Annotated in this window: 114 protein-coding genes, 2 tRNA genes and 1 pseudogene (2 of these 117 only partly in view); 65 read left to right on the plus strand and 52 right to left on the minus strand. The window is 46.4% G+C overall.

The features are described 5' to 3' along the window. The 3 genes in view from dndD to dndB are tightly spaced (each overlapping or abutting the next) and all read right to left on the minus strand, a layout consistent with a single transcriptional unit that may run on beyond the window. Window positions 1–1473 carry the 5' portion of a DNA sulfur modification protein DndD gene (gene dndD, locus DMB82_RS07780; RefSeq protein WP_116162589.1) on the minus strand. It extends 486 nt beyond the left edge of the window, so only the first 1473 of its 1959 coding nucleotides appear in the window; it begins with the start codon at window positions 1471–1473; its stop codon lies beyond the left edge, outside the window. Further along, the gene (gene dndC / locus DMB82_RS07785; protein WP_116162587.1) at window positions 1463–3127 is read right to left on the minus strand and encodes a DNA phosphorothioation system sulfurtransferase DndC; all 1665 of its coding nucleotides are present in this window, start codon (window positions 3125–3127) and stop codon (window positions 1463–1465) included. Before dndC ends, dndD begins: the two co-directional genes overlap by 11 nt. After that, the gene (gene dndB, locus DMB82_RS07790) at window positions 3124–4203 is read right to left on the minus strand and encodes a DNA sulfur modification protein DndB (protein ID WP_116162585.1); all 1080 of its coding nucleotides are present in this window, start codon (window positions 4201–4203) and stop codon (window positions 3124–3126) included. Before dndB ends, dndC begins: the two co-directional genes overlap by 4 nt. 129 nt (window positions 4204–4332) lie before the next feature. On the opposite strand from dndB, the gene dndA reads away from it, so the two are divergent. The 3 genes from dndA to DMB82_RS07805 all read left to right on the plus strand — a co-directional run bounded on the left by dndA (window position 4333) and on the right by DMB82_RS07805 (window position 7488). Further along, window positions 4333–5457, plus strand: coding sequence for a cysteine desulfurase DndA (gene dndA, locus DMB82_RS07795; protein ID WP_116162583.1), 1125 nt, complete (start codon window positions 4333–4335; stop codon window positions 5455–5457). Between the two features lie 146 nt (window positions 5458–5603). Continuing rightward, window positions 5604–6596: a DGQHR domain-containing protein gene (locus DMB82_RS07800; protein WP_167469132.1), complete on the plus strand. Its 993-nt coding sequence runs from the start codon at window positions 5604–5606 to the stop codon at window positions 6594–6596. 4 nt (window positions 6597–6600) lie between these two features. Beyond that, window positions 6601–7488, plus strand: a complete 888-nt coding sequence (locus DMB82_RS07805; RefSeq protein WP_116162579.1) for a hypothetical protein — start codon at window positions 6601–6603, stop codon at window positions 7486–7488. 189 nt (window positions 7489–7677) lie between these two features. Here DMB82_RS07805 and DMB82_RS07810 read toward each other — a convergent pair. The 5 genes and pseudogenes from DMB82_RS07810 to DMB82_RS07830 all read right to left on the minus strand — a co-directional run. Then, a pseudogene (locus tag DMB82_RS07810) lies at window positions 7678–7816 on the minus strand (phosphorothioated DNA-binding restriction endonuclease); the annotation flags it as partial. A gap of 88 nt (window positions 7817–7904) precedes the next feature. Beyond that, on the minus strand, window positions 7905–8486 hold the full coding sequence (locus tag DMB82_RS07815; protein WP_228400059.1) for a helix-turn-helix transcriptional regulator: 582 nt from the start codon (window positions 8484–8486) through the stop codon (window positions 7905–7907). Further along, on the minus strand, window positions 8483–9934 hold the full coding sequence (locus DMB82_RS07820) for a flagellin N-terminal helical domain-containing protein (protein WP_116162577.1): 1452 nt from the start codon (window positions 9932–9934) through the stop codon (window positions 8483–8485). The genes DMB82_RS07815 and DMB82_RS07820 overlap by 4 nt, the downstream gene beginning before the upstream one ends. A gap of 692 nt (window positions 9935–10626) precedes the next feature. Further along, complete coding sequence (locus DMB82_RS07825) at window positions 10627–10842, minus strand: helix-turn-helix transcriptional regulator (protein ID WP_116162575.1); 216 nt, start codon at window positions 10840–10842, stop codon at window positions 10627–10629. Window positions 10843–11005: 163 nt separating this feature from the next. After that, window positions 11006–11575 carry an inovirus Gp2 family protein gene (locus DMB82_RS07830; protein ID WP_116162573.1) on the minus strand — a complete coding sequence of 190 codons (570 nt, stop codon included), beginning with the start codon at window positions 11573–11575 and terminating at the stop codon, window positions 11006–11008. Window positions 11576–12065: 490 nt separating this feature from the next. Here DMB82_RS07830 and DMB82_RS07835 point away from each other — a divergent pair, with 490 nt between their 5' ends. The 13 genes from DMB82_RS07835 (at window position 12066) to vapC (ending at window position 19958) form a co-directional block, all read left to right on the plus strand. Further along, window positions 12066–13082, plus strand: a complete 1017-nt coding sequence (locus DMB82_RS07835; RefSeq protein WP_116162571.1) for a hypothetical protein — start codon at window positions 12066–12068, stop codon at window positions 13080–13082. 358 nt (window positions 13083–13440) lie between these two features. Continuing rightward, window positions 13441–14172: a YaaW family protein gene (locus DMB82_RS07840; RefSeq protein ID WP_116162683.1), complete on the plus strand. Its 732-nt coding sequence runs from the start codon at window positions 13441–13443 to the stop codon at window positions 14170–14172. Window positions 14173–14226: 54 nt separating this feature from the next. Then, the gene (locus DMB82_RS07845; protein ID WP_116162569.1) at window positions 14227–14904 is read left to right on the plus strand and encodes a helix-turn-helix transcriptional regulator; all 678 of its coding nucleotides are present in this window, start codon (window positions 14227–14229) and stop codon (window positions 14902–14904) included. Window positions 14905–15001: 97 nt separating this feature from the next. Then, on the plus strand, window positions 15002–15367 hold the full coding sequence (locus DMB82_RS07850) for a hypothetical protein (protein WP_116162567.1): 366 nt from the start codon (window positions 15002–15004) through the stop codon (window positions 15365–15367). Between the two features lie 42 nt (window positions 15368–15409). Continuing rightward, window positions 15410–15817, plus strand: coding sequence for a hypothetical protein (locus DMB82_RS07855; RefSeq protein WP_116162565.1), 408 nt, complete (start codon window positions 15410–15412; stop codon window positions 15815–15817). Between the two features lie 32 nt (window positions 15818–15849). Beyond that, window positions 15850–16062: a hypothetical protein gene (locus tag DMB82_RS07860; protein ID WP_116162563.1), complete on the plus strand. Its 213-nt coding sequence runs from the start codon at window positions 15850–15852 to the stop codon at window positions 16060–16062. 81 nt (window positions 16063–16143) lie between these two features. Beyond that, window positions 16144–16965, plus strand: a complete 822-nt coding sequence (locus tag DMB82_RS07865; protein WP_116162561.1) for a DUF932 domain-containing protein — start codon at window positions 16144–16146, stop codon at window positions 16963–16965. A 52-nt stretch (window positions 16966–17017) separates the two neighbouring features. After that, complete coding sequence (gene radC / locus DMB82_RS07870; protein WP_116162559.1) at window positions 17018–17491, plus strand: RadC family protein; 474 nt, start codon at window positions 17018–17020, stop codon at window positions 17489–17491. Between the two features lie 39 nt (window positions 17492–17530). After that, window positions 17531–17866 carry a type IV toxin-antitoxin system YeeU family antitoxin gene (locus DMB82_RS07875; RefSeq protein ID WP_116162557.1) on the plus strand — a complete coding sequence of 112 codons (336 nt, stop codon included), beginning with the start codon at window positions 17531–17533 and terminating at the stop codon, window positions 17864–17866. Window positions 17867–17935: 69 nt separating this feature from the next. Beyond that, a complete protein-coding gene (locus DMB82_RS07880) occupies window positions 17936–18256 on the plus strand; it encodes a TA system toxin CbtA family protein (protein WP_116162555.1) in 321 nt (106 codons plus the stop codon). Between the two features lie 115 nt (window positions 18257–18371). Next, entirely contained in the window at window positions 18372–19205 is an 834-nt protein-coding gene (locus tag DMB82_RS07885) for a DUF4942 domain-containing protein (RefSeq protein ID WP_116162553.1), read from the plus strand. A 94-nt stretch (window positions 19206–19299) separates the two neighbouring features. Next, window positions 19300–19530 carry a type II toxin-antitoxin system VapB family antitoxin gene (gene vapB / locus DMB82_RS07890; RefSeq protein WP_116162551.1) on the plus strand — a complete coding sequence of 77 codons (231 nt, stop codon included), beginning with the start codon at window positions 19300–19302 and terminating at the stop codon, window positions 19528–19530. Then, window positions 19530–19958, plus strand: a complete 429-nt coding sequence (gene vapC, locus DMB82_RS07895) for a type II toxin-antitoxin system tRNA(fMet)-specific endonuclease VapC (protein ID WP_116162549.1) — start codon at window positions 19530–19532, stop codon at window positions 19956–19958. Before vapB ends, vapC begins: the two co-directional genes overlap by 1 nt. A 310-nt stretch (window positions 19959–20268) precedes the next feature. On the opposite strand, the gene DMB82_RS07900 is transcribed toward vapC, so the two are convergent. The 4 genes from DMB82_RS07900 to DMB82_RS07915 form a co-directional block, all read right to left on the minus strand. Further along, entirely contained in the window at window positions 20269–20466 is a 198-nt protein-coding gene (locus DMB82_RS07900; RefSeq protein ID WP_226888919.1) for a site-specific integrase, read from the minus strand. 203 nt (window positions 20467–20669) lie between these two features. After that, entirely contained in the window at window positions 20670–20957 is a 288-nt protein-coding gene (locus DMB82_RS07905; RefSeq protein WP_102118418.1) for a HigA family addiction module antitoxin, read from the minus strand. Further along, the gene (locus DMB82_RS07910; protein ID WP_102118419.1) at window positions 20957–21235 is read right to left on the minus strand and encodes a type II toxin-antitoxin system RelE/ParE family toxin; all 279 of its coding nucleotides are present in this window, start codon (window positions 21233–21235) and stop codon (window positions 20957–20959) included. The genes DMB82_RS07905 and DMB82_RS07910 overlap by 1 nt, the downstream gene beginning before the upstream one ends. Window positions 21236–21364: 129 nt before the next feature. Continuing rightward, window positions 21365–21745 carry a hypothetical protein gene (locus DMB82_RS07915; RefSeq protein ID WP_208644314.1) on the minus strand — a complete coding sequence of 127 codons (381 nt, stop codon included), beginning with the start codon at window positions 21743–21745 and terminating at the stop codon, window positions 21365–21367. A 519-nt stretch (window positions 21746–22264) separates the two neighbouring features. On the opposite strand from DMB82_RS07915, the gene DMB82_RS07920 reads away from it, so the two are divergent. The 4 genes from DMB82_RS07920 (at window position 22265) to DMB82_RS07935 (ending at window position 32543) form a co-directional block, all read left to right on the plus strand. Further along, the gene (locus DMB82_RS07920; RefSeq protein ID WP_240348903.1) at window positions 22265–22402 is read left to right on the plus strand and encodes a YnfU family zinc-binding protein; all 138 of its coding nucleotides are present in this window, start codon (window positions 22265–22267) and stop codon (window positions 22400–22402) included. Between the two features lie 38 nt (window positions 22403–22440). Then, the gene (locus DMB82_RS07925; protein ID WP_116162547.1) at window positions 22441–22632 is read left to right on the plus strand and encodes a hypothetical protein; all 192 of its coding nucleotides are present in this window, start codon (window positions 22441–22443) and stop codon (window positions 22630–22632) included. Window positions 22633–22719: 87 nt separating this feature from the next. After that, window positions 22720–23643 carry an LpxL/LpxP family Kdo(2)-lipid IV(A) lauroyl/palmitoleoyl acyltransferase gene (lpxL, locus tag DMB82_RS07930; protein ID WP_116162681.1) on the plus strand — a complete coding sequence of 308 codons (924 nt, stop codon included), beginning with the start codon at window positions 22720–22722 and terminating at the stop codon, window positions 23641–23643. Between the two features lie 266 nt (window positions 23644–23909). Then, window positions 23910–32543 (plus strand): glycoside hydrolase family 94 protein, encoded by an 8634-nt coding sequence (locus DMB82_RS07935; RefSeq protein ID WP_116162545.1) that lies wholly within the window; start codon window positions 23910–23912, stop codon window positions 32541–32543. Window positions 32544–32736: 193 nt separating this feature from the next. Here the strand turns inward: DMB82_RS07935 and DMB82_RS07940 are convergent, their stop codons facing one another. Next, window positions 32737–32955 (minus strand): KTSC domain-containing protein, encoded by a 219-nt coding sequence (locus DMB82_RS07940; RefSeq protein WP_102118421.1) that lies wholly within the window; start codon window positions 32953–32955, stop codon window positions 32737–32739. A gap of 298 nt (window positions 32956–33253) precedes the next feature. Here DMB82_RS07940 and dsrB point away from each other — a divergent pair, with 298 nt between their 5' ends. Continuing rightward, window positions 33254–33457, plus strand: coding sequence for a protein DsrB (dsrB, locus tag DMB82_RS07945; protein WP_102118422.1), 204 nt, complete (start codon window positions 33254–33256; stop codon window positions 33455–33457). A 68-nt stretch (window positions 33458–33525) separates the two neighbouring features. On the opposite strand, the gene DMB82_RS07950 is transcribed toward dsrB, so the two are convergent. Continuing rightward, window positions 33526–35247 carry a methyl-accepting chemotaxis protein gene (locus DMB82_RS07950; protein WP_116162543.1) on the minus strand — a complete coding sequence of 574 codons (1722 nt, stop codon included), beginning with the start codon at window positions 35245–35247 and terminating at the stop codon, window positions 33526–33528. A 279-nt stretch (window positions 35248–35526) separates the two neighbouring features. Between DMB82_RS07950 and DMB82_RS07955 the strand changes: the two genes are divergently transcribed. The 15 genes from DMB82_RS07955 (at window position 35527) to DMB82_RS08025 (ending at window position 51992) form a co-directional block, all read left to right on the plus strand. Then, window positions 35527–36501, plus strand: a complete 975-nt coding sequence (locus DMB82_RS07955; protein ID WP_208644313.1) for a DMT family transporter — start codon at window positions 35527–35529, stop codon at window positions 36499–36501. A gap of 808 nt (window positions 36502–37309) precedes the next feature. Further along, window positions 37310–37660, plus strand: coding sequence for a flagellar transcriptional regulator FlhD (gene flhD / locus DMB82_RS07960; protein ID WP_010279486.1), 351 nt, complete (start codon window positions 37310–37312; stop codon window positions 37658–37660). 3 nt (window positions 37661–37663) lie between these two features. Continuing rightward, complete coding sequence (gene flhC / locus DMB82_RS07965; protein WP_102118424.1) at window positions 37664–38242, plus strand: flagellar transcriptional regulator FlhC; 579 nt, start codon at window positions 37664–37666, stop codon at window positions 38240–38242. Window positions 38243–38375: 133 nt separating this feature from the next. Then, window positions 38376–39263, plus strand: a complete 888-nt coding sequence (gene motA / locus DMB82_RS07970; RefSeq protein WP_102118425.1) for a flagellar motor stator protein MotA — start codon at window positions 38376–38378, stop codon at window positions 39261–39263. Beyond that, window positions 39260–40315: a flagellar motor protein MotB gene (gene motB, locus DMB82_RS07975; RefSeq protein WP_102118426.1), complete on the plus strand. Its 1056-nt coding sequence runs from the start codon at window positions 39260–39262 to the stop codon at window positions 40313–40315. Before motA ends, motB begins: the two co-directional genes overlap by 4 nt. Window positions 40316–40354: 39 nt before the next feature. Then, the gene (cheA, locus tag DMB82_RS07980; RefSeq protein WP_189338653.1) at window positions 40355–42358 is read left to right on the plus strand and encodes a chemotaxis protein CheA; all 2004 of its coding nucleotides are present in this window, start codon (window positions 40355–40357) and stop codon (window positions 42356–42358) included. A 31-nt stretch (window positions 42359–42389) separates the two neighbouring features. Beyond that, on the plus strand, window positions 42390–42887 hold the full coding sequence (gene cheW, locus DMB82_RS07985; RefSeq protein WP_014915920.1) for a chemotaxis protein CheW: 498 nt from the start codon (window positions 42390–42392) through the stop codon (window positions 42885–42887). Window positions 42888–43022: 135 nt separating this feature from the next. Next, complete coding sequence (locus tag DMB82_RS07990; protein ID WP_102118428.1) at window positions 43023–44699, plus strand: methyl-accepting chemotaxis protein; 1677 nt, start codon at window positions 43023–43025, stop codon at window positions 44697–44699. Between the two features lie 396 nt (window positions 44700–45095). Beyond that, entirely contained in the window at window positions 45096–45968 is an 873-nt protein-coding gene (gene cheR / locus DMB82_RS07995; protein ID WP_102118429.1) for a protein-glutamate O-methyltransferase CheR, read from the plus strand. Beyond that, on the plus strand, window positions 45968–47020 hold the full coding sequence (locus DMB82_RS08000; protein WP_102118430.1) for a protein-glutamate methylesterase/protein-glutamine glutaminase: 1053 nt from the start codon (window positions 45968–45970) through the stop codon (window positions 47018–47020). Before cheR ends, DMB82_RS08000 begins: the two co-directional genes overlap by 1 nt. A 38-nt stretch (window positions 47021–47058) precedes the next feature. Next, window positions 47059–47448, plus strand: a complete 390-nt coding sequence (cheY, locus tag DMB82_RS08005; protein WP_095699942.1) for a chemotaxis response regulator CheY — start codon at window positions 47059–47061, stop codon at window positions 47446–47448. A 9-nt stretch (window positions 47449–47457) separates the two neighbouring features. Beyond that, window positions 47458–48102, plus strand: a complete 645-nt coding sequence (gene cheZ, locus DMB82_RS08010) for a protein phosphatase CheZ (RefSeq protein WP_102118431.1) — start codon at window positions 47458–47460, stop codon at window positions 48100–48102. A 245-nt stretch (window positions 48103–48347) separates the two neighbouring features. Next, window positions 48348–49499: a flagellar biosynthesis protein FlhB gene (flhB, locus tag DMB82_RS08015; RefSeq protein WP_116162541.1), complete on the plus strand. Its 1152-nt coding sequence runs from the start codon at window positions 48348–48350 to the stop codon at window positions 49497–49499. Beyond that, window positions 49492–51576 (plus strand): flagellar biosynthesis protein FlhA, encoded by a 2085-nt coding sequence (gene flhA / locus DMB82_RS08020; RefSeq protein WP_116156114.1) that lies wholly within the window; start codon window positions 49492–49494, stop codon window positions 51574–51576. Before flhB ends, flhA begins: the two co-directional genes overlap by 8 nt. A 5-nt stretch (window positions 51577–51581) precedes the next feature. Beyond that, entirely contained in the window at window positions 51582–51992 is a 411-nt protein-coding gene (locus DMB82_RS08025; RefSeq protein ID WP_420849735.1) for a flagellar protein FlhE, read from the plus strand. Between the two features lie 71 nt (window positions 51993–52063). Here the strand turns inward: DMB82_RS08025 and DMB82_RS08030 are convergent, their stop codons facing one another. The 3 genes from DMB82_RS08030 to flgA all read right to left on the minus strand — a co-directional run bounded on the left by DMB82_RS08030 (window position 52064) and on the right by flgA (window position 53613). Beyond that, entirely contained in the window at window positions 52064–52501 is a 438-nt protein-coding gene (locus DMB82_RS08030; RefSeq protein WP_102118435.1) for a flagella synthesis protein FlgN, read from the minus strand. 5 nt (window positions 52502–52506) lie between these two features. Further along, window positions 52507–52803, minus strand: a complete 297-nt coding sequence (flgM, locus tag DMB82_RS08035; RefSeq protein ID WP_116156116.1) for a flagellar biosynthesis anti-sigma factor FlgM — start codon at window positions 52801–52803, stop codon at window positions 52507–52509. 141 nt (window positions 52804–52944) lie between these two features. Further along, the gene (flgA, locus tag DMB82_RS08040; RefSeq protein WP_102118437.1) at window positions 52945–53613 is read right to left on the minus strand and encodes a flagellar basal body P-ring formation chaperone FlgA; all 669 of its coding nucleotides are present in this window, start codon (window positions 53611–53613) and stop codon (window positions 52945–52947) included. 165 nt (window positions 53614–53778) lie between these two features. Here flgA and flgB point away from each other — a divergent pair, with 165 nt between their 5' ends. From flgB to flgL, 11 genes are all read left to right on the plus strand, one after another. Beyond that, complete coding sequence (flgB, locus tag DMB82_RS08045; protein WP_102118438.1) at window positions 53779–54195, plus strand: flagellar basal body rod protein FlgB; 417 nt, start codon at window positions 53779–53781, stop codon at window positions 54193–54195. Window positions 54196–54223: 28 nt separating this feature from the next. Then, entirely contained in the window at window positions 54224–54628 is a 405-nt protein-coding gene (flgC, locus tag DMB82_RS08050; protein WP_010279553.1) for a flagellar basal body rod protein FlgC, read from the plus strand. A gap of 15 nt (window positions 54629–54643) precedes the next feature. Then, window positions 54644–55318, plus strand: a complete 675-nt coding sequence (gene flgD / locus DMB82_RS08055; RefSeq protein WP_116162539.1) for a flagellar hook assembly protein FlgD — start codon at window positions 54644–54646, stop codon at window positions 55316–55318. 74 nt (window positions 55319–55392) lie between these two features. Next, window positions 55393–56661 carry a flagellar hook protein FlgE gene (gene flgE, locus DMB82_RS08060; protein WP_116162537.1) on the plus strand — a complete coding sequence of 423 codons (1269 nt, stop codon included), beginning with the start codon at window positions 55393–55395 and terminating at the stop codon, window positions 56659–56661. Window positions 56662–56682: 21 nt separating this feature from the next. Continuing rightward, window positions 56683–57438, plus strand: coding sequence for a flagellar basal body rod protein FlgF (locus DMB82_RS08065; RefSeq protein ID WP_039545084.1), 756 nt, complete (start codon window positions 56683–56685; stop codon window positions 57436–57438). Between the two features lie 27 nt (window positions 57439–57465). Next, entirely contained in the window at window positions 57466–58248 is a 783-nt protein-coding gene (gene flgG, locus DMB82_RS08070) for a flagellar basal-body rod protein FlgG (protein ID WP_039347440.1), read from the plus strand. A 179-nt stretch (window positions 58249–58427) separates the two neighbouring features. After that, on the plus strand, window positions 58428–59141 hold the full coding sequence (flgH, locus tag DMB82_RS08075) for a flagellar basal body L-ring protein FlgH (protein ID WP_039545081.1): 714 nt from the start codon (window positions 58428–58430) through the stop codon (window positions 59139–59141). Window positions 59142–59157: 16 nt separating this feature from the next. Further along, window positions 59158–60267, plus strand: a complete 1110-nt coding sequence (locus DMB82_RS08080; RefSeq protein WP_039545079.1) for a flagellar basal body P-ring protein FlgI — start codon at window positions 59158–59160, stop codon at window positions 60265–60267. Next, window positions 60267–61229: a flagellar assembly peptidoglycan hydrolase FlgJ gene (flgJ, locus tag DMB82_RS08085; RefSeq protein ID WP_116162534.1), complete on the plus strand. Its 963-nt coding sequence runs from the start codon at window positions 60267–60269 to the stop codon at window positions 61227–61229. The genes DMB82_RS08080 and flgJ overlap by 1 nt, the downstream gene beginning before the upstream one ends. 125 nt (window positions 61230–61354) lie before the next feature. Beyond that, a complete protein-coding gene (gene flgK / locus DMB82_RS08090) occupies window positions 61355–63037 on the plus strand; it encodes a flagellar hook-associated protein FlgK (protein WP_116162532.1) in 1683 nt (560 codons plus the stop codon). A gap of 31 nt (window positions 63038–63068) precedes the next feature. Beyond that, the gene (gene flgL / locus DMB82_RS08095; protein ID WP_116162530.1) at window positions 63069–64025 is read left to right on the plus strand and encodes a flagellar hook-associated protein FlgL; all 957 of its coding nucleotides are present in this window, start codon (window positions 63069–63071) and stop codon (window positions 64023–64025) included. A 360-nt stretch (window positions 64026–64385) separates the two neighbouring features. On the opposite strand, the gene fliR is transcribed toward flgL, so the two are convergent. From fliR to fliF, 13 genes are all read right to left on the minus strand, one after another. Then, window positions 64386–65171 (minus strand): flagellar biosynthetic protein FliR, encoded by a 786-nt coding sequence (gene fliR, locus DMB82_RS08100; protein ID WP_102118444.1) that lies wholly within the window; start codon window positions 65169–65171, stop codon window positions 64386–64388. A gap of 2 nt (window positions 65172–65173) precedes the next feature. Beyond that, window positions 65174–65443, minus strand: a complete 270-nt coding sequence (gene fliQ / locus DMB82_RS08105) for a flagellar biosynthesis protein FliQ (protein ID WP_010279609.1) — start codon at window positions 65441–65443, stop codon at window positions 65174–65176. Window positions 65444–65463: 20 nt separating this feature from the next. Beyond that, on the minus strand, window positions 65464–66237 hold the full coding sequence (gene fliP / locus DMB82_RS08110) for a flagellar type III secretion system pore protein FliP (protein WP_102118445.1): 774 nt from the start codon (window positions 66235–66237) through the stop codon (window positions 65464–65466). Continuing rightward, the gene (gene fliO, locus DMB82_RS08115) at window positions 66234–66656 is read right to left on the minus strand and encodes a flagellar biosynthetic protein FliO (protein WP_102118446.1); all 423 of its coding nucleotides are present in this window, start codon (window positions 66654–66656) and stop codon (window positions 66234–66236) included. The genes fliP and fliO overlap by 4 nt, the downstream gene beginning before the upstream one ends. Beyond that, the gene (fliN, locus tag DMB82_RS08120; protein WP_102118447.1) at window positions 66656–67069 is read right to left on the minus strand and encodes a flagellar motor switch protein FliN; all 414 of its coding nucleotides are present in this window, start codon (window positions 67067–67069) and stop codon (window positions 66656–66658) included. The genes fliO and fliN overlap by 1 nt, the downstream gene beginning before the upstream one ends. Next, window positions 67062–68075 carry a flagellar motor switch protein FliM gene (gene fliM / locus DMB82_RS08125; protein WP_102118448.1) on the minus strand — a complete coding sequence of 338 codons (1014 nt, stop codon included), beginning with the start codon at window positions 68073–68075 and terminating at the stop codon, window positions 67062–67064. The genes fliN and fliM overlap by 8 nt, the downstream gene beginning before the upstream one ends. 5 nt (window positions 68076–68080) lie before the next feature. Next, a complete protein-coding gene (gene fliL, locus DMB82_RS08130) occupies window positions 68081–68560 on the minus strand; it encodes a flagellar basal body-associated protein FliL (RefSeq protein WP_102118449.1) in 480 nt (159 codons plus the stop codon). Window positions 68561–68715: 155 nt separating this feature from the next. Continuing rightward, window positions 68716–70035 (minus strand): flagellar hook-length control protein FliK, encoded by a 1320-nt coding sequence (locus DMB82_RS08135; RefSeq protein WP_102118450.1) that lies wholly within the window; start codon window positions 70033–70035, stop codon window positions 68716–68718. Beyond that, window positions 70032–70478 (minus strand): flagellar export protein FliJ, encoded by a 447-nt coding sequence (gene fliJ, locus DMB82_RS08140; RefSeq protein ID WP_010279625.1) that lies wholly within the window; start codon window positions 70476–70478, stop codon window positions 70032–70034. The genes DMB82_RS08135 and fliJ overlap by 4 nt, the downstream gene beginning before the upstream one ends. A gap of 8 nt (window positions 70479–70486) precedes the next feature. Beyond that, window positions 70487–71857, minus strand: coding sequence for a flagellar protein export ATPase FliI (gene fliI / locus DMB82_RS08145; protein ID WP_102118452.1), 1371 nt, complete (start codon window positions 71855–71857; stop codon window positions 70487–70489). Beyond that, the gene (fliH, locus tag DMB82_RS08150; protein ID WP_116156125.1) at window positions 71857–72579 is read right to left on the minus strand and encodes a flagellar assembly protein FliH; all 723 of its coding nucleotides are present in this window, start codon (window positions 72577–72579) and stop codon (window positions 71857–71859) included. Before fliH ends, fliI begins: the two co-directional genes overlap by 1 nt. Further along, complete coding sequence (fliG, locus tag DMB82_RS08155; protein ID WP_116162528.1) at window positions 72572–73564, minus strand: flagellar motor switch protein FliG; 993 nt, start codon at window positions 73562–73564, stop codon at window positions 72572–72574. Before fliG ends, fliH begins: the two co-directional genes overlap by 8 nt. Beyond that, entirely contained in the window at window positions 73561–75264 is a 1704-nt protein-coding gene (gene fliF, locus DMB82_RS08160) for a flagellar basal-body MS-ring/collar protein FliF (RefSeq protein WP_116156126.1), read from the minus strand. Before fliF ends, fliG begins: the two co-directional genes overlap by 4 nt. 258 nt (window positions 75265–75522) lie before the next feature. Here fliF and fliE point away from each other — a divergent pair, with 258 nt between their 5' ends. Then, a complete protein-coding gene (fliE, locus tag DMB82_RS08165; RefSeq protein WP_039545060.1) occupies window positions 75523–75837 on the plus strand; it encodes a flagellar hook-basal body complex protein FliE in 315 nt (104 codons plus the stop codon). A gap of 62 nt (window positions 75838–75899) precedes the next feature. On the opposite strand, the gene fliT is transcribed toward fliE, so the two are convergent. Genes fliT through fliD form a run of 3 tightly spaced genes read right to left on the minus strand, consistent with a single transcriptional unit; the run spans window position 75900 to window position 78127 of the window. After that, window positions 75900–76268: a flagella biosynthesis regulatory protein FliT gene (fliT, locus tag DMB82_RS08170; RefSeq protein WP_039545058.1), complete on the minus strand. Its 369-nt coding sequence runs from the start codon at window positions 76266–76268 to the stop codon at window positions 75900–75902. Window position 76269: 1 nt separating this feature from the next. Further along, window positions 76270–76677 (minus strand): flagellar export chaperone FliS, encoded by a 408-nt coding sequence (gene fliS / locus DMB82_RS08175; RefSeq protein WP_116162526.1) that lies wholly within the window; start codon window positions 76675–76677, stop codon window positions 76270–76272. A 31-nt stretch (window positions 76678–76708) separates the two neighbouring features. Continuing rightward, the gene (gene fliD, locus DMB82_RS08180; protein WP_116162524.1) at window positions 76709–78127 is read right to left on the minus strand and encodes a flagellar filament capping protein FliD; all 1419 of its coding nucleotides are present in this window, start codon (window positions 78125–78127) and stop codon (window positions 76709–76711) included. 275 nt (window positions 78128–78402) lie between these two features. Here fliD and DMB82_RS08185 point away from each other — a divergent pair, with 275 nt between their 5' ends. The 8 genes from DMB82_RS08185 to phoH all read left to right on the plus strand — a co-directional run bounded on the left by DMB82_RS08185 (window position 78403) and on the right by phoH (window position 89800). Next, the gene (locus DMB82_RS08185; protein WP_116162522.1) at window positions 78403–79296 is read left to right on the plus strand and encodes a flagellin N-terminal helical domain-containing protein; all 894 of its coding nucleotides are present in this window, start codon (window positions 78403–78405) and stop codon (window positions 79294–79296) included. A 162-nt stretch (window positions 79297–79458) separates the two neighbouring features. Then, window positions 79459–82785: an O-linked N-acetylglucosamine transferase, SPINDLY family protein gene (locus tag DMB82_RS08190; protein ID WP_116162520.1), complete on the plus strand. Its 3327-nt coding sequence runs from the start codon at window positions 79459–79461 to the stop codon at window positions 82783–82785. 75 nt (window positions 82786–82860) lie between these two features. Further along, window positions 82861–84027: a nucleotide sugar dehydrogenase gene (locus tag DMB82_RS08195; protein ID WP_116162518.1), complete on the plus strand. Its 1167-nt coding sequence runs from the start codon at window positions 82861–82863 to the stop codon at window positions 84025–84027. A gap of 217 nt (window positions 84028–84244) precedes the next feature. After that, on the plus strand, window positions 84245–86149 hold the full coding sequence (locus DMB82_RS08200) for a flagellin N-terminal helical domain-containing protein (protein ID WP_116162516.1): 1905 nt from the start codon (window positions 84245–84247) through the stop codon (window positions 86147–86149). A gap of 15 nt (window positions 86150–86164) precedes the next feature. Then, window positions 86165–86731, plus strand: a complete 567-nt coding sequence (locus tag DMB82_RS08205) for a hypothetical protein (protein ID WP_116162514.1) — start codon at window positions 86165–86167, stop codon at window positions 86729–86731. Window positions 86732–86917: 186 nt separating this feature from the next. Beyond that, window positions 86918–87640 carry an RNA polymerase sigma factor FliA gene (locus DMB82_RS08210; RefSeq protein WP_102118461.1) on the plus strand — a complete coding sequence of 241 codons (723 nt, stop codon included), beginning with the start codon at window positions 86918–86920 and terminating at the stop codon, window positions 87638–87640. A 203-nt stretch (window positions 87641–87843) separates the two neighbouring features. Continuing rightward, complete coding sequence (gene fliZ / locus DMB82_RS08215) at window positions 87844–88359, plus strand: flagella biosynthesis regulatory protein FliZ (protein WP_116156130.1); 516 nt, start codon at window positions 87844–87846, stop codon at window positions 88357–88359. 652 nt (window positions 88360–89011) lie between these two features. Next, window positions 89012–89800, plus strand: a complete 789-nt coding sequence (gene phoH / locus DMB82_RS08220; protein ID WP_102118463.1) for a phosphate starvation-inducible protein PhoH — start codon at window positions 89012–89014, stop codon at window positions 89798–89800. A gap of 85 nt (window positions 89801–89885) precedes the next feature. Here the strand turns inward: phoH and DMB82_RS08225 are convergent, their stop codons facing one another. From DMB82_RS08225 to DMB82_RS08235, 3 genes are all read right to left on the minus strand, one after another. Beyond that, window positions 89886–91472 carry a methyl-accepting chemotaxis protein gene (locus DMB82_RS08225; RefSeq protein WP_116162512.1) on the minus strand — a complete coding sequence of 529 codons (1587 nt, stop codon included), beginning with the start codon at window positions 91470–91472 and terminating at the stop codon, window positions 89886–89888. A gap of 502 nt (window positions 91473–91974) precedes the next feature. Then, window positions 91975–92064, minus strand: a tRNA-Ser gene (locus tag DMB82_RS08230). A 216-nt stretch (window positions 92065–92280) separates the two neighbouring features. Continuing rightward, a complete protein-coding gene (locus tag DMB82_RS08235; protein WP_010287191.1) occupies window positions 92281–92919 on the minus strand; it encodes an RpiB/LacA/LacB family sugar-phosphate isomerase in 639 nt (212 codons plus the stop codon). Window positions 92920–93264: 345 nt separating this feature from the next. On the opposite strand from DMB82_RS08235, the gene DMB82_RS08240 reads away from it, so the two are divergent. Then, entirely contained in the window at window positions 93265–93921 is a 657-nt protein-coding gene (locus tag DMB82_RS08240; protein WP_116162510.1) for a tellurite resistance TerB family protein, read from the plus strand. 89 nt (window positions 93922–94010) lie between these two features. Here the strand turns inward: DMB82_RS08240 and fabA are convergent, their stop codons facing one another. Together fabA and DMB82_RS08250 are read right to left on the minus strand one after the other, a co-directional pair. Further along, a complete protein-coding gene (gene fabA, locus DMB82_RS08245) occupies window positions 94011–94529 on the minus strand; it encodes a bifunctional 3-hydroxydecanoyl-ACP dehydratase/trans-2-decenoyl-ACP isomerase (RefSeq protein ID WP_102118467.1) in 519 nt (172 codons plus the stop codon). Window positions 94530–94620: 91 nt separating this feature from the next. Continuing rightward, window positions 94621–96390 carry an AAA family ATPase gene (locus DMB82_RS08250; protein WP_116162508.1) on the minus strand — a complete coding sequence of 590 codons (1770 nt, stop codon included), beginning with the start codon at window positions 96388–96390 and terminating at the stop codon, window positions 94621–94623. Between the two features lie 177 nt (window positions 96391–96567). On the opposite strand from DMB82_RS08250, the gene matP reads away from it, so the two are divergent. Then, complete coding sequence (gene matP / locus DMB82_RS08255; protein WP_102118469.1) at window positions 96568–97026, plus strand: macrodomain Ter protein MatP; 459 nt, start codon at window positions 96568–96570, stop codon at window positions 97024–97026. 116 nt (window positions 97027–97142) lie between these two features. Here matP and ompA read toward each other — a convergent pair whose 3' ends face one another. Next, a complete protein-coding gene (gene ompA / locus DMB82_RS08260) occupies window positions 97143–98234 on the minus strand; it encodes a porin OmpA (protein WP_116156135.1) in 1092 nt (363 codons plus the stop codon). Between the two features lie 362 nt (window positions 98235–98596). Continuing rightward, a complete protein-coding gene (gene sulA, locus DMB82_RS08265) occupies window positions 98597–99103 on the minus strand; it encodes an SOS-induced cell division inhibitor SulA (RefSeq protein WP_102118471.1) in 507 nt (168 codons plus the stop codon). 223 nt (window positions 99104–99326) lie between these two features. Between sulA and DMB82_RS08270 the strand changes: the two genes are divergently transcribed. Continuing rightward, entirely contained in the window at window positions 99327–99947 is a 621-nt protein-coding gene (locus tag DMB82_RS08270; protein WP_102118472.1) for a TfoX/Sxy family DNA transformation protein, read from the plus strand. Between the two features lie 15 nt (window positions 99948–99962). On the opposite strand, the gene yccS is transcribed toward DMB82_RS08270, so the two are convergent. Then, window positions 99963–102098, minus strand: a complete 2136-nt coding sequence (gene yccS / locus DMB82_RS08275; RefSeq protein ID WP_102118473.1) for a YccS family putative transporter — start codon at window positions 102096–102098, stop codon at window positions 99963–99965. Between the two features lie 20 nt (window positions 102099–102118). Then, complete coding sequence (locus DMB82_RS08280) at window positions 102119–102565, minus strand: YccF domain-containing protein (protein WP_102118474.1); 447 nt, start codon at window positions 102563–102565, stop codon at window positions 102119–102121. 197 nt (window positions 102566–102762) lie between these two features. Here DMB82_RS08280 and helD point away from each other — a divergent pair, with 197 nt between their 5' ends. Next, entirely contained in the window at window positions 102763–104820 is a 2058-nt protein-coding gene (gene helD / locus DMB82_RS08285; RefSeq protein WP_102118475.1) for a DNA helicase IV, read from the plus strand. A gap of 86 nt (window positions 104821–104906) precedes the next feature. Here the strand turns inward: helD and DMB82_RS08290 are convergent, their stop codons facing one another. Continuing rightward, on the minus strand, window positions 104907–105365 hold the full coding sequence (locus DMB82_RS08290; protein ID WP_102118476.1) for a methylglyoxal synthase: 459 nt from the start codon (window positions 105363–105365) through the stop codon (window positions 104907–104909). 137 nt (window positions 105366–105502) lie between these two features. Beyond that, window positions 105503–106027, minus strand: a complete 525-nt coding sequence (locus DMB82_RS08295) for a DUF2057 family protein (RefSeq protein WP_102118477.1) — start codon at window positions 106025–106027, stop codon at window positions 105503–105505. A 194-nt stretch (window positions 106028–106221) separates the two neighbouring features. Here DMB82_RS08295 and DMB82_RS08300 point away from each other — a divergent pair, with 194 nt between their 5' ends. Continuing rightward, window positions 106222–106635 carry a CoA-binding protein gene (locus DMB82_RS08300; RefSeq protein WP_102118478.1) on the plus strand — a complete coding sequence of 138 codons (414 nt, stop codon included), beginning with the start codon at window positions 106222–106224 and terminating at the stop codon, window positions 106633–106635. Window positions 106636–106706: 71 nt separating this feature from the next. On the opposite strand, the gene hspQ is transcribed toward DMB82_RS08300, so the two are convergent. Then, entirely contained in the window at window positions 106707–107015 is a 309-nt protein-coding gene (gene hspQ / locus DMB82_RS08305; RefSeq protein ID WP_102118479.1) for a heat shock protein HspQ, read from the minus strand. Window positions 107016–107242: 227 nt separating this feature from the next. Here hspQ and yccX point away from each other — a divergent pair, with 227 nt between their 5' ends. Next, on the plus strand, window positions 107243–107521 hold the full coding sequence (gene yccX / locus DMB82_RS08310) for an acylphosphatase (RefSeq protein WP_039275663.1): 279 nt from the start codon (window positions 107243–107245) through the stop codon (window positions 107519–107521). A 12-nt stretch (window positions 107522–107533) separates the two neighbouring features. Here yccX and tusE read toward each other — a convergent pair whose 3' ends face one another. Together tusE and yccA are read right to left on the minus strand one after the other, a co-directional pair. Then, a complete protein-coding gene (tusE, locus tag DMB82_RS08315) occupies window positions 107534–107863 on the minus strand; it encodes a sulfurtransferase TusE (protein WP_102118480.1) in 330 nt (109 codons plus the stop codon). Window positions 107864–107973: 110 nt separating this feature from the next. Continuing rightward, window positions 107974–108633: an FtsH protease modulator YccA gene (yccA, locus tag DMB82_RS08320; RefSeq protein WP_102119599.1), complete on the minus strand. Its 660-nt coding sequence runs from the start codon at window positions 108631–108633 to the stop codon at window positions 107974–107976. A gap of 288 nt (window positions 108634–108921) precedes the next feature. On the opposite strand from yccA, the gene DMB82_RS08325 reads away from it, so the two are divergent. Continuing rightward, window positions 108922–109009 (plus strand) — tRNA-Ser (locus DMB82_RS08325). Window positions 109010–109106: 97 nt separating this feature from the next. Here DMB82_RS08325 and DMB82_RS08330 read toward each other — a convergent pair. Next, window positions 109107–110312: an ISL3 family transposase gene (locus tag DMB82_RS08330; protein WP_102119601.1), complete on the minus strand. Its 1206-nt coding sequence runs from the start codon at window positions 110310–110312 to the stop codon at window positions 109107–109109. 318 nt (window positions 110313–110630) lie between these two features. Here DMB82_RS08330 and DMB82_RS08335 point away from each other — a divergent pair, with 318 nt between their 5' ends. Both DMB82_RS08335 and DMB82_RS08340 read left to right on the plus strand, forming a co-directional pair. Next, window positions 110631–110996 carry a toxin-antitoxin system TumE family protein gene (locus DMB82_RS08335; protein WP_116163522.1) on the plus strand — a complete coding sequence of 122 codons (366 nt, stop codon included), beginning with the start codon at window positions 110631–110633 and terminating at the stop codon, window positions 110994–110996. A 4-nt stretch (window positions 110997–111000) separates the two neighbouring features. Beyond that, window positions 111001–111384 carry an HVO_A0114 family putative DNA-binding protein gene (locus tag DMB82_RS08340; RefSeq protein WP_102119528.1) on the plus strand — a complete coding sequence of 128 codons (384 nt, stop codon included), beginning with the start codon at window positions 111001–111003 and terminating at the stop codon, window positions 111382–111384. Between the two features lie 361 nt (window positions 111385–111745). Here DMB82_RS08340 and DMB82_RS08345 read toward each other — a convergent pair whose 3' ends face one another. The 4 genes in view from DMB82_RS08345 to DMB82_RS08360 are tightly spaced (at most 10 nt apart) and all read right to left on the minus strand, a layout consistent with a single transcriptional unit that may run on beyond the window. After that, on the minus strand, window positions 111746–114451 hold the full coding sequence (locus tag DMB82_RS08345) for a TOPRIM and DUF927 domain-containing protein (protein WP_116163520.1): 2706 nt from the start codon (window positions 114449–114451) through the stop codon (window positions 111746–111748). 10 nt (window positions 114452–114461) lie between these two features. Continuing rightward, window positions 114462–115094, minus strand: a complete 633-nt coding sequence (locus DMB82_RS08350; RefSeq protein WP_116156628.1) for a hypothetical protein — start codon at window positions 115092–115094, stop codon at window positions 114462–114464. Then, window positions 115091–115291, minus strand: a complete 201-nt coding sequence (locus tag DMB82_RS08355; RefSeq protein WP_116156627.1) for a hypothetical protein — start codon at window positions 115289–115291, stop codon at window positions 115091–115093. The genes DMB82_RS08350 and DMB82_RS08355 overlap by 4 nt, the downstream gene beginning before the upstream one ends. Then, window positions 115288–115343, minus strand: the end of a protein-coding gene (locus tag DMB82_RS08360; RefSeq protein ID WP_116156626.1) for a hypothetical protein. Its footprint extends 130 nt past the window's final position; the window shows 56 of its 186 coding nt (coding positions 131–186); the start codon falls outside the window, past its right edge; the stop codon is at window positions 115288–115290. Before DMB82_RS08360 ends, DMB82_RS08355 begins: the two co-directional genes overlap by 4 nt.

Genomic DNA, 115343 nt, shown 5'->3' on the forward strand with positions numbered 1-115343 from the left:
TTTTAATTTTTTAATATGGTTACTTACTTGGATAGATCGTTTTTGTTCGAAAGTATCTTTGTTTTGATGTGCTAATAAGTTAGTATAGCGCTTTGACAAAATGTTACTTTTCTGTATTGTTTGTTCAAGTAGTTGTTGTTTATTCTTTTGCTGTGTCATGAAAGCTTTAAGAGCTGCTTCATTTTCGGCTAATTCAGCAATTAAATGTTGGACCGATCCATAATCAGGTACTGTATCCAGCTGTTTCTGCATCAAGGCTTTTTGCTCAAGCAATTGAACTTTTTCTTTTTGCAAAAACAACCTCTGTTTCTCTTCCTGCTTAATCCGTTCTTCTAAGCCATTAAAAATACTAATTTCTGTTTTCAGAAAGCATTCTACTCTAGCTAGAGTTTGTTGTGCTTGTATTTGGGAGTCTATAATTTTATTAACGTGAAAAATGGTCTGCTCAGAGGCGGACGTTGTTTCAAGTGCGTTGAGAATTTTTTCGTTATAGGAACTAATGACTTCGTTTAGCACTTTTGCCTGTGTTGCCTCAGCTTCTAGACTAATTTGTTCTTTAGTTTGTTTGATCAGATCACTTACCAATCCTAGCGGGCCGACGCCAGCAGCTAATTTAATTTTTTCGGCTTTATTCAGACTCAATTTAGTTTCAATAGTGCCTAGTTCAAACTTGATTTCATCGCGTTTTTCGATCAGGTGGGCACCGGCATTACGTACTGCTTGACGGGCTTTGTTGACAGCAATATTGGTATTGTTGATGTCATGTTCTATTTCAACTAGTTCTTTTTTCAAATCTGCTACTGCAGCATTGCACTGAGTCATCTCATTTTCGCAGTCTTCCACTTTAGCAATGATACTTTGATCAACATTGGATACTCGACGTTTTTTATCGACTAGAGTAAGGTCAATTTGCAATTGCGACAGTAAATCCAGCCCAAGTAGGCTCTCAATTCCCGTCCTGACTAATTCTGATGAACGCTGCGGGTGCGCTAGATTTTCAATTTTTTCACCATCAAAAAAGAATAAATCTGATAGGCTCAGTGGGATAAATTCGTTAACAAATTCATCCCAGTGCTGACTTAGATGGTCATCTGGCTGAAGATCAACATACACCTTAATTTTATCTTTTGTCTCTAACCCCTTTACGTACCAGCTACGTTCAATATCGTAACGATTAATTTTATTATCTGTTTGATGTGTAAAGGTTAAATTTATCTTTACTTCAGCATCTGGAGAAGAAAAGCGGTTTTTACTACTGGCTAAAAATGCACTATAGGCAGTGCCTGCGCGGTTAGAGCATCTTGCATGTTTTCCGTACAATACTAACTGTATGGCATCAAGAAAGGTTGTTTTACCACCACCATTTAATGCACCCAGCAAGATCACCGGCTTACCGTGTTCCACTTCAAGGTTAATCGAGTGCTCACCTTGATAAATACCGAAGTTTGAAATTTGCAACTTGTTAAAGATCACCGCTGATAACCTCTGTTTCAATCACCAATGAACTATATCCCCGTTCTTTTAGTGAGCGGGTAATGATAGCAATCTGCTCATTAATAGATGCTTTTTCTTCGTCTGACAATTTTGGTGAATTGTCATGTTGAATTTGTAGCTCGAGCCTTTTACGCTCAAGGGCAAATATTTTTGCCTCATCCAAAGAGGAAAATGCTCCTTTTTCTAGACTGTCAGATAACTCTGCAGCTAAGTTAGCTCGCCGTAATTGGCTTTTATGCCTATTAACAATAGCGATAGCACCGCGTATTTGTTGATACATTAGGCCCTCATCATCGCTATTTTCAGTACAGAAAATTTTGAGTTTCTCCAACACTTTTTTATTCAAGATAGGATGATGAGCGCGGCGTGAACCTGGGTAAGGTATTCCCATTATTTTTTTGTAAATAGTAGGGAGGTTGTCCTCTACTTCTAGTTTTTCTTCCAGCCAAATACGGCGTATTTCTTCTAGTTCTTCTAGAGGTAGCAATTCAAGATTTTTTACCTCTGCTGGCCCCATTTCTTGCACGGCTATTTGTGCAAGTAGTACTTTTTCCAGTAGTTCTTCGCGAAAGCTCTGTATATATGGGCCAGGAACAAGATCTGCCCCATTTTTTGTAACATGCACAGTTAATGAACCATTCATACGGCGAAAATCGCGACGGGACTTATCACGACGTAGTTTGCCTAGCTTCTTATGATGATCAATATCGTTAACGTCGATTTCATTGCGCAAAGCTAATAATGGATACATCCATTCCTTTTCTTCATCATTAGCAATCATCGCCGACATGGATTTGTCTTCAGACACAATAGTGCAAACGTAACAGCCAAATCGGCTATCACCACAGCTTTGGGTGCTTTTATCAACTACGAGTGGGCACTCACCACCTTCTGTTGCTCCTTGGTACATTCCCATCAAATCTTGGTTTGGGAAGTTCCAAGGGTTAGGTACTGAATTCAGGTATATCCAGACATCATCATTAGTCCAGTCGGCAATAGGAGGGTATACCCAAACCCTGTCTAGGGTACCATTTGCCGTTAGGCCATCAGCCCGACGAGTGTTGGCTTCAATATTTTCATAATGTTCCATTGTTGCTGCACGGGTTGTACTTTCCGCTTTTCGTGTGCCTAGAACTAAAATAGCTTCACCGCGTTTATCAACTAAATTATTAATAAACGTGTTGGATGGGGAAATTTTAAGCCGATCTGTGCACCAGCGGAATTTATAACGTGGGGCGGGATAGCCTTTTCCAATGAGGTTAACCCAAAATCGATCCTTGACAGCAGGTGTCAATCGATGCGGATGAATAGGGATATCCTGTTCTTTTTTGGCTTCAAGCATCCTCTCCAATGATTTTTCTACCCACATTGCAACAATAGGATTTTCAACGAGAGTATCTGTACTTATGACATGTACATCTTTATGGCACTTATTTTCCTGTTTCAGATCTTGTAGAGCATACCATACCAACTGCAAAACAGCTGTTGAATCCTTACCTCCGCTATACCCAATAACCCATGGCACTTGATCTGATAAATATAATTTCTTGATATGAGAAATCGTATCAGCTATAGTTTCTTTTAATCCGCGCTGTTCAAATGCGGAGTAAGGGTTATTTACAGACATACTCATTGTTTTGTTCCTAAAAATTTATCTTCAGCTTTTTGTTGTTCTGTATTTAATGGAAGCTGAAGATGTTGTTTTAATGCATTTAAAGTCAGTAATGCAGAATGAACGCTATGATCCATACGACCTTTATTAAAGCATCTTTCTACCCAAACTTTATTGGTTCTTGCCCAGTTTAATCCTTGGAGACTTGTTAGTATTTGCTTCCAATTAGGGTATTCAACGAGTAGTTCTTTGCCAAGCATTGCGAAGCTTTTAAGTAAAATAGCACTAAACAGAACATAGTTTGCTCTGTCCGCTGGTTTTATCTGATGATTTTTTGCTTGTTGCCATAGCAGTAAATTTTTTGCTAACTCATCCCAGTATTCTACGGTGTTTTCAGCTTGCTTCTGCCAATTTTCCTCAGTGATATTTTGGCATAGCTCCATACATGCAGCATGTACCGAACTATGCATAAAAAATTTAGCTGAGCGTTTGCTGATACGGCTGGAAAACTCAACTACACCATTAAAAAAATCGCTACCTTCAACTACGTAGTTAGTTAGATTCTCTTCAGGTGAAGAGCCGTATAAGACCGCAATGGATCTGTTGGCTGGTATAGGATAGAGGTTCAAATCACGAAATATTTTTTGCCGTTGCTTCAGGTTTTTATCAACGAAAAAAACGACTGATATTGTCTCATCGCCTAAGCTAGGGTCTTCTTCTAACGCTTGTTGAATCGATGCGCTACGATGCTGGCCATCAGTTAAGTAAAATTCGGCATCTTCGTCAACGACTAGGTTACCAATTTTGCTACCATGTCCTTGATGTGCAATAGGCTCAAAGTAAGTCTTCCCTTCTATGCAAGCAGTGATAGCCGAGAACGTATAATCGTGACGATTGCTGTGAATATAACGAGTAATCTGCGGAATGCGACTATGATTTAAAACGCGCTGCGCTTTGTCACTTTCGGCTAGCATAGACTCATCGAGTGTGAAGATTTTTTTTAGCCTTTTGAGAGGACACATCACTATATAGTATTCATGTCCGGCCTGGACCCCTCGGATTGCGGGAAAACTGATTCCAGAAACGATATGGTTCACTACTGACGATCCTCAACTTTTGGCGCTTAGATTTTGTTCGAACGAAAAAATTATCTTGTTCGTACGAACATGAGGTGGCATGGTATCAAAATCGTGTAATGATGTCTTTAGATTTTTGGGGACAAGTGGATGACAGTTTATCTTGATTACAGTGCTACAACCCCTGTATTGCCGGAAGTAGCTGATCTTGTATATAAAACCATGGTTGAAGAATATGGGAATGCTGGTAGCCGTACTCACGAGTATGGAGCCAGTGCTAAAAGAGCTGTTGAACTTGCTCGCGCGCAAGTTGCCTCAGTAGTGAAGGCTGATAAAACAGAGATAATTTTCACTAGTGGTGCGACAGAAAGTAACAATATTGCTATTTTGGGTCTGCGCGAGTTTGCTGAACATACAGGAAAAAAACACATTATTACGAGTAAGATAGAGCATAAAGCTGTACTAGAGCCTATTGCATATCTAGAACAGAAGGGTTTTAATGTAACTTATCTTGATGTTTCTAATGATGGTATGATTGATACTGAGCAATTAAAAGCATCGCTGCGAGAAGATACAGTGCTTGTATCAGTTATGCATATCAACAATGAGACGGGCGTAATTCAGCCCATTGAGAAAATATGTCAGTTATTACAAGGGCATAATGCTTATTTGCATGTTGATGCAGCACAAAGTTTTGGCAAATTTTCTTTCAGTCTCGATAACTCTCGTATTGATTTTATCAGTGTTAGTGGTCATAAGCTTTATGCCCCAAAGGGAATCGGTGCATTAGTTTTGCGGCGTCGCGGTTATGTTAAAGCTCCATTAAAGCCACTCTACTATGGTGGTGGCCAAGAAAAAGGGCTGCGCCCCGGAACTTTGGCTACGCCATTAATAGCAGGTTTGGGGCTAGCCTGCGAATTAGTAACAAAGAATGCGGACGATTGGATTAGGCATGTTTCTGGGTTAAAAAGCGATTTCATTGCTACTGTTACCAAATTAGGTGCTGTAATTAATGGAACCAATACGTCCCCTTATGTTTTGAATTTTTCTATTCCAGGTATCAATTCAGAGGCTGCTATGGTTCAGCTTAAAGGAATCGTTGCCGTTTCAAATGGGTCAGCTTGTACGTCAAGTAGCTATGATCCATCTCATGTGTTAGTGGCTATGGGATTAGATGTAGAGCGAATAAATGGTGCTATTCGTGTTTCCTTTGGGGTCTGTACAAGTGATATACCTTATGAAGAAATTAATCAGCAATTGAGGAGGTTAATTTAAAGTTATGTGCTGTTATTTTTATCTTAAATATTTTTCATGAGGATAATCTTCATGGTTTTAATTTATAATAGAACAACAAAAAATTTCTGTTTGACCTTATAGGTCTTTTCTAGATATAAAATCATAGTTATGTAATGGAGTGGTACATGGCCGAAAAATTATTAGCTTGGAATATTGGTAATGAGGATGTCGATTGTTATGTGACAGTGATGAAAGCTAAGCATATTTTTAATTTATCAGAGGTGTCTCGAGCAAGCGAAAAACCTGAAGACGGCTATCAAAGACTTTTGAGTAAAAAAAGGGCTGAGGATATTGCCTCTTACCTTAATGAGGGAAATATCATACCTGGGGCGATTATACTAAGTGCTCGTGAAGGATGTAGCTTACATTTCGATAAAATAAAAAATACTCTTACTTTCGATGATAGTAGTAAAAATAAATTACTTGTAATTGATGGGCAGCATCGACTATTTGGTGCCAGTATGGCCAATAATGATATTCTTTTACCTGTTTGTATTTTCAAAGGATTAGATTTAAAACAAGAGGTGCAATATTTTATAGATATAAATTCCAATCAAGTTGGAGTTCCTAAAACTCTAAGAATAGAGCTTCTTAAGTTTTTATCAGAACCAGAGTCCAAAGAAGCTACTTTAATAAAGTTATTTCGTGATTTAAGTGAAGATATAGAATCACCTCTTTTCGGAAGGACATCCTCGACAGCTTCAATACCAGGGAAATTGTCTCATGTTCCATTTCATACGAGCTTATCTAGCCTAATAGAGGGTAGAACACTTAACTCGTTCAATTATGAGATGAAAAAAAGATTTATTCTGAATTTTCTTTTAGCAGCTTCTAAAGTTTTAATGGAAATTGAAGGTACAGATAAGCGATTGATAACTGGTGTTTTTTTTCAAGCGTTATTTAAAATATTTGAGGAAGTATGCTCGCTTTCACTTGTGTTTTATAAAAATTACAAAGAAGAATCTTTGTACAAGATACTTTCTGGTATTAATAAAATAAATTTCGGAATTCATAAAGGAACTAACACTCAAAATATTAAAGCGCTTTCGGATGATATGCTTCAGTTGATTGAATTACATGTTAGAATGCTTGACGCTCCTGATGATCTTTTAGGATGAAATCATGATATCTGATGTGCTATTTAAAAAAATAATAAACAACATTAGCCAATATGGTTTATCTCCAGAGGTCGGCCAGAAATATTACTTCAAAGATACGATAAAACAATATTTGTTAGATCCAGCTAGCTTCTTAACATTTGAGTGTGCTGATGTAAATCATATATCTGTTGAATTGAATGGGCAAGACTATAGAAATGCACTTTTTAGTGATTATTTTTATGGGAAGGTAAGGATTACTGAGCAAATTAATAATCTCCAATTGCAAATAAAAAATGCAAGTCAAATATCTTGGGTTTTAGTTACAGCATATTATGCATCTTTTTTCATGGCTACTGAGATTTCGAAATTATGTGGAAAGTACATAATTAATTTTTCAGATGAAGATATGCGATTTATCATTTCTCACTCATATCAAGCAGTCAGTCCAAGTGAAAGTCCTCGTGAGTCTAATTATGGCTATCAGGTTAATGTTTCACTTTCAGAAAATGATAAAATGATTAAGCTTGTCTTTTGCAAGAGATCGTCTAGGCCTCATATTGAAGTATGGAAAAATATTGTTGAGATAGTAAATCAATTGAGTGTTGCAGATGCACATGTTCATTATCAAGAGCTATTTCTAGACATATGTAACGAAAGTAATGAGAAGTGGCATAATCCAAGTAGAATAAGAAATGATTGGAATTATCGGTTCGCTAACTATTATGGGGGAAAAGGAGATTCTCTAGGTGCAGTATTCTATAAAAACATAAGAGCATACAGTTCGTCGATGGGTTGGGCAGGAAAAAGGACTATTCGTCCACATGATGAGAATCGTGTGGCAGCGTTGTCTTACATTTATCATGTTTTATATAAAACAGTTAGCTCAATTAATGAGAGAATAAGTTTTTGATTATTTTAATATCCTATAGTGTTTACAGATAATTTAGGAACATCTGAATTAAATTTGGTTTATGTCCGAGTGTGATTCTTGGTATGAAACAAAAATTTAAAGATTACTTTATAGTCAAGTACATCTCTTAAGATATTTTTTCAGAACTTCTCTGGCTACCACAATATGCTGTAACCTAGAGAGGTTGGTAATTCCTTCGCCATATTGAAACGTCTGATAGGCCGAACACATGAAGTAGTAACAGTGGCTTATGAGGCGCAGGCTGATCACCCTTACGCCATATAGATATGTTGGTGATGGCTGTTTGACGTTCCTGGGCAGATAGCATACACAACACGGGCTGAAAGGAGACATGTTGCGATAATGCTCGTAAAATCAGTGAGATTCAAGTGTCTTGTTAACCGTGGAAACGCTGGTTAAGCACGCAGAATTTTTCTGTGTTCAGTGTACGCAGTGTTATGTATATGCGTGATCTCGACTATCAATAAAAAGGTAAATAGATCTTTCATTCCATACTTTCTGTAAATGCCATTTCTCATGTTGTTGGCCGTTTTGTGAGTTATAGACATACTTTTTGCGATTGATTTTATTGGTATGCCTTGTAGCCAGCAATCAAAAAACATTTTTTCTTTTGATGATAATAATACCTCATGGCCATTTATCTCCTTAAATATCGATATTGTAAAGATGAGTTTTTTAAAAGTCCTTATAGGTGAACGTTTCGATATTAATATCACTTTGTTGGCAATGAGCAGGGGAGAGTGGTTACGATTATTTAAGATGATAACAAATTTTATTTTTTCATCGTTAATGACTCGTTCTAACAGAATAGTATCGATGCCATGCTCGATATCAATAACACTTATTGACTCATTACCGTAGTTCATGCCTTCAAGATACGAAAATGCTACCTTGGTGAAGGCGCATTCACTGAATATTTTAATTCTCATGTTGGCTACAGTGGTGTATGAGATATCGGCCAGAAAATCTGGATTCATCCCCGTAATAGACTTAACACGATGTCAGATTTCTGGTTGGCCTGAGTGAGCATCGACATCGACGCCTGTTGCAGAATTTGGGCTTTCATCATTGCGGAGACTTCGAGCGCATAGTCCGCATCCAGAATACGAGAGCGAGCGGCTGATGTAGCAATGGTTTCTTGCGACAGCACAGCACTTACCGATTCAAAGCGGTTCATCTGGCTTCCGTATTCACTGCGGTAGCCATTGACTGTTTCTAACGCTTTGTCAAATGTGGCTAATGCAGCGCCTGCCTCATCAGCGGTACTCAGTATGATATCCGACAGGCCCAGCGACTCGCTATCTGCTGGCGTCGGGTTAAGGGTGACTGTTTGCAAGTCATCGTCAAAACGAGCGCCGACGACGAAGGTTGTTGCTTTACTGACAGGAACTGAAGATGGTAGTGGCGGTGCAGGCTCTGTGGGGTTGGGAAGCTCATCCCAACGTGCACTGCCGTAAAACACACCGCTGCCCACCACAATAACAATTAAATCCTCCGTCACTTCATCAATGTGGAGCTTTTCCAATCGGTTTGCAGCCACATATCCATCGTTAAATCCCCCGGTGTTAGCATCTTCAAAACGGTCACCGTCACCGCTGTAGGTGATGGTCATGCCCTGATAACTGCTCTGCGTACCTGCGTTAATATTATATTCCCCGGCCTGAGATAGAGCGTCAGCCGAGTAGGTCGCATTGGATAAAAAACCATTGTCTTGCGTAATAACGGATGCATTCATGATGCTTTCATCGGTCACGCCATTGGCTGACCAGACAATATCGGCATCACTCCCTTCAGCGGGGGTTCCCACCAGATGCTTACCATCCCGCGTAAATAATTGGATGTCATCATCGGCACTTAATGAGTCGATGGTAATGGTTATATTTTTTGCTCCGGCAGGAATATAAGCCAGAGAAACCACCCCAGAAGGAAATTGATACTGGGTATTTTCATCTGGGAATTTTTCTGCCAGTGGGAGTGTATTCCCCAGTTTAGCGGGTTGAGGACCAGGCTCAGCAGGAGCCAACGGGTAAAGGCCAAAGATTTGTGTCGAGGAAGCAATTCGGTCTATTTCAGCGCGTATTTGCTGATATTCACCGTCCAGACTGGTGCGATCCGCATCGGACAACGTGCCGTTTGCTGCCTGAACCGCGAGTTGTCTACCGCGTTGCAGCAGGTTATTGATTTCATTTAGTCCTCCTTCAGCAGTTTGCATCAGGCTGAGGCCATCCTTCATCCCATCAGTGATCACGTTGTTGGCATTCAGGTTGGCGGTCATCCGGTTAGTAATGGCCTGACCGGCCGCATCGTCCTTTGCGCTATTGATACGTAAACCGGATGAAAGGCGTTCAATGGCCTGACTCAAGCGGGAAGCTGATTTACCCTGCTGATTCAATATCGTTAAAGTATGGGAGTTAATCGAGGTCATGGCACATCCATCCTGATGTGATAAAAACAGGGAAATTATCTGTAAGCCATTGTCCTGGGCTGAAAGAAGGAAAGGACATCCCCTTCCGAACAGCAGGAATAAAAGCAGATAAAACATTAATTTATGTTTGTTTTCGACAATAGCTTAGCGGTGATAGCGATCAAAAGATAATCGTTTTCATAGATCAATGCGATCGTATCGATCGGCGCTACCGATCGACGGTGCGGGAAGTGGCTGGTCATTTAACGCTGCGAAAATCAAACAGACCGGTAGTCTGTCCAGTAGCCAAAGCAGGAGATGAAAATATACTCATCAACCAGAGCTCGAGGTTCCGGTTACATGTTGAGGAATGTATTTCCACGATTGAAGAGGACTCTCTGTCTCTCAGCTAATGATAGCGACTCTGAGGTTAACAATCAGTTAACGAATTATAATCAGCGAGACAGCGTTAGTGCTTATTGAATCTATGACCTACTTTGCACCTCTTATGAGAAAGTCTCTTAGTCGTAAGGAACTCGTGATAGATGAACGCTTGAGCGTTTACTTATTATCGCATTGCTGGTAATGCTGTGGTTACGGAATAGGAGCTCTAAACGCAATACCAAAGGAGACTGTTCATAATCAACAGCAAGTCGCGGAATTTCCTAGTTTAAAGTTGTTTTCTATTATTAAGGTACAAGTGGGAATTATATTTAATTACCGCGTGAATGCTCTATGCGTTGCTGCATCCAGGTTTCTACTTCACTTCTCAACCACCTTGAGCTACGTCCAAGTTTGATAGGTTGCGGAAATTCCCCATCTTTGATCAGTTTGTAGAACCACTTATCCGTCATACCGGTATAAGTCGTGATGAAGGCCATATCGATAAGTGGATTGTCTACGGAAAGTAAGGTGGTGGTATTAGTCATGATTTGCTTCTCCCTCTGAGTAGTAAATGACGGGGGAAAATTGGCGCTATCAAAGAAAAATAAGCGCTAATTCTCCCTCAGAGGATGGGCGTTATCAGTTAAAAATTACTTCGACATCTTGCGTTGATGATTAACAAAAGCTGTCTTGTTATATATAAAGTCTTTAACGATGACTACAGCCGAAATTACGGTCTCCATCATCAGTGACTTTGGTATGGTATTTGGCAAGATACATGGCCCGTTCCAGTCCCTTCTGTAATTGCTCATTGTTTCCTCGTTCAATCCATAGTGATGGGTTATCTGGAAAATGAACCAGTGCGAAAAATCGCTGCACATCAATATGCAAGGCACTGCACCATGCTTGTTGAATCATCCCTGCTAGTGAGTTCGTGTCCAAGAAGTTACCAGCCCCACACCATGCATCACGGTTCAGTAGTAATATAACGTGATAATGCTTTTTCTCATTTATTTCACCATATTCTCGTACCCAGATATAACGCAGGGTAGTGATATGTACTCGCTTTCCTTCGCGCTGCTTACGTTGTTGGCAAGCTTTAATCTTTGCTTTAAGTGATTCGATAAAACGAGATATCACCGCAGCATCAGTTGCAGCTGGAGTATTTGGGATTCTTAAGTCCACTCTTAGCATCAGCACTCTACGATAAGCATCTAAAGAACTCAAAAATGTATCGATGATGCGCTGTTGCCAGAAGGGATTGTAAGTGTAAATCATTGAGTTTATCTCCGGTGGATTGTTGTTCATATCCATTACCGGAGTTGTAAAAAAATACTTATTTTTGATGGCAATGTCATGGTGACTGATAAATGACCTGCAATCAGGATTTATTGATGTTTGACTTGAGTTTTACTCAATAGAGTTTTATCTAAAAACGCCTGTGTGATTTCATGGCCTTCATGATAGGTGTGAACCAAGTATATTGAACCAAGTATATATTACAAATCAGACAATCAAATCCAGTTTTTTACATAGTTAATTAGACTCATGCACTGATTGCTAGCGGTTTTTTGCGCATGAATTACTCTGTAATTGAGTCGTGGCACTACACACCATTTTGTTCATTGATTTTACAAGGAAAAAACAAATAACAATCAGTTTTAAGGAACGTTTTTTCCTCAAAAAAATATGTTTTTTTCATGATCATTCTATGAAATCTCTTCATTTTTATATCTTTTAACTATATGATTAAGCATGGCATTTCAAAATGAGTGATGAGCAATTGAATAATGATCATAAAAACGAAATAAAAAGATTAAAGGCTAGGCTTATTCAGCCTTTGATAGGAGAGGATACGATTTCGCTTAGGAAATATATTTTGACATATCCACTACTGACAATTAGAAAAGTGTTGTTGTCGCTTAATATTACTAATGCTAATTCTATATTCCCTGATATCGCTAACAATGCTGTTGCAATGTCTGAGTTCATTATATCGGCTATACAGTCCAGAAAAGAATCACCTCCTCTGTTGTACCTTCAGCATCTTATAAATGATTCCAAGGAAGATCTCGCTCCCATAGAGAGTATTGTCTGGCTCAAAAAAGATCCCGAGGCATGTTACTATTTTTGGTCAGTGTTAATTAATCTTGAATGGATGTCTGTTTTAAAAGAGTTTAAAAACGGTAATTTCCATGTTTATAGTCAAGCTGTATACAATTATGACCCCAATAATAAATTTGTAGTTGATGTGTTAAAAATTCCAACAGCGATAGCTAGTCACAAAGAACGTTATTCTTCAATCGTTAAAATATTAAATGAATTACCGTTCAGAGGAGCCGAAATTGGACATTTAATCTCCATGGTTTTTTACTCTTATAAATTAGATAAAACAAACTGTAATAAAAAAGCAAATATTGATTTATTAATAAAAAACAAAGAAGTAATTATTTTTTCACTTTCTTATCTACAGAAAAAAGGAATCTCAGTACCATATATTGAACCATTGACAGAAGCTGATAATAAATGCTCACTAGTAACCCAACTTTATCTCTTGAGTAGAAATGATGACTTTAAAGTACTGATTAACGCTATGATTAAAGCGTGGTCACAGAAAAAAATACGTGAAAAAGAAAAGGCTATTAATAAAAAGAAAGTTATAGAGCACTTGAGAGTAAATGAGGAAAGCATGAAAATGCTTAACGAATTATCATCTAAATATAATGAAAGCCAAACAAATCTGGTTAATATGGCAGTTGCTTTGTTGTATAAAGAAATGGTGTGATTCATCTAAAAATTAAACACATATAACCATATTGAGAATGTTCTAGCGGAAACAATAGCCCTCAATACCGCTCCCAGAACTCCCTTGCTATGAATCTGAGAGGCATACAGTTAAGAGAACACTTGATTAAAATTTCACATTGTAGCGTTACCCTCGTAGGGCATGAGGACTAGCCAGTGTTGGTTTCGCTCGATTAAACGTCGAGCAGAAATGTGCTGAGTTATTTAGTATTCTTCTTTTTTGACACATCCTGCCCGTGTTTAAATAAATAGAACAAAAAATAAACAAAAATAATGACACATCCTGTCCATATGCATCTTTACAGTAATCGCTCCTAAACGATTATTGAGGATAGATGATGGCAGTTTATCGGCTAGATCCTGATTTGGCCTTGCTAAGCCAATGCAGTAATGAAGACCTTCAACTACTGGTTGAGCTGTTAACCATTGATAGTAAGGACGGTGAAAAACGCTGGTCGGAGACGTTAACCAGCACAAGTGAATATCAGCGCTTCTACCCGGATCACAGCAAGTATTGGACGTCGATTGGCGCAGAGTTACAAACTTTTGGCGCAAACACGTTAGTCAGTTTGGTGCGCGGTGGACAGGGTGTTCTTTACCGTGAAATTTTGTGCGATGTTTGTGACAAGCTGGATGTTAATTACAATAAAAACAGTACAACGGAGTCGATTGAACTTAATCTGCTCATGAAAGTGCTGGAAAAAAGTCTGGACAACATGACACCAGACGAATTGGCGATGTTGTCTAAAAATATGCAGCTCGATTTAACCAGCCCAACACCACAACTCATTCTTATCGCTATACAGGCAGCCATTCGTACCTCTTCTGTTGCCGCTTTGGAACTCGCAACAACATTGGCAGCCAGCGTGATCACTGCTCTTGGCGGGATCGCTACCTGGGGAACCGTGTTCGTTGCGTCTCGCGCCCTTTCAGTTCTCGCTGGCCCCGTTGGTTTGGCGCTCAGTTCAGCCTGGATGCTGTCGGATATTGCGGGCCCGGCATACCGTGTCACGATCCCTGCCTGCATCGTTATCGCCTGGCTACGTCAGAAAAATCTTACCCAATATTGATTTATTCCGTGTATGCCAAAAGGGATGCACGGAATTTATACAGGAATTAACACCATGCCTGAACAGGGAAAACGTTACGACCGGCTCGCCAGTCGCCTGGCTATTCTAGTCAGCAGGCTCTTCATGGGGGAGTCTCTGTCAGTCAAACAACTGGCTTTAGAATTCAATGTCTCGGAAAGAACGATTCAGAGAGATTTACGACAGCGGTTACAATATCTGGATACTGAATTAAAAGATGGATACTTGCGTCTTTCTGATGCCAGGGGGCCATTTCGTACCGATCACGATATCATTACGTTTGCGCGTATTACCCATGTGGCACAATTTTTCCCTGCACTGGATAAAAAGTTGCTTTCCGTTTTGCTGGATGCAGGACAGGACTCCCCCTATATCGTCTATAACGCACCGCCACGAAATGTTCCTTCTTTGTTCGGTGGGTTTTATGCCATCACACAGGCTATAGTTAAAAACCGCTTAATCAACTTTTTACATAATGGCCGCAAACAAATCTCCATTGCTCCCTATCGCCTTATTTACTTTGATGGGGAATGGTATCTGGCGACAGAAAAGCAAAACCACATAAAAGTATTTAATCTGGTGGCAATTACGGATGTAGCGATGACCATTAGTTCATTTAGTAAAAAGGAGGAGGTGAGACGAATTTTTCAGGATAAACGATTCATTACAGCGTTACCACACTTTCAATATATCTGTGAACTTATACGTGAATAAATAAGATGAACAATGAGTATCGTTAAACTCACTCACGCTTATTAAATCACCACTTTACACAATGAGATATTATACGCATTTTATAAGGAGTTATTGCATGAATCATTCAAAATGGTTGTTACCAGTATTATCATTACTCTTTTCTGGAATGGTAATCAGTGCGCAAACACCGGTACCAATAACGGTAATGGCATATAACAATGTCCATGTGGCGGGAAATCGCTACGTTGATGTCGTTGTCACCGCTAAAACGGATACTGTTCGTATCAATAATATCAGTGTCAATCGTGGAAATTGCCGTATTGGAAATCTGAAATACTTCGGCACCAGCAATAAGGAAACGATTATCCCGGCCACACTTCGCTATGGTGAATCGGTGAAAGTCCCTTTTTACAATGATTGTGTTGCCTCAGAAGTCCAGGTGGATACTGACAAAGGCGGTTGGACATTCACTTTTGATTGAAATAATACTTCAATATCTCACTGAAATATAAGGATACGCCACATGAAATACTTAAAAGGTGCCGTATTGGCGGCGCTGTTGTTACCCTTGGGTAGTGCTGTTGCGGCAGAGTGGACATACTGGTCATTGCAGGGATATGCAGGCGTTCATCTGAGTAATGACGATAAGCATTATCTTGAAATCAGCTGTGAATTATATTCCTCGAAACCACCTGTTTTACGTGTGCAGGCCGGGTTTAGCGGTGATTATTCTCAGCTACAGGTTGATGGGCATGAAGTATCACAACCCTTTCACTCGTTAGAACGGATAAAAACAGAATGGGAGGCATTACGTCAGGCGAAAGTCATTCGTGTCAGTGATGCGAATGGAAAGTCATACACATTTAATGTTACAGGCAATAAAGACTTCCCCCCCTTTGGTTCTGAGTACTATCCCTGTGATAAGGAATGACTTTCAAATATTATCGATAAAGGTCAGGCATTATGTCATTACTTAAAATGTTAATTGCTGCATTAGGTAAAGTAATTACCTGGTATTCAAGTGCTCAAGCTCAGGATTTTGTAGCTGAGCACTTACGGCAGGCAGGTTATAATGACGAAGAAGTTGAAGCAGCCCGGGAGGCTGCTTTTTTATTGATAGGTGCAATAACCACTAAAATAATGAATTTTATTCTTCGTACTGCTTTTACTGCCTGAAATATGAAATCCATTCTTTCATTAATTATCATTTCAACAAGATGTGCCAGGGTCATTCACTCTGGCACATAAGGAGTTTTTATGCCCAAGTTGGCCTCGCGCTTTGGCGCAGTAAATATTATTCGCCGCGACCGTCCATTAACCCGTGACGAACTGGCGCACACGGTTCCCAGTGTATTTAGTGAAGACAAGCATGGCTCGCGTAGCGAACGGTATACCTATATTCCCACCATTACCCTGTTGGATAACTTACAGCGTGAAGGCTTTCAGCCATTTTTTGCTTGCCAAACCCGTGTACGTGATCCGGAGAAACGGGAGCATACCAAGCACATGCTGCGCTTGCGCCGGGAAGGTCAAATTACGGGCAAACAGGTGCCAGAGATTATTTTGCTTAATAGTCATGACGGCTCCAGCAGTTATCAAATGTTGCCTGGTCTTTTTAGACAGGTTTGTCACAATGGTTTAATTTGTGGTGAATCCCTGGGTGAAGTCCGTGTTCCCCATAAGGGTGATGTGGTTGGCCGTGTTATTGAAGGGGCTTATGAGGTATTAGATACCTTTGAGCGTATTGATGAAAAACGTGATGCCATGCAGTCATTATTATTACCACCACCGGCACAGACTGCGTTGGCTCAGGCTGCGTTAACCTACCGATTTGGTGAAGAGTATCAGCCAGTGACAGAGGCTCAAATCCTGTCGCCTCGCCGCTGGCAGGACGAAAGCAATGATCTGTGGACCACTTACCAGCGTATTCAGGAAAATTTGATTAAAGGTGGACTATCAGGCCGTACAGTTCAAGGTAAACGAGCCAGAACCCGTGCTGTCAAAGGGATTGATGGTGACGTAAAACTTAACCGCGCCCTGTGGATACTGGCCGAAAATATGCTGGAACTGGCATCCTAATTTCCCTCATTTTGTTTCATTCTCCCTTATTACCTCACTTCAAGGACTTATCATGTCATGTAATTCATTGGCAGGAAGCATTGCGTCCAGAGAGCAGCGCATCATCCAGATGGCGTTGTGCCTGCTGGAAAAACGCGTGCGTAAAAATGCGCGGCAGTTCAAGACCTCGGAGGACACCAAAAGCTGGTTAATGCTGGAGCTCAGCAGTCTGGAACGCGAAGTCTTTATGGTGCTGTATCTGGATAACCAGCATCGCCTGATAGAAAAGGAAGTTATCGCGCTGGGCGGTATCAACAGCACCGAAGTGCATCCGCGTGAAATCCTCAAAGCCTCACTGCGCCATAACGCCGCTGCTGTGATACTGGCACATAACCATCCATCCAACTGGGCCGAACCCAGTCAGGCCGACCGCAACATTACTGACAGGCTGAAGGAATCACTGTCACAACTCGACGTCAAAGTACTCGACCATCTGGTGATCGGCGGCACTGAGGTGGTGTCGTTCGCTGAACGCGGCTGGCTGTGATGACCACACTTACCACCGTGTTTTTATAAGGAGGCGATCATGCCATCGTCTGATACCCCGGAATGGGGACTAAAACGTGCTGTCACTCCGCAATTCGGAGCCAGGCTGGTTCAGGAAGGTAACTATCTTCATTATCTGGCAGACCGGGCCAGCGTTGTCGGTACGTTTAGCGAATCGGAAGCCCGTAATCTTGAACAGAGCTTTCCTGAGCTGATTAAGCAGTTGGAACAAAAACTGCGCTCGGGTGAGTTGAATCCCCGCCAGCAGGGCTGCATCACGCTGCATTACAACGAGTGGACCTGTGAAGCCGATACGCTGGGCAGTTTTGGCTACGTGTATATTTCTGTTTATCCCTCTTCTACGGCAACACAATAATCCGCAGCTTCTCTCCCCATTCTGAACATTTCCCTGGTTTTATCGACTTAACCTGAAGAGAGTATTCCCATGCAAACAACACCTGCAATCCCGTTACGGGAGGATCAATCCTGCCCACCACCCATAGCCGTCTGGCAGCAACTGCTTACCTATCTGCTGGAAAAGCATTACGGTCTCACGTTGAACGACACACCGTTCTGCGAGGAAAACGTGATTCAGGAGCATATCGATGCTGGTGTCACGCTGGTAAACGCCGTGAATTTTCTGGTGGAGCGTTACGAACTGGTACGCATCGATCGCAACGGCTTTAACTGGCAGGAGCAATCGCCGTTTCTCTCCGCCGTTGATGTTCTCCGTGCCAGACGCGCTACCGGCTTGCTCAAGACATAAAGACCGCGAGCCGCTTTCCAGTAACACCTCGCCAAACCTATTTATTCCTCTCCCCAATGCATAATGCGCCAGCCCTTATCGGCTGGCGCATTTGCTTATGTATGGATCACAAACTATGCAAATTGAACCCGAGGTTTTGACCGAACACACCGAGCTGATTTGCTCGACCAATATCGAACGTGTCGTCACCGGACGTGATGCCGCGCTGCAACAGATAGAGCAACTTCTCAATCAGCTACAGGCGATCTCAATACTCACGGCGACTATCGGTGGCGGCACCGCCGAAGACTGGGGGCTGAAGCAGGGGCATCGCAACGATTGCTGGCTGACAGAAGCGCCCAACAAGGCGATGCCCGCCATCATCCGCATGCTGGATCGCAATATCTGGCGCGACCTGATGCTGAAATCCGGCATGCTGTCGCTGATGGATGCCGAAGCGCGTAGCCAGTGGCATAAAAATCTCGATGAGGGTGAGCTACCGACTATCAGCGAAGCCAATATCCTCAGCACCTTTGAGCAACTTCACCAGAGTAAACAGGAGGTATTCGAGCGTGGGGTCATTAACGTATTCAAAGGGCTATCGTGGGATTACAAAACCAATCACCCTTGTTACTTTGGCAAGAAAATCATCATCAACAATCTGGTGACCTACAACCGTTGGGGCTTTGGCCTGAACTGGGGCTGGCGACGCGATCAACTGGCCGACCTGGAACGTATGCTGTATCTGCTGGATGGCAAACCGATTCCTGACAACCGAGGCGATCTCACTATCCGCCTGATGGACCATATTCGCGATAATCCCCATCAGCAGGAATATGAAGATGAGTATTTTAGTGTGCGTTACTTTCAGAAAGGCACCGGGCATCTCACCTTCAAGCGTCCTGACCTGATCGATCAGATGAACGACATCATTGCCAAACATTATCCGGGGATGTTGGCGGCAAGGTGAGTAGCTTAATAACGTTGGCTGCGTATATCCCATTGACATATCCCATTAGTGCTCTATGCTACCGATAGCACAAAGTTTATCCAAGGAGATCGCCATGGAAAAAACAACAGTATTCAAAAGCAACCGCAGCCAGGCGGTACGGCTTCCTAAAGCGGTGGCACTTCCTGATGATGTGAAACAGGTTGATATCATCGCGATTGGCCGTACACGTATTATCACGCCAGCAGGGGAAAGTTGGGATAGCTGGTTTGAAGGGGAGGGGGTAACACCTGACTTCATGATCACCAGAGAGCAACAGGATGATCAGATCAGGGAAGATTTCTGATGCTGAAATATCTGCTTGATACCAATATCTGTATTTACACCATCAAGAACAAGCCGCAGGAAGTCAGGGACGCTTTCTACCGTCATTACGGGCAGTTTGCTATCAGTGCTATCACGCTGATGGAACTGATTTATGGTGCGGAGAAATCGGTAAACCCAGAAAAGAATCTCGCCGTGATTGAAGGTTTTTCTGCGCGTCTGGAAGTGCAAACTTATGGCTTTGACGCTGCCGTACATACCGGTCAAATTCGCGCCGAACTGGCAAAACAAGGAACCCCCATCGGCCCGTATGATGCAATGTTAGCCGGTCATGCGCGGTCCGCTGGTTTGATACTGGTAACGAACAATGTGCGTGAGTTTGAGCGTGTGCCAGGATTACGCGTAGAAAACTGGGTCGGTAGTTCGGCTGACAATAGCCAGCCTTTGTAATATGCTGTCGAAATTCAACAACTGGCGTCACTGCTTGGTATCGTAGCGGACGGCAGGGTAGGGAATGAAGCAATGTGGGTTGTGGGTACAAATGCGGGTACATGCTCGTTAGATTTTAAGGTAAAACCTATAAATTCAACACGTATGACATGTTTTTCAAGTCCCGCCCCGGCACCATTGATTTAACTTCAATAAAAACAAGAAGTTACAAAACAAAATTCAACCACCGTAAGGTGGTTTTTTTGTGCCTGAAACCCCCTTTCCTAATATTCTTCCTAATATGATTTTTGCGTGTTTGGTGAATATGCAATTATCTTGAATTTTTATTCTGACCACCCACGACAGGAACGATAGGTATTTTTCGGTCGTATCGTGCTGTCTGGCTGATTGTCATGTGTCCTGATATTGCCTGTTTTTCTGCTAACGTCCCATCGAGATCTGAAACCCCTTTAGCCTTGAGATCGTGCTCGCAGCCTTGATGAGGATGCAGCAGCATATGAACCAGCATACCCCTCTTATCCCCCTCAGCGCGCGAGGGTTCCCCGCCCGCACACGAAAATAGCGCGTTTTTATGCAGTTGTGCAGCAGGGGTAAACCCGCGCCAGAACTGGCACGGGAAGGGGTTAATAGCATCAAAAAAATTGTGCATTGGCGTGCGGGATTTTGCAGTGATTTTTACAAGAAAAATAAATCCCGCCGGAGCGGGATAAGTTATGCGACTTGTAAGCGATGTAAGCCAGAAAGATCCAGTGATTGACGCGCTTGCCACAGGTCAAAATCACGCTGCATTCCCAGCCACACGTCAGCGGTTCCACCCAGAACGATTGCTAAACGAAGCGCCATCTCAGGTGATACATCTGCTTTTTTCGCGATCAAGCGTTGGACAGTTGACGGAGCGACGCTCAATGCTTTTGCCAGCCCGCGAGCACTCAAATCAAGTGACTCCATAGACTCTTTTACCAGCCCCCCTGGATGGGGGGGATTAAACATTTTACCCATCAGTGATAATCCTCCAGATTGACGATATAGACATCACCACCTACAAACTCAAAAGTTATACGCCAGTTTCCAGTGACTGTGATTGACCATATCCCTTGCTTGTTTCCTTTTAGGGGATGCAGATTAAAACCCGCAATATCAATACTTTCTATCTGTTTTGCGTTATCTAATACCGCTAGGCGATACGCGATCTTTTCAGACTGTTTCGCATCAATCCCAGCGGTTGATCCTGTTTCAAAGAACTTCTTTAATCCTTTGTGTTTAAAGCTCTTTATCATTTTTACCAATCCTTTGTTGCGTTACGCGCATCATATCAGTATGCCGCGTATTACGCAACACTAAGTTATTCAATTAGAAGAGTCGACAATTGCCAGCGCTGATAACTCTCTTCCTTTTCAAAATCATCGTCATACTTTCCCATACTGCCCCCTGTTAATGAGTGCAACTTTAAGCCTTTGCAAAAGCACATTATTTTCTTGCTTTCTTTCAGCTTTATGCCTTTGCTCCGCTTCTTCACGGCGCTGTGCAATCGCTGCCGTTCCGATCAGCTTCGCTGTACATGCCAGACATAAACTTTCGTTGCCATATTCATGATCTTCCTGAGTTAACTCAGTATGACAATGTTTCGCACGACAATATGATGCTTTGGTTTTTTCTATCAGATAACCGTCTTTGAGATAAACCCGCCGATCACCGAAAGAAAGCGCAGCGCCACATAGAAGAACATGAATATCAAGTTCCGATTTTATGCCCCAGGCTGAAAGCTGATATTTAAGGGGATCGGTCATTGGTGCGTGGTGCGCCGTACTGATTTTCCTCGGGGCATTCTTCACTCCCTGCCCATCAAGACCGAGCGTTACACTTATTATCTGAATTCGCGATCCACGAAAAAGTCATTGGAGCCTTCATCGAAAAATATATGTTCTACTAATTGGAGGTATTACCACCTTATTGTAAATAAAATAGTGTTTTTATTTTCTAATTAAATCCGGTGTTAATATGTTTTTTATAAACATTTTCGGAGATGGGCGGATTATTCAATGAAAGTGTTTCTTTTACATTCTCAATGTGGTTATCCATTTGTCCTATAAGGAAATATTGATCGATTTTTTCAGGATAATACTTATTCTATAATCGTCCGAATCTGGTTGGTTTCTTTTTTTTGTTAAATAACAGGGTGTTGAGTTTTAATGTTAGATATTTTAGGCTAATGACGATGATATCGTGCTATTTATGATTTTAGGGCGTACACTGCATATTCATACACCTATTTGGTACAATGTATGGCTACCTTTGATTTTCTTCAGATGTTTAATCGCACAACGGTGAAAGTGACTTGTCCCGTATGCAACCATATCACTGAGCAGAAAAGAAATAGATTTCGCGAAAATATTACGGTTATTTGTCCTAAGTGTGGATTGTATTTTTTGCCGAGGGGAGAGTAGAGGATGTGATTTATCTTCCATTTTCAAAGAATTATAGAATGGGCTTGATTGCCTCTAATGGAGGAACATTCCAATTGACTAAAGAAGAGCTTAAAGTGTTTTTATTCACACAGACTTGTGTGATTCTCTCTGGTGTACTTGCCGCAAGAGAAGGCCAACCACTTATTATCCAACAACGTTTTAGTAAAATTTATGAAATATTGTCCGATGAGTATGATAAGTTACAATAATTAAATGATTTTTTCGTTATTTTCATATCTGTATGGTGGTAACTTAAACGGAGTGCCAACCACGCAAAAATGAGTAGAGATAAAAATATGTTTAATCGTTGTCGGTCTTTTTTAAGCTACACGCATCCTAGATACTGGTTATTATGGTTTGGTCTAGGAGTACTCTTTCTACTGGTTCAACTGCCTTATCCTGCATTGGTGGTATTTGGAGGATGGTTAGGGCGTCAGTCAATGCATTTTTTAAAAAGACGAGTAGCGATTGCTAGGCGTAATTTGATGCTCTGTTTCCCTGACATCTCATCTCAACAGCTTGAGAGTAAACTCATTGATAACTTCTCCTCTCTTGGTATTGCACTGTTGGAGACTGGGATGGCATGGTTTTGGCCCGATTGGCGAATAAAAAAATGGATTGATATTGTTGGTATTACACATTTGCAAGAGGCTGAAAGTAAGCAACGCGGTGTTATTGTGGTTGGCGTACATTTTATGACGCTGGAGTTGCACTTTCGTATTTTAGGCCATTGTAAACCGATGACTGTGATGTATCGTCCTCATAACAATAACGTGTTGGAACTGGTGCAAAAATGGGGGAGATCGAGATCGGGAAATGTATTGGTTGACCGGAAAAAACTCATTTCAATGGTGCACACGTTGAAGCAAGGCGGCAGTGTTTGGTTTGCACCCGATCAGGATTATGGCGTAAAAGGCAGTGTATTTGTGCCTTTTCTGGGCGTAGAACGTGCAGCTACCAGCAATGGGACGTTTATTATTGCCAAGCTGACCCGTTCTGAATTGGTGACGGCTGTCGTGATTCGTAAGGATGGTAGGAAAGGGTATCAACTTATTATTTCTCCGATCTTAGAAGAATATCCTTATGAGGACAGTCTGTTAGCTGCTCATTATCTGAATAGCATGATAGAACATGAAATCATGAGGGCCCCTGAGCAGTATCTCTGGTTGCATCGACGTTTTAAAACTCGGCCCCAGGGTGAACCCTCTTTGTATATTTAATTTATTATCTTCGAATTATTTTGTTGTACGTTTTTTTTTCTGTTTTTGACCGCGCCTAATGGATTGGCGTTTATCGACTATACTTACTTCCTTACCTCTCTTTTCTTGACTCCAATTTCTCTCACCATTTGGGCAATTGACCCGTATTTTTTATTCAGTTCCTGTATCAAGTGTCGGTAATCCTGACCAATAAGGTTTGCCTGGCTTTCTGAACGTTACCTTTAAGGTGGTCAGTGCGTATTTTGCATCCAGACCAAAAGGCGATTATGAAAATATTTTCCCGCCACTTTTCCTTCTCTCGCCAAGATGTTGCTTCGCCCTGGAATGACATTCTCCCCGTCAGAGGGGATCTATTCGGCATGGAGCGCTTAGAGCAACACGGTCGCACGTTAGCCAGTGCGCAGCCTGTGACCTTATCGCCACCTGATGTGATCTCGTTACACCAGCGCTTGAATGATAATGCGAAAGTATTACTGGCCTCTTACCGAGCTAGTGCTCAAGAGCTGGATAAAGGGGGCAGTGTTGTGCCTGCGGCTGAATGGTTACTAGATAACTACCATCTGGTCGCCGCGCAAATTCGTGAAGTCCGTGAAGACTTGCCACCTCGTTACTATCGCCAGCTACCCAAACTGTCACAAGGCCCTTTTGCCGGTTATCCACGGGTATTTGGGCTGGTATGGGCCTTTATTGCTCATACTGACAGCCATGTTGACCCCATTGCTTTACGTCGCTTCATTATGGCGTATCAGGATGTGCAGCCTCTGACGATCGGTGAGCTATGGGCTGTGGCTATTACCTTGCGCATTGTGTTGATAGAAAATCTGCGACGTCTGGCTGACCAGATGACTGTCGGGCGCAAGGCTCGCGCAGATGCTGAGCGGGTTGCCAATGAACTTTTGCAATCCGGTGAGGCTGGTGCCGTTCGAGGCGATGAAATAGCAAATAGCTATCTCTCCGCTTATATTCTTTCTTCTGATAACGATGCCCCCCTGTCGGAGACGTTTGCGGCACAGTTGGTCAAGCGACTACGCGATCAGGATCCAAAGACAACGCCCGCATTAGGGTGGCTTGAACAACGGCTAAAACAGCAGGGAAGTTCAACAGAAGAAGTCGTGCAACACGCTCAGCAGCGTCTGGGCATTTCTAATGTCACTGTGCGCAACATCATTACCAGTATGCGATTAATTTCGGATATCGATTGGGCTGAGTTTTTCGAAAGCGTGAGTCTTGTTGATGCACGTCTGCGGGCGAACAGTGACTTTGCGACCATGGATTTCCCTACTCGAAATTTATACCGCAGCGCAATTGAGCAACTCGCGCGTCAGGCACCCAGCTCTGAGCTGGATATTACAGAACAAGCGCTTTTACTGGCACAACAGGTACCCGCTTCTTCGCATTCTGACGAGTTTACCGAACGTAAGCGCGAACCGGGTTACTATCTGATTGCGGAGGGAAGGCCACAGCTTGAAGAGGCGATCGGTTTTCAGCCCGCGTTTCTACTGCGATTCAATCGCTTTACCCTGAATGGTGGCATGCGCGGCTATGTTGGTGCTATCGCGTTTTTTACTGTGCTTTTACTGGCGGGGATCGGCATCGTGTTGTCTTCTCCTGCGGTGTCGAATGTCTGGCTCGTGGTAATGGGGCTGATCTGTATCATTCCCTGCTCTGACGTCGCGACCTCCTGGGTTAATCGGTTGGTCACTTGGCTATTTGGTGCAGCACCGTTAGCTGGGCTGGAGTTGTTGCAAGGCGTGCCCAGCCATTGCCGGACATTAGTCGTGGTGCCAACGCTGTTGTCCCGCGAGCAAGATCTGTTACAGCAGGTCGAACAGCTTGAAGTTCACTACCTATCTGGTGGGCAGGGCGATATCACCTTTGCATTGTTGACTGATGGTGTGGATGCCGAAACGGAACACCTTGCAGGCGATCAACCCATGTTGACGCAGGCATTACTTGCCATACAACAGCTCAATGAACGTTATGGAAAAGGGCCTGCGGGTGACCGATTTTTGTTATTGCATCGTCGACGGGTCTTTAATGCTTCGGAAAACGTGTGGATGGGCTGGGAGCGTAAGCGCGGGAAATTGCATGAGCTTAACCGGTTATTACGTGGCGCGACGGATACCCACTTTATTTCGGTAGACGGTCATCACATTCATGTTCCTGCTGATGTTCGCTATGTGATCACATTGGATGCGGATACGCGTTTGCCGCGGGATACGGCCTTAAAACTGATTGGCAAAATGGCTCATCCTCTCAACCAACCGCGCTGGGATCGCCACGGGGAACATATTGTGGCGGGATATGCCATCTTACAACCTCGCATTACGCCATCTCTGCCGGCCGGGCATGAAACGTCCTTATATCAGCGGATTTTCTCGGCACCGGGGGGAATTAACCCTTATGAAGCGGCGATCTCTGATGTGTATCAGGATTTGTTTGGCGAAGGGTCCTATACCGGTAAAGGTATCTATGATGTTGATGCGTTTGAACGCGCGCTCAAAGGCCGTATTCCTGAAAACAGCCTACTCAGCCACGATCTCTTTGAGGGCATTTATGCCCGTGCGGGGCTGGCTTCTGATGTTGAATTAATCGAAACCTTTCCCTCTCGCTATGATGTGATCGTCAAACGACAACATCGCTGGACGCGCGGTGACTGGCAGTTGCTACCATGGATTCTGGGACGGATGCCGTCAGTGTCCGGTACGACGGTGCATTTACCCGCGGTGGGGCGCTGGAAAATGATTGATAACTTGCGCCGATCGTTGCTCGCTCCAAGCCTTTTATTGATGCTGATTGGATGTGCGGCGCTACCGCCTGATATGGCATGGAAGGGCATCGCTATCGTCCTGCTGGTCTTGGCGTTTCCCTCCTGCCTGCCCGCGTTATGGGATGTTATCGCACGCGGTGTGCGTGGCATAACCCGACAACAGTCGCTGAGTCAAAGCCAGCCTATCCGGCATTTATTGCGCGACCTTAAGCTCGCTTTCATGCAGGTCGTGCTCTCTTTTGTCTTTCTTGCCGATCATAGCTGGCAAGCGCTCGATGCACTCATTCGCACGTTGATACGGCTAACGATTACCCACCAGCATTTACTTGAATGGACGACGGCAGCGCAGTCGGGTCGCCGTCCCCGCCTGACGCTGGGGGGCTTTTATCGTCAAATGCTGGGCGGGGTGTTACTCGGTGTGGCGGCGGTGGGAGGCGGGTGGTTAATGACTCCGCAGAATTGGCCACTTTGGCTATCGCTTGGCATTGTGTGGCTGGCGGCGCCAGCCCTGGCACTGCAAGTGAGTCGCGAGCGCTCAATGTCACGCCAGGAAAACATTAGTGAGGCAGATAAACAGGCGCTGCGATTGACCGCCCGACGTACCTGGCGCTTTTTTGAAACCTTTGTTACTGAAGGTGAAAACAATTTGCCACCGGATAATTTTCAGGAGCAACCGAAACCGGTTGTGGCTCATCGGACTTCCCCAACCAATATCGGTCTGTATTTACTGTCTACCGTCGCAGCGCGCGATTTTGGTTGGATTGGCCTGACTGAGGTGGTTGAACGGATCAATGCGACACTGAGCACCATGGATCGATTATCGCGTTTTCGCGGTCATTTTTTTAACTGGTATGACACGCGGGATCTACAAACGCTGCAACCGGCTTATGTGTCCGCGGTGGATAGTGGAAATTTGGCAGGGCATTTGATCGTTCTGGCGAATGCCTGCGAGCTTTGGCGGGAAGAAAATGTGTTGTCGGATTATCGGGAATCTTTGGCTGACCACCTGCAACTGATCCGTACATCACTACTGCTTCATCAAGCAACGAAGAATGAATCCGTCTTGCTCCGGTCGTTAGATAAAATCGACAGTTTGCGAAATAGCCATTTGCCACAGGAACGCCTGTTACCGGAAATAATATTGCAATTGGATCAATTGCTACAGCGGACGCAAACGCGGTTAACGCCGGCCAATGAAGATGAGGTAGCGGAGTCCATCTTCTGGATTAGTGCAACGACATCGATGTTGACCGCCCATGAGCGTGAGCTGCACGGTTCTACGACAGCATCCGAATCTCTGATGGAAAGCCTGCGTGTAGTGGCCGAACGCGCCCGTAAGATGGCGATAGAGATGGATTTTGCCTTCCTTGTCGATCCCGAACGCAAATTGCTATCAATTGGCTATTTGATGTCAGAAAACCAACTGGATGTGAGCTGTTATGACTTGTTGGCTTCAGAGGCCAGATTAGCCAGTCTGTTTGCCATTGCTAAAGGGGATGTGAGTACGCGTCACTGGTTCCGTCTGGGGCGTTCGGCTGTGCGTACTGCTTACGGGGCGGCGCTGATGTCATGGTCGGGTTCGATGTTTGAATATTTAATGCCATCGCTGGTCATGCGTGCTCCTATGGGGAGTTTATTAGAACAAACCACACGGTCGGTTGTGGCACAACAGCAGGTTTATGGTCGAGCGTTATCCGTGCCATGGGGGATTTCCGAATCGGCCTACAATGCACGGGATATAGATTTTACCTATCAGTATTCAAATTTTGGTGTTCCTGGCTTAGGTTTAAAGCGTGGGCTGGCAGATAATCTGGTTGTCGCACCTTATGCGACTGGTTTGGCAACCATGGTGGACCCGCTTGCTGCCTGCCGAAACTATGCGCGTTTGGCTGATATGGGGGCGTCGGGCCGCTATGGCTTCTATGAGGCGCTTGATTTCACGCCGTCTCGTCTGCCGGATAACAAAAACGTGGCTATCGTTTACAGCTTTATGTCGCACCACCAGGGGATGACGCTGATCGCGATCGCCAATACCCTGCATGACGGTAGTATGCGCCGTCGTTTCCACCGCGAACCGATGATTCAATCCTGTGAGCTGCTGTTACAGGAAAGTTTGCCGACGCAGGTGGCGCTTGCTGAGCCTCAGGTTGAAGAGGCGAAGGCCAGCGGAGGTGAAAGCCGCAATGAGGCGGCGATGTTGCGGCGATTCTCTGCATCGCCAACGGGGGCGCCGATGACACATCTACTCTCTAATGGCCGCTATGCGGTGATGCTGACCACAACGGGATCCGGCTATAGCCACTGGCGTGAATTAGCCATTACCCGCTGGCGTGAAGACACCACTCAGGATAACTGGGGGAGTTTTGTGTTGCTGCGTGATATACGCAGCAACAGAATTTGGTCCGCCGGTGAACAACGTCAGCTAAGTGAGTCCGTAGGCCATGTCCCCGAATTTCCTGACGTTATCGGTAATGTAATGGGGGAACCAAGGCATCGTTATGAGGTGATTTTCGGTGAAGATCACGCGTCGTTTATCCGTCATGAACGTTCTTTGACCACTACGCTTGATGTGTTGGTGTCGGGGGAAAGCGATGGGGAAGTTCGCCGAGTCACATTGACAAACAGTGGACGCCGCCAGCGTGATATCGAACTGACATCCTACGCGGAAATGGTGTTGGCGCCGCCCAGTGCCGACACGGCACATACTGCATTTTCCCGCATGTTTGTACAAACTGACTATCTGGAGGCATTCTCCTCCCTGATTGCGACCCGACGCCCACGAACGCCGGATGACCCTCCCGTCTGGGCCGCGCATTTTGTCGTGCTGGAAGGGGCCACGGGCAGCACGATGCAGTATGAATCAGACCGGGCGCGTTTTATTGGCAAGGGTAAATCAGTGATGACAGCCGATGCCATTCTGGGTCATCAGGTCTTGTCGAATACCACCGGTACGGTACTTGATCCTATTTTCTCACTTCGTCAACAGGTACGAATTCCTGCCGGTAAAACGGTGAGAGTGGCATTTTGGACCGTGGTGGCGGCTTCCCGCGAAGCGTTAATTGATGTGATTGATAAGCACCACGATCGTAGCGCCTATGAGCGGGATAAAACGTTTGCCTGGACGCAGGCTCAGGTGCAGTTGCGCCATCTCGGCGTGAAATCTGAGGAAGCGGCAGATTTCCAGCGTCTGGCTGCGCCAATCATTTATGCCGATCCCCGTTTTCGTGCGCCGTCTGAATCTATTGTGAAGGGCGCAGGGAAACAATCCGATCTGTGGTCACTGTCTATTTCTGGTGACCTGCCGATTGTGCTGTTGCGTATTGATGACATTGACGATATAGCGCAGGTACATCAGCTATTAAGGGCCCATGAATACTGGCGAATGAAGCTATTGAATGTCGATCTGGTGATCGTTAACGAGCGTTCCTCATCCTATATTCAGGATTTGCAGATAGCGATTGAAACGGCCATTCGTAGCAGCCAATCAAGAGCCCGCCTTGGCGGAGAATCAACGCGAGGGGAGGTCTTTGCGCTACGTGCTGATTTAATGTCAGTAGAAGCAAGAGCGCTGTTGCTATCAATCGCCCGCGTCTCACTGGTTGCACGTCGTGGGCCGATTTCCCATCAGTTGGCGCTCATTTCGTATCCCGATAAGGACACTCGGCCGATAAGCCTCATCCCGCCAAAATCCCAGCCTGATAACACTTCCCGTCCTGAAGGGCTGGTATTCTTTAATGGGATTGGCGGTTTTGATCGGCAAGGCCGGGAATATGTCACGGTGCTGGATGCTGAGCACACTACGCCGGCACCGTGGATTAATGTGATCGCCAATCCAACGTTTGGTTTTCAGGTTTCGGCGCAGGGAAGTGGCTACAGTTGGGCAGAAAATAGCCGTGAAAATCAATTAACGCCCTGGGGCAATGATGCGGTGATTGATCCCGGCGGCGAGGCGCTTTACCTCCGCGATGAGACGAGTGGTGTGCTGTGGACCCCTACGGCATGGCCGATTAATGACGGCGGATGCTATGTTGCACGTCACGGTTTTGGCTATAGCCGTTTTACCCATGCCGCCAATAATATCGAGTCGATGCTGTTGCAGTATGTCCCTTTGAGCGACGCGATAAAAATCTCGCGTTTGCGATTGCGTAATACTTCTATGCATACGCGGCAACTGACGATTACTGCTTATGCAGAATGGGTGCTGGGTACATCACGTAGCGCCAGCGCGCCTTATCTGTTAAGCCATGTGGATTCACAAACGGGCGCGGTGTTGGTACGGAACCCGTGGTCTGGGAGTTTTCCCGGACGGTTTGGATTTTCCGATCTGGCGGGTAGCCAGCAGTCGCTGACGGCAGACAGAACGGAGTTTCTCGGGCGTAACGGGCATATGCGCGCGCCTTTAGCGTTGGTAAACCAAAGCCGATTATCGGGGAATACTGCTGCGGGGTTTGACCCATGTTGTTCGTTACAGACGGCGGTGACGATTGCGCCCGGCGAGGAGGTTGAGGTTGTCTGGTTTATCGGGCAAGCGGCGTCTGTTGAGCTGGTCAGAAAGCTGGTGGAGAAATACCGGCAGATCGATCTGGATGCGGTTTTACATGAAGTAGAAACGCATTGGGAATCGGTAACTGGGGCGATCCGCGTGAAAACACCCGATAGCGCCATGGATATCATGCTTAACGGGTGGCTGCTTTATCAAACACTGTCTTCCCGTATTCAGGCGCGTTGTGGTTTTTATCAGGCCAGCGGCGCATATGGTTTCCGCGACCAGTTACAGGACGGCATGGCCTTAACCTTTTCCCGACCGGAGGAGACGCGCCAGCATCTATTACGTGCGGCGGGGCGGCAATTTACCGAAGGTGATGTGCAGCACTGGTGGCTACCGCATTCAGGGGCTGGGGTGAGAACACGGATTTCCGACGATCGTGTTTGGCTGGCGTTTGCCACGGCGAATTATATTCAGGTTAGCCAGGATTATGACGTGCTGACTGAACAGATCGGTTTTCTGGAGGGGCCGCCTGTCGCCGAAGGGGAGCATGACGCGTTCTTCCAGCCGATGCCTTCGGCTGATACGGCGACGCTATTTGAGCACTGCGCGCGCGGTCTGGATCAATGCCTACAGTTGACCGGACAAAATGGCTTGCCACTTATCGGCGGTGGTGACTGGAATGATGGTATGAACCGCGTCGGTGAGAAGGGTAAAGGTGAGAGCGTGTGGCTTGGATGGTTGTTGATTTATACCATCGCGCGCTTCGCGCCGTTGGCTGAACGGTATGATACTACTCGTGCGGCCCGCTGGCGCGATCATGCCGAGTCTGTCAGGGAGGCTATTGAGCGTACAGCATGGGATGGTGCCTGGTATCGTCGGGCAACGTTTGATGACGGGACATGGCTGGGTAGTCGTAGCAATGATGAATGTACCATTGATTCTATTGCCCAATCATGGGCAGTGCTTTCCGGTGCTGCTGATGCAGAAAGGGCGGCGACGGCCATGGCATCACTGGAGCAGCATCTGATTCGTCAGGATGACGGGCTGGCGCTGCTGTTTACGCCGCCGTTTGATCGTGCCGAGCGCGATCCGGGTTATATCAAAGGTTATCCACCGGGGTTACGTGAAAATGGCGGTCAATACACGCATGCTGCAATGTGGTCGGTATTAGCGTTTGCCAAATTGGGACAGGGGAATAAGGCAAGGGATCTGTTTACTTTACTTAATCCGATTAATCATGGCTCGACACCGCAACAAATCGCCCGCTACCGTGTTGAGCCTTATGTTATCGCCGCAGACGTTTATTCGGTGGCACCACATTCGGGACGGGGAGGCTGGACGTGGTATACCGGCTCGGCAGGGTGGATGTATCGAGCGGGCATTGAAGGGATATTAGGGATCCGCCGTGAAGGAAACGAGTTGATGCTGTCACCTTGTATTCCCGATGATTGGCCCGGCTTTGAGGCTCAGGTGGCCGTGGGTGAGAGCCGTTATTGTATCCAGGTCGTGAACGATCGCCATCAGTGCCAGGGGATATCAAAGGTAATACTGGATGGCAGGGATATGCCATTCAATGCAGAGAAGAAGCAGGTCGGAATTGTGCTAGAGAAAGGGGAACACCACCTGCAAGTGTTCTTGTAGTATAAGCAACGATACGCGTGATTAACCGACATCGCGACATGACGCCATTTATATTTAATTCACATGATTAGTCACGATTTTGGAAGGCAGGGCTGGTGGATGGAATGGCAAATTGATGCGGTGTAAAGCCACTCTTTTACTCGCCGTTAAGAGACGGCGAAGAGTAGCGGAACCGTTGTCGCTAGATTTTTACCTACTTGCTTTTTCGGCATAGGAATTTGTCTTTTATCACGCCATCAAAGAAACGACCCTTAGAGACGACAGCGTCAGAAATAAACTTTTTATAGATAGATTCAGGCACACTGACATACTGATAGATATCTTTGTTATGAAACACTATCTCAAGCGTGTGCGTCTTTGGGTCATACCCAATGGAATCAATTCGTGACGATGAAACCTGCTGTCGCTGCAATGTTTGTTCCTTCCCAGTGTAAAATAAGATTAAATTATAAAAGGTTTACTGCATGACGCATTGTCGACGATCATGCTTATTTATTGAATATGTATCAAATTTCTGGCGGGTTGGTTAGTAAAATCGTTGGTTTATTGCCGGTCAAGATCATCTGAATAATTGATATGTAATGGCAGAGAGGGTCAATATGGCGTTGTTAAAAAAATAAAATTAATCATTTCATACAGCTACTATTCCTACCGTAGTTTTAAATGATGATGCTGTTTTTTGATGTTAGAAGCTATTTTGAGATAAATTTATGAAAGTTAATGATCTGGTTACGGTTAAAACCGATGGAAAGACGCGGCGTGAAGGGACGATTCTTGCTGTAGAAACGTTTCAGGAAGGGGTAATGTATTTAGTTGCATTGAAGGATTATCCAGCTGGTATCTGGTTTTTCAATGAGATGGATAGCAAAGACGGTACGTTTGTTGAACCAAAGATATTGCCAGAAAAAGAGTAAATGGGATTATGCCAATATGCGAGCATTGTCCGAGTAAACAATGCTCGCAGTGACGTTGGTATCCAGTATTAGAACGTTTCCCAGTTACCGTTTTCCGTATTGGCCTGACGGGGAAGGGCGAGTGATGAACGGTCCTTGGCAGCCAATGCGTTCGGCCGAGCCGGTGCGGAATGACCGCTTGATAAATGGCTGGACAGCTTAAATGTTGCAACCGCACGGGTAAGCAATGCTGCTTGCTCTTCGAGTGATGCCGCTGCGGCACTGGCTTCCTGAACGAGCGAAGCATTTTGCTGTGTCACGCTGTCCATTTCAGATATCGCTTGACCGACCTGAGTAATTCCTCGACTTTGCTCGTCAGAAGCAGATGCAATCTCACCCATGATGTCGGTGACGTTAGTGACGGCATCGACGATCTCTTTCATGGTTTGACCCGCGTTATCAACCAGAACAGAACCACTGCTGACCAGATTGACCGATTCAGAAATCAGCGTTTCTATCTCTTTTGCTGCTTGCGCACTGCGCTGTGCGAGGCTGCGAACTTCACTTGCTACGACGGCGAAACCGCGACCTTGCTCTCCCGCTCTGGCTGCTTCAACCGCCGCATTGAGTGCGAGAATATTCGTTTGGAAAGCAATGCTGTTAATAACGCTGGTAATCTCAGATATTTTCTTTGAGCTGCCTGAAATACTGTTCATCGTGTTCACAACGTTTGCAACGATTTCACCGCCTTGCTTGGCTTTTCCTGAGGCATTTGCGGCGAGCTGGCTAGCATGGTGCGCATTTTCTGAGTTTTGCTTCACTGTTGCGGTTAATTGCTCCATGCTTGCCGCCGTCTGTTCAAGCGCTGCGGCTTGTTGTTCGGTTCGCGAGGAAAGGTCGGTGTTACCGGATGAGATCTCCGTCGAACCTTGGTAAATAGAGTCTGCGCTTTCCCGAACGGTGGTGACAGTTGTGACCAGAGAAGACTGCATTTGTTGAACGTTTCTGGCCAGAGTGCCAATTTCATTTCTGCCATAACGGTCCGACATTTGAGTCAAATCGCCCTGCGCAATGCGCTGAATTCTCATGACCAATTGATTTATCGGTTTGATGAGGATCCCGCGCAACAGGAAGAATGTCAGAAGCGTTAAAATGGTGGCCAGCGCAAAGCTGCCGCCCATCAACGAATATCCAAGCAGTGCATTTTTATGCGCGGTTTCGTTTAAATCTTTGGCTCTTTGTGTGCGGTAAGCAATAGCCTCTAGCAAAAATTTGTTATAGGCCAAATCTAAAACCCGGGTTTCTTCGGATTCGAGAGTGATAACCTCTTCAAACAGGCCTTGTTTTGCCGCAGTGAGCATCAGCATAAGACCTTGGTTGACGTACGCGTCATAGGACTTACGCAGATCGCCATCCAACGCCATATCCTGAGGTGTTTTAACCGAACGTTGTTCATAGACAAGGAAGGCTTTTTTCGACTGTTCCAGACGCTGCTCAGCCTGTTTCAGGTTGTCATTGAAGACCTGAGAATCACCAATACGCGCAGCCGCTGCCGCTTGAATGAGCAGCAGACGTGCGGTGCGAAGGTGGTTGGAACTGTTTGAGATCCCCATTCGGGTATCGATTTCTTGTGTGACGTCGTCTAATGACTGATTGCTGCTTTGTAGAAAATAGCTGGATGTGCCGATAGATGCTGCAAATAACAGCATGATACCACCCAGAATAATGATGAATAAGGGAACTAGCCGTAAATTGCTCAGCATGCCGGCCTCTGCGTGCTGCTCAGACCTTGACGTTATTTTCATATCCATGCGCTCATTCTCAGGAGTTTATGATTTACCATGCCACGCGCTGCGGCATTGGCGTTTAGGTTTTAGTGTCTACATTAATGACAATTCATTAGCTAAACAACCAATGTAAAAGATAATCGACCCATATTGGGAAACCTTAATCAAATTCTATGCGATCCCGATCACGTTTTTAACGCTTTAAAAAGAAAACAGAAATACGTGATGAGAAATCATACGAATTGTATAATAAAAATAAAGAGTCTGCCTCCTAACTTTATTTGTCTGAGGTTCAACGCTATTATGGAAAATCTATCTTCGGAGGGATTTTTTTTGGAAAAGCGTACGCATTTTTTTTCGGATAAAAAAGTTGTTTTTTTTATCGCCACATTATGCTGTTTGCTCTGGGGAAGTGCTTATCCGGCAATTAAAAATGGCTATGAGCTGTTTCACATTGCAGATAATGATGTTCCTGGGAAGCTCGTTTTTGCAGGCTACCGGTTCGCGTTCGCTGGGCTGTTGCTCTTGGTGCTTGCTGTGTTAAGCGGACGCGCCATCGGGCGCTTTCAGCGTGGGCAGTTAGTGCAGTTAACTACCCTTGGAATATTCCAAACATCGCTGCAATATGTTTTTTTCTATATCGGCCTGGCTTATACCACCGGTGTTAAAGGTTCGATCATGAATGCAACCAGTACTTTTTTTAGTGTACTGCTAGCTCATTATCTATACCAAAATGATAAATTAAATGTCAATAAACTAATTGGTTGTATATTAGGCTTCGCTGGTGTCATGGCCGTTAATATCGATAGTAACGGAATGAACATTGGTTTTACGCTGTTAGGTGATGGGTTCGTTGTTATTGCTGCATTTATTTTGTCTGCATCGACTATATATGGTAAGCGGATATCACAAACGATGGATCCAACGGTGATGACCGGTTATCAACTGGCTATTGGCGGGATTATTTTAACCATATCAGGATACTGTACCGGCGGGACACTCATGATACCTGATTGGAAAGCTGTACTGATGCTAGGTTACCTTATTTTGCTTTCTTCAGTCGCTTTTTCGTTATGGAGCCAATTGTTGAAATATAATCGGGTCGGTATGGTCGCACCATTTAATTTCCTTATCCCTGTTTCTGGTACGCTGTTGTCAGCACTGTTTCTTGATGAAAGCATTCTGGAGTGGAAATATTTCTTTGCACTTGTCTTGGTATGCTCAGGTATTTGGCTGGTTAACCGAATCGTGAAAAGCGATCGTAAAATGCCTCTGTGATCCAACTCATCTATCGTACTGAAGGCACTGTTTGTAGTGTGATGCTTGAGCTCGTTGAAACCGAAAACCACTTCATACTGCAGTGCCTACATTTACCCCCAAAAAATCACTAATTTCTTTAATATCAATACAGTAATGTTTAACCACCTTTTTGCGGCGAGAGCGATATGCTTTGTTGTCGTTGCAACTGATTTCTGGCAGAGGATAGATAAATGTTGCTCTATAACATGAGGTTAAGAGTTTTTTGGGTAAAAAGTGTAAGTTTTTCGTGAAAGGTATAAACTTACATAACGGCATGTGTTTGGGATATGATGGATTTTCTATATATCTATCATTTATATAGCAACCAAATTGTTTCTTTTTTATTATTTTTAATGCTCTTCTTTGTAACGTTTAGTGTGCGTTTTTGGCTTAAAAATAAGCATAAAAGTGATCTGACCAGACAGCGTTTAGCTCATAATGCTTTCATTTGCGTGATCTGTATCACATAATGGCCAAATTCATTCTTCAGTCGCGTTGTATGTGCTATGGATTAGGCGGTACAGTTGCGCTGTTTTAGGATTAATCCTATGCTTTAGTTGAAGCAAGTCTTCAGGGTGGAACAAGAAAGCAACGCATGAACGGATTCGCTGCGTGATGCGTAAAGTTGGCAAGTCACCATTGCCCGAATAAGAAATGATAAAACAGTAGCTCGCAGTATCTGGCACCGATAGTTTTTTATGCCATCAATGGAGAGTGATTTTCGAACTGGGCGATATGGTCTATCACTTAACTTATGTTTTAAACATAGCCTGTCGGGATGGGAAATATGGGTACCTCTGAATTACTCAAACACATTTATGACATTAATCTGTCTTATTTGTTACTAGCACAACGTTTAATTAATGATGAAAAAGCTTCTGCTATGTTTCGTCTTGGTATCAATGACGAGATGGCAGATATCTTGATGCAACTAACTTTACCGCAGATGGTGAAATTGGCAGAAACTAATCAATTGATATGCCATTTTCGTTTTAACGATCACAATACAATCAAAGTCTTGACTCAAGAATCACGTGTGGATGATTTACAACAAATTCATACGGGGATTTTGTTGTCGAGTAACTTATTACAACAGTTAACTTCGAAAGAAGAAAACCTGCCTAAGAAAAGGGCATAAGTAATGGCGGAGAAAAGTATTGTTCAGGAGGCGAAAGACATCCAATTGGCGATGGAACTCATTTCGCTCGGTGCTCGGTTACAGATGCTGGAAAGTGAAACTCAGTTAAGCCGCGGACGTCTGATTAAACTGTACAAAGAACTTAGAGGAAGTCCGCCGCCAAAGGGAATGCTACCTTTTTCAACGGATTGGTTTATGACCTGGGAACAGAATATTCACTCATCAATGTTCTACAACGCTTACAGCTTTTTAATCAAGAGTGGGCAGTGCAGCGGTGTTGAAGCGGTTATTAAATCTTATCGGCTTTACCTGGAACAGTGTGCGCCGCAGAGCGATTCTCCACTGTTGGCATTGACGCGGGCTTGGACGTTAGTCCGTTTTGTTGACAGCGGTATGCTGCAACTATCGTCATGCAATTGTTGCAAAGGGATGTTCATTACTCACGCTCACCAACCTAAAAACAGTTTTGTTTGTAGTTTGTGCCAACCCCCTTCCAGAGCGGTAAAAAGGCGTAAACTTTCGCAAAATCTTGCCGATATAATACCTCAACTGCTGGATGAACAGGTAAAACACGCAGTCTGAGCCTGTAGCGATTTGTGAATCTATCATTGTTGATTGTGAAAGCGGTGATAGATTTTTTCCTCTAGAATGTCTTAGCTACGGCTCCGCAGTTTTATCTCTCTTTCCGCCCACCTTTTTATTATAAGGATTTCTTGTGCTGGTTATATTGGGTTATATCGTCATTGTGGCCTCGGTACTCGGCGGTTATCTCATGGTCGGTGGGGCCTTGGGAGCGCTTTATCAACCTTCTGAGCTGCTGATCATCGGCGGTGCTGCGGTAGGCGCTTTCATTGTTGGTAATAATGGAAAGGCGATAAAAGCAACACTACGTGCGCTACCTCTTCTGGTCAAAGGCTCTAAGTATAATAAAGCATTGTATATGGATCTCATGGCGTTACTCTTCCGTGTGATGGCCAAATCTCGCCAGCAAGGTATGCTTTCCTTGGAATTTGATATTGATAACCCTCGCGAAAGTGAAATTTTCTCAAGCTACCCCAATATTCTTGCTGACAACAATGTGGTTGAATTTATCACCGATTATTTACGGTTGATGGTCAGCGGTAATATGAATGCATTTGAGATTGAAACGCTGATGGATGAAGAGATCGAAACGATTGAGCATGAAAGTGAAATACCTGCATCCAGTTTGACGATGATGGGTGACGGTCTTCCTGCATTTGGTATCGTCGCTGCAGTTATGGGTGTTGTTCACTCACTGGCCTATGTTGACCGGCCTGCAGCTGAGTTGGGGATGATGATCGCTCACGCCATGGTGGGTACCTTCTTGGGAATTCTACTTGCTTATGGCTTTGTCTCTCCATTAGCCGCATTACTGCGCCAGAAAAATGCAGAAAAAATCAAAGTATTGCAATGCATTAAAGTCACTTTACTGTCTAGTCTTAATGGTTACGCGCCGCAAATTGCCGTTGAATTTGGTCGTAAAACACTGTACTCGACGGAGCGTCCTTCCTTTACTGAATTGGAAGAACACATTCGTCGTGTGAAATCGCCGACTCAGCAAGCGTCGGACAGTAATGCATGAAACATCAGCATCCCATTATTCGCAAAAAGCGTAAGTCTGGACATGGGGGCCACCATGGTGGCTCTTGGAAGATTGCCTACGCTGACTTCATGACAGCAATGATGGCATTGTTTCTTGTAATGTGGCTTATCGCAATTTCTACGCCAATGCAGTTAGCGCAAATAGCGGAGTATTTTCGTACCCCGCTAAAGGTTGCATTAACTTCAGGTCCTAAATCAAGCGACAGTTCTAGTCCCATCCCAGGTGGAGGGAATGATCCCACTCAGCAAGATGGTGAAGTGAAAAAAGCCATCAAAACGGATAACGTGGAAAAGAAGCTGGATGAGGCGCGGCTCAATAAATTGCGCGAACGTTTGGATCAGTTAATTGAGGCTGACCCTCGATTACGAGCACTCCGCCCGCATCTGTTAATTGAAATGATTGATCAAGGGTTACGCATCCAAATTATCGATAGTCAAAATCGCCCCATGTTTAAAACTGGGAGTGCACAGGTTGAGCCCTATATGCGAGATATCCTGCGTGCGATAGCCCCTATCCTGAACGATTTCCCGAATAAATTGAGTATATCAGGCCATACTGATGATGTTCAGTATACGACAGGGGAACGTGGTTATAGTAACTGGGAATTGTCCGCGGATCGTGCTAATGCATCACGTCGAGAGCTTATTTTTGGGGGCTTGTCTGATGGAAAAGTTTTGCGCGTTGTGGGTATGGCTGCGACAATGCACCTAAAACAGGCTGTAAGTGGGAATGATGCGATTAACCGGCGTATCAGTTTGTTGGTATTGAGCAGACAAGCTCAAAAGGATATTGAAGAAGAAAATGCAGAAAGCTCTGCTGTAAATATAGACAAAGTGGAAAATTTACAAAATATGCAGTTGGGTAAGCCTAAACCTACCATTCCGGCTGCCGAAAATAGTGATAATAACAATACGAGTGGAAGTGGTGGGGCATTGCCACAACCAACTAATGGAGTTCCTGCTCCAGAGCGTCAACAGCCAACCACTGCGTTGCCTGCTGCGCCCGATAGTCAGGCGACGCCTTCTCAATAAGCCGCGATTCACAGCAGAGGTGACCACGTGAGCATGGACATGAGTGCTTTTTATCAAACGTTCTTTGATGAAGCAGATGAATTACTTGCAGATATGGAACAACACTTATTGTTGTTGGATCCGTCAGAACCCGACACTGAGCAACTGAATGCAATTTTCCGTGCAGCTCACTCCATAAAAGGAGGCGCTGGCACATTCGGTTTTAAAGCATTGCAGGAAACTACACACCTGTTAGAAAACCTACTCGATGGAGCAAGACGTGGCGAAATGCGTCTTAGCACTGATATCATCAACCTGTTTCTGGAAACAAAAGACATTATGCAGGATCAGTTGGACGCTTATAAAACCGCACAGGAACCCAATGCTGAAAGCTTTGAGTATATCTGTCAGGCCTTGCGCCAGCTTGCTCTGGAGTCTAAAGCCGATGGTGACGCAGCCGCATCTGATGCGTCGGCCGCAACACAGAACTCTGCTAGCCCAGCCTCTAATGGTGTAGGTAAAGGTGAAATGCGTATTGCATTAACCGGCCTGAAGTCTCAGGAAATACCTCAGATGCTGGAAGAGCTTGGCAATCTGGGGACGGTTAAAGATCCTCATCAAACTGACACTAGCGTAGAAGTGACATTGGTCACGTCTGAAAGTGAAGACGATATTAGCGCGGTTCTGTGTTTTGTACTTGAACCTGAGCAAATCAGCTTCAAATCTGCTGTGGCCAGCCAACCTGTTGTCGCTGAAGTCGTAGAAACATTGGCTGTGGTTCAAGCACCCGCCGCAGCCGCTCCAGTGGCCCCGCCTGTGTCAGTTGCTGCAAAACCGCAAGTTGCGCCGGAAAATGGAAAAAATAAAGCAAAAACTGGTGATACCAGTATTCGTGTAGCGGTTGAGAAGGTTGACCAACTTATCAACCTCGTTGGTGAGTTAGTGATTACGCAGTCCATGCTGGCGCAGCGCTCAAGCGAACTCGATCCTGTGGCGCACGGCGATTTGCTCAACAGTATGGGGCAGTTGGAACGTAACGCTCGCGATCTGCAAGAATCGGTTATGTCCATCCGTATGATGCCGATGGAATATGTATTTAGCCGTTTCCCTCGACTGGTTCGTGACCTCGCTGCGAAATTGGATAAGCAGGTTGACCTAACGCTGATGGGGAGTTCGACTGAGCTGGATAAGAGTTTGATCGAACGTATTATCGATCCTCTGACGCACTTGGTGCGTAACAGCCTCGATCATGGTATCGAATCTCCAGATAAACGCGTAGCTGCAGGTAAGTCTGCGGTGGGTAACTTGACGCTTTCTGCGGAACATCAAGGCGGTAACATCTGTATTGAGGTTATCGACGATGGGGCAGGGCTCAACCGCGAGAGAATTCTGGCTAAAGCTTTGTCTCAAGGTTTGGCCGTGAGTGACTCGATGTCTGATGAAGAAGTGGGCATGTTGATCTTTGCTCCAGGTTTTTCAACCGCTGAGAAAGTCACCGACGTTTCTGGCCGTGGTGTCGGCATGGATGTGGTGAAGCGAAATATTCAGGAAATGGGGGGGCATGTCGAAATCCACTTCCAGGCCGGAAAAGGCACGACGATCAGAATCCTGTTGCCACTAACGCTCGCGATCCTTGATGGCATGTCTGTTAAAGTTAACAAAGAAGTCTTTATTCTACCGCTTAACGCCGTGATGGAGTCCTTGCAGCCGCAGTCGGAAGACCTGTATCCGTTAGCTGGTGGAGAAAGGGTATTGCAGGTTCGTGGTGAATATTTACCTCTCGTTGAACTGTTCCATGTCTTTGATGTAGATGGTGCTAAGACGGATGCTACCCAGGGTATTGTCGTTATTTTGCAAAGTGCGGGTCGACGTTATGCCTTGCTGGTCGATCAGCTGATTGGGCAGCATCAGGTGGTTGTTAAAAACCTGGAAAGTAATTATCGCAAGGTGCCAGGCGTTTCAGCCGCTACCATCCTTGGTGATGGCAGCGTTGCGCTGATTGTGGATGTTTCAGCGTTACAAGCGCTCAATCGTGAAAAGCGTGCGGTTGAAACTGCTGCTTAATAAAACAGATCGTTAATAAAGGGTGGAAAACATGACTGGACTTGCAAGCGTCACGAAATTAACTGGCGAAACAGTAGGACAGGAATTCCTGATTTTTACGCTGGGTGACGAAGAGTACGGCGTTGATATTTTAAAAGTACAAGAAATTCGCGGTTATGACCAAGTAACGCGTATTGCTAACACACCTTCCTTCATTAAAGGTGTTACCAACCTACGCGGTGTCATTGTACCGATCGTTGACTTGCGCATTAAATTCGCCAAGCAGGATGTTGAATACGATGACAACACGGTTGTGATTGTTCTCAACCTTGGTCAGCGTGTCGTCGGGATTGTTGTAGATGGCGTTTCTGATGTGTTGTCATTAACTACAGACCAAATTCGTCCCGCGCCGGAGTTTGCTGTAACGCTGTCAACAGAGTACCTGACTGGTTTAGGCTCTTTGGGCGAGAGAATGCTGATTTTGGTTGATATCGAGAAGCTGTTGAGTAGTGAGGAAATGGCTCTGGTTGATAGTGTATTGAAAGTCTAGCCTATCGGCCTCCAGGGGCTACGAAAGTGGCCCCGAAAACCTTCCTTAGTCATATCCTTGTCAGTTCAGAAATTCGTAAAGATATCCAGAATAATGCCGATATAATAGGTGGTTGGTCTACTCAAAAGGCGTTATATGTTTAACCGTATAAAAGTTGTTACAGGTTTGATGCTTGTACTCGTGTTGTTTGGAGCTCTTCAGCTTATTTCTGGTGGTTTATTCTTTAGTGCATTAAAAAATGATAAGGATATCTTCAGTTCAACGCAGGTTATTAACCAAAAGCGTTCCGAGCTGGATTCGGCATGGTCATATTTATTACAGACTCGCAATACACTTAACCGTGCGGGGACGCGTTTTGCGCTCGATGCAAGTGGTACGGGGGCGGGTGCTGGCGGTAAAGAGCTTCTTACCTCTGCTGAAAAGCAGCTCGCGGTGGCAAATGATTATTTCATTCGATATGAGAAAATACCTCAGGATGTACGACAGGATGACAGTATTTCTCGTGGTGTAAAAGAAAACTATGTCGCTCTAAATGCAGCATTGACTGAACTGATTCAGTTTTTGAACGCTGGGGAATTTAAGAAATTTATTGAGCAACCGACCCAGCGCTTCCAGGATAACTTTGAAAAAGCGTATTACGCTTATAAAGCTGAAAGCGATAAACTTTATCAGGCTGGTATAGCTAAAAATGATGCAGCTTACGACTCAGCGCTCTGGATCCTTGGCTTCATTATTGTGTTGGTTTTTGCGTTAGCGCTGATGTCTTGGGTTGGTATTCAACAGCTATTAATAAGGCCGCTAAATAATATTGTTGAACATATTCGTCATATTGCGAAAGGCGATATGACAAAAACGACTCACTTTCACAGCAGCAATGAAATGGGCATTTTGGCTGAGAGTATTCGCCATATGCAAAGTGAGTTTGTTTCAACGGTTAGTGCGGTTCGACAAGGTGCTGATGCCATTTATACTGGTGCTACAGAAATTAGCGCGGGTAATAACGATCTTTCATCGCGTACCGAGCAACAGGCCGCTTCATTAGAAGAAACAGCAGCAAGTATGGAACAGTTGACCGCAACAGTTAAACAGAACGCGGAAAATGCTCGTCAGGCCAGCCAGTTGGCACTCAGTGCGTCAGAGACGGCGCAGAAGGGGGGCAGGGTTGTCGATAATGTCGTCAAAACCATGCAAAATATTGCTGGAAGTTCGCAAAAAATTGCCGATATCACTAGTGTGATTGATGGTATTGCTTTCCAAACTAACATTCTTGCCCTGAATGCGGCGGTTGAAGCAGCCAGAGCAGGGGAACAAGGCCGTGGTTTTGCGGTTGTCGCAGGTGAAGTCCGTAGTTTGGCACAACGTAGTGCTCAGGCTGCGAAAGAAATTAAAAGTTTGATTGAAGATTCTGTCAGTCGAGTTGATGAAGGTTCTGCACTGGTTGAAAACGCGGGCGAGACGATGGGAGAAATCGTCAGTGCTGTCACTCGTGTAACGGATATTATGGGTGAAATCGCCTCCGCTTCTGATGAGCAAAGTAAAGGTATTGATCAGGTTGGCCAAGCTGTGACTGAGATGGACCGGGTTACGCAGCAAAACGCCTCCTTGGTTGAAGAATCTGCCGCTGCGGCTATTGCATTAGAAGAACAAGTGAAAGTGCTGAATCAGGCTGTTGCCGTATTCCGCCTCTCTGAAGATGAAGGCTCGTTTAGAAGGGCGACAACAGGCCCAAAAAACGCATTGTTGGCTTCATCAGTGAATGGCGGTAAAAAGGCGAAAGAAGGTTCATCAAATGATAATTGGGAAACGTTCTGATCAGAACCGTCATATAGACTATAAGTAACCTAAGATGTAGCGACATCGTTGATGAGATAACCCCCAGCCGCTTATATATAGGTGGCTGGGTGATTGTTGATTCGCCATAATGTAGAAAAATCAACATGCGAGTAGTTGATGAGTGCGCACTTGAGTTTTGTAAGTGATACAGCACTTGGCGGTTTGAAGCAGTGAAATTCATGGTATTGTTCAATCTGCAATTTGTGTTACAGACATGATGGGTGAGGTCGGCTTTGGTATTACCAATACAGTGTCAGTTTTAAATCGTAATTCGATGAATAATTGACGAATGACAATAAAAACCTGCGGTAGCTGTGAAGGAAAGTTCAAATTGAAAAAACATCATAGCAAGAATCAGTATCCGAGCAGTGTGATATGAAAAGTACGCCATCGAGAAATCGCCCCGAGTCTGCTTCTATTCTGACGCAGATGGTTGACAGATTGCCGTTGTCGGACACCCATTTTCGCCGAATCAGCCAGTTAATATATCAGCGGGCTGGCATTGTCCTTGCGGATCACAAACGTGAAATGGTTTACAATCGTTTGGTTAGACGTCTTCGCTTGCTTGGAATCAATGATTTCGGTCAGTACTTAGCGCTATTAGAGTCAGATCCTAATAGTGCAGAATGGCAAGCTTTTGTTAATGCGTTAACCACTAACTTGACAGCGTTTTTCCGCGAAGCTCACCATTTTCCTATATTGGCTGAGCATGCCAAAAAACGTCCCAATGGCTACACTATCTGGAGTACGGCCGCCTCTACAGGGGAAGAGCCATATTCATTGGCGATGACTCTTGCTGAAGTTTTGGGTAATAAAGCGAGCGGGTGTCAGGTATGGGCCAGTGATATTGATACCCAGGTGCTAGAAAAGGCAACCGCTGGCATCTATCGCCATGAAGAGTTGCGCTCTCTTTCTCCACAGCAGCTACAGCGTTTTTTTTTACGCGGTACTGGACCACATAGTGGTTTGGTTCGTGTTCGCCCTGAGCTTGCGTCAATGGTGCATTTCCAACAACTCAATCTGCTCGCACCTGATTGGTCCGTTCCCGCGCCATTTGATGCTATTTTTTGTCGTAATGTAATGATTTATTTCGATAAAGAAACTCAAGAGCGTATTCTTCGTCGATTCGTCCCAATGCTTAAACCGGGTGGGTTGTTATTTGCTGGGCATTCAGAGAATTTCAGCCAGATCAGTCGTGAATTTTATCTGCGTGGGCAAACTGTATATGGGCTGGCTAAGGAAAGATAATGAGCAAGATAAGAGTATTATGTGTTGATGATTCTGCCCTCATGCGTCAGATCATGACTGAAATAATTAATAGCCACCCTGATATGGAAGTTGTCGCTACTGCCCCAGATCCGTTAGTCGCTCGTGATTTAATTAAAAAATTTAATCCTCAGGTATTAACGCTGGATGTTGAAATGCCGCGTATGGATGGACTGGATTTCCTTGAGAAACTTATGCGTTTGCGCCCGATGCCTGTTGTCATGGTGTCGTCCTTGACCGGAAAAGGGTCAGAGATTACGCTTCGCGCGCTGGAGCTTGGTGCGATTGATTTTGTTACCAAACCACAGTTAGGTATCCGTGAGGGAATGCTGGCGTACAGCGAGTTGATTGCGGAAAAAATTCGCATGGCTGCTAAGGCGCGTCTACCGCAACGTAGTACTGCCGCCGAGTCGACAAAGATTATTCAGCATATGCCATTACTCAGTAGTGAGAAGCTGATCGCGATTGGTGCATCAACGGGGGGAACGGAAGCGATACGGCATGTATTACAACCTCTGCCGCCGACAAGCCCTGCATTACTGATCACTCAGCATATGCCACCGGGTTTTACGAAGTCTTTCGCCGAGCGTTTGAACAAGTTATGCCAGATTACAGTGAAAGAAGCAGAAGACGGGGAGCGTGTTCTTCCTGGTCATGCCTACATTGCTCCAGGCGCACGCCATCTGGAACTGGCACGTAGTGGGGCAAACTATCAAGTACGTTTAAATGATGGACCTCCCGTCAATCGGCATCGTCCATCAGTTGATGTGTTATTCCGTTCGGTTGCGCAATACGCCGGGCGAAATGCTGTAGGAGTAATCCTTACTGGGATGGGCAATGATGGGGCTGCCGGTATGTTGGAACTCCATCAGGCTGGTGCTTATACTCTGGCCCAAAATGAAGCAAGTTGTGTGGTTTTCGGGATGCCGCGTGAAGCGATTGCGATGGGTGGCGTCGATGAAGTGGTGGATTTGCACCAGGTGAGCCAGCGTATGTTGGCACAAATCTCTGCCGGACAGGCATTACGTATATAAGCAGCTCTTGGTGAGCAATAAATATTTTAGGAGTAGGTATGGCCGATAAAGAACTCAGATTTCTGGTAGTGGATGATTTTTCGACGATGCGTCGAATTGTCCGTAACCTGCTGAAGGAACTGGGCTTTAATAACGTAGAAGAGGCAGAAGACGGCGCTGATGCACTGAATAAGCTTCGCTCCAGTGCTTTTGATTTCGTTATTTCTGACTGGAATATGCCCAACATGGATGGACTGGAGCTATTACAGACTATTCGTGCTGACGGCGCGCTTTCCAGCCTTCCCGTGCTGATGGTAACGGCAGAAGCAAAGAAAGAGAACATTATCGCTGCGGCACAAGCGGGTGCTAGCGGCTATGTAGTTAAACCATTTACTGCAGCTACCCTTGAAGAAAAACTGAGTAAGATTTTCGAAAAACTGGGTATGTAAGGGGATCCTATGACGCCACATATGCCGTCCGTGAACGACACCGCTTCAGCAACCGAGATCATTTCGCGTATCGGCCAATTGACTCGTATGCTGCGCGACAGTTTGAAAGAGCTGGGTCTGGATAATGCGATAGCAGAAGCAGCAGAGGCTATTCCTGATGCCCGCGATCGTCTTGACTATGTTGTCCAGATGACTGCGCAAGCTGCAGAGCGTGCTCTGAATTGCGTAGAGGCTGCACAACCACGTCAAAACCAACTAGAAGCGGATGCCAAATCCCTGAAAACCCGTTGGGATGAATGGTTTGAAAATCCAATTGAATTGGCAGATGCGCGTGAATTAGTGACGGATACGCGTAGCTATCTTGAGGATGTCCCACAGCATACCTCGTTTACCAACGCCCAACTGTTGGAAATTATGATGGCGCAGGATTTCCAGGATCTTACTGGTCAGGTAATCAAGCGTATGATGGATGTTGTCCAGGAAATTGAAAAACAACTGCTGATGGTGTTGCTGGAAAATATTCCAGAAAAACCAGATTCACCTAAGCGTCCTAATGATGGTCTGCTCAATGGACCTCAATTGGACAAAGGAGCAGCAGGAATCGTCGCCAATCAGGATCAGGTTGACGATCTTCTGGATAGTCTCGGATTCTAATAAACCTTGCTTCAAAAAAAGAAGTCATCTTCTTTTTTGAAAAGGTTACCAGCACCGTCGCCCCAGTTATTTATGGCCAGTACTTATGGCCATAAATAACTAAATTCGTTTTTCTCTTCCTCTTAATTCTTACTATGCGTTAAAGAAGCGCTGGTTTTTCCCGTTGTTCCAGCCATAAAACTTTCTCGTATTTGTCATGCTAGGCAGCAAATTCCTATCCCGAAAGTCGTAACAGGAACGCCATAGTGGCTGAAGATAGCGATCTAGAAAAAACAGAAGCCCCCACTCCCCAAAAAGAGGAGAAGGCGCGTGAAGAAGGGCAGATCCCGCGATCGCGAGAACTGACTTCTGTTCTGATGATGGTCGCTGGTCTGGCTATTTTGTGGATGGGAGGCGAAGCTATGGCTGGCCGATTGGCCAGAATTGTCTCACAGTCGTTAAACTTTGATTACGCAACGATTGGTGATGACACTCAAATGCTACGGCATGTCGGCTCATTACTGCGTCAGGCTGTATCGGCGTTGATGCCAATTATGCTCGGTGCTGTGTTGGTTGCGCTGTCAGCACCTTTGCTGCTTGGTGGGATATTATTTAGTACCAAATCATTAAAGGTTGACTTCAAAAAATTAGATCCTATTTCTGGGTTGAAACGATTATTTTCCGCTCAATCACTCGCTGAGCTCTTCAAGGCAATATTGAAATCAGTCGTGGTTGGCATCATTAGTACCTTGTTCTTGATTCATAACTGGCCGAAGATATTGCATCTGGTATCTGAGGCGCCGATTGCGGCGATGGGTGATGCGCTAGAACTGGCCGTGATGTGTGGTTTCCTTATTATCATGGGCCTCATTCCCATGGTCGCTTTTGATGTGTTTTGGCAAGTTTGGAGCCATATCAAAAAATTACGAATGAGCAAGCAGGAAATTCGTGATGAGCATAAACAGAGCGAAGGTGACCCGCATGTTAAAGGTCGTATTCGTCAGCAGCAGAGAGCAATTGCTCAGCGTAGAATGATGGCTGATGTGCCGAAGGCTGATGTGATAGTCACTAACCCGACGCATTATGCGGTAGCATTACGTTATGATGAGAAAAAAATGAATGCGCCGAGAGTGTTAGCTAAAGGGGCAGGTGAAATTGCGTTGCGTATTCGTGATTTGGGAGCCGAACATCGCGTTCCTATTTTAGAAGCCCCGCCGTTGGCGCGAGCGCTATTTCGTCATTCAGAGGTCGGACAGCATATTCCGGCTGCGCTGTATGCCGCTGTTGCAGAAGTCTTAGCCTGGGTTTATCAACTGAAACGCTGGAAGCGGGAAGGTGGATTAATTCCTAGAAAACCGAAACATCTACCCGTGCCGGATGCACTGGATTTTGCTAAAGAGAATATTACTGATGGCTAATTTGGCCTCTTTGCTTCGTTTACCGAGTAATATGAAAGGTGGCCAATGGCAAATATTAGCCGGACCAATATTGATCCTGCTGATACTTTCCATGATGGTATTGCCGCTGCCGCCATTCATTCTGGATCTGTTATTTACCTTTAACATTGCACTGTCCATCATGGTATTGCTGGTTGCGATGTTTACACAGCGGACGCTGGAGTTTGCTGCGTTCCCTACGATTCTGCTGTTTTCTACTTTATTGCGTCTTTCGCTCAACGTCGCTTCTACCCGTATCATTTTGTTGGAAGGGCATACAGGGACTGCCGCCGCAGGTAAAGTGGTTGAAGCATTTGGTCACTTTCTGGTAGGCGGAAATTTTGCCATTGGTATCGTGGTCTTTATCATTCTTGTCTTAATCAATTTCATGGTTATCACCAAAGGTGCCGGACGTATCGCTGAAGTCGGTGCTCGCTTTGTATTGGATGGAATGCCAGGCAAGCAAATGGCGATTGATGCCGATCTTAATGCTGGGATCATTGGTGAAGAAGAAGCGAAAAAGCGCCGAGCTGAAGTCACTCAGGAGTCAGATTTTTATGGCTCAATGGACGGTGCTAGTAAATTCGTGCGTGGTGACGCTGTCGCTGGACTGATTATCATGGTCATCAACGTCATTGGTGGATTGGTCGTTGGTGTTGCGCAGCACGGCATGCCAGTAGGACAGGCAGCAGAAAGCTATACGCTACTTACCATTGGTGATGGATTGGTTGCCCAGATTCCAGCTCTGATTATTTCTACCGCCGCGGGTGTTATTGTTACTCGCGTGAGTACCGATCAGGATGTTGGCCAGCAGATGGTCACCCAGCTATTCAATAACCCACGAGTGATGGTGCTGAGTGCGGCGGTTATTGGACTCATTGGTCTGGTTCCTGGAATGCCCAACTTTGTCTTTCTGTTATTTACCGCATCTTTGTTAGCGCTTGCCTGGTGGATGCGTGGAGAACAGCAGAAAGAACCCGTCATGCAACCTATGCCAGCATCAATGGAGAAGCATCAGATTGTTGAAGCAAGCTGGTCTGATGTACAGCTTGAAGATCCGCTGGGTATGGAAGTTGGTTATCGATTAATCCCAATGGTTGACGCGCAGCAAGATGGCGAACTGCTGGGCAGGATTCGTAGTATCAGGAAAAAGTTTGCCCAGGAAATGGGATACTTACCGCCAGTGGTTCATATTCGGGATAATTTGGAACTTCAGCCTGCCAGCTATCGCATACTGATGAAAGGTGTTGAGGTGGGTAGCGGTGAGGCTCATCCGGGTCGTTGGATGGCGATCAATCCGGGTAATGCTGTTGGCTCTTTGTCTGGCGATATCACGAAGGATCCGGCGTTTGGGCTCCCAGCGGTCTGGATTGATAATGCCCTCAAAGATCAGGCTCAGGCTCAAGGATTCACTGTCGTAGAGGCAAGTACCGTAGTAGCAACCCACCTGAACCACTTAATTGCATTGCATGCCAGTGAACTGTTTGGACGGCAGGAAGCTCAGCAATTGATGGATCGCGTTGCGCAGGAAATGCCAAAACTGACAGAAGATTTCATTCCGGGCGTGGTGACGTTAACGACTTTGCATAAGGTCTTGCAGAATTTGCTTAGCGAGAGGGTTTCGATTAGGGATATGCGTACCATCATGGAGACATTGGCTGAACATGCGCCGGTGCAGCCAGACCCTTATGAACTCACCACGGTGGTTAGGGTTGCTTTGGGGCGTGCGATAACTCAGCAGTGGTTTCCAGGAGACAGTGAACTTCAGGTTATCGGTTTGGAAGGCTCGTTGGAACGACTCCTGTTACAGGCGCTTCAAGGAGGCGGTGGTCTCGAACCGGGGCTTGCCGATCGCTTGCTTGAACAGGCGAAACAAGCGCTACAGCGGCAGGAAATGTTGGGTGCTCCGCCTGTGCTGCTTGTGAACCATGCTTTACGCGCTTTACTTGCCCGATTCCTGCATCGTAGTCTGCCAAACATGGCCGTACTGTCTAATTTAGAAATCAGCGATCATCGTCAGATTCGCATGACATCAGTGATAGGGGAAGCTCAGAAGTGAGGATGATGATGCGTGCTCTGGCAGTATCCATGCTGGCACTCCCGTTCTGTGCCACCGCGACGCCAGGTAGTTGGAACGGAAGTATGCCAGGAATCAAACTTGATCATCGTGGCGAAATGGTTACGACGTCAGCTTTTGTTCCTAACATTGCTGTTAATCCAGATGAAACGATTACGACAATATATTGGCGGCACGTGATTGATTCAGCGATACCTGTGGGGCTTGTTGTGAAACTGTGTTCACAATCACCACAGCGCTGTGTTGATTTAGACGGAAGTGGTGACGGGCAAACCCGAGCATTTGACGGATTGGCGGCTAATAATGAGTTTCGTTTTGTATACTACATTGAAGGAAATGGTCGTATTAATCATACGTTCAGCGTGCGTACAATCGATATTGCGGTAAATTACAAGTAAGTTTTTAAACAGTAATTTAAATGAGTGGCTGTTTTAAGGATGAAAAGTCTCTGCCAGAAATGCAGAGACTTTTAGAATGTAATTTTTCTACCACCAACTGTTACACCTTTCGACTGACCATCTGGGCCATACAATCCCTGACCGTGCCGAGGCTTCAATATGTTGATGGCTTCGTTCGTGTAGGCAATATGCCGGCTAAGCAGAAGGCCATTATGCTGATTCTGATCATTCAAACGTCTGGTTAACTCTTGCACTTGCTGCCAGTAAGTCGACAGTTTTTCAATGCCGTCATAAGGCGCTTGCAACTTAAGAGTTGATTCAGTTTTATGGCGCTGCGTTTCCAAATGCTGCATCGTCGCTAGCAAGGACGTTTTTTTCTCTGTTACCTGTTGCAGCGCGATGCTATTAATATGGCCAGCGCAAAGCAGGGTTTGCTCTTCAGACATAACAACATCGAGGTCACGTAAGTTGCTCAGCAGCTGATCTAAAATAGCTTGCAGATTTTCCATAAATATTAATTACCTGCTAAAAAATCCTGCGTCTCTTTAAGCAGCGCATCCGCGATTTTTCCGGCGTCCATGTTAAGTGAGCCATCACGAATTGCCTGCTTCAAGGTTTCAACCCGGTTCATGTCTATGTCGTGCGTACCTGGCTGCATCAACTTTGCCTGCGCATCGCTCAGCTTCACCTGCGTTGCACTTACTTCAGACTGGACTTCAGTCTGTGTACGTTTAGCTTTAGCGATATCGCCAGATTCACGTTGCTGCACTTGACTGACCGGCTTCAGTGACTGGGTGCGATCGATACTCATAATACATCCCTCTAATTTGAGGATAAGTGGTTAATAATCAATGTGTTACAGTGATTTCATCACATTGGTGTTCAATTTTAAAATATCATCATTAATGACTCTGTAACTATCATCGGCAAACATGACTAAATCTTTAATTAATTACTGTGAGATCAGAATAATCCCATCTTTGTTTGCGATTCCGCTGACTATTTGTCCATTTGCCGTTCTGACTCTGACCGCTTGCCCATCTGCCGCGTTGTTCATGGCTTTTCCTTCGCCATTGATTGTAAAGCCTTCCCCTTGGGCAATAATCTGCACTAACTGACCGGCCTTTACGACCCAAGCGCGCCGGATCATAGACGCAGTAATAACCTGGCCAGGCGTGAGATCGCGCAAAAGGACTGCGCCTTGGGCGTCTGGTAACGTCAGTATAGGGCGCAACGGTAATAAATCGAGCCTGCCTTTTGTCAAACGAACGTCTTTTTCCGTCAGCGTGGTTCCTCGATTTATCAGTCTTGCACTGGTGACATAATTCCCAGTTACCTGAACTTCGGTTTGAATGAAGCGACGATGTTGCCCGCAACGTACGGACAGGCTCACATTACCCCACATTTTCGCATTTCCAGGCAGCGTGATTTGCGGCGCTTGGCACTCTGGCCATTGCGATTCTGGCGATTTTACCACAACGTTTACGGTATTCGTGCTTCCCTGAAAGCGTGAGGCAAAAAATTGATTGACCTGTGCAGGAAGGTCGTTGGCATTGACTGCGGTACAAAGGGTGAAAAAACAGGACGCAGCCAGATAGAGGTAATAATGTATTGTTTTCATTCCTGCCCGGCTCTCCTGATTCTGATTATATTGGGCGTTAAGTGTAACGATGCCAGCATGAGGTTAAGGCAATAAATAGCGCTGCATTTAGTGTCTATTCATTCGATGGTATAGCCATCATGAGAATTATCCTACTTACTCCAAATTCTAACTTGCGGAGGGAGCATGCTTGATAAATTAGACGCCTCATTGCGGTTTCAGCAGGAAGCGTTGAACTTGCGTGCCCAGCGGCAGGAAATTCTGGCCGCGAATATTGCCAATGCGGATACGCCAGGATATCAGGCCAGGGATATCGATTTTGCCAGCCAGCTCAGTAAAACGATGGAGCAAGGACGGGTGAACGGTACGGGTATCGCGCTGAAAACCACATCTGTACGGCATATACCAGCACAGAACTTTCAACCGCCGGAACTTGATTTGCTCTATCGTGTACCCGATCAGCCTGCGTTGGATGGTAATACGGTCGATATGGACCGCGAACGCACTAATTTTGCCGATAATAGCCTGAAATATCAATCCAGCCTGACCGTTATTGGCGGACAGATTAAAGGTATGATGTCGGTCCTGCAGTCAGGTTCGTGATCGTAGCGCGATAGGAAGGTAAAGATTCATGTCGTTATTAAATATATTCGAAATTTCAGGCTCAGCGCTTTCTGCGCAATCTCAGCGTCTGAATGTGAGCGCCAGTAACCTGGCTAACGCAGACAGCGTGACGGGGCCTGATGGCGAGCCTTATCGCGCCAAGCAAGTTGTGTTCGAAGTGAATGCCGCTCCGGGGCAGTCTACGGGGGGCGTACGCGTTTCCAATGTTATTGAAGATCCATCACCAGCCCGTCTGGTTTACGAACCGGGCAATCCGCTAGCTGATGGGCAGGGATACGTTCGTATGCCGAATGTCGACCCTGTGGCTGAGATGGTAAACACCATTTCTGCCTCGCGCAGCTATCAGGCAAACGTCGAAGTTTTGAATACGACAAAATCAATGATGCTGAAGACGTTAACCATCGGCCAATAACTGGGATATAAAATAATGTCTATCACAACTAACGATACTTCCTCTGCGGCTAAAACACAGAGTTCATCGTCGACAACGGCGGTCGAGAAGAATAGCAGCGCTGACCTCCAAAACCAATTTTTGACGCTTCTGGTTGCGCAGTTGAAAAATCAGGATCCGACGAACCCGATGAGCAACGACCAGTTGGTCAGCCAACTTGCTCAGCTCAATACCGTCAGCGGTATTGAGAAATTGAACACCACCCTAGGTTCTATTTCTGGCCAGATCAATAATAACCAATCCATGCAGGCAACAACGCTGATTGGGCACAGTGTCATGATCCCTGGAAAAGACATTCTTGTTGGTAAAGAAACCAGTACCCCCTTTGGCGTAGAGCTGGAAAAAGCAGCGGAAGTTGTCACTGTTACTGTCAATGATTCGACAGGTAAAGCCGTACGTACGATCGAACTGGGGACGCTTTCTGCCGGCGTTCACTCATTTAACTGGGATAGTAAACTTTCTGATGGCACGGTTGCGCCTGATGGGGCTTATACCTTCACTGTTGCTGCCAGTACCGGCGGCGCGCAGCAAGTTGTTCAGCCATTGAGCTATGCGGTTGTCAATAGTGTCGTTCGCGGCGATAGCGGTGCATTACTGGATTTAGGACTGCGCGGCAGAGCCACCATGGACGATGTCCGGCAGATTCTGTAACGGTATAAATTTCATGTTATTCCAGTGAAATTCACTATCTGGAATATGACTTAATCAATTCTCTGGAGAGCGACATGAGTTTTTCTCAGGCGATCAGTGGCATTAACGCAGCATCTAATAACTTAGATGTTATTGGTAATAATATTGCTAACTCAGCAACAGTGGGGTTTAAAGCTAGCACGGTTACCTTTGGGGATATGTTTGCAGGGTCGCAAGTCGGCATGGGGGTACAGGTTGCTGCGGTGTTGCAGGATTTTTCTAATGGCACCATCACTTCGTCTTCTCGAGACTTGGATGTTGCGATTAGTAATGGCGCTGGTTTTTATCGTATGCAAGATACTAATGGCACAACTTATTATAGCCGTAATGGTCAATTTATGCTGGATGGGCGTAATATCGTCAACGCACAAGGTATGCAATTGACGGGTTACCCTGCAATAGGGGCTCCACCAGTGATCCAAACAGGGGGAGATCCCCAGCCACTGACTATTCCTGATGGTGATATGTTTGCTAGTGCGACGACTACAGCATCTTTGATCGCGAGCTTGAAGTCATCTGACTCTGTACCAGCCAGGCCTTGGGTTGCTGCCAATCCTAATGCTACACCTCCAGTATTAAGTACAGAGGGTCAAGAAGGGACCTTTAACAGTACAACGTCATTGACGACTTATGATAGTCAGGGTAATAAGCACAACTTTACGCTGTACTTTGTTAAAACTGGCGATAATAACTGGAAGACCTATGCGCGCGATGCTTCTGCAGCATCCCCTGAATATCAAGATGTAGGTAATCTGGTTTTTGGCGCTAACGGTGCATTACAATCTCAGAACCCGACCCCTGTTAATGGTGTAACGCCAGGAGCCCTTACACTTAAGCTCGCGGGAACTAATGGCGCAGCGCAGGGTACGTTCACACTCGATTTCACTGGTAGCGTGCAGCAAAACACGGACTATAGCTATAAAAGTCCCGTTCAGAATGGCTATGCGCCAGGTGCTCTGACAGGATTTGCTATCCAAGGCGATGGTACGATCGAAGGCAGCTATAACAATGGTCAGAAACAAGCATTAGGTCAGATTGTATTAGTGGGCTTTGCTAACCCAGGTGGTTTAGTGCCTAACGGGGATAACGTATGGTCGGAAACTGCAAGTTCTGGACAGGCTGTTGTTGGTGTTGCGGGTTCAGGAAATTTAGGTCGTCTCATCGGTAAATCAACGGAAGCGTCAAATGTGGATATGGGGCAAGAACTGGTCAACATGATTGTTGCGCAGCGTAACTATCAGTCAAACGCGCAGACCATCAAAACGCAGGACTCCATTCTGCAAACATTGGTTAGCATGCGTTAATTATCCTAACGGGGACATTGCATGGATCACGCGATTTATACGGCAATGGGTGGCGCGAGCCAGTCATTGGAAAAGCAGGCGATTACGGCGAACAACTTGGCCAATGCTTCAACACCGGGTTTTCGGGCTCAGCTATCTGCACTGCGCGCTGTGCCGGTCAATGGGGTGACACTGCCCACCCGAACGCTGGTTGTCGCTTCAACGCCTGGCGCTGACATGACTGAAGGCGTGATGAATTATACTGGTCGTGCAATGGATGTCGCTTTACCGAAAGAGAGTTGGCTGGCAGTGCAAACGGCTGACGGCGGTGAAGCGTACACTCGTAATGGTAATATGGAGATCAACGCGGATGGGCAGTTGACTATCCAGGGGCGTGTAGTTATGGGGGATGGCGGACCGATTGACATCCCTCCACAGGCTCAGATCAGCATTTCTCCTGATGGTACAATTTCTGCGCTTAATGCTGGGGATCCGCCGAATACGATCGCCCAGTTGGGGCGCTTGAAGCTCGTCAAGGCTACCGGACAAGAAGTTGAGCGGTCTGATGACGGATTATTTCGCTTGACGCAACAGGCTCAACAACAACGTGGTAATGTTCTGCAAAATGATCCCACTGTGCGTATTATGCCGGGTGTGATCGAAGGCAGTAATGTGAACACAGTCGATACCATGGTCGATATGATTGCCAATGCGCGACGCTTTGAAATGCAGATGAAAATCATTAGTAGCGTCGACGATAATGCACAACGCGCTAATCAGATATTAGCAATGGGTTAAGCGCCGAGTGCGCACAGGAGTGAATAAATGATCCGTTCTTTGTGGATTGCCAAAACCGGCCTGAATGCTCAGCAAACCAATATGGACGTTATTTCCAATAACTTGGCAAACGTCAGCACTAATGGTTTCAAGCGTCAGCGTGCGGTATTTGAAGACTTGATGTATCAAACCATTCGTCAGCCTGGTGCTCAATCTTCAGAGCAAACTATGCTACCATCTGGTTTACAACTCGGTACTGGAGTTCGTCCGGTATCAACAGAGCGTATTCATACTCAAGGGACGTTTTCCGAGACCGGTAATTCGAAAGACGTTGCCATTAAAGGCCAAGGGTTCTTTCAGGTGCAGTTGCCTGATGGTACAACGGCTTACACGCGTGACGGTGCCTTCCAACTTGATGGTAACGGCCAGTTAGTGACGTCCAGTGGTTATCAGGTTCAGCCAGCGATTACCGTTCCAGCGAATGCGACGGAACTGAATATAGGCCGTGACGGTATTGTCAGCGTTAAATTGCAGGGGCAGGCGGCAACAAACCAGATTGGCCAGTTGACACTGACAACCTTTATTAACGATAGCGGCCTTGAGAGCATGGGCGAAAACTTGTATCTCGAAACCGCGAGCTCTGGCGCGCCGAATGAAACAAACCCAGGGTTGAATGGCGCGGGTCTGCTGTATCAGAAATATGTCGAAACCTCCAACGTTAATGTGGCAGAGGAATTGGTATCGATGATTCAGACTCAGCGTGCTTACGAAATCAACAGTAAAGCTATTTCTTCTTCTGACCAAATGTTGCAGAAATTGACCCAGCTGTAATGGTAGGTAGCCTACTAATTTCAGGCGCGAGAGCGGGTGCTCTGGTTGCCTGATAGTAGCAATATAGACAGTTAACGAGGTAATGATGGCCATAAGCACCCGATGGGTGGGTAGTATGGTTTTGATTTACCCCGTGAATAGGTGAAATAGATTAATTTAAGGCGATATCCGCAGTGATAATGAATGCAAAGTCGGTTATCAAACCACTCCGCCGACACCGTCTGTTGGCATTGATCGCGATGTTAGCACTTAACGGTTGCGCCTATATTCCGCATGATAAAGTTGTCACTGGGCCTACGACTGCTCAGCCTGGATCGCCCGTATTAGCGGGGCCAAATGGTTCTATTTTTCAAACTGTACAGCCGATGAATTATGGTTATCAGCCGATGTTTGAGGATCGTCGCCCACGAAATATTGGCGACACATTGACGATCGTGCTGCAGGAAAATGTGAGCGCGAGTAAAAGTTCGTCTGCCAATGCAAGTCGCGATGGTTCATCCACGTTTGGCCTGACTGCGGTACCGCGCTATCTTGAAGGGCCGTTGGGTAATAACCGAGCCTCCCTGAATGCAACTGGAACAAACGAATTTACTGGGCAAGGTGGTGCGAATGCAAACAACACCTTCAGCGGTACGATTACGGTCACCGTGGGTCAAGTCCTCGCTAATGGCAACCTGCAAGTCGTTGGCGAAAAACAAATTGCCATCAATCAGGGAACAGAGTTTATCCGTTTCTCTGGCGTAGTAAATCCGAGAACCATCAGCGGTAATAACTCGGTGCCATCAACGCAGGTTGCGGATGCGCGGATTGAATATGTCGGTAACGGTTATATTAACGAAGCGCAAAACATGGGCTGGTTACAGCGGTTCTTCCTCAATGTTTCTCCGTTCTAAGCTTAAGAGGCCTGCCATGCGGATTGCATCATTTTTCACTGTACTGCTGACGTTACTGACGCTGAATATTGTCCCTGCGTCGGCAGAGAGAATTCGCGATCTGGTGAATATCCAGGGCGTACGCGGTAATGCCTTAATTGGTTACGGTTTAGTGGTTGGCCTAGATGGTTCTGGCGATCAGACTATGCAGACGCCGTTTACCACGCAAAGCTTAACTAACATGCTTTCTCAGTTAGGGATTACCGTTCCTGCTGGAACCAACATGCAGTTGAAGAATGTGGCTGCGGTGATGGTAACGGCGGAACTCCCGCCTTTTGGCAGATCAGGCCAAAATATTGATGTTGTTGTGTCTTCGCTCGGTAACGCAAAGAGCTTGCGAGGCGGAACGCTGCTGATGACCCCATTGAAAGGGGTAGACAACCAGGTTTATGCACTGGCGCAGGGGAACGTTTTGGTTGGTGGTGCTGGTGCCTCCGCTGGTGGGAGCAGTGTTCAGGTTAACCAACTTGCAGGCGGACGAATCAGTAACGGTGCGGTTATTGAGCGGGAGTTACCGAGTACGTTTGGCACGTCAAATACGATAGTACTGCAGCTGAAGAATGACGACTTCTCAATGGCGCAGAAAGTCAGCGATGCAATCAATCGTTCTGGATATGGTGGTACAGCGACGCCGCTGGATTCTCGTACCATCCAGGTACTTGCCCCGCATGGCAATAGTTCTCAGGTTCGTTTTTTGGCCGATGTCCAAAATATTGAAGTCAACGTCGGTATTCAGGATGCCAAGGTAATTATTAATTCTCGTACCGGATCTGTCGTAATGAACCGCGATGTCACGCTGGATAGCTGTGCTATCGCCCAGGGTAACCTCTCCGTGACGATCAATCAGCAGGCCAACGTTAGCCAACCTAATACCCCATTTGGGGGGGGGCAGACGGTTGTGACTCCGCAAACAGAGATCTCGGTTCAGCAAGCCGGCGGTGCTTTACAACGTGTTAATTCCAGCGCCAACCTCAACAATGTCGTGCGTGCATTGAATTCCTTAGGCGCGACGCCGATGGAGCTGATGTCTATTCTGCAGGCGATGCAAAGTGCTGGCTGCTTGCGTGCCAAACTGGAAATTATCTGATGAGTGATATGCAGACGCTGAATAACGCGGCCTATGATGCGCAGTCCCTGAATACGCTGAAGCGTGAAGTTTCAGGTAATCCTCAAAGCAAAGAGGGCATCCGCGCGGTTGCGCAACAAATGGAAGGCGTGTTTGTACAATTGATGATGAAAAGCATGCGTTCTGCGATTCCGCAGGACGGGCTTTTCAACAGCGATCAGACGCGTCTGTATACCTCAATGTATGACCAGCAAATTGCTCAAGAGATCTCAACTAAAGGCAAGGGGCTTGGGCTTGCGGATGTCATGGTTGAGCAATTGACTCGGCAATCCCCAGAGGCCACGGCGGCTAAAGCCGCTGTTCCCTCTGTTCCATTAATATTTGATGGTGATGTGCTTAAAAGCATGCCAATGGCGGCTGTGGAACAGATGGTACGTAAAGCGCTGCCCAAATTGCCCACTACGGGTTCAGCGTTGCCGCTATCCGATAGTAATTTTGTGTCTCAGATTTCCTTACCCGCTCAGATTGCCAGCCAGCATAGCGGTATCCCTCATCACCTGATCATCGCTCAGGCTGCGCTTGAATCTGGCTGGGGACAGCGTGAAATCCCTACCGAAGATGGGCGCCCAAGCCACAATCTATTCGGCATTAAGGCCGGCGGCAGTTGGAATGGACCAACCACTGAGATAACCACGACAGAATATGAGCAAGGTGTGGCTAAAAAGGTAAAAGCCAGCTTCAGAGTTTACGATTCCTATATTGAAGCTATTGGCGATTATGTGAAATTGTTGACCAATAACCCCCGCTACTCTGCTGTGATGAGTGCCGGAACGGCTGAGCAAGCGGCACATGCATTGCAAAAAGCGGGTTATGCAACGGACCCGCAATATGCTCAGAAGCTGGTTAACATGATCCAGCAAATGAAGCATTCAGGTGAGAAAGTGGCAAAAGCGTACACTCATGATTTGAGCCAGCTATTTTGACTTTTTTATTCAAGATTTGTGCTTTCTGACCGATAAAGTAATTAACTTATGTAGCGTAATTGCTGCTTTCAGCATTTAGTTAACTGCGCAGGGCGAAAAAGCCTGTGTAAAAGGAACAACACCCTATGTCCAATTTACTTAACACTGCGATGAGTGGCTTAAAAGGTGCACAGGTTGCGCTGAGTGTCGTGAGTAACAACATTAGTAATCAGGCTGTTACCGGATATAGTCGGCAAAATGCGATACTTGAGCAGACAATAAGTAGTGCTACGTCAGCTGGATATGTGGGAAATGGTGTCAATACCGTTAGTATCAATCGCCAGTATAATGAATTTATTACCAATCAATTGCGTTCGGCGCAGACGACAAGTAGCTCGGTTTCCGCTTACTACGAGCAAATTTCCAAGATTGATAATCTGCTGGCCAGTAGTACGACTAGCCTGTCATCAACCATACAGGGCTTCTTTTCTAACCTGCAAAATCTCACCAGTAACGCAGGTGATTCGTCGACTCGTCAAACTGTACTGGGCAAAGCTGAAGGGCTGGTAAACCAATTCAAGGTCACGGATAAATATCTGCGTGACATGGACAGCGGTCTAAATACGCAAATTCAAAGCACTGTCGGCCAAGTGAATACTTACACCAAACAAATTGCATCTTTAAATGACGAAATCAATCGCTTATTAGGATCAAATAATGGTGCAATGCCTAATGATCTTCTTGATCAGCGTGATTATCTGGTCGACCAACTGAATAAATTAGTCGGCGTTGATGTCGTCATTCAGGATGGAACGGTTTATAACGTTGCATTAAAAAATGGGACTAACTTAGTGCAGGCGGGGAGTAGTCAGCAATTGATAGCAATGGGGTCGAGTAGCGATGCCACTCGCCTCACTATTGGTTACAAAGACCAAGCTGATAATATCTATACCTTGAATGAGAGTACGTTAACGGGCGGTTCATTAGGGGGATTGCTCTCCTTTCGTTCAGAGACGCTGGATGGGGCACGCAATCAGCTAGGGCAGTTAGCGCTGTCATTTGCTGATGCATTTAATGTTCAACATCAAAAAGGTTATGACCGTGATGGCGTTAAAGGCGGTGATTTCTTCTCTTTTGGTAAAGCGGTTGCCCTGAATGACAGTAAAAACAGTGGTAATGCGGTACTAACACCATCTTATACCGATACCAAAGACGTACAGGCAACCAATTATTCGATTAAATATGATGGTGCTAATTGGCAAGTGACCCGTTTATCTGATAATTCAAAATTTACCGCCGCAGTAACAACCGCAGGGGCTCCGCCCGAGAGCAGTCTGAATTTTGATGGCATCAAAATGAGCATTACAGGGACACCTGCAACGAATGATAGCTTCCTGCTTAAGCCGGTCAATGACGCTATTATTGATATGTCAGTAGCTATTTCTGATCCGAATAAAATTGCAGCAGCATCTGCTTTTGATGCAACGGGTAATTCTATTCCTTTCGGTGGTGTGAGTGATAACACCAATGCTAAAGCATTGCTTGCTCTGCAGAATGAAAAAATAGTAGGTCGCAAAGCGAGCGTTTCCGGTGCATACGCCAGCTTGGTTGGTGCGATTGGTAACCAGACCAACACGCTGAAGATAAATAATACATCTCAGCAAAACGTTGTTAAGCAACTCACAGCAGAACAGCAGTCCGTATCCGGTGTAAACCTGGATGAAGAATACGGCGATCTGATGCGTTATCAGCAATACTATATGGCCAATGCTCAGGTCATCAAAACAGCCCAATCTATATTTGATGCCCTTTTAGCGGCCCGTAGCTAGTTTGACCATTTAATAAAGAGGAATTAATACCATGCGTTTAAGTACTAGCATGATATATCAGCAAAATATGCAAGGCATTATTAATGGTCAGGCGACGTGGCAAAAAACGGGTGAGCAGTTAGCAACGGGTAAACGTGTCGTAAACCCATCGGATGACCCGATTGCAGCAGCGAATGTTATTATGCTTGGCCAGGCTCAGTCAGAGAACAGCCAATATACGCTAGCGCGTACCTTTGCCAAGCAAAGTATGTCCTTGGAAGATTCTATTTTGGACAAGAGTGTTATCACAATTACTAGTGCCTTAACTGAGGTGATTAGCGGCGGTGGTATTAAGAGTGATGATGATCGCAAATCACATGCGACAGCGTTGCGCGGTATGAAGGCTGAGTTATTGAATTTGGCAAATAGTACCGATGGCAATGGTAATTACATTTTTGCAGGTTATGAAACAGACAAAGCACCTTTTGTTGAGGGAGCTACAGGCGTTAACTATGTCGGCGGAGATAAAGCGATTTCACAGCGTGTCGATGCTGCTAGAGATATGAATGTCAGCCATGTCGGTTCTGCCGTTTTCCTTGAGGCAACAGGAGACGCGAAGAAAGAACCTGATGGCACCACCGTTCAAAAAGATTTATTTAAAACGCTGGACATTGCAATTAAGGCGCTTGAAACCCCGCTTGATGGGGCTGATGATGCAACCAAAGCCGGTGTTGCTGCTGCAATGGATACGGCCAATCGCGGTTTAAACAATACTTTAAATAATGTTTCCGCTGTTCGTGCAGAGTTAGGGATTCAGCTCAATGAGATTGATAATCTTGATGCAATTGGTAAAGATCGCGATGTGACAAATAAAGCGACATTATCACAGTTGCAGGATACAGACTGGTATGAGGCGATTTCATCCTACATCATGCAGCAGTCTTCTCTACAGGCTTCTTATACGGCTTTTCAGAATATGCAAGGCATGTCGTTATTCCAGATGAGATAGTAGTAATAGTTTTTCTATTCTACTTTACGGTTTGAATACGCTTAAACCGGGCGTATTTTTTAGGCGTGTCACTCCTTTTATTATATTGAATGGATGACATGCCATTTTTTATCCCCCCCAACATCCTCAATTCCCTCTGACATTCTCTTTTATATAACGCCTATTATATTAGTGCATGGGCTGTTTTAGTGCATCGCTATCTGACGCACTTTCCTGGCGCGATTTTGAAAAAATCACAGCGTCGTATAGCCATAGGACGAGCTACAGTAGCAAACTGTAAGGATGTTGGGGGAATAAATATATGCGCCTGGTGTCCGTATTGGCCTCACTTCGACCACTACGGATTGATATAGGGAACGGCTAAGAACTTGATAGTTGAGTGAGAATGTCAGCGAGTAAATCGAATACTTCGCTGAATAAATGCTCTGCAAAGGGTGGGATAAGAGGAAGTAATAAACCTAACGTCATGATTCCCACCGTGAGAGTAATCGGGAAGCCAACGACAAATATCGAGAGTTGGGGGGCCATACGGTTAAGCATGCCTAATGCTAGGTTGATGGTCAGTAATAGCGTTATGATGGGCAATGCCAACATCAGCCCGTTAATAAAGATTAACCCGCCAGCGCGCGCAAGAGCAAGAAAGGCATGACTGTTAATCGGATTAACACTGACGGGCAGAGTATAGAAACTATCTGCTAATAACGAAATCAGCCAGAGGTGCCCATCAAAGGTTAAGAACAATAATATCGCGAGAATATTCATGAAACGGGCAATTATTGGCATGTTCGGGCCACCTGTGGGATCAAAGAAGGTCGCAAAAGCGAGCCCCATTTGTAAGCCAATGAGTTCGCCAGCATGGCGAATAGCGGCAAATGCTAACTGCATTGACAGGCCGAGCGTAACACCGATGAGAATTTGTTGTATTAACAGCCATACGCCCATGACGGAAAAAATAGGCGTGGTATTTAACGGTAAATAGGGCGCAACAAGCAGGGTAATCATTACTCCCAAACCGATTTTTACCCGATTGCCAATTGCTCTTTCGTTAAAGACCGGTGCGGTGCTGATCAGTGCGAGAATTCTGACAAAAGGCCAGAAAAACTGACTGACCCAATTCATCATGTCCCAACTGTTAAACGTCAGCATGCTTACCCAATAATGTTAGGTAACTGGCCGAATAGCGTACGCATATAGTCCAGCATGAGGTTTAACATCCAGGGGCCAGCGATCACTAAGGTGAAGAAGACCGTTAGGATTTTAGGGATAAACGACAGCGTCATTTCGTTTATCTGAGTGGCTGCCTGCAGGAGACTGATAAGCAGCCCGCTGAGTAGTGCGGCCATCAACGGAGGCGCCGCCAACGCCAATGCTACCTTCATTGCCTCATAGCCAAGTGCCATCACCGATTCTGGTGTCATCGTCGCATTCCTCTCTTCGTCTAACTATAAAAACTCTGCGCTAATGAACCGAGTAGCAACTGCCAGCCATCGACTAATACGAAAAGCATGAGTTTAAAAGGCAATGAAATGGTTGCCGGAGGAACCATCATCATCCCCAGTGCCATCAATACGCTGGCAACAACGAGGTCAATGATGAGGAAAGGGATAAACACGGTGAAACCAATTTGGAAAGCAGTTTTTAGCTCACTTGTCACGAATGCGGGGAGAAGTACACGCATGGGCACCGCTTCAGGTCCCTGGATCTCTGGAATTTCTGCCAGCCGGGTAAACAACGCCAAATCGGTTTCCCGAGTCTGCCGCAGCATAAATTCACGTACAGGTTCCGCGCCACGCTCGATGGCGATTTCCATGCTGATTTTATCCTGACTGAAGGGAAGATAGGCTTCGTCATAAACGCGGTTTAATACGGGTGACATGACAAAAAATGTCAGGAAAAGGGTCAATCCGAGCAATATCTGGTTCGGTGGTGCGGTTGGTGTACCCAGCGCATTGCGTAACAAGCTCAGTACAATGATGATTCGGGTGAAGCTGGTCATCATTAACAATGCAGCAGGAAGAAATGTTAATGACGTAAGGAAAACCAGCGTCTGTACGGATAGCGTCCAGCTCTGTCCACCGTTAGGTAGAGGTTGCGTCACAATACCAGGAAGCTGTGCCCACACCGATGGTGCAAACAATAGACCAATGGCGAAAGCGTAGGGCAGTGTGCGAAGCAGGGCGGTGATACGAAAATAATTAGACAAGGCACTCATTCCGATTTTTCCGGACGCTTTAAAACTTTCTTTAACAGTTGATTGAAATCTACCGGCTTGGTGTCACCAGTTGAGGAACTGTCGTTGGTGGGGTGTGCTGTAAGTGTATGCAGCGGTGTGATTTGCTGAGCCGTAACACCTAACACTAGCCAGGTATTATCAACTTCTACAATAACGACACGTTCACGCTGCCCAACTGAGCAACTAGATACGACTTTTAGCAACTTGTTTTGCTTGGCTTGAGGAGCAAAGCCGAGTTTGCGAGCTAGCCAGGCAATCAGCAGAATAAATAATAAAACACCAGCGAGCACACTACCAACCTGTGTCAGTAACATGCTGCCGGTAAGTGGTGGCTCAGTAGCAAGTGTTGACTGTTGACTTGCTACTGGGGCCGGAGAGGATATCGAGGCTATTGCCATTAACGACTCAGGCGGCGCATACGTTCGGATGGTGTCATGATATCTGTAATACGGACACCGTACTTGTCAGATACCACAACCACCTCGCCTTGGGCGATGAGATAGCCATTAATCAGGATATCTAACGGTTCACCGGCTAAGCCATCAAGTGCAACAACAGAGCCCTGAGTCAGGCGCAGTAATTCTTTTATTGTCATTTTGGTCCGGCCAAGCTCAACGGTGAGTTTGACAGGGATGTCCAATATCAGGTCGATATCCTGCAGAGCACCCAACGGATCATGACCCTCTAGCGCCTTAAAAATACCTTCCGTTGTCGGGGCCGGTTTTTCTGCAGCCTGCTGCTCGTTAAATGCATCAGCCCACAGATCGTCCACTGATTCCTTGTCGTCGGACGGCTTCTTGGTGTCACTCATGGGGCTGTTCCTCGTTATCCAGAGAATTCAATATAGGGTTAATCAAATGTTCAACACGCAGGGCATATTGCCCGTTCAATGTGCCATATTGGCTGGTCAGCACGGGCACGCCGTCAACATGAGCGACTATTTTATCAGGTTTGTCGATCGGTAAGACATCGCCGGGCTGTAGCTTCAGAATCTTGGAGAGGCGCAGCGGAATATCAACAAAGCTTGCAACTAATTCCAATTCAGAATGTTGTACCTGCTTGGCTAAGGTGTCCCGCCAGCTCTGATCTTCCTGGCGTGAGTTTTCCAATGGTGGGTTGGCGAGCAATTCGCGCAACGGCTCGATCATTGAAAAAGGAATACAGATGTTAAATTCGCCCGTCAGCGAACCGATTTCAACATGAAACGGTGTCGTCACGACGATATCATTAGGTGACGTCGTGATGTTGGTAAACTTGACCTGCATTTCTGAACGCACGTATTCGATGTCAAGTTTGTAAATCGCATTCCAGGCTTCGCCATAGGCTTCCAGAGCCAGGCGTAACATACGTTTGATTACTCTTTGCTCTGTGTGGGTGAATTCGCGGCCTTCTACTTTCGTCGGAAAACGCCCGTCACCGCCAAAAAGGTTATCTACAGCGATAAACACCAGGCTCGGAGAAAACACAAACAATGCAGTACCGCGTAGCGGTTTTAAGTGGATAAGGTTCAGGTTTGTCGGTACCGGAAGGTTCCTGGCAAACTCATGATAAGGCTGGATCTTAATTCCACCCACGGTAATATCGGGGCTACGACGCAACAGATTAAACAATGCCATTCTGAATTGGCGCGCGAAACGTTCATTAATAATTTCTAATGCCTGTAAACGCTCACGAATAACCCGTCGCTGAGTGTTCGGATCATAGGGTTTAACGTCCCCGTCCGTTTTTGATGTCGCATTGTTATCAGCGTCGCTGTCGCCGCTGTCGCCATTCAATAGTGCATCAATTTCTGCTTGTGAAAGAATACTATCGCCCATAATGGTTACCGCAGTATAAAGGCCGTGAACAGAACATCAGTAACGACCTGGTTAGGTTGACCAGGAACTAATGGTGGGCTTAGCACTTGCTTAATTTGCTCTATCAATTTTTGCTTACCTTGCTCATTGGCAAGCGCAATCGCGTCCTGACGAGAAAGCAGTAATAATAGTCTGCTGCGAACTTCTGGTAGATAATTCGTAAACCGTGTACGCGTGGCTTCATCGGGTAACCGCAGCGTGAATCCAACATATAACACGCGATCAGGGTCATTATCTGCATTGACGAGATTAACGGTAAAGGTATCCAGTGGCATGAAAACAGGCTCTGGTGGTGGCGGCGCTTCCTGCTCAGCCGTTGCTGCGTTTTTCTGATTTAATAGCCACCAGGCGGCGCCCGCAGCGCCAGCCGCAGCGAGAGCAACGATAATCAGTAGTATTAGCCAAAAAGACCGTTTACGTCCTGGTTTAACTTGCATATCAGACATAGCTAAAGAGATTTCCCGTTACTTATCGATATTTACTGTTGGATGAAACCAACAATAAATAAATGCGTAATGTCGATGATTATCCTGCCTATTGCTATGTTCAATACAGAGAATAGGCAGGGAAAACCGTGCTAACTTGTTCGTTTACTTCAGTTTCAGGCAAAGATATCAACGCCGTTGACGGATGATGCCATTGATCTTAACGGTTCTGGTACGTCTAATAATTCACTGGTGCTTTCTGATGAATGGCTAAATTGTTGTTGGTAAGACGGCCCACGATTATTGCCATCGTTGTTATTACCCGCCATTTGCTGCTGCCAGGCAGAGGAATCACTGCCTACGCTGCTCTGACCAAGGTTAATTCCGCTTTCTGCCATTGCATTACGCAGGTGAGGCAGCGCAGCTTCCAGCGCTGAGCGAACCTGACCGCTTGCTGAAGCCAGATGAATTTGAGCTTGGTTATCATCAATTTTTAGACTGATGTGCAGGGCACCCAATTCCTGTGGGTTCAAACGTAACTCTACGGTCTGTTGACCATTACGGCTGAACATAATAATTTGCTGGCCCAATGCGTCTTGCCATTGCGGTGAGCCAAAGGGAGCGTTCAGTTGAGCACTCGCTGCCTGAGAGGATGATGTGGCAGTTCCCACCGATGCTGGTTGAATAGGCATCGCCTGTGCCACAGGTGGCGTAGTTTGAGACGCGCCGTTGCCTAAGGTTGAGACTGATTCAGACACATTGCGATCGCCTGCAAGGGAATTTGGCGTCGTTAGCGCAAACTTTGCAGCCTCATCCGTAGATTCGGTTGTTGCTGATGAGGTTTGCTTGGCTGCATGATGCAGATCGCGTGATATACCCGCATCTTTATCTGGCGTCACTGACGTGTCGAGTAATGCTGCCAGTGTGCCTCTAGTACTTTCACCCGTATTGTTTAGTACTGATGCGGGATTGTTTAGTACTGGCGCGGGCGCTTCATTCTGGCGTTTAGCATCAATGAGTCCTGGAATGTTTAAACCTGCATTAACGGCAGTTGCTGCAATGCTATCAGCGGCAGGTTGTATAGGAAGCGGCGTTGACTGCAACATGGCAAGCAGTGCCTGCACGGCGATAGTGTCCTCTGCGGTGCTGTCACCTTCTTTTTTGTCCAAGTTTTTAAACTTCGCTTGCTCTACAATTTCTGGATTTTTCTGACCCGCTGTAATCGTTGCGCCCGTGAGAGAACTGAAGGAAGAAAGCAGCGCGTTTAAATCGTCTCGGCTAAGCGACGCATTATCTTTCCCTAACGCGCTTAGCAAAGCTTCTTTCTCTACTTTATCGAACGTTTTCTTACCCGAGGCATCATCGGCTACTTGTGATATACGTTTGCTCAACAGATCAACAAAATCTTTTGGCAGCTCACCCTGTGTCAGTAATGAAGCAGAAGAACTGCTTGTATCACTGGCCGTGGTAGCTATAGGTAACGCGGACAGATTCATGATTCTGCTTTCCTCTGTGAGGCCCGTTGGGCAAATTCATCCATTTGTTTTTGTTCTATTTTATTTTCTTTGGCAAGCTGTCTTGTCAGTTCACGATCCTGCAGTTTTTCAAATGCGTTCAAGCGCTGCTGTTTTTCTTGCCAGGTCTTCATGGCTAAATCTAAACGTGATGTCCACTGCGAGAGCTGTTGCCTGTGTTGCTCAATTGCACTGTCCAGCGTTCGGATGAACTGCTGATAATTCTGCCAGCTATTATTCGCCATACCAGAGGACATCGTCGAGTTCAATTTTTGACGATAGTCATCCTGATAGTTTAACAGCATATTGAGTTGCTGCTCGGCCTGTTGATGTGCTTGACGCACTTGACCCAACTGACCAGCAGCTTTCTCAACGTCCTTCTGCGCCAGTTCGCGTAGTGTAACCAGCGGTGACTGGGTTTTCATCTGCTCTCCTACTCGTTACGAGGGAAAATAGTGTGCAACGCTTGGCAGGACTCTTCATAGTTACTTTGTTCAAACATCCCTTGCTGCAAGAAGGCTTCCAGATGCGGGTATAGCCGAATTGCTTTGTCAAGCATAGGGTCACTGCCTGCCGCATAGGCACCAACACTGACTAGATCACGGTTACGTTGGTAGCTGGATAGTAACTGTTTAAATTGCCTTACAGAAGCATAATGCCCTTCATCGATCAGCGATGTCATTGCGCGACTAATTGATGCTTCAATATCAATTGCTGGGTAATGACCGGACTCAGCTAATTGACGTGACAGCACGATATGTCCGTCAAGGATGGCACGGGCGGAATCAGCAATAGGATCCTGCTGATCGTCACCTTCTGTTAGAACAGTATAGAAAGCGGTGACTGAACCACCTCCATGAATACCATTACCTGCGCGCTCTACTAGCGCAGGTAATTTAGCGAAAACAGAAGGGGGATAACCCTTGGTTGCCGGCGGTTCGCCAATCGCTAACGCAATTTCACGCTGTGCCATGGCATAACGCGTGAGCGAATCCATGATGAGCAGCACGTGATGCCCGCGATCGCGAAAATCTTCAGCAATACGCGTGGCATACGCGGCTCCTTGCATCCTTAATAATGGAGAAACATCAGCCGGTGCAGCAATAACGACGGAACGCGCTCGTCCTTCCGCTCCCAGGATATTCTCGATAAAGTCTTTCACTTCTCGGCCGCGTTCACCGATAAGGCCGACAACGATGACATCTGCCTGAGTATAGCGCGCCATCATCCCCAAAAGCACACTTTTACCGACACCTGAACCTGCAAATAAGCCCATTCTCTGCCCCCGACCTACGGTGAGCAAGGCATTGATGGCCCGAACACCCACGTCCAGAACACTGTCGATTGGTGTTCTCTGTAATGGGTTGAACGGCGGCGTAATGAGTGGTGCGCGATAACCTGTATCCGGCGCGGGTAAACCATCCAACGGTTTTGCGCTACCATCCAGCACACGGCCCAGTAATTCAGGGCCTAAAGGCAATTGTTTTCCCTGACTGCTGCTGTCTTGGCCGACACGGGCATAAACACGCGCTCCGGGCGTAATACCTTCAACTTCTTCTAGTGGCATAAGAAAGAGTTTTTGCCCATTGAAACCGACAACTTCGCTTTCTATTTCTTCAACCTGAGAACCATTCTGCCGTTCGATAAGGCAGGTCGCGCCCAGAGGCATGTGCAACCCTGTTGCTTCCAGCACCAAACCTGTCGCACGCGTTAAGCGGCCGTAACGACGCACCGAGGGGGTGTCATCAATACGCTTCTCAAATGCATCAAGAGAAGAGAGCCAGCGCCCGAGGCGTGAAGTCATTATAATTCCCCTGGGGCAGCTAAACGGCAAAGTTCATGCCAGCGTGTTGCCAGACTGGCATCCAGATCGCCTTCTTCTGCACTCACTTTGCAACCACCTGGATGGAGCTGACTATCAGCAAGCAATCTCCAGCCATGTAAGCTGAGTGTCGGGCCCAAATATTGTTCAACGCGTTCCAGATCGGAAGGATGGACGCGCAATTGTGTTTTACCTGAGAACATAGGCTCTTGCTGAATCAATTGCTGTATCTGGCTGAGCAAAGCATTGCCGTCACACACTGGAGGTTGTCCCAAGATTTGCTTGGCTGCGGTCAACGCCAACTGCATCAGGCGAGCTGGGATAACACTGTCGAGTGTATCCAACGTCTGTTGGAATTCGGTGACCATCTGCTGCATCTGTTCAATGACCGGCTGTTGCTGCTGCAAGGCATTTTGCAAACCCTGCTGCTGCCCCTGTGCTAATCCTTCCTGATAACCTGCGTCATAGCCTTGTTGATGACCCTGTGCAAACCCAGCTTCTCGTGCCTGTTGCATTGCACTTTCACGCAGAGATACCAGCTCATCCTCGAAGGTAGGAATGGTATTCTCTTCATTGAAATTAACCATCTCAGACACGTCGGGGTCATCACTTGTCTCATATGTTGGTATGTTTTTTGAAATTGGTTCAGCCAAATCATTGAGCTTCCAAGGCTCCCAGGCCAGATTTTTTGGGGCATTAGACATAGGCATCCTCGCCGCCACCAATAATCATCTCGCCGCTGTCTGCCAATCGACGAACGATAAGCAGAATAGCTTTCTGTTCGTTTTCGACCTGCGACATACGTACTGGACCGCGTGTCGAGAGATCGTCGCGAAGAATTTCTGCCGCACGCTGAGACATATTGCGCAGGAATTTTTCGCGCAAAGGTTCTTCTGCGCCTTTCAATGCCAACAGCAAAGACTCGGATTCCACTTCTTGCAGAAGGCGCTGGATGCTGCGGTCGTCCACCTCGACCAAATTTTCGAACAGGAACATTTCGTCGATAATTTTTTGTGCCAGTTCGCCATCGAACTCGCGTACCGCATCGATAACGGCTTCTTCCTGCTGAGTTTTCATCAGGTTGATAATTTCTGCCGCAGTACGAACACCACCCATCTTGCTGCGTTTGAGGTTCTGACCATCCAGCAAGCCATTCAGAACGTCTGTCAGTTCTGCTAATGCAGAAGGTTGAACGCCACCGAAGGTCGCGATACGTAGCATAACGTCGTGGCGAAGACGTTCGTCAAACAGGGCTAAGATATCGGCAGCTTGAGCGCGTTTCAGGTGAACGAGGATTGTTGCGATAATCTGTGGGTGCTCGTCGCGAATAAGGTCTGCGGCAATCTGCGGCTCCATGAAGTTGAGCGTTTCCATTCCACTCGTGGAGTCGCGGCTTTCCAGAATATCTTCTAGCAGGCTAGACGCGCGCTCTTCACCAAGGGCTTTGACAAGCACTGAGCGAAGGTAGTCACCCGCATTCACACTGAGCGCAGCATATTGCTCTGAGTCAGCCTCAAACTCCCTCAGGATTTCGAGCAACTGCTGTTGCGATACCTGCCTCATATTCGCCATTGCAGAACTGAGATGTTGTACTTCTTTAGCCGAAAGATGAGTAAATACTTCCGCGGCGCGGTCTTCACCAATGGTCATCAATAAGATGGCGCTTTTTTCTGTTCCTGTCAGGTTCATAGTTCAGTACTCATCCATTGACGAATTACCAGAGCGACAACGCGTGGATCGTTCTCTGCCATTTCACGTATGCGGTTACTTTGCATCTCTGCATTGACGCGTTGCTGCGATTTCCGCTGTTGCTCGATTTCCGAGCTGCTCAGGTTGACCATAACATCGCTGTCTGCACCTTGAGACAGCGTCGCTGCTGCCAGTGCCGCTTCTTGTTGCTGTGCTTTTCTCTGCAACTGCGGACGTACCAGTTTACGCCACAGAATCCAGGCGACGATCAGAACCAGCAGCCAACGGCCTGCTTCCATCAAGAGATCGAAGAATACTTGTTTTTGCCAGAAGGGGAGTTCTCCAGTCCCATCGGTACTATCCATAAATGGCGTGTTAACGACATTTAAGGTATCCCCACGTTCGGCAGAGAAGCCCATTGCTTCCCGTGCTACCGTTTCAATCTGTTTGATCTGTTCTTCCGTCAGTGCAACTGGCTTGCCATCCTCCCCCGGAGGCTGATAGTTAACAATAACCGCTGCAGACAAGCGCTTCACACCACCGGTACTGTGTTTGGTGTGTAAAATGGTCTTGTCGACTTCATAGTTGGTGGTTGCATCATTGCGAACATTTGATGTTTGAATAACGGTATTCGCATTTGCCGCATTGTTTGGGTTCTGCTGGCCTGCCTGATTATTTGTATTGGCGTTGGCATTATTTGGCGGCGTCGCAATGGGGGCTGTGGGTGCGGGTGCTGGCTGATTGGTTAGTGCACCAGGAACGCCACCGACGTTAGGGCCCCCTCTTTGCTCACTCTGGCTGGTTTGCTGAGAGCGAACAGCCGCTTTATCTGGCGGTTGATTGGGTTGATATTGCTCATCAGTTTGTTCGCGAGCAGAGAAATCGATTTGCGCAGTGACTTGGGCATGTACGTTACCCATGCCAACCATTGGCGCGATAATTGACTCGATGCGGCGTTGGTACATCGCCTCGATTTCGTTGCTATACTTCAGTTGCACAGCATTCAGGTCGCGGCCGCTGCCGCCAGCTTGGGTTAATAGGCGTCCGGTCTGATCAACGACCGTAACATTGTCCGGTGGCAGGCCAGCAACACTGCTGGAAACCATATAAACGATGGAATTGATTTGCCCTTCATCTAATGCACGACCAGGCTGTAATGTCAGTGTGACAGAAGAAGAGGGGGCTTTTTGCTCACGAACGAACAGTGAAGGCTTTGGTATGGCAAGGTGAACTCGCGCATTCTGAACAGGGCCGAGCGTTTCTATCGTTCTGGACAGTTCACCTTCCAACGCACGCTGGTAATTAATTTGCTCGCTGAATTGGCTGATGCCAAATTTTTCCTGATCGAGCAATTCAAAGCCAACGGCGCCACCTTTTGGCAGCCCTAATTGAGCCAGTCGGAGTCGTGTCTCATAGACATTTGCAGCAGGGATCATGATCGCCCCACCGCTTTCCGCAAAACGATAAGGGATATTCAGCTTCGTTAATTCACTGACAATCGCACCGCCATCACGGTCATTTATATTGCTGTAAAGCACTCGATAGTCTGGACCTTTGGCCCATAGCGTCAACGCAACAACGATCGCAATAGTTGCCGCCGCTGCGATCAATAGCGGAATTTTCGGATTGGCGCGTAACCGGTTGAGTATTTCGCCAAAGCTATTTTTACCGGTAGCGGCGCCGGTGAATGAGGCGTTCATACTCTATCTCTGCTTGGTTGTTGAACGATATACTTAACGTTGTGACGTGACAAAACAGAACTCCCTGATTGCGCAATCAATAAAACATTTCGCCTACATTTGCGGGCATGTCATTATTTTCCGTAAAAGAAAAATCGATGGGTCGATAAGGTGGCATTTTTCACGTTAATTACCCCATTTAGACTAAACGGGGTATGGTAGGGTATGGTCGTCATAAGTGTGTGTGAAAAAGCTTAATCAGCATTTTAGTGAGGTGTTATGTCGGTTCAAGGTATTGATGGCGTTTTACAGCAAATGCAGGTCAAAGCCCTGCAGGCCACTGGCACGCCAATAGCTAGACCATCGGTAGAACCTGGTTTTGCCAGTGAACTGAGGGCGGCGATCGATAAAATCAGCGACACGCAACAGACGGCTCGTACGCAGGCTGAAAAATTTACCTTAGGTGTGCCGGGTGTGGCATTGAATGATGTGATGGTGGATTTGCAGAAATCATCCATTTCAATGCAGATGGGCATTCAGGTGCGTAATAAACTGGTCTCTGCGTATCAAGAAGTGATGAATATGTCTGTGTAGGGTGATTAACTACACGAACTTCTTATCTAGATAAATGCCTGCTTATGCAGGCATTTATCTTATTATTGATTACTTAAATCGCCTGGTAAGAGTCGATGTTGGGAAAATTCGCCATAGGTGGAATTCACATTTTGCTGGGCAACGGAGTTCTTCATCAATAAGCTCAGGTCATCCATTCTTTTCCGTAGCAGTTCTTTAATTTGAGATTCATTCTCAATAATTTCGCGTAGTATTCGTCGAAAATGTAACTGCATAACGCTGTCAACATCTGTCGGAATCGGTCTTTTAGTGAGATTTTCAACCAACTGGATGTAAACAATCTCCTGAGCAACCAATTCATCCCATTGACCGCCTGATGCTAATGCAAGAATCTTACGGCTAAGAGCTTGCAATTGTTGATAATCTTTTAAAAGCTGATGGAGATTGCTCATGCTATTTTTCCTGAGGCGGCTGATAGTTTGGGCCGATTTGACGCCAGGCGCTGGCTATGTTTTCCAGCAAAGCTTCTACTTCCTCTATCACCTTCACATCGTTGTGCAGGTTGGCGATCATTAGGCGTTGCGTCATATAGTCATAAAGCGCTGACAAATTTTCTGCCAGCTCACCGCCTTTTTCCATATCTAGCCCAACCTTCAAGCCATTAGTAATGATATCGATGGCTTTCGATAACGCAGCGCCTTTCCCTGGTATGTCGCCTTGTTGCAAAAGAATGCGAGCGCGTACCATCGCACTACGCGCACCATCGAACAGCATCACAATAAGCTGGTGTGGACTGGCGCTCATTACCGCACTTTCCAAACCAACTTGAGCGTAGGCTTGGCCGCCCGTTTTGTTATACATTTCACTGTCCTTTATTGTTACTTATTCGGTGTTACTTACTAAGTGCTGCTAATTGTGTTGTTAAATAGCTACTAGTGCTATTCATCTGTGATACCAGCTTGTCCAGTTGAGTGAATTGTGCTTTGTAACGAGCGATATTCTCTTCGATACTTCGATTGGTTTGTTCTTCAGTTTTTGTTAGCGTTTTTTGCGTTGCAGCGATGCTCTCTTTGGCAATTTGAATGGAACCTTTATCATCACCAGTGGTTACTTTTAGTACAGAATCCAGATAGGTATTGATTTGTGTCGCAAAGCCTGTTGTTTTACCGTCGCCGACGAAAAACTCCGTCACAGAACCATTTTTCTCTTGTAAAGATTTCTGCAGTTTACTGCTATCAACCTCCAATTTCCCATCAGTGGGATTTTGTTTAATTCCCATTTCATTCAATGTGCTGATGTCCATTCCACTTTGCGCATTGGAGATTTGCATCTTCAATTTAGTCTGGATACTACGCACAGTGCTGTTACCGAGCAAAACACCATTACTTGAATCTGGTGTATCAGAATTAGGGTCGGTTGGTGTAAATTTCGTCAGGTTGCCAATAGTGGTTTGCAGGGCGTTATAGGAATCAACCCATTCTTGAATCGCTTTCTGCATTGGCGCATTGTCCCCAGTGAGTGTTAATGTCTCGGGAGTATCAAGCGCAGTTTTCGATTTTAAGTTTAAGGTTACGCCTTCAATGGCATCATCAATTGTATTACTCTGGCGGACAACCTGAATACCGTTTAACTCGATGATGGCGTTTTCAGCAGCGGTCTGTTGGTTCATGCCATTACTGGCTCCACCAGATGTATACGATAGCTTTTGTTTCAATACGTCATCACCACTGACGTTGATCGCCATCTGCGAATCAGTACCTGTACTTTTGGATGTAATAGAGAGGTAATAGCTATTATCATCAGCTTTTATGATACTTGCGCCGACATCACCATTTGCTTTATTAATGGCATCACGAATGCCTTCCAACGAGGTTTGTTCTTGAGTCAGTTTGATTTCTAGCGGTTGGTCTTTCCCATCTTGCTTAATCGTCAACGTTCGTGTGCTATCACCATTACCTAATGCAGTTTTGTTACTTGTTTCTTTGGCAGAGATGACCGAATGTGCAGTAGCAAGATTCTGCACTTCTACGTTATAGATGCCAGCCACTGCTTTGCTGGCCGACGTTGCGCTAAAAGCTTTGTTTTCGCCGCTAATGGCAGTTTTGTTGATCTCATTCGCTTTAGTCAGCGCTTCATTCGCGGCATCTAGCTTCGTGAGGGCCGTTTTCAGTGTGTCAAAAGCGGTGTCACGATTTTTGTATACTTTTTGTTGATTATTGACAGGTGTGATGCGTGTCTGCTCAAAAGATGTCAACTGGTTCAGGATATCAGTAAAACCGCTGGTAGAGCCTGTAAAGCTGATACTAGCCATAATAATTCCTTTAATGGGTTTCAGATGTCATAAACTGCTTATCGGCAGCTAGAGAAGAAAGTTTAGCATTATTGCGCTAATGTTCTGCCTATGCGGATATGGTTTACCCTCGACTCAACCACAATATTTCATCTCAGCAAATAAATTTCTAAAAATAATTAAAGCTTCGTTCAAGCACGCCGATACAGGTTAGGACGGTGATAAAAGCCGTGGGCAATAGCCCGAACTTTAAACCGACCCGAAATCGACTTAAATGCATAATAAGGAATACAATTATGGCAGTCATCAATACTAACAGCCTGTCTCTGACGGCTCAAAACAACCTGAACAAATCTCAGTCTGCTCTGGGTACGGCTATCGAGCGTTTGTCTTCTGGCTTCCGTATCAACAGCGCAAAAGATGATGCTGCGGGCCAGGCTATTGCCAACCGCTTCACCGCTAACATCAAAGGCCTGACTCAGGCAGCGCGTAATGCCAACGATGGTATCTCTGTCGCGCAGACCACTGAAGGTGCATTGAACGAAATTAACAACAACTTGCAGCGTATTCGTGAACTGACCGTTCAGGCTAACAACGGTTCTAACTCTGCTGATGACCTGGTTTCTATCAACAATGAAGTGGTTGACCGCCTGAAAGAAATTAACCGTGTCTCTGCACAGACTCAATTTAACGGCGTTAAAGTGCTTGCGACTGCACAAACGCTGTCTATCCAGGTTGGTGCCAATGATGGTGAAACTATCGGCATCAGTCTGAAGAAAATTGATTCTTCAACTCTGTTTGCTGGTAACACTGGCATGTCAGCTGTTACTGAGACAAGCACTGGTGCTGCAACTGCTGGTATCCTTTCTGCCTACACCGCAGCAACGGGTACAACAGCAGCAACAGCAACGGTTGCAACTGGACTGTTAGCGGATATCGACAGCGCGATTTCCTCGGTCGACTCTTTGCGTAGTAGCTTGGGTGCGATTCAAAACCGTTTTGAATCTACCGTGACTAACCTGAACAGCACCGTTAACAACCTGACTTCTGCGCGTAGTCGTATCGAAGATGCCGATATCGCAACGGAAGTGTCTAACATGAGTAAGAACCAGATCCTGCAACAGGCGGGTACTTCTGTATTGTCTCAGGCTAACCAAGTTCCACAGACGGTACTGTCTCTGCTGCGTTAATTCGTTGGATTCAATCCCAACAAATAGCATGAAAATAGCGGGTTTTTACACCCGCTATTTTTTTTTATGTCCTTTATACTACTACCTTCCAGGCAAGCATGTCGGCAATAAATACCACTGCTGATGTGACATGCTGCTATCACCTATGATGAAGTACCCACTATGAAAAAATCGTCCGAAAAAGCGGTTGTTAACAAGAAAAAAAACGCAGACTCTGCTACGAATCAGAAAATCAAGTTAGCGGCCGAATGGCTTTCAACGCAGCCGGGAACTGCTTTGCAGTTAGTGACTGAGTTGTTGCAGAAGGATGAAAAAAATCCCTTACTTTTGGTGATTGCTGGTAGAGCACAGCAAAAACTCGGTAATTTCTTTGAGGCAACGCAATCAATTGATGAGGCGCTGGAACTTTATCCCTCATATCTTGAGGCTATATATGCTAAGGCTGATTTGCTGTACCGTAGAGGCATGCACGAAGAAGCACAAATATATTTATCTGATGTAATAAAGACGGTATCTAAAGTAGAATCGAGGCCCTTGCGCTCACTTCATGCTACTGTTTTACAGAAGTTGAAAAAATATGAGCAGGCGGAGGAAATCTTCAATGAGTTAATACAAGAAGATCCCTCTAACTGGATGTACTGGAGTAATGTAGGGATGATTAAACAGGATCTTGGGTATTTTGACGAAATGGATGCTGTTTATCAAAAGGGGGAAGAAACTACTAAAAATAACCCAACTCCATTTTTTAATCGTATTGTCGGGGCACACTACCACCCAGAAAGAACGGCTGAACAAATTTTAGCCTTGTGTAAGACATGGCAACCTAAATTTAAATTTGATAAGAAATTGCCCCGAGCTGTTGCTAAAAATAAAATTCTGAACAAGATGCTGAGAATTGGCATGATTTCCGATGGTTTCCGCTCCCATCCTGTGGGAAATATGATTACTATCGGGTTGTCTCATATCCCTGAATCACAAATAGAGTTTTATGCTTATAGTACTAATCATAATGAAGATCATATCACACAGAAGATACAAAGCATTTGTACTCAATGGAAAGTGGTTTCAGATATTTCTAATGATACGTTGGCTAAAATAATCCGTGAAGATGAGATCGATATATTATTTGATTTATGTGGCTATAACGCAAATAGCCGTATGCTGACCTTGTTGCAGGGGCCCGCGCCGATACAAATCAAGTGGGTGGGGGGACTGATTAGCAGTACTGGTTTGGAAACGATGGACTACCTGTTAAGCGATCCTGTCGAAACACCGGCGGGAGTGGATGCATTATATACAGAGAAATTGATTCGCCTGCCAGACGATTATATCTGTTATGATCCTCCTCATTATTTGCCACCGATTAGTGAACTTCCTGTTGCTAGTAAGGGATATGTCACATTCGGTTGTTTTAATAATGCATCTAAAATAAATGATATCTTGTTATCTCAATGGGCTATTATTTTGAATTCGGTTCCAAATTCGCAGCTATTTCTGAAAAGCTTTAATTATACCAACCAAGCCCTGAGCGAGCGTATTTATGCCACGCTGGAAAAACATGGTATCAGTCGTGAACGTGTTAGGATTGAAGGTGGCTCGCCGCATCGGGAATTGTTAGCAAGTTATAACGATGTTGATATTGCACTCGATCCTTGGCCCTATTCTGGTGGACTAACGACATGTGAAGCGATGGCCATGGGGGTACCAGTGGTCACATTACCAGGGCCTACGTTTGCTGGCCGACATTCAGCTTCCCACCTGGTCAATGCAGGTATGCCTGAACTGGTGGCTAATGATTGGGAGCAGTATATTAACATTACAGTAGGAATGGCGAATGACCTAGATAGCTTAGGTGTGATCCGCCAGCATTTACGGGATATCCTTCTATCTTCTCCTGTCTGTGATGGTAAACGATTTGCGAAAAATTTCTCTGATGCGATGCGCGCAATATGGCAACGCCATTGTGAAGGAAAAGCACCAGAAGCGTTGACATTGAGTAATGATTTCTTACCTTATTTCCATGATGATAATCAACCGATCACATTACAACACCCTGTTGTAGATATCATTCCTACTACGAAGCCACAAGATGGATTTAGTTTCCAATTGTCGGGGAAAATAATCGCTATGGATCATGGCGGTAGTCTGGCAACGAACAAAAATTTTATTAATTTAACGGCTACTGATGCATTTCATTTCATTATTATGGATATGCTCGGTGAAGTAGAGGAACGTCATTTACCGTTGCGTAAAAAAGGCATACAACATATAAAATTACATGGCTTGGGCGATGGAGAATCTTCTCCTGTTTACATGTGCCTTGCACCGGAATACAGCAGTGATTTGGTTCCTTTATCCGCTGAGGGAGGAAGTAGAGTGCTTGCTGAGGTAATGGCTCAAACCTCAAAACTTGATCATATTCATGGGTTGGATCATCTGGATTGGCTGATTTTGGATAATCGTTATGATATTCGCAAAGCTATTATCCATGGTAAGCGTATTCTCTCTGACTGCCTTGTTGTTCAGGTAAAAATCACTTTTTCTCAGACTCACCAAGAACAATTGCTGTTTAGCGATATTACTTCTCTTTTGACACAATACGGATTTTCTTTCCATTCGTTAGAAGATATTGAATATGCTAAACCTACCGTGATTGATGACCAAAAAATGCTACCGTCATCAAAAATGATTTCTGCTGTTGCAGTTTATCTTCCAGATAATGTTCGTGTGCACGCACTGACAGTAGAACAGCGTGAAAAGCTGGCATTTATTCTGCATTCGGTTTATCGAATGCAGGGACTTGCTTGCTCGGTGCTACAGATTGATTCTAAAGAAAGAGCAAAAAGCTATCTTGATGATCGCAATATAAATGAAAAAAATGCTGATAGGCCATCTTCAACGTTACCGAAGATGATTATTCCTGACATGCCTAGAATGTCAGAGAAAGAAACTCAATTGTTTGAATATTACTTGAAAAAAGCAACCTGTTATTTTGAGTTTGGTAGTGGGGGATCGACAAAACTCGCAGCTAGAAATAATGTAGAAGTATTTGGTGTAGAAAGCGATAAAACATGGGTGGAAACACTCAAAAAAGAAGTCGGTCCACTGTGTAAAGTCGAATACGTTGATATTGGACCAACAAAAGCATGGGGGTATCCTGTTGATAACACTCATCGGAAAAAATTCCCACACTATAGTGAAGCAATATTACGACATGAGCGTGCTTTTAATCTTATTCTTGTAGATGGGCGCTTTCGTGTAGCCTGTGCACTTAATACAATAAAACATGTTTTAGAGAAAAAAAGGGATGTAGCAGATACGGTAATCTTTATCCATGACTTCTGGAATAGGCCTGATTACCATGTTGTTTTGGAATTTTTGGAAAAATTAAACGTGGCAGAAAGTGCTGGAGCTTTTAAAATAAAAAATGATATTAATATATCATTGCTTAATAAGGTTCTGGAAAAGTATAAGTATATTGCTCAGTAAAATTGAATAGAGATACCTTGTTCAAGGTATCTCTATCTAAATTTAAGTGTTAATTCTTATATAAATAAGGTCATCATGAAAATAGCTATCGCAGGAACAGGATATGTCGGGTTATCGAATGCGATGTTGTTGGCGCAACATAATGAAGTCGTTGCTGTTGATATTGTTGCTGAAAGAGTAACGATGCTGAATGATAAAAGGTCGCCTATTGTTGATAGCAATATTGAGGATTTCCTCCAGCATGGAAAATTAAATTTTACGGCAACACTGGATGCACATGGTGCTTATAAAAATGCTGACTTTGTTATTATTGCTACGCCAACTGACTATGACCCAGAAACAAATCACTTTGATACAACTTCTGTTGAAATTGTGATTCAGCAGGTTTTATCTACGAATGCTTCAGCAACTATTATTATTAAGTCTACTGTTCCTGTTGGCTATACGCAGTATGTTAGGGAAAAATTTAATACGGAAAATGTTATTTTTTCACCGGAGTTCTTGCGTGAGGGAAAGGCTCTTTATGATAATTTGCATCCGTCACGAATTGTTGTTGGTGAACGTTCTTTACGTGCCGAAAATTTTGCCAATTTGTTATTGCAAGGTGCAATAAAAAAGGATGCACCTGTACTGTACACAGAATCTACTGAAGCTGAAGCTATTAAATTATTTTCAAATACTTATCTTGCTATGCGCATATCATATTTCAATGAGTTAGATACTTATGCTCAATCTTTAGGATTAAATAGTCGACAAATTATTGAAGGTGTTGGGTTGGATCCTCGAATTGGTAATCATTATAATAATCCTTCATTTGGTTATGGTGGCTATTGTCTCCCTAAGGATACTAAGCAATTGCTAGCTAATTATGCCAGTGTGCCAAATAACCTCATTCAAGCTATTGTGAGCGCTAATAGTACACGTAAAGACTTTATTGCAGATTCGATAATAAAAATGAACCCCAATGTCGTAGGTATTTACCGACTGGTAATGAAATCCGAATCAGACAACTTCAGGTCATCTGCTATTCAAGGTGTGATGAAGCGAATAAAAGCTAAGGGTATTCATGTTATCGTTTATGAACCTGCAATGCAGGAAGCTGAGTTTTTCCATTCTCCAGTCATTCATGATTTATCTGAATTTAAACAATGTACGGACATTATTCTGGCAAATAGAATGATTGCTGAATTAAACGATGTGAAAGATAAAATTTATACGCGGGATATTTTTGGTTGTGATTGATAAAAATTTACCAAGAAATTCTTCTCTATAAATAGCTTTGCATAATAGCGGCTACACTAGCTGAAGACGGCATCCCGTCAGCACTGGCCTCGCACGATGAGAAGTGAAGCATCAATGTGCGAAGTTATTTATTTTCGTCATTATTTTCCCTAAAGTTTTTTTCTTGGATGTCGATAATCGCCAGAGATTTTAAGAAAAAATTTGCAAGGATGCCCTGATGGCGGTTTTCAATACCAATATCCCTTCTCTTTTTGCTCAAAAAAACAGCAGTAAATCTTCTTCCTCGCTGAGTTCAACAATAGAGCGTCTTTCTTCCGGCTACCGTATCAACAGCGCTAAAGATGATGCCGCTGGGCAAGCAATTGCCAACCGTTTTACTGCGAATATCCGAGGACTAAATCAAGCTGCGCGTAATGCTAATGATGGAATGTCGATGCTGCGTACGGCAGAAGGTGTGCTTGATGAAATTAACCGCCGTCTGCAACGTGTCCGAGAACTGACGGTTCAGGGGCTGAACGGTACGAATGAGGGCGATGTGGGTGACAGTATTCAGGCCGAAATTAATCTGAACCTGAAAGAAATCGATCGCTTGAATCTGTGGGCTTCTTTTAACGGTATTCCATTATTGAATGGTAGTGGCGGCACTAAAGCGCTACAGGTTGGTGTTTATGACCATGAAACAATGGATATCGATCTCGGCCCACCAGGGTTCAGCGTGCAGGAAATGGGATTGCTGGATATGACGGTGCAGGGCACCCCAGGGAAAGTGACGCCAGTATCCTCGCTAAGTGGTGTATCGAGCCAGATCAATTTAGATGATACGACATACACGACAGTTGCTTATATACCGCCGGACAATAATCCTAATCTGGTGCGTTCCTCGCGCGGTAGCAATCTGGTTCAATTGAATGGTGCAGGTGGAAGGTTGATGAATGTGTCGATCAACGCCGCCCATGATACCGAAACCCGCTTGAATGATGTCCGATTAGGCGTCAGCAGTGGTGTGGTCGCTAATACGGCAAGTGAGTCAATTTCTAGTACCCGCTATCTGGATAGTAATGGTAATACCCTGTTTTTGAATCAAGCAGGGGTTGTGAGTTCTGGAGGAAAATATTGGATCCAGCATCAAACCAATAATGGTATGTATTATTATGAAGCGGAAGTAACGGTTCATGGCGATCAAAATAAGATCACTGCTCAGGCTAAGTCGACCACGAGAATAGCAAAAAATGACATGACGAGCAGTATTTCTGATGTGTTGCGGTACGCACCTTCGGTATCCAAAGCGAGCGCTGATTATAGCCTGGCACTGGATGGTTCAGATGAAACCAACAATGCCAATATGGCGTTGGTTCGATTGGGAAATTATTACTATGTGGAAGAGCAGGTTAGTGCAGGGCAATATGCCTACTACCGTGCTGATGTGACTATTAAGACTGGGGGCACTCAAAATTCAATTACTGTGACCTCTGATCGTAGCCAGATTATTTCAGTCAGCGATCAGCCGTATGTGAGTGGTTCATCGGTGGCACACCTTGACCCTGAAAATAATAATGTTCAGGTTAATTATGTCGATCTGGCGGGTAGATCGTATTCAGATGTCATGCGTGCAGATGAAGATGGAAACTATGTTTTTCATCTCGATGAGTTTGTCGGTGGAGAAGATGCGTATAAAACAGCCAAAGTAGTACGTAATCAAAATGGACAATATATGCTGCAAACTGTAAATGGCGCTGCAGAAGTTGTTTTATACTATCCACTTTCCTATTCCGTCTCAACTAATGTCGAAAATAATCAGACCATATTGACCTTGCGCGAAGCCGATGTCGCACAGCGTTTACGTAATCCGTCCGATCCCTTAACTGTCATCGACCAAGCTATCGCCAGAGTGGATGCCAAGCGCGGAGAATTGGGGGCATTGGAAAATCGCTTACAGTCTGTTGTGCAAAATAACACACAGACCAGCATGAATCTGACAGCATCACGCTCACGGATAGAAGACACGGATTTTGCACAAGAAATTTCTGTTATGACCAAGCAACAGATACTGCAGCAGGCATCGATATCGGTATTGGCGCAGGCTAATCAAATTCCACAAACGGTGTTGGCATTATTAAAATAAGAATGGATCTATCTTATGAAAAAACAAGAGGTTTTGATCATTGAATCACGTAGCGCACAGGATATTTATGATGACCGCTATGAAGGTGAAACGTTAAAGCAAATTTTAAGGCTCCAGGGTGTTCATGCTAAATATATTGAGGTGGTCAATCAGGAGCTATTTGTTAAGGCTCTGAAGTTGGCACAAAAAGAACATATAAAATATGTACATATCAGTGCGCATGGAGAGGATGAGGGGTTTGTTTTGACTGACGGCACTGAAATATCATGGGCAGATTTTGACACCTTGGCATGGCCATATTTAAAGGGAGTTTGCCTTTGTTTTTCAAGTTGCTCTGTAGGGAAAGGGGCAGAAAAATTATTTACACATCATAAATCATTTTGTAGCGCGATTGTTGCACCTACCCGAACCATCACCTGGGGGGAGGGGTTAGTCGCCTACTCTGCATTTTATCACCGTACGTTATCAACGGAAACGTCGCCGGAACAAGACGTAAAAGTACTCAACCATATTGTCGGAGCAGGAAGCTTCAGATTAATCAGATCCGCTTACCAATCTGTAACTTATGCTTTGGGTAGCTAATTCGCAATTAAAGAACGGTACCCAACTGATCTTACGAGATATACTGCGTTTTTTACTTAATTTGGGAGCAGTCCCTCAGGCCGTATCCCAAATAACCCTCCTTTTACGCCCCTATTCAGACGATTGGCTACCCTACCTAAAAGCATAATAGTGTCGATAACATTATCATCGTAGGTATTTGTCACTGTGAGCGATTTGTATACCGCCGAAGGCACAATGGATAAAAATTCCCTTTGGAAGCGCTATGTACCACTAGTGCGCCATGAAGCCTTGCGTTTACAGGTTCGTCTCCCCGCCAGTGTTGAGCTTGACGATCTGCTACAGGCTGGCGGTATCGGCTTGCTTAGCGCAGTTGAACGTTATGATTCGTTGCAAGGTACGGCGTTTACTACCTATGCCGTCCAACGAATTCGCGGTTCGATGCTGGATGAATTACGCAGTCGTGATTGGGCTCCACGCAGTGTACGGCGTAATGCGCGGGAAGTGGCACAAGCAATGCAACAGGCTGAACAGCAACTCGGTCGTACTCCAACGGAGCAGGAAGTTGCGCAGGCCTTGAATATCACGCTTGAGGATTATCGTCAGATACTGCTGGATACCAACAATAGCCAGCTTTTCTCTTACGATGAATGGCGTGAAGAACATGGTGACAGCGCAGAGGCGTTACTGGAAGGCAATGAAGATGCGAACCCATTGCACCAACTGATGGAAGGCAATTTGCGCCATCGGGTAATGGATGCGATTGAAAACCTGCCAGAGCGCGAGAAGTTGGTGTTGACGCTTTACTATCAGGAAGAGCTGAACCTGAAAGAGATCGGTGCCGTTCTTGAAGTCGGAGAGTCGAGAGTCAGTCAGTTGCATAGCCAGGCGATAAAGCGCCTGCGCGTGAAATTAATGAACGATGTTTAATTGCGCTGCGTAGGAATACTGTTATCAACGTATATCTTCAGTTACTGAAGCAGCAGGCCATGGCAATCTTTGAATATTGATGCGCGTCTTATATCAATATTTAGATGATTAATGCCACCTGTTTTTAGCACACCGGATTCTCTGGCGTAATGAACGATGCTATCGCTTTAGATTGAAGTTATACATTGTCATGGAATGGATTCATGCCCCCATCAATTCGGAAGAAACAGCTCCTAAGCCGTTATCTGAAAGACTTCAAGCATAGACAAACTAATTGTTCCCAGTGTGATAAAGCGCTTGACCGCGTTTCACTGGTATTTCGTAACCAGCTTATCAATAAGAAATCGATTGGTAGCATCGACAGGCTTATCGATGATGAAATATGGTCTGCCTTGCAACAAGAGTTAATCCCACTTTGCCGCTTTTGTAGCGAAATATTATGCAATACCCATGCTAGCTATTTCGATATTAAAGCTTTCACACACTATCTGATCGAACAAACCGAAGTTCGCCATAGCACAATGCGCGAATATGTCATTCGTCTGAGGCGCCTGGATGAGCTGCTGGCCGCCAATAATTATCCTGCAGAAACCTTTTCTCGGTACCGTGATGGAGTACAGCAGCGCGTATGTGATTACCTTCCCGATATTGAGCAGAGTATTTACCGCAGTGCCTTACGAAAATACGATCAATATCTCGACTGGCAGCGGCATTTCTGACGTGTATCATGCGTCGTTTTCAGGCTGGCATTGCCAAACCATGGGATATACTTACCCTAAATAATTCGAGATGCGTGAAGGCGGCAATCGAGCGAATCCCCAGGAGCTTACACAAGTAAGTGACTGGGGTGAGTAAGGCAGCCAACGCACAAGCAACTTGAAGTATGGCGGGTATATACGTAAATGTTATGACAGTGTAAAAAACGCTTGCATTGCAGAGGCAAATTATTGCACTGTCATACTACTGACATCATTCGGCACTAATTTTTAGGCAATGGTTAGCAGTAGTTCTACGATGCGATCAATCATTATTCAGTGGAATAGTCGTTGTCACAGTGAGGAACGCGAATGGTAATGTCCTTTTTTGGACTTTATAGTCGATGTCAAGATTCTACGCTGCTGACTCGCCGATGCGAGGGATTTTCCTCCCACTTATTTTCAACACTGCGCCATTTTCTCTTTACCCAAACTCTCCGTATATTTTCTTTTTCTATCCATGAACGCTCGGTCCGTTTTTCATCCGGCTCGTGGATGAATCATGTGTATTCTCCGTCCGCTATTGGCTTAATAAGGAAGCCTAACCTCGTGAGTGAGTTAAACGTCACGCGCTGTAGAGCAGTGCGGTAAGTGAAACAAACTGTAAGGTGCCACTATGGGAAGACAAAAAGCAGTGATCAGAGCTCGTCGTGAAGCCAAACGCGTTATCCGTCGTGAGTCGCGTAGCCATCGTCAGCGTGAGGAAGAATCGGTCACTTCTCTGGTTCAAATGGGCGGGATTGAAGCAATCGGAATGGCGCGCGAAAATCGTGATAATTCTGTTATTCAAGCTCGTACCGCTGCCCAGGAACATTACTTGTCTGCGATAGAAAACAAACAGTTGATTTTTGCTACAGGTGAAGCCGGCTGCGGTAAAACGTATCTGAGCGCTGCGAAAGCGGCAGAGGCACTAATCCATAAAGAGGTTGAGCGTATTATCGTTACGCGGCCGGTATTACAGGCCGACGAAGATCTTGGCTTTTTACCCGGAGATATTACGGAGAAATTTGCGCCTTATTTCCGCCCGGTTTACGACATACTTTTGCGGCGGTTGGGTGCCTCTTTCATGCAGTACTGTTTGCGGCCGGAAATCGCCAAAGTTGAAATTGCGCCATTTGCCTATATGCGCGGGCGGACATTTGAAAATGCGGTTGTGATTCTGGATGAGGCGCAAAACGTGACAGTGAACCAAATGAAAATGTTCCTGACGCGTTTAGGTGAAAATGTCACGGTTATCGTCAATGGCGATGTGACGCAGTGCGACTTGCCTACTGGGGTTAAATCCGGCCTGCGTGACGCACTGGAGCGTTTCGTTGAAGATGACATGATTGGCGTGGTCTCTTTTGGTAAAGAAGACTGCGTCCGCTCGGCGCTGTGCCAGCGGACGCTCCATGCCTATGGCTGATAAATCGAAAGCTTAACAATAAAGCCCTGAATCTATATGGTTCAGGGCTTTATTTGTTTATAGCTGATGGACTATAGCTTGACCATTATCTAGGATGGTTTTCTAGCTGTAAGGGCCGTGGTGAAATAATATCGCGTTTCTCCATGCTATTGAGCTTAAAGGTATCAACAGCACTGCGTAATTTTGCTGCTTGTTCACTTAGCGAGTCAGCGGCTGAAGATGCCTGTTCAACCATTGCTGCGTTTTGCTGGGTGACACCCTCCATCTGGTTTACAGCAATATTGATTTGTGCGATGCCTCTGCTTTGTTCCTCTGAAGCCAGTGACACCTCATTTATCAGGTCTGACACATTCTTAATGACGTCTTTGACATCAATAATAGAATCCCGGACTGCATTGGCTTGAGAGGAGCCATTTTTAACGGCGGCTTGCGCATTATCTATTAGGCTTTTTATTTCTTTCGCTGCGGAAGAAGATCGCTGTGAAAGTGTTCTAACCTCACTGGCGACGACGGCAAAGCCACGGCCGTGTTCACCAGCGCGAGCTGCTTCAACGGCTGCATTCAGTGCCAGGATATTAGTTTGAAAAGCGATGCCTTCTATTAGCGTGGTGATTTCGGCAACCTTGGAGGAACCGCTGGCGATTTCCTCCATTGCTGCAATCATACGAGAAACGGAATGATCGCCATGTTCGACCACATCATTAGCTTTTTTACCCAACTGATTGGCTTGCATCATATTCTCAACATTACTTTCCACCGTTGACGACAGTTCATGCATACTGGCGGCGGTCTGAGCAAGCGAGGAAGCCTGCTCTTCTGTTCTTGCGGAGAGGTCAATATTTGCCGATGCGATCTCACTTGAGGATATCGCCACATTTTCACTTGAAGCACGGACATGGCTTAATACATCAGAAAAACGCGTGATCAATGCGTTGAATGCCTGTGCTGTTTGGCCGACTTCATCATCACGCTGTGCATCAGCTTGTTGAGTTAAATCCAGCGTTTCGCTAATGGTTGTCAATTTTGTTCGTAGATTATTCAGGCTTTGCCGAACATAGCGCAGAATCATGGTAGAGAATGTGCCTGCCAAAACCAATGCACCAATAATAAGTCCAGTTTGTATCAATACGGTTAAGTTAAAGTTATCACTATTTTCTGTTTGGAGTTTCTTCGCCAAATCTAAATTATAGCGATATTGATCGTGAAATCCTTGGAATAGCGTTTTCTCTATATTGATAATGTTCCCTTGCTCCAGGGAGGAATTATCAATAGTTGCACCCTCTTGAATGAGTGGAGTGATGACACTGCGGTAATTATTGAAGGCTTCGATATTCTTTTTAGACAGATTCAGATCGTTATCGTCTGAAATGTCATTTTTCATATAGTCGTTAATGCTTTTTTCTGTTTCATTTAATGCATTGACTATTTCTTGCCTTTTTTCTTTCTTCTTTTGGGGATCAGAAATGAGAATAAACTGCAGTAGATACGTTCTGACATTGCTAATAGCGTCATTGGCGGTGTTCAGCTTGCCTATACTCGGTAACGTATTGGTCATCACGTACTCAAAGCGATCTTTTGATGAATTCAGTGCGTTCAGCCCAAATCCCCCGACACAGATCAATGCTAAAGCGAAAATGCTCATCGCCAGAACCAGTTTTTTTACGATTGTCATATTAGAATGCTCCACCGGTAAGTGTATATTTTTTATATGGCATTGAAATGTTGTCTCTTTGTCATTATCAGGGATAAAACATTAAGATAACATTAATATCAATCGGAACCCAAAAATATTATTTGATATGATAATTATCAGTTATCTCCATAAGTATAAAACTATATGCAGCATTGTCATGATAATTTTTTATTATAGTAGATGCTCATCATTAAAATATTTAGCGTGCTTGTTTTATTATCCTGACTGCGCCATCTCATAGAGACAAAGATCACATTTTTGAAATAAATAGTGATGTAACGAAGAGTAGAAATAAATTTAATGATTCATTAAGCTATTTTTTAAAATTCTATCTGCTAAATGGAACTAGTGACGTAAAGGCGTAACTTAAGGCCGTCGCGGGAAGTAGGTTTTTGACAATAGCTGAGAATTGCTATGAAATTTATTGTCGATCTCGCAAAGAAAACGCCCTTAACTTGCGTTAAGGGCGTTTTCTTTTATATGGCGGTGAGGAAGGGATTCGAACCCTTGATACGTTTTCACGTATACACACTTTCCAGGCGTGCTCCTTCAGCCTCTCGGACACCTCACCGGGGGTTGCCGACAAGGGGCAACGGGGCGGTACTATAGGGAGTCGCTTAGCTTCGGTCAAGCAGTATTTAGCGCGAACGGTGCGTCTGGCTAAGCATTGAACGGTAACGGAGAGTCGGCGTAACCGTGCCGTTAAAATCTAGGCAAAATGCGTGGGAAAGTGACATAAAAAAACCACAGACCATGATGGCCTGTGGTTTTTTTCAGCTATTGACGATTATGCCAGCAGCGTTTTGATGTAGCTGGTCAGTGCTTCGTCTTTGCTGTTAGCGAAGAAGTATTCCTGGAATTTAGGACCCGCAATCGCACCTTTAACCAGATCCTGATCGAGGCCTTTCAGGATGGTGATCAGATCGTTGTAGGTCACTGCTTTTACAGCATCCAGAATTTTCTTGTTACGTTGTTGAGGAGCAACGCGATCGCTTGGATAGCCGCGGCCGCCTTCTTCTTTGAACAACTGGGTAAACAGGTTTTCCAGGTTCAGTTCAGCGCCCCAGCCAAAGCCTTTAGCGTAAGGAACGGATACGGCGTTACCGTTGTTGATCTGAGAGAACAGGTAAGCATCAGATGGGTCAACAACCAGACCGCAGATTACGCCTGGGAAAGAGTTACAAGCCAGCATTGCGCCCTGGCCAGTACCACAACCGGTCACAACGAAATCAGCCGCGCCGGAGTTCAGCAGGATAGCTGCAAGAATACCATTCTGGATGTAGGTCAGCTGCGCTGCATCTTCAACGGCGTATTGACCGTAGTTGTGTACAGTGTGCCCCAACGGTGCCACCGCTTTGGTCAGAGACTCGGCGATGATGGCGTTTTTGGCAGCTTGGCTGTTCTCGTTAATCAGTGCAATTTTCATGTTCGTTCCTTTTCTGTGACGGACTAATACATTTTTTAAAACTGTATTTCAATTTGTTGTGTGCAGTATACCGTTTCAAAAATAAAGCGCAAATTGTGGAAGCAAAGAATGCGGCACAGCCCATAAATTCAGGAAGAGTGCGATGCAATAAAAAGAGAAAATAAAAGCATAACATATTGAAAATGTAGCTGTATTTAATCATCGATGGATTGCCCAGATGGACCGTAGAGAAAGTGCGCTCCATACTTTTCATTGCTATACACAATCTGACAAACAAACGCCTTGCGCACCATTACTATGAGTGACAACACCATCAGTGATGTCACTTTTCCTTGAGGAATGAAAATGAATAATTGGCTGCAACAGATTCAGGGTTTATTGAGCTCCGGTAGCAAGCAGGAGAATCCGCATCAAGGGGGTAAAAACGTCAATTTGGGCGATATGCTCAAACCAGCTGCGCTGGGCGGTTTGGCGGGCGTGTTATTGTCGAATAAATCCACGCGGAAAATCATGGGTTCATTGGGTAAGAATGCGTTGATCATTGGCGGCAGTGCAGCGGCGGGCGTGGTGTTGTGGAACCAGTACAAAAAACGCGTTCGTGACACGCATCAGGACGATCCACAGTTTGGCACCCAGTCCTCGGGTGACAATATTCGTGCCCGCCGTCTGATTCAGGCTCTGGTTTTTGCTGCTAAAAGTGACGGACATATCGATGCGACGGAGAAACAGCGTATTGATGAAAATATTCAGCAGCTGCAACTGGGCAGTGAGGCGCAACGTTGGGTGCTGGAAGCTATAGAACAACCGCTTGATCCGATTCTGCTGGCGAAAGAGGTGAAAAATGCGGAAGAGGCGCTTGAAGTCTACTTCTTGAGCTGTGCGGTCATTGATGTCGATCACTTCATGGAGAAAAGCTATCTGGATGCGTTAGCGACCGAATTGAAGATACCGCAAGATGTACGGCAGTCGATCACCCATGAACTGAAAAGTCCATCACCATAGGGCGGAGGGGTTAAGCTGCGGTGAGAGAACGTCGGAGAAATAAACGGATAACGCGGGCGAAAATTTTCGCCCGCACTGCTAGCTGGTGCTTAGAAAGCGCTGGTATCTTTAAATAGCCCCACTTTCAGTTCGTCAGCGGTATAGATCGGCTGATCATCAACCAGTACTTCGCCATCAGCAATACCCATCACTAAACGGCGATTGATCACACGTTTAAAGTGAATACGATAAGTCACTTTCTTCGCTGTCGGCAGCACTTGTCCGGTGAATTTAACTTCACCCACGCCGAGCGCGCGGCCTTTGCCTTCGCCACCCAGCCAGCCAAGATAAAAGCCGACTAATTGCCACATGGCATCCAGACCCAAGCAGCCTGGCATCACCGGATCGCCGATGAAATGGCAACCGAAGAACCACAGATCAGGCGTGATATCCAATTCTGCTTCCACATAGCCTTTGCCATACTTACCGCCGTCTTCCGTCATTTTAACGACGCGGTCCATCATGAGCATGTTAGGGGCGGGCAACTGAGGGCCGTTCGGGCCGAACAGTTCACCACGACTGGAGGCAAGGAGGTCTTCTTTTGTATAGGATTCGCGTTTATCTACCATGGTCTCTGTAAGCCTTGTTTTAATGAAGCACGCAGGTTAGCGTACAGCTGTACGCTGGGCAAGTCTGTTGCGTCTGGTTAAACCAGTTGGTTTAACGGAAAAACCAAGGGAAACGTCTACGCTCCTGCGGTGAAATCTGTCCAATTCGTTCACGAATGGCGGACAGCAGGTTTGGTTGCTGTTCATCGTCATAGGCGAAATTGGTCAATAGTGATACCGCTTCCGGCGCAGTTTCTACTGGGAACAAATGGAATTTCCCTTCGCGTACTGCCTCAACGACATCTTCTTGTAAACAGAGATGCCGTAGATTAGCGGCAGGTAAAATCACACCCTGCGTTCCCGTCAATCCACGACGCTGGCAAACCTCAAAGAAGCCTTCGATTTTCTCATTCACGCCGCCAATGGGTTGCACGCGGCCAAATTGATCGACAGAACCGGTCACGGCGAACTGCTGATTGATCGGTCGCAAGGAGAGGGCGCTAATCAACGCACATAGTTCTGCCAGTGAGGCACTGTCACCGTCAACTTCGCTGTACGATTGTTCGAAGACCATGGACGCAGAGAAGGGAAGCTGTTGTTCAAGTTCCAGTTCTGTAATCAGGAACGCCTGCATGATCATCATACCCTTGGCGTGCAAATTGCCAGCCAGTTCGGCTTTGCGCTCAACGTCGGTGAATTCACCGTCGCCAGCGTGAACTACGCAGCTGATACGCGTCGGCTCGCCAAAGGCAACGGGGTAGCCTGGGAATTCCAATACGGAAAGTCCATTAATCTGGCCAACGACTTCGCCTTCCGTTTCGATCAGGATCTGGCCTAATTCTATTTCATCCTGCATGCGTTCACGGAGGTAGCCTTCACGCCATTGGCGGGCAGCAACGGCGTCAACCAGCGCCTGCTCCGTGATCTGGCCATCTCTTGCGTACAGAGACGCATATTTTAACTGGCCGATTAGCCAGCGCGGACATAATGGCAAATTGCCCTGATCGCCGCTGTAGCGTACTGCAATGTTGACCAATGCCGGCCAGGCATCTGCGTCCAGCAGCGGCAGTTGATTTTCGCTACATAGTGCATTGATGTAGGAGCACCAGCGCGCCATATCATCCGTTTCAATCAACTGCAATTGCGCTTCAAATTCGCCGTAAATTGCGTGCTCGCCTAACTCCGGCTCCATATCATGAATATCTGCCAGACTTTCACGGTCACCGAGAATAATCAGGCGAATATCAAGCGGCATCGGTGGCACATCAACAGGAAGTGGCTTGCGCTCGTCTGGTGACAGCCAACGATAGATGCCTTCAGCCATAATCTGTTTCAGACGTAGCCACATCAAAGGCTGAGCCAGCAGCGCTCTGGCCGACAGGATCAACGTACCGCCATTAATCTGGTGAATCAGCCCTGGGTGCAGCGTGATTTCATCGTGAAAACAGCGTACGCAGCCAAAGAGCTGTTCAGGTTCAATCCATTCCTGATAACCACAGGATTGCTGTGCGGCAAAGTTATCCGCAGGCTGTGTGGCAGGTTCGATCCGGATATGACGACCCTCAATGATATATTTACTGCCATGTATCACCCCGGAGTCTGGCCTGATGGCGCTCATCGCACGGGCGATCAATGCCATATATTCATCATTCTCTTGCGCTTTCAATAGCATAAAGCGCGAAGGAGATCGAGGGTGGCAAAAGAGCGTCAGGCTGTCTGCCAGACGCGACTGAATAGCGGAGAATTCAGCTGGAGCAAGCTGAGCTGCCTGAGCGAATAGCGTTTGATAAGGCGTATTATTAGGCAGTAAATGCTGCCATGAGAGTCGGTTACTGGTCAAAGTATCAATGTAATCGTCTGAAGGAAAAGCGTGATTATACAAGAATAATCTAGACTTCACATAAGGAGAGTCATCTCTCCGTCATCTTTCATACGCTGAAATTCAGGCCGCGTTTGGCTAATCGTCTTAAACGCTGTCAGAACGCCGCCAGAAAGCGGTTAAAATCAGGGAAAACTGTTATGCTGAAAGTCACGTTACGCGGTCACTGAAGAATTTAATATGAAATATCAACAACTAGAAAATCTTGAGTGCGGGTGGAAATGGAAATACCTAGTGAAGAAGCATCGAGAGGGAGAAGCGATTACGCGTTTTATCGAGCAAAGCGCTGCTGATGACGCCGTACAGGTATTGCTTAAAATGGAAAATCAGCCGGTGAAAGTGCTGGCGTGGATTGCGCAATATATGAATCCCACCTTAGAAAACCGGATGAAGCAAACGATTCGTGCACGGCGTAAACGCCATTTCAACGCAGAGCACCAGCATACACGCAAGAAATCGATCGATCTGGAATACCTTGTCTGGCAGCGTCTTGCGGCTCTCGCTCAGAGACGCGGCGTGACCTTATCAGAAACGATTGTGCAGTTAATCGAAGACGCTGAGCACAAAGAAAAATATGTCAGCCAGATGTCATCGCTGAAACAGGATCTTAAAGCCATTCTGAATAAAGACGAGACATGATGGTTTTTTTTTGTCATTTATCGCGTAGACAAACACGCATAAAAAACCTCGCCTGAGCGAGGTTTTTTTCGTTGTCAGCCTTAAACCACCACCTCTGGAGGTGGTGGTTCAATAACTTAAGCCTGAGGCTGAGTTACAACGTCTTTGATGCCTTTAACTTCGATCTCTACGCGACGATCTGGTGCCAGGCAGTCGATCAGCGCAGCACGAGGTTTCACGCTGTCACAGGTAGAACCCGTAACTGGTTGAGATTTACCCAGACCACGAGCAGAGACTTTGTTCGCAGGAATACCTTTAGAAACCAGGTAATCCACTACGCTCTGTGCACGTTTTTCAGACAGGGCTTTGTTGTATTGCTCTGAACCTAAACGGTCAGTGAAGCCCAGAACAACAACGGAACCGTCTTTCGGATCCAGAGAACTCAACTGGGTGTACAGTTGATCCAGCGATTGCTGGCCTTCTGCTTTCAGCGTTGCTTTGTTGAAGTTGAACAGGACGTCAGATTTCAGTGTGAAACGCTTGGTTTCAACAACTGGAGCTGGCGCTGGAGTTGGAGCTTGAGCCGGAGCAACAACAGGTGCTACGCGGTCATCCTGGCCGAAACGGTAAGACAGGCCAACGCTCATCAGCAGGTTGTCTGGACGGGCACCAACGGTACCAGCATCACCAATGTTGCTTACCCACTGGTAGTCAACACGGGCAGCCCAATTTTTGTCGAGAGCATATTCAACACCAACTGCAGCCAGCGGAGAAACGCCAGTGTCGTCGTTGTTGATGTCGCCACCACCAATAGCTGCATGGCTGTCAGCGCGCCATACCATACCGCCTAGACGAGTATAAACGTCCAGATCAGGCATAACAGGGTAGCTCAGTTTAGCAGCCAGTTGGATGCCCTGTGCTTTGAAGCTCGCGCTGTCTGCTGGGTTAGAAATGGAACCTGCATACTTCATGCGGCCTAGCCAGTCGTAGCCCAGTTCAAAGCCCAGATACGGGTTGGCTTGATAACCAACAAATGCACCCGCACCTAACTTGCTTTTGATCGGGTTGTTAACGATATTGTTGTAACCATTGCCGTAGAAACCCGTATCGTGGAATTGAGACACACCCAGTTTACCACCGGTGTACCAAGTATTGTCTTTAGGAGCTGCTTGCGCGACGGTCGCGAAGCTAGCCAGTGCCACTGCAACTGCTATAGCTGTTTTTTTCATTTTACGCCTCATTATCATCCAAATCGGCAATTAACCTGAAGGGCTAATAAACCTTTGGTTAAAATCCTTTGGTTGGAGACTTTGCCCTTATTTATGACTTACTGTCAGTTAACTGACGTTATAAAAGAGCAACTCCAGCGGGTTAAAGTCTACAACGTGATGAGAAAGTTACAAGTATGATGTGATTTGCGTCATAAGAAAACCGCACGATTCATACATACTTGCTAACAAATAGTCGATGCTTTTGACAGATCTCACGCCTTTGTGCTGTATTAAATATATCCAAAAAGCCCGCAGAATACCGCTCTGCGGCGTTCGACAAGGTATATAACCGGAAGGGGCTGAGAAAATTCTTAATTTACTTAATGATACAATGTCGAATGAATTTTAAGGCTAGGAAACAGTCTATAGGCGTCACCGCCAGCACTTTCTGGGCGCATAATAAAGCCATACGTATTTCCTGCCTGTGCGGCATGACGTAATCGAACCTTCTCTTCTTCCGTCAATTCGTGCGGTAACCAGCATAAAACAGCGCTGTAATTCCCTGTCAGCAAGGCCTTTTCCATGGCATCAACCGCAAACTGCGGATTGATGTGGTGGAGTTGTACCATTTTATCCAGCGGTAGCCCAGATTGCTGTACCCAAGGGCGGCTCAATTTTTGCTGAGGTGAAAGCCATAGCAACCAACGAGACTGCGTGCCTAGCTGCTGTAAGAGCGGTAATAAGAGGTGTGTGACTATGGGCTGATCGGCGTTGTACACGATTTCGCTGATAATTCCACCTGCGGCAACCGAGGGCTCCGCAGTGTGTTGATTTGCAGAAAACGATGACGACTCGATGTTGTGAGAGCCGATTGATTGCGTACGCATAATGAGTTCTACCCATAGTGTTACTGTATGAACATACAGTATCCGCTGTGTGTGTGAAAATCAACCTGATTTTTTGAAAGCGCTTCGCATATTCCTTATGCAAGAGACAGTAAACACATTTACTGTTTGAAGCTACATCGGAGCTGTGGTTAATTATTTGTTCCTGCTACAGATATTTTTAATCGTTCAGGAAGAGATCATTTCAATACTAAGGATTATGGCAATGAAGCAATTATGCAAAAAAAGGATTTTGCAATCTCAACAGTCTTTTTCATCTCTGGGGGACATCACGTCGCGTTCCCAATTTGGTGGCTACAGCATCGCAGCAAATAAAACGATTTTTGGACTGGTGTCTGAAGGGGAACTTTATCTTCGCGCCAGCAAGAAAGATGAAAAATATTTTCAACAGCGTGATATGCCTAATCTGATTTATACCAAGCGTGGCATGCCTGTTCCTTTGAATTACTTCCTTGTCGATGAAGCATTATGGCAAGAATCTGAGCAGCTACTGTATTTCGCCCGTTTGGCGCTGGGAGGTGCGCAGCATGATAGAGCAGTCAGAAGTACCAACGGTCGGTTAAAGGATCTTCCGAATCTTAACCATGATATCGAACGGCTGCTGTGGAAAGCGGGGATCAAGAATGTTGATGAGTTACAGCATTACGGTGCAAAAAACAGCTACCTCAAGTTGCGGAAGGTTCGCGCTAATCTGAGTGTCAATGTGCTATTGGCGCTTGCTGGTGCAATTTGTGGTACGCATCAAGCGGCACTCCCTCGCGGTATCCGCAACGAACTGTTGGAATGGTATAAAAACAATGCGGTATCCAAAGGGCCAAAGCACTAAGAAACGCACCTATTTTCACTGTGTCATCATGTCATTTTTTAGCTGTACGAGTTCAGGTAAGAGACCGATCAGCAGGCCGATTTGCTGAATAATTAATGATTCTTTGCTGTCTGACTCGGGTGAAAGGGATTGAAGGCTGGCGGTAATGGTTTTCAATCCCTGATTGATACGCAAACTTTCCTCTTCGTCACAGTGTAGCGCATCATCAACATGGCAAACGGCATCATCCAGCAATTGCAGCGTTTCCGTTGAGGTAATTTTCCCTCGATGTGCGCCGAGCGTCGAAATATAGCTTAGCAACGTATGATTCAGGCACATGAAGCGGAATGCGCTGTCCAGCTTACTTCTGGTCGCATGAGGTTCTGAAGACATATTCGACACGACGGACGCCAGTTCGGCATCGCAGTTATGCGCATCGCGGCGGGCAATGCGATAAGGCAGGCTATTATCTTTCCCCTGATAATATTGAACCATGATCGCATCAAGATAACGGCAGTTGGCGTCCAATGTTTTATTGATGATGGTTGGCAGACCGCGGAAATTCCAGTCTGGCCAAATAAAGCTCACTGCCGCCCATGCGATGGCACACCCGAGTAGCGTATCAATAATGCGTGGCACCGCAACGTCAAAGCCTTCACCCAACAGGTTGAAACAAAGCAGGACAAGCAGCGTAATAAACATGGTTGCGTGGGCGTACTGCACGTTGCGAAAGGCGAAAAATAGTACGCCGCTAATAACGATCAACGTGAGCTGTCCTTCCAGCGAAGGAACGAAGTACAGGATGGGTAGGCCGAGCAAAATGCCGGTCAATGTTCCGATAATTCTCAACGTCAGCCGCCGCCGAGTGGCGTTATAGTTGGGCTGACAAACAAACAGGCTGGTGAGCAGAATCCAATAACCATGTTGCAAGCCCGTGACCTGAATCAACGCGTATCCGCTACAGAGCAGCACGGACATACGGATGGCATGACGAAACAGTGCTGACTGCGGCGTCAGGTGGCGGCTAATACGTAAGTGGATGTCACTCCAGCCCGTGATTTTGTCGTCTGCCAGCGTGTTTTCTGGGTTGTTCTCTTGCTCAATGGCCTGTTCGGATTCGATAGTCGCCAACTGGGCATCAATGGCGCGTAAGTTATTTAAGAGATAGGTGAGCGCCTTAATTTGTGAGGCGTCCGCCATGTTGTTGGCCGCGATACGCGCAATAGCAGATTCGAGATGCACGAAAGCCCGTTCAATGCGGCTGTCATGCTGATATTTTTGGTGCAGCAGAATGGATTGCGACAACTGCTGACAGGCTTTGGCCTGCATACTCAGCAGGCGCTGAAAGCGAAATAGGACGTCGCTATAACGCAGTTTCTCACGCAATAGCGGATAGTAAACATGCGATGAACTGGCTCGTTCGTGAATATCCTGCGCGACGAAATAGTAGTGCAGTGTTTGACGCGTTCCACGCTGGCCGCGATCGCCCCGCAGGCGCGTTAACAGCGATGACTTGGTCTGATTGAGCGTTGTAACCAGTTGGCTGTTTGCCATCGCGACGTCAATCAAAGGCTTGTCGGTTTCTTCTTCAATATCAGGATCGAAGAGGTTGGCTTTGGCATCCAGATAGTGGGCCAACTGCTGATAACACTGCGCGAGGTTGTCCTGTAACGGGCGGATGGGGAAGAGCAGATGGCCGAATAGCGTCAGCAGATTGTACCAGGAGGCCCCGATCAGCAGCATGATGGGCTGCTGATACCAGTTGTCGTAAAGGGATATGCCCAGCATGGTGTAAATCGCGATCAGCAGTGCACCAAACGCGATGGTTGCATAGCGTTGCCCTAATGCGCCGAGCAGAATAAAACCGCACGTCGATACCGCCAGACCGATGCCAAACAGCCAAGGGTGTGGGAAAAGCAACTCGATTGAAACGGAAGCGACAAAAAAACAGGCTAGCGTAATGAACAAATTACGCAGACGCCCAGTGAGGCGATCGTCAAGGTCGGTGAGGGCGGCCGCGACGACGCCAAGCGTGACGGGGATTGTCGATGTTGGCTGACCCAGCCACCAGGGAACTGCCGCTGCACCACTTAGTGCAATGAGGATGCGAATGGTATACAGCCAACTGCTGTTATATACATAGCGGCGAATTCCCTGGGCGAAGGTGAACAACGTAATATCCTTAGATGCCGTTAGCGAAAGTGGCGGCGGGCATTATTTTCCCTTGCTGCCTGCGCCAGTTCGACGGAAACCACGCGACGCCCTACAGGCCACAGCGCGATGGCGGCAATTTTAAAATTGGCGATGCCAACAGGAATGCCAATGATCGTAATGCACTGTGCGATGCCGGTAATAATGTGCGACAGGCAAAGCCACCAGCCAAAGAAAATGAACCAGAAGATATTCAGCAGCGATCCGCCAGCGCTGAGAATTGTACTCTTTTCATCTGGGCGTAGCTCATCAACATGGATAGCCTCATTACCATAAGGTAAGAGCGACAACTTGGTTATTTCCCAGCATGAGCGTGTCAGCGGTAAGGTAAAAATCAGCAGCACGCTGACGACTGTCGCCAGAAGCCAGGCTAACGTGGTGAAAAAACCACCTAATACGAAATTAAGGATGTTCAACACAGTACGCATAGTTTCTCCTGCACTTGTAAGGTCACCAGATAACGACCCAAACTCGCTGATGGTAAAAGAATTATCACATTAAGCATCAGGATATCTTAACCTGTTTTTAAGGCTAGAGCGTGAAGTCCGATAACGGATAAACTAAGAATCAGATAAACGACAAAAAATGGATGAATATCCTCTCACATAGTCATGGCGCGAACATCATGGAACTGAAATCTACCTCGTTAGGTAAACATCTGGCCCAGCATCCTTACAACCGGGTGCGGTTACTGAATGCCGGTGTCGAAGTGAGTGGCGATAAACATCAATACCTGATCCCCTTTAATCAGTTGCTGAGTATTCACTGTAAAAGAGGGCTGGTGTGGGGAGAGCTGGAATTTGAATTGCCAGCCGGAAAAGTTGTGCGTCTGCACGGAACAGAGTGGCAGGAAACGCAGGCTTTTTACCGCCATCTTCTTAAATCCTGGCTCGATTGGAGCGAGGAGATGAGTCTGATCAGTGCTGAAGTGTTGCAGCGACAAACGGACAATATTCAAACGCTGACGCAGCAGGATAAATGGTTTAGCCGTCAGACTCTGGCCACGTTACAGAATGCCATTCACGATTCGCTGGGGGCTCTGCCTCTTCCTATTTCTCGTCTTGAAACCTTTGATAACTGCCGTGACCACTACCAGTATTGCCTGCGCTGGCTTGAGCAGGGCGATGAGATGCGCACTGCGGTGAATCAGGCATGGATGGATCGCACGCTGACGGCAGAGCAGCCTTTCTTTGAAACGGTGGAGAACTCGCCATTAAATGTGTCGCAGAGTAAAGCGGTGATCAATGGCGAAGAAGGCGTACTGGTACTGGCGGGTGCAGGCAGCGGAAAAACCTCCGTGCTGGTGGCCCGAGCGGCGTGGTTAATGCACCGACAGGAGGCCGCGCCCGATCAGATTTTACTGCTGGCATTTGGTCGTAAAGCGGCAGAAGAGATGAACGAGCGCATCCGGGAGCGGCTCAACACGGATGAGATTCAGACTAAGACGTTCCATGCGCTGGCATTGCACATTATTCAGCAGGCTAGCCGCAAGGCCCCGATGATAAGCCAACTGGAAAGTGATGCGAAACAGCGTCGCGAACTGCTGGTTTCTCACTGGCAACAGCAGTGTGCAGAGAAAAAAACGCACGCTAACGGGTGGCGACGCTGGTTAACGGAAGAGCTGGAATGGGATGTACCAGAAGGCGATTTCTGGAACGACCCGAAACTGGCGGGGCGGTTGGCTGGGCGACTTGAGCGCTGGTTGGGATTGATGCGTATGCACGGCGGTAGCCAGAGTGAAATGGTTGAGCTGGCGCCAGAATCCATTCGGACAGTGTTTCAGCAACGAATTCGCCTGATGGCGCCGTTGTTGAAAGCCTGGAAAAAAGCGCTTAAGGACGAAAATGCTGTCGATTTCTCTGGCCTCATCCATCAGGCGGTGAACTTGCTGGACAAAGGGCGCTTTGTAAGCCCTTGGAAACACATTCTAGTGGACGAATTTCAAGATATCTCGCCACAGCGTGCGAGCCTGCTTGCGGCACTGCGTCGACAAAATAGCCGCACCTGTCTTTTTGCCGTCGGGGATGACTGGCAGGCAATTTACCGTTTTAGCGGTGCTGAACTGGCGTTGACGACGGCATTTGAACAGCATTTCGGCGTAGGTGAACAGTGCGCGCTGGATACCACCTATCGCTTTAATGAACGCATTGGTGAAATTGCGAATACGTTCATACAGCAAAATCCGTATCAGTTGAAGAAACCACTTAATAGCCTGAGTAAAGGGGATAAAAAAGCCGTGACGATTCTACCTCAGGATCAGCTTGAGCCACTTCTGGATAAACTGAGCGGCTTTGTGAAAGCTGATGAGCGCATTCTTGTGCTGGCGCGTTATCACTATTTACGCCCAGCGATTTTGGAGAAGGCGGCAACCAAATGGCCGAATTTGCACATTGATTTCATGACGATGCATGCCAGTAAAGGGCAGCAGGCGGCATATGTCATTATCGTAGGCATGCATGAAGGGAAGGACGGCTTCCCAGCGCCGACAAGAGAGTCAGTGATTGAGGCGGTGCTGTTACCTGAACCTGATGATTTCCCCGATGCGGAAGAACGTCGCTTACTATATGTGGCATTGACGAGAGCGAAACATCGCGTCTGGTTGCTACAGGATGTAGCGAATCCATCGGTGTTTATTGAACATCTTCATCGTTTAGGTGTACCGATGGCGCGTAAGCCAGGATAACGAAAAGAGAGAAATATAGAGAAATATAGCAGAAGAGACCAGCGTCGGTGTGTCACACGCCGCTGGTCCAGTATGACGTACGGATATTATTTCAGTCGATCTTGCAGGTAGCGCTGATAATCAGGAATGGCGACTTGAACCTGCTCGTTAAATAGCGCTGAGTTAATCAGGAAATCCGCCGTTGCCCTGTTGGTAGCAACAGGAATGTTCCAAACCGTAGCCAGTCTCAGCAGCGCCTTCACATCGGGATCGTGTGGCACGGCATTAAGTGGATCCCAAAAGAAGATCATCAAATCGATTTTCCCTTCGGAAATGAGTGCGCCAACCTGCTGGTCACCGCCCATCGGTCCACTTAGCATGCTTTTTACGGGCAAGCCCGTGTTCAACTGAATCAGGTTGCCAGTGGTTCCAGTAGCGTAAAGCGTGTGCTCTGTGAGCTGTTGTTTATTCGTACCAACCCAATCCAGCAAAGATTGTTTACAGTGGTCGTGTGCGACCAGCGCGATATGTTTTTGCGCGGGGAGGGTACGGGTGGTGAACTCCATGGTTACGTCCTTCAATCTGGTGTAGTAAAGCTGACGCTAGGGTACAGACAGATTACGGAAACGCCGTTTCAGTGCAAAGCGATAAAAGCAAGAAAAGACGAACGGGTATCAAAAACCTACTGTGACTGCGTATAAAATCACCAGCTTACGGATTCATTCAGCGCGGTAGCAAAGCCAGCAACCGAAGCCCCTTTCGCTGCTGCGTTGTACTCGGACATTTTTCGCTCTATATCGAGTTGATCATTGTCTGCGAGCACAATCGCATCGGTACGCACGGAAATTGCCTGATTTGTTTCATCAAGCAACTGATACTGAGGTTGGGCAGTGAAGTTCTTGCGATCTTGCAGGGTTTGCAACGGTGGTAGCTTAAATGACACGGATGTCATTTTTTCTGTATTAAAGGCCGCAATAAATGTTGAGGGAAAATAGGTCGCTGGCGCTCCCGTTTGGGTGTCGACAGTATCGACCACCTTGAACAGAATCTGGTGTTGCCCACGGCTCAGTTCGAGACTATCGGCACCTTTCAGCAACGAGCCTGACATCCTCTGCCCGTCAACCATAAGGAGATCGATTTTCCGATCTAATTTCAACGTTGTTGCCGCCATTGCAGAAGCACTTAAACCTGCAATAAAAAGGCAGACAGTGATGAAGCCGAATTTCATAATTTTCCCAGATGGCACGCAATCTGAGTATTGTTGAGGAATTGTCTGAATGTGTCAAAGGTTTCAATTTGAAACAGGGTGTTATGGCATTTTTCGCGCTATAAGGCACAGATGGCGGTGGTTTTAAGCCATTTCCTGCTATTCGTAAAATGTACGATACACTGTAATAAATCACGTAAGAGAGGTTGAATAGCATGAATGACAGAGAGATTGAGTCTGTACTGAAAACGGTAAAAACCATTGCGTTAGTAGGGGCCAGCGATAATCCGTCCCGCCCGAGTTATGGTGTGATGGCGTATTTGCTTAAACAGGGTTACGAGGTTATCCCCGTTAGTCCCAAACTATCTGGCCAGACACTTTTAGGTCAACAAGGGTATGCCAGCTTAGCGGATATTCCTAAACCAGTTGATATGGTCGATGTCTTTCGCCAGCCGGAAGCGGCCTATGAGATAGCTAAAGAGGCCATCGCCATCGGTGCTACCGTTTTGTGGCTACAGATTGGTGTCATTAATGAGCAAGCGGCAATTTTGGCTCACGATGCCGGGCTGAAAGTCGTAATGGATCGCTGTCCGAAAATTGAAATCCCGCGGCTGGGGTTGGAAAAATAAGTTTCAGATAGTAGGCGATGCTGAATACCACAACATCGCCAATACTTGTCTTTGGTCGTCAGTATTTGCAATTAATGGCGCAACTGTGGCGCACGGCGTCGAATGACCTCGGCTAATTCGTTTAGTGAAGGGTGCCCATGCTCAGAAAGCTCTTCTTTCATCAACTGCGCTTCTGCCAGATAAGTATGAATCGGTTGGCCTTCGTCATCTTCCATCACAACGTGATACCACGGCTCGGCGCGCGGCGTGTCATTGCCGCTAATTTCTTCCCAGGTGGGTGTGTCTAATGAATATTCGGGATCGATATCAATCACAACCCCTGGAAATCCCAGCTGTCTATGACGAATCTGTTGTCCAATACCAAATTTACAGATGATCATATAACCCCCCTGGAAATAGATTATATTTTCTACTTATTGCGGATAGCGTAGAGGAAAAGAAACCGCATTCGATAACGCCTTTTAGCGTATAGCGTTTTTTCAAATAATGTGTTCGTTGATGAATCGCTGGCTGAACACATTATTAACAGTATGGTGTAAATTTTTAGAAGATACAGGTCTGCTAATGAAATGTTGTGTGGTTGCAGGGTAGGAAAAGGGGGAAAAAGATGGCAAAGATAGCGACGGTCGCCTATGTCTATGGTGTGGTTCAGGGCGTTGGATTTCGTTATAGCACGCAGCATCAGGCTAGGCAGCTTGGGCTCAATGGGTATGCACGCAATTGTGATGATGGCAGCGTGGAGGTGGTCGCAAGCGGCGAACCTCATGCGGTAGACGCGTTAATTGAGTGGCTGAAGCAAGGAGGCCCACGAAGCGCCAGAGTGGATAAGGTGCTTATTGAGCCACATGGCAAGACGGACTATGAAGGGTTTACGATCCGCTATTGAACCTGGGTGACGCTAGATGCATTTCACCGGTTTGGGTAAGCCTGCGATTTTAGTTGCCTGCTTGGCTGGCCCTTTTGGGAACAGCTTGTACAGGTAGCGACTATTTCCTTTCTCCTGACCATACTTTTTCTCCATCGCCTTAACCAACATGCGTATCGCGGGTGACGTATTGAACTCCTGATAAAAATTCCGCACAAACCGGACGACTTCCCAATGCGGTTCAGTCAATACGATGCCTTCCTGTTCCGCTAACACGAGAGCCAATGCTTCGCTCCATGTGGTGCTATCCATCAGGTAACCCTGTGCGTCAGTTGCGATTGTTCGCCCTTCAAACTCCAACATCTTCTCTCCGACTGCGATAGTTCAGCCCGCAGTTTACCAAATTTTTCTGTTTGCGCCGGAATAAAAAAAAGCCCCATCTGGGGCTTTCTCGGTCTGGTGATAAACGAGAATTAGTCGTTACGCATGATGCCCAGAATGCTCAACAGGCTAACGAAGATATTGTATATCGCGACATACAGGCTAATCGTTGCCCGTATGTAGTTAGTTTCGCCACCGTGGATGATGTTGCTGGTTTCCCACAGGATGGCACCCGCAGAGAACAGAATAAACAAGGCGCTGATTGCCAGATGCAGGGCCGGAATCTGCAAGAACAGATTGGCGATGACGGCAACAAGCAGAACAACAAATCCTGCCATCATCATGCCAGACAGGAAGGACATATCCTTACGTGTCGTTAAGACATAGGCCGAACAACAGAAGAACACCACCGCCGTGCCGCCCAGAGCCAGCATGACAATGTCGCCTGCACCGGAGGAAATCAGTGAACTTAACATCGGGCCCAGCGTATAACCCATGAATCCGGTTAGAGCGAAAGCTGCGAGAATACCCGCAGGGCTGTTAGCCAACTTGTGCGTCAGAAACATCAGACCATAAAACCCAACCAACATCAGAATTAAGCCAGGGGCTGGAAGGTTAAGTACGGTACTTGCTGTTGCGGTAACGGCGGAAAAACCCAGTGTCAGCGACAATAGGAAATAAGTATTACGCAGCACTTTGTGAGTGCTGAGTAGCGAGCTTTCACGGGTAGAGGAAACAACAATACGATCCATAGTCAGCGACTCTCTCTTCAGGGTGCTATTATCCAATGCAAAAGAATAAATAGTTGCGCGACGTTATTAAAGACGGTTTACCCTTCTTTACGCTGAAAGTTTTTATCTTTCGGACCAGTGCTCATATTTTGCCCTGCACGTCGTATGATTCTGGAGATAAATTGCACTATGTTATTTGTTGTGTGGCGGTTTTGCGTCCAGTTACGTTGCGTTAGACTGTTTTTCAAGCAATTGAGCGCTGTGATGCTTTACAAGATCTCCTGCACTGTTTATAGTGCGCGTCATTGCGGAGGAGTGGCCGAGTGGTTGAAGGCACCGGTCTTGAAAACCGGCGACGCGAAAGTGTTCTAGAGTTCGAATCTCTACTCCTCCGCCAACAAATTAATAAAATCAATGACTAAAGTATGGTTTTTGATTTTGCACTACATGAAATACAGCATAAAAGCTTCCTTAAATGGGAGCTTTTTTGTGGTTCATCGCGCTTTACCGGGGAACGCTGCTTTAATTTTCAGGAAGAAGTAGTCGTTATCCCGGTATCCATAAGCCATTCGCTTTAGTACCTTGATTTTGTTATTCATCCCCTCCAGCACACTCGTATTCAGACGATGTTCAGCACTGGCGATTATCCCGCTCACGTAGCCCTTGAGCTTATCTGCGAACTGCTGCAGCGCTTTTATATCGCTCTCCTGAGACTGCCTGTACCATTCATCCCAGCGATGCCGGGCGACCTCCTTATCCGGCGCATACCACAGCTCTTTCAGCGCAGTTTTCATCACGTACACGGTGTTCAGCGGCTGGTTTGCCTCCAGCAACTCTGCCAGCTTTACATCATGACCTGCTGGCAGATTTTCAGCGTTACGCAGCAACAGCCAGCGACTGCGCTTGATAACCTTCCGGGCTTTCGCGTTGTCACGTAGCTGATTCGCCTGGTCAACCCGCACCCTGTCGATGACCTCGCGACCGAACTTCGCCACCACGTGGAACAAGTCATAGACCACTTCCGCCTGTGGGCATTGCTCCCTGACTTCAAGGTCCAGCGCCGTGTTCATGTCCATTGCGACAGACTCGATAGCCGCGCAGCCTTCCGGTCCCAGCCAGGTGAAGAACGGGCGGAAGGCCGCGCGGCTGCGACCTTCCCCGACCCACAGCACCTGCTGCGTATCAGCGTCCACGACCACAGTGGCATAGCGATGACCTTTAAACAGGGCGAACTCATCCATTATCAGGCGACGAAGTGTATGTCGCTCTGGCTCCTGCAATTCCCGACGCAAACGGCGGAGGTCGATATTCTTGATGGTGTGCCAGTGCAGGCCTGTCAGCTGTGCTACGTGCTTCACGGGGAGTAGACGGCTAAGAGACTCAACCCAGACTGATAATGTAGAGGTGTAACGCTGCCTCTCAGGCAACCAGGAGATACGTTCGGTGGCAACACCGCAGCAGGCGCAGCGAAGACGACGAACAGGAACCAGAAGCGTGACGCGCCAGTGCAGCAAATCCCGCTCACGAACCTGACGTACAGAGACATCATGAACGGCACAGTCTCTTCGGCCACACCGGCGGCACTGGGGTGTAAAACTGGGTTCTGGGCGAAGCGTAATAAGCAGCGCATCAGATGAGGAATGGGAAAAGGAGTCAACGGTAAAGCCTTCCCAGAAAAGGGAAGAGAGGTTAGCATTCATGGCAGACGGCGGTTGAGTGGTCGGTTAGTGTTTTGGCGAATACAAAACTAACCACTTTTACCGCCGTTTTCTATTGGTTCACGCTTAAGCGCGATGAACCTTAAAAAAGCCTGCTGGGCGAACCATGCAGGCTTGGAGGTTATGGCAGATTTTTGGCAAAAAAATACCGGAGCAGCTTTTAAGGCATACTCCGGTATCTTTCGAGAATTTAGCGCGTATTGATGAATGGGGCAAGCAGGATGTGGATTATTGTCTGGCTGGATTTGACATATGAGCACTTATTGTTATGATTGGGTCATAACAATTATAGGGTGACATATGGAACGTGATAGTGCTTTAGGTTACCTGCTGTCATTGCATGGCGAGACGGTATACCGAGAAGATGGATACTGGTGGAAAGTGGATGCTTGGGAAGTTAAAGCGACGGCTTTCATCCCGCATGGTATCCGGTATGCGCTGACGCTGCATGACAAGCACAATACACGGGTATTCGGAATGGATAACGCACACGCCATTAAGCCGCCCAAGAAAGGGAAATTTTCGGGTCGTCTGGTCTATGACCATGTACACCGAACGCCTGTGGATAAAGGTTATCCATATGAGTTTGTGTCTGTCGCGCAGTTACTTGAAGATTTCTTTACCCGAATAGATGAAGTTATCGCAGAACGTGAAAAAAGAGGTTAATACGATGAAAGCCCTGATTGGCGTTATGCCTGAAGCTGTGATCCGCGCAAGAATGCTTGCCATCGTCAAAGGTCAGTACAAACCGGAAGAAGGGGAGCCTAAAGTGTGGTTTACTTCCATGAACGCACTGGCTCAAGTGCTCAGTAATGAGAATATCGCTTTGCTGCGACTTATGGATGAACAAAAACCAGAAACCCTCACCGAACTGGCGGAAATGTCTGGCCGTCAGAAAAGCAATTTATCCGTGACGCTCAAAACACTGAATTCGCATGGCTTTGTAAGGCTGGAAAAAGTCGGGAGAAGTGTTAAGCCGGTAGCCATGTTCACCGATTTTGATATTCAGGTGAAACAGGAGTTTATTGAGAAGTTTTCACCGAAAGCTGCCTGAACGTAGCCCAGTTCGCTGGGCTGCTATTCCCTGCCTTTTTTATTTCCGCCAAATTCCTCTATAGATCAGCAGAAAGGTGTCAGTTCGGTTGGTTCAGTTGGTTCACGGGCTGCTAAGCCGCGCCAGCACTGGATTTATGTGAACCAACATAGCCCTTATTGCGTTGGTTCAGCCGTGATTTTTGTTGGTTCACGCATCCAGCCAGAAAATAATCGGATACATCACCCTGTTGGTTCAAACTGCCCGTTTGTTGGTTCAGTGTTGGTTCAAAACAGAAAATATTTCCCTTATAAAACAAAGAATCTAACAGATTGAACCAACTGAACTGACTGAACCAACATACTTTATCGCACGTAGGGGATTATTCCTGCGTGGCTTCTTCCTCTGGCATGTAGTGGATCACGTACACGTTAAACTGCCGTCCATCAATGCGGGGGGATTTACGCTGAAACCCTCTGCCGCTGGTGGGCGGGGTCAACATCCCTGTGGTTTTTAATACCTCTGCGAATTGCTTCGCATTAAACCCTTTGGCGATCTCGCCCTCAAACGCCGCGGGGAAGGTATAGAAAATCATCGGCGCATCCTCGTGCTTGCCTCTGTCGTCACGGTATCCGGCCAAATCCCGAATAGGCAGGCTGGTAGGGTCGTAAGGAAATGGGGCGAACCGGCTCAGGCCATGCGCATTCAGGAATGCTTCACACTGTTCGACAATTTGCCGATGCTCTTTGTTGCCTGTGCCAAACTCTCTCAACCAGGCGTTAAAGCTGTGCTGTATAGCGTCACGACATTCCTGTTCATTCCAGCCCGTGATCGTTCTGCCCACCAGCAACGCCGCCTCCAGAATGGCGAAACGTTCTGCTACGCGGTGAACCTGTTCACCGTAGTTGGCGGGGATAAGCGATCGCCAGCGGTTTTCAGCCTCTCTGACGGCCTGTATCGCCTCTTTCTGGTGGTGGGCAAGGTAGCGTATCCATTCACGCCCAGCCGCACCGTGATTGATGCGATAGGCCGCTTTCAGTGCGTCGGCATGGTCTTTGCCGCTCTTGTGTCCGTGGAACTGCTGCGCCTTTTCCAGTGGCAAATTGAGCAAGCGCACCAACTGACCGGCTTTGGATTTTATGCCTGCGCTGGTCAGAAAGGTTTCCATGTCCATTTCACCCGTGCTGATCGCCACCGTGCGCCAGCGTTTTAGCTCACGGTTACCGCCTTCCCGTGCGCCCTGCAACTTACCGACACCATTAAACAGCGTATAGGCAGAGGTGGAGACAGAACGCGCATCACTACCTTGTCCCACCTCATCGAGTGGCAGCAGGCCGTCATTGTGCGCTTCGGCTTCATTAGCAATCCCCAGCGCGGTGCCGTACCAGGTGAGTTTTAGCGCGTCGGGGTCACCGTAAAGGCTGGTCGCGACATTGGCGGTGGTCGTTTTCCCTGCGCTGGACTGTTCATAGAAATGCAGGCCGAAACCGTCTGATTCAGACAGGCCGATGAGTGGCGCGGCTAAGGCGGCGGCGATCGCGGTCATCATAGAAGGGTTACCCTGTGCCAGTTGGGCTATGCTGTCGCGCCAGCTTGTCGCCGATCCTTTAATCGCATAGCCACCAGCGGCAGCACTGCGCCCCCGGAATAAGACGGGCTGAAGCGGTGAACCGATGATATCCCCGTCTGGCATGATGTAAGCGCCACATTGCCAGCCTGTGGTATGGCTGATTTGCCACAGTTCAGCTTTCCCCTGATTCTGTAACCAGTCGGCCAGAATGGCGCGTAAAAAGGTTTTTGTTGTCACGGTCACGCCGCCGGCTTTCAGCGTGCGCCATCCTTCCCGTTCGCCAATATCGGCCAGTGGTAACCCAGCGGTGACAGGTGTTTTACGCCCAGCAACATGCCAGCGCAATATCAGAAACTGATCGCTGTCGTCACGGCCACTGCCGATCACGTCTAACGGTGAGCATAGCCAGCTTTCATTGTTGATCACCTCGCCGCTGACCTTATCCACTTTGGGCGTGATCCAGAAAACGCCATCTTTGCGGCTCTCGACACGCGGCTTTAACGGGTCGTCAAGGTTCCGTTTGTCGTCAGCCGGCACATCGGCCTGTCGCTGATACAGTGATTCGGCAAACGACTGTGTAGCCGCTGCCAGCCCGAATTGCTGGCGGTAATCGTCCCAGTCGGCTTTTTCATCGGTAGGCGGCAGGGCTACCCAGCCATTCACCTCACGGGCGGCTTTCTCTGCCCAGTCCTTCCCGCCGTTCGGTTTACCCGTCACGATGTCGTTATCAGCGGCAAGGATGATTTGCGCATTGGGATACAGAGCACGCATCGTCTTTGCTACTGGCGCCATGTTGCCTGCGTCGATAGCGGCGATGGTCAACGCCTCAGGGCGCATCAGGTGAACGCTTAGTGCGGTCGCCAATCCTTCGGCGATCACCACCTTATCGGGCTGATCTGGTGCGTTAACCGCATGATACGCCCCGCGTTTGGCGGAATCGGTCACCAGTCGCTTACTACCATCGGGCTTGATTGTCTGTGCGGCGGTGGTGGTGCCGTTCTCGTCCTGTAGCGCCAGCAGCAGGGAGCCATCAGACAGCAGCGGATACGAAAACCCCGTTAACCCTTTTCCCTCCAGATAAGACGATTCTCCTGATTGCGTTTGAGCGGTCAGCTTCGCCAGTCGTTTGATAAAGCTCTGTGCTTTCTCCGTATCTGAACGCAGATTATTCCCCGTAAGCGGTCGCGTGGGTTCGCTTTGGCTGGCGGTCTGTTCCCCTGTTCGGGCATCAATACCTAATGCTTCAGCTACCTGTTGCGCGGCGTCCATAGCGGCACACTGGCGAACGTTCATCACTAACGCCAGCCCGTCACCCGCTTCCGGATCACAGTGGCGACAATGCCATGTCCCGCGCCCTTCCAGATTATCGAACTGAAAGCGGTCGGTGCCGCCACAGGCCGGACAGGGGGTTAGCGTTGTCGGGTGGCGGGGAACCTCGATCCCCAATTGAGAAAGCACATCAGGCCAGCGACCAGCAGCAGCGGCGGATACCTTGCGGATAAAATCGATATTACGCATTCACTTGCCCTCAGTGCGCCGTTGGTGTGAGTGGTAGCGCACCGTTATTGCGCATCTGAATAAACTCATCGTGCATATCCGCCAGCGTTTGCCGTCCCATGTCGGACAACTCAGGCTCTGTGCTTTGATGATTGAGCATCCACTGATAGAACAGAGTGGCGTTTTTAGTGCCTTGCTCACGGCCAAATTTCCCGATCAATGCGCCCTCGATATTGTTCGCCATCGCAAAGCGTTCCGTTGCGGGATAAATGGGCAGGGTGCCGTATTTTCCTCGGTAGATAGCCCCGTTATTGCTGCCGCTGTCTGTGGCACTGTGTGCACCGTTGATCCGCTGCTGTTCCCTTATGAACTCGTAAGCCACCAGCCAGCGCCACATTTCTAAATTTTGCTGATCATTGGGCTGGAAATAGCCTTTCGCTTCAGCCTTTGCCAGCGCATGGAGCACTCGCAGCCCATTTAACGGGTCATGGTCATAGTGGCCGCGATTCAGGCTGGAAAGGGCATAATCAAATGGGTGGCACGTTGCTATCTCTAATTCGCCTTCATCGCCCAGCGCCATCAGACAGACGCCATCCGGAGAAACATCGATATACGGGGCGATCTCCTGTTCTGGTGACAGGGGTAAAGAAATGATGTTGTTCATGCCGTGGCTCCCTTGGCTTTGTTACGTTTGTCGCCGCAGTGCTCACGGCAATACTCATCATTGATTTCAGCGGCCACCACCAACGCGGTTAAGGCGACATTGCGGAGGGTGTCAAGTTCGGTTGAATCGTCGCAGCAGGTCATCAGGTCAAGAATGCCACGGAGCATGGTCAGTTTGGTCTCGATCCCGTTCTTCACTTGCCTACCTCCTGTTCCAGTGATTCGCGGACTTCGGCGTGAATATCGCTGG

The sequence above is a fragment of the Pectobacterium aquaticum genome (genome assembly GCF_003382565.3).
GTDB classification, from domain to species: domain Bacteria; phylum Pseudomonadota; class Gammaproteobacteria; order Enterobacterales; family Enterobacteriaceae; genus Pectobacterium; species Pectobacterium aquaticum.

Excerpts from the sequence above, each read along its gene's own strand:
- flhC (WP_102118424.1), top strand. The coding sequence starts at position 37,664 with ATGGCGGAGAAAAGTATTGTTCAGGAGGCGAAAGACATCCAATTGGCG.
- DMB82_RS07915 (WP_208644314.1), bottom strand. The coding sequence starts at position 21,745 with ATGACCGATCCCCTTAAATATCAGCTTTCAGCCTGGGGCATAAAATCG.
- DMB82_RS08240 (WP_116162510.1), top strand. The coding sequence starts at position 93,265 with ATGAATAATTGGCTGCAACAGATTCAGGGTTTATTGAGCTCCGGTAGC.
- DMB82_RS07805 (WP_116162579.1), top strand. The coding sequence starts at position 6,601 with ATGATATCTGATGTGCTATTTAAAAAAATAATAAACAACATTAGCCAA.
- fliD (WP_116162524.1), bottom strand. The coding sequence starts at position 78,127 with ATGGCTAGTATCAGCTTTACAGGCTCTACCAGCGGTTTTACTGATATC.
- fliE (WP_039545060.1), top strand. The coding sequence starts at position 75,523 with ATGTCGGTTCAAGGTATTGATGGCGTTTTACAGCAAATGCAGGTCAAA.
- DMB82_RS08345 (WP_116163520.1), bottom strand. The coding sequence starts at position 114,451 with ATGCGTAATATCGATTTTATCCGCAAGGTATCCGCCGCTGCTGCTGGT.
- fliI (WP_102118452.1), bottom strand. The coding sequence starts at position 71,857 with ATGACTTCACGCCTCGGGCGCTGGCTCTCTTCTCTTGATGCATTTGAG.
- DMB82_RS08135 (WP_102118450.1), bottom strand. The coding sequence starts at position 70,035 with ATGAATCTGTCCGCGTTACCTATAGCTACCACGGCCAGTGATACAAGC.
- DMB82_RS08280 (WP_102118474.1), bottom strand. The coding sequence starts at position 102,565 with ATGCGTACTGTGTTGAACATCCTTAATTTCGTATTAGGTGGTTTTTTC.
- fliM (WP_102118448.1), bottom strand. The coding sequence starts at position 68,075 with ATGGGCGATAGTATTCTTTCACAAGCAGAAATTGATGCACTATTGAAT.
- DMB82_RS07935 (WP_116162545.1), top strand. The coding sequence starts at position 23,910 with ATGAAAATATTTTCCCGCCACTTTTCCTTCTCTCGCCAAGATGTTGCT.
- fliN (WP_102118447.1), bottom strand. The coding sequence starts at position 67,069 with ATGAGTGACACCAAGAAGCCGTCCGACGACAAGGAATCAGTGGACGAT.
- DMB82_RS07920 (WP_240348903.1), top strand. The coding sequence starts at position 22,265 with ATGTTTAATCGCACAACGGTGAAAGTGACTTGTCCCGTATGCAACCAT.
- fliS (WP_116162526.1), bottom strand. The coding sequence starts at position 76,677 with ATGTATAACAAAACGGGCGGCCAAGCCTACGCTCAAGTTGGTTTGGAA.
- flgA (WP_102118437.1), bottom strand. The coding sequence starts at position 53,613 with ATGAAAACAATACATTATTACCTCTATCTGGCTGCGTCCTGTTTTTTC.
- DMB82_RS07900 (WP_226888919.1), bottom strand. The coding sequence starts at position 20,466 with ATGCTGGTTCATATGCTGCTGCATCCTCATCAAGGCTGCGAGCACGAT.
- DMB82_RS07825 (WP_116162575.1), bottom strand. The coding sequence starts at position 10,842 with ATGACTAATACCACCACCTTACTTTCCGTAGACAATCCACTTATCGAT.
- fliO (WP_102118446.1), bottom strand. The coding sequence starts at position 66,656 with ATGGCAATAGCCTCGATATCCTCTCCGGCCCCAGTAGCAAGTCAACAG.
- DMB82_RS08200 (WP_116162516.1), top strand. The coding sequence starts at position 84,245 with ATGGCGGTTTTCAATACCAATATCCCTTCTCTTTTTGCTCAAAAAAAC.
- flgJ (WP_116162534.1), top strand. The coding sequence starts at position 60,267 with ATGAGTGATATGCAGACGCTGAATAACGCGGCCTATGATGCGCAGTCC.
- tusE (WP_102118480.1), bottom strand. The coding sequence starts at position 107,863 with ATGTTGGAGTTTGAAGGGCGAACAATCGCAACTGACGCACAGGGTTAC.
- cheY (WP_095699942.1), top strand. The coding sequence starts at position 47,059 with ATGGCCGATAAAGAACTCAGATTTCTGGTAGTGGATGATTTTTCGACG.
- fliT (WP_039545058.1), bottom strand. The coding sequence starts at position 76,268 with ATGAGCAATCTCCATCAGCTTTTAAAAGATTATCAACAATTGCAAGCT.
- DMB82_RS07800 (WP_167469132.1), top strand. The coding sequence starts at position 5,604 with ATGGCCGAAAAATTATTAGCTTGGAATATTGGTAATGAGGATGTCGAT.
- radC (WP_116162559.1), top strand. The coding sequence starts at position 17,018 with ATGTCATGTAATTCATTGGCAGGAAGCATTGCGTCCAGAGAGCAGCGC.
- DMB82_RS07860 (WP_116162563.1), top strand. The coding sequence starts at position 15,850 with ATGTCATTACTTAAAATGTTAATTGCTGCATTAGGTAAAGTAATTACC.
- fliQ (WP_010279609.1), bottom strand. The coding sequence starts at position 65,443 with ATGACACCAGAATCGGTGATGGCACTTGGCTATGAGGCAATGAAGGTA.
- DMB82_RS08270 (WP_102118472.1), top strand. The coding sequence starts at position 99,327 with ATGAAGCAATTATGCAAAAAAAGGATTTTGCAATCTCAACAGTCTTTT.
- fabA (WP_102118467.1), bottom strand. The coding sequence starts at position 94,529 with ATGGTAGATAAACGCGAATCCTATACAAAAGAAGACCTCCTTGCCTCC.
- helD (WP_102118475.1), top strand. The coding sequence starts at position 102,763 with ATGGAACTGAAATCTACCTCGTTAGGTAAACATCTGGCCCAGCATCCT.
- DMB82_RS07850 (WP_116162567.1), top strand. The coding sequence starts at position 15,002 with ATGAATCATTCAAAATGGTTGTTACCAGTATTATCATTACTCTTTTCT.
- DMB82_RS07865 (WP_116162561.1), top strand. The coding sequence starts at position 16,144 with ATGCCCAAGTTGGCCTCGCGCTTTGGCGCAGTAAATATTATTCGCCGC.
- dndC (WP_116162587.1), bottom strand. The coding sequence starts at position 3,127 with ATGAGTATGTCTGTAAATAACCCTTACTCCGCATTTGAACAGCGCGGA.
- flgK (WP_116162532.1), top strand. The coding sequence starts at position 61,355 with ATGTCCAATTTACTTAACACTGCGATGAGTGGCTTAAAAGGTGCACAG.
- DMB82_RS08025 (WP_420849735.1), top strand. The coding sequence starts at position 51,582 with ATGATGCGTGCTCTGGCAGTATCCATGCTGGCACTCCCGTTCTGTGCC.
- DMB82_RS07955 (WP_208644313.1), top strand. The coding sequence starts at position 35,527 with ATGGAAAATCTATCTTCGGAGGGATTTTTTTTGGAAAAGCGTACGCAT.
- dsrB (WP_102118422.1), top strand. The coding sequence starts at position 33,254 with ATGAAAGTTAATGATCTGGTTACGGTTAAAACCGATGGAAAGACGCGG.
- fliG (WP_116162528.1), bottom strand. The coding sequence starts at position 73,564 with ATGAACCTGACAGGAACAGAAAAAAGCGCCATCTTATTGATGACCATT.
- DMB82_RS08340 (WP_102119528.1), top strand. The coding sequence starts at position 111,001 with ATGAAAGCCCTGATTGGCGTTATGCCTGAAGCTGTGATCCGCGCAAGA.
- DMB82_RS07925 (WP_116162547.1), top strand. The coding sequence starts at position 22,441 with ATGGGCTTGATTGCCTCTAATGGAGGAACATTCCAATTGACTAAAGAA.
- DMB82_RS08290 (WP_102118476.1), bottom strand. The coding sequence starts at position 105,365 with ATGGAGTTCACCACCCGTACCCTCCCCGCGCAAAAACATATCGCGCTG.
- flgG (WP_039347440.1), top strand. The coding sequence starts at position 57,466 with ATGATCCGTTCTTTGTGGATTGCCAAAACCGGCCTGAATGCTCAGCAA.
- vapB (WP_116162551.1), top strand. The coding sequence starts at position 19,300 with ATGGAAAAAACAACAGTATTCAAAAGCAACCGCAGCCAGGCGGTACGG.
- DMB82_RS08080 (WP_039545079.1), top strand. The coding sequence starts at position 59,158 with ATGCGGATTGCATCATTTTTCACTGTACTGCTGACGTTACTGACGCTG.
- DMB82_RS08300 (WP_102118478.1), top strand. The coding sequence starts at position 106,222 with ATGAATGACAGAGAGATTGAGTCTGTACTGAAAACGGTAAAAACCATT.
- yccX (WP_039275663.1), top strand. The coding sequence starts at position 107,243 with ATGGCAAAGATAGCGACGGTCGCCTATGTCTATGGTGTGGTTCAGGGC.
- DMB82_RS08065 (WP_039545084.1), top strand. The coding sequence starts at position 56,683 with ATGGATCACGCGATTTATACGGCAATGGGTGGCGCGAGCCAGTCATTG.
- fliJ (WP_010279625.1), bottom strand. The coding sequence starts at position 70,478 with ATGAAAACCCAGTCACCGCTGGTTACACTACGCGAACTGGCGCAGAAG.
- DMB82_RS07905 (WP_102118418.1), bottom strand. The coding sequence starts at position 20,957 with ATGGGTAAAATGTTTAATCCCCCCCATCCAGGGGGGCTGGTAAAAGAG.
- DMB82_RS07885 (WP_116162553.1), top strand. The coding sequence starts at position 18,372 with ATGCAAATTGAACCCGAGGTTTTGACCGAACACACCGAGCTGATTTGC.
- DMB82_RS07815 (WP_228400059.1), bottom strand. The coding sequence starts at position 8,486 with ATGAATCCAGATTTTCTGGCCGATATCTCATACACCACTGTAGCCAAC.
- DMB82_RS07855 (WP_116162565.1), top strand. The coding sequence starts at position 15,410 with ATGAAATACTTAAAAGGTGCCGTATTGGCGGCGCTGTTGTTACCCTTG.
- fliP (WP_102118445.1), bottom strand. The coding sequence starts at position 66,237 with ATGAGTGCCTTGTCTAATTATTTTCGTATCACCGCCCTGCTTCGCACA.
- flgD (WP_116162539.1), top strand. The coding sequence starts at position 54,644 with ATGTCTATCACAACTAACGATACTTCCTCTGCGGCTAAAACACAGAGT.
- DMB82_RS08030 (WP_102118435.1), bottom strand. The coding sequence starts at position 52,501 with ATGGAAAATCTGCAAGCTATTTTAGATCAGCTGCTGAGCAACTTACGT.
- cheR (WP_102118429.1), top strand. The coding sequence starts at position 45,096 with ATGAAAAGTACGCCATCGAGAAATCGCCCCGAGTCTGCTTCTATTCTG.
- DMB82_RS08350 (WP_116156628.1), bottom strand. The coding sequence starts at position 115,094 with ATGAACAACATCATTTCTTTACCCCTGTCACCAGAACAGGAGATCGCC.
- DMB82_RS07990 (WP_102118428.1), top strand. The coding sequence starts at position 43,023 with ATGTTTAACCGTATAAAAGTTGTTACAGGTTTGATGCTTGTACTCGTG.
- DMB82_RS07880 (WP_116162555.1), top strand. The coding sequence starts at position 17,936 with ATGCAAACAACACCTGCAATCCCGTTACGGGAGGATCAATCCTGCCCA.
- fliH (WP_116156125.1), bottom strand. The coding sequence starts at position 72,579 with ATGTCTAATGCCCCAAAAAATCTGGCCTGGGAGCCTTGGAAGCTCAAT.
- matP (WP_102118469.1), top strand. The coding sequence starts at position 96,568 with ATGAAATATCAACAACTAGAAAATCTTGAGTGCGGGTGGAAATGGAAA.
- flgM (WP_116156116.1), bottom strand. The coding sequence starts at position 52,803 with ATGAGTATCGATCGCACCCAGTCACTGAAGCCGGTCAGTCAAGTGCAG.
- flhD (WP_010279486.1), top strand. The coding sequence starts at position 37,310 with ATGGGTACCTCTGAATTACTCAAACACATTTATGACATTAATCTGTCT.
- DMB82_RS07835 (WP_116162571.1), top strand. The coding sequence starts at position 12,066 with ATGAGTGATGAGCAATTGAATAATGATCATAAAAACGAAATAAAAAGA.
- DMB82_RS07910 (WP_102118419.1), bottom strand. The coding sequence starts at position 21,235 with ATGATAAAGAGCTTTAAACACAAAGGATTAAAGAAGTTCTTTGAAACA.
- cheW (WP_014915920.1), top strand. The coding sequence starts at position 42,390 with ATGACTGGACTTGCAAGCGTCACGAAATTAACTGGCGAAACAGTAGGA.
- vapC (WP_116162549.1), top strand. The coding sequence starts at position 19,530 with ATGCTGAAATATCTGCTTGATACCAATATCTGTATTTACACCATCAAG.
- DMB82_RS08225 (WP_116162512.1), bottom strand. The coding sequence starts at position 91,472 with ATGACAATCGTAAAAAAACTGGTTCTGGCGATGAGCATTTTCGCTTTA.
- DMB82_RS08185 (WP_116162522.1), top strand. The coding sequence starts at position 78,403 with ATGGCAGTCATCAATACTAACAGCCTGTCTCTGACGGCTCAAAACAAC.
- DMB82_RS08195 (WP_116162518.1), top strand. The coding sequence starts at position 82,861 with ATGAAAATAGCTATCGCAGGAACAGGATATGTCGGGTTATCGAATGCG.
- DMB82_RS08235 (WP_010287191.1), bottom strand. The coding sequence starts at position 92,919 with ATGAAAATTGCACTGATTAACGAGAACAGCCAAGCTGCCAAAAACGCC.
- DMB82_RS07845 (WP_116162569.1), top strand. The coding sequence starts at position 14,227 with ATGCCTGAACAGGGAAAACGTTACGACCGGCTCGCCAGTCGCCTGGCT.
- fliR (WP_102118444.1), bottom strand. The coding sequence starts at position 65,171 with ATGCTGACGTTTAACAGTTGGGACATGATGAATTGGGTCAGTCAGTTT.
- DMB82_RS08190 (WP_116162520.1), top strand. The coding sequence starts at position 79,459 with ATGAAAAAATCGTCCGAAAAAGCGGTTGTTAACAAGAAAAAAAACGCA.
- fliL (WP_102118449.1), bottom strand. The coding sequence starts at position 68,560 with ATGTCTGATATGCAAGTTAAACCAGGACGTAAACGGTCTTTTTGGCTA.
- cheZ (WP_102118431.1), top strand. The coding sequence starts at position 47,458 with ATGACGCCACATATGCCGTCCGTGAACGACACCGCTTCAGCAACCGAG.
- DMB82_RS07840 (WP_116162683.1), top strand. The coding sequence starts at position 13,441 with ATGGCAGTTTATCGGCTAGATCCTGATTTGGCCTTGCTAAGCCAATGC.
- cheA (WP_189338653.1), top strand. The coding sequence starts at position 40,355 with ATGAGTGCTTTTTATCAAACGTTCTTTGATGAAGCAGATGAATTACTT.
- yccA (WP_102119599.1), bottom strand. The coding sequence starts at position 108,633 with ATGGATCGTATTGTTGTTTCCTCTACCCGTGAAAGCTCGCTACTCAGC.
- lpxL (WP_116162681.1), top strand. The coding sequence starts at position 22,720 with ATGTTTAATCGTTGTCGGTCTTTTTTAAGCTACACGCATCCTAGATAC.
- DMB82_RS08295 (WP_102118477.1), bottom strand. The coding sequence starts at position 106,027 with ATGAAATTCGGCTTCATCACTGTCTGCCTTTTTATTGCAGGTTTAAGT.
- DMB82_RS08205 (WP_116162514.1), top strand. The coding sequence starts at position 86,165 with ATGAAAAAACAAGAGGTTTTGATCATTGAATCACGTAGCGCACAGGAT.
- flgC (WP_010279553.1), top strand. The coding sequence starts at position 54,224 with ATGTCGTTATTAAATATATTCGAAATTTCAGGCTCAGCGCTTTCTGCG.
- flgH (WP_039545081.1), top strand. The coding sequence starts at position 58,428 with ATGAATGCAAAGTCGGTTATCAAACCACTCCGCCGACACCGTCTGTTG.
- flgL (WP_116162530.1), top strand. The coding sequence starts at position 63,069 with ATGCGTTTAAGTACTAGCATGATATATCAGCAAAATATGCAAGGCATT.
- DMB82_RS08000 (WP_102118430.1), top strand. The coding sequence starts at position 45,968 with ATGAGCAAGATAAGAGTATTATGTGTTGATGATTCTGCCCTCATGCGT.
- ompA (WP_116156135.1), bottom strand. The coding sequence starts at position 98,234 with ATGAAAAAAACAGCTATAGCAGTTGCAGTGGCACTGGCTAGCTTCGCG.
- DMB82_RS07875 (WP_116162557.1), top strand. The coding sequence starts at position 17,531 with ATGCCATCGTCTGATACCCCGGAATGGGGACTAAAACGTGCTGTCACT.
- fliF (WP_116156126.1), bottom strand. The coding sequence starts at position 75,264 with ATGAACGCCTCATTCACCGGCGCCGCTACCGGTAAAAATAGCTTTGGC.
- dndA (WP_116162583.1), top strand. The coding sequence starts at position 4,333 with ATGACAGTTTATCTTGATTACAGTGCTACAACCCCTGTATTGCCGGAA.
- DMB82_RS07820 (WP_116162577.1), bottom strand. The coding sequence starts at position 9,934 with ATGACCTCGATTAACTCCCATACTTTAACGATATTGAATCAGCAGGGT.
- DMB82_RS08335 (WP_116163522.1), top strand. The coding sequence starts at position 110,631 with ATGGAACGTGATAGTGCTTTAGGTTACCTGCTGTCATTGCATGGCGAG.
- flgE (WP_116162537.1), top strand. The coding sequence starts at position 55,393 with ATGAGTTTTTCTCAGGCGATCAGTGGCATTAACGCAGCATCTAATAAC.
- sulA (WP_102118471.1), bottom strand. The coding sequence starts at position 99,103 with ATGCGTACGCAATCAATCGGCTCTCACAACATCGAGTCGTCATCGTTT.
- fliZ (WP_116156130.1), top strand. The coding sequence starts at position 87,844 with ATGCCCCCATCAATTCGGAAGAAACAGCTCCTAAGCCGTTATCTGAAA.
- DMB82_RS07830 (WP_116162573.1), bottom strand. The coding sequence starts at position 11,575 with ATGATTTACACTTACAATCCCTTCTGGCAACAGCGCATCATCGATACA.
- hspQ (WP_102118479.1), bottom strand. The coding sequence starts at position 107,015 with ATGATCATCTGTAAATTTGGTATTGGACAACAGATTCGTCATAGACAG.
- phoH (WP_102118463.1), top strand. The coding sequence starts at position 89,012 with ATGGGAAGACAAAAAGCAGTGATCAGAGCTCGTCGTGAAGCCAAACGC.
- DMB82_RS07950 (WP_116162543.1), bottom strand. The coding sequence starts at position 35,247 with ATGGATATGAAAATAACGTCAAGGTCTGAGCAGCACGCAGAGGCCGGC.
- flgB (WP_102118438.1), top strand. The coding sequence starts at position 53,779 with ATGCTTGATAAATTAGACGCCTCATTGCGGTTTCAGCAGGAAGCGTTG.
- flhA (WP_116156114.1), top strand. The coding sequence starts at position 49,492 with ATGGCTAATTTGGCCTCTTTGCTTCGTTTACCGAGTAATATGAAAGGT.
- DMB82_RS08330 (WP_102119601.1), bottom strand. The coding sequence starts at position 110,312 with ATGAATGCTAACCTCTCTTCCCTTTTCTGGGAAGGCTTTACCGTTGAC.
- motB (WP_102118426.1), top strand. The coding sequence starts at position 39,260 with ATGAAACATCAGCATCCCATTATTCGCAAAAAGCGTAAGTCTGGACAT.